Genomic DNA, 115,343 nt, shown 5'->3' with positions numbered 1-115,343 from the left:
GGTGGAATTCGACCCTGCCTGTTACATCCGGCGGGAGGGGTGGAACTCCTTGAAAGCAGCCACAGAAACCGTGGCGCATCATTGAAACCAACACAAGGAGAAGACCCATGGGCGTGAATTCCGTCACCCTCGTCGGCCGTGCCGGCCGCGACCCCGAAGTGCGCTACTTCGAATCGGGAAGCATGGTTGCCAACCTCACGATGGCCGTGAATCGCCGCAGCCGCGACGACGAGCCGGACTGGTTCAACCTCGAGATCTGGGGCAAACAGGCCCAGGTGGCCGCTGATTACGTGAAAAAAGGCTCGCTGCTGGGCATCATCGGCAGCTTCAAGCTGGATCGCTGGACCGACCGCAACAGCGGTGAAGAACGCAGCAAACCGGTTGTCCGCGTCGATCGCCTTGAACTGCTGGGCTCCAAGCGAGACAACCAGGAGGCCTCTGGCAGCTTCGGTGGCCAGGCCACGGATGAAGAGATCCCCTTCTAAAGCCAGCGGTTGACGCCGGCGGTCAGTCGGACGACTGACGCCGGCACCAGACCCGCAGCCCCAGCCAGATCGCCCCAGCAAGAACAGCCACCACCAGCAGCACCTTCACGGCTTTGGAAACCGGGTCGATCCACAGTTCAACGTTGCTATAGCCCTCGCCAAGCGCCATCCCCGCCACAGAGAGCAGGACGGTCCAGATCAGGCTGCCGGCTGTTGTCCAGAGCAGAAACGGGGCCATCGGCATCATCTCGATGCCAGCCGGCACAGAGATCAAGGTGCGGATGCCGGGCACCAGCCGGCCCCAGAACACCAGTGCCGTTCCATAGCGGCCAAACCAACGGCGACTGCGTCCCAGTTCTTCGGGGCTGATGCCGATCCAGCGACCGTGGTTGCCAAGCCACTGCTCAATTCTTTCTTCGTTGATCAGTCGACCGATCCCATACCAAGGAAGAGCACCGAGCACCGTTCCCAAGAGTCCGGCCAGCACCACCGGCACCAGATCCAGCTGACCCTGCTGCACATAAAACCCCCCGAGGGGCATGATCAATTCGGAAGGAATCGGCGGGAACAGGTTCTCCAGAAACATCGCCGCAAAAATGGCGGTGTACCCCAGCCATTGGTTCGCCTCCACCGCCTGACCGATCAGCTGCGGCAGCTGCGTGATGGCATCAGAAAGCCCCATGGAGCCTGAGCGTGATCGCGCAAGTCTTCCATGGGGCTGAACAATCCGCCGATTGGTGGATCAATAGCGGTAGTGGTCGGGCTTATAGGGACCTTCAACAGGCACGTTGATGTAATCGGCCTGGTCTTTGCTCAGCTCGGTGAGCTTGGCGCCGATGCGATCCAGGTGCAGACGGGCCACCATCTCATCGAGGTGCTTGGGCAGCACGTAGACCTCTTTGCCGTACTCGTTGCCCTTGGTGAACAACTCGATCTGAGCCAGCACCTGGTTGGTGAAGGAGTTGCTCATCACGAAGCTGGGGTGACCAGTGGCGCAGCCGAGGTTCACTAGACGGCCTTCCGCCAGCAGGATGATTCGGTTGCCGCTGGGCAGGGTGATGTGGTCCACCTGTGGCTTGATGTTGTCCCACTCGTATCCCTTGAGAGAAGCGACATCGATCTCATTGTCGAAGTGGCCGATGTTGCAGACGATGGCCTCATCCTTCATTTTCTCCAGGTGCTCGTTGCGAATCACCTGGTAGTTGCCGGTGGCGGTCACGAAGATGTCCATCTCCTCCACCACGTCCTCCAGGCGGACCACGCGGTAACCCTCCATGGCAGCCTGCAGGGCGCAGATGGGATCCACTTCGGCGATGCAGACGGTGGCGCCAAGACCGCGCAGGGACTGGGCTGAGCCCTTACCCACATCGCCGTAGCCCATCACCAGGGCCTGCTTGCCGGCCACCATCACATCGGTGGCTCGCTTGATGCTGTCCACCAGCGACTCGCGGCAGCCGTAGAGGTTGTCGAACTTGCTCTTGGTGACGGAGTCGTTGACGTTGATGGCGGGGAAGGGCAGTTCACCGCTCTTCTGCATCTTGTAGAGGCGAGCCACACCCGTGGTGGTCTCTTCCGTGACGCCCTGAATCTCGGCTTTGGTGCGCGAATAGAAGGTGGGATCCTGGGCCAGCTTCTTCTTGATCGACGCGAACAGAAAGGTCTCCTCTTCGTTGGAGGGATTGTCCAGAACGGTGATGTCCTGCTCAGCCTTGCTGCCGAGCATCACCAGGCCGGTGGCATCGCCACCGTCGTCGAGGATCATGTTGGGGGAACCACCGTCACCCCACTCGAGGATGCGGTGGGTGTACTCCCAGTACTCCTCCAGGGTCTCGCCCTTGACGGCGAAGACTGGAATGTTCTGGGCTGCAATGGCGGCAGCGGCGTGATCCTGGGTGGAAAAGATGTTGCAGGACGCCCAGCGCACCTCGGCGCCCAGCTCCACCAGGGTCTCAATCAGACAGGCGGTCTGGATCGTCATGTGCAGAGAGCCGGCGATGCGGGCGCCCATCAGCGGCTTCTCCGTGCCGTACTTCTCACGCAGCGCCATCAGACCGGGCATTTCGGTCTCGGCGATGTCGAGCTCCTTGCGGCCGAAGGCGGCCTGGTTGATGTCGGCGATGACGCAATCGACACCAAGCTTGAGTTCGGTCGCGGTTGTGGGCGCTGCCACCATGACTTAATGCTCCCTGGGAAACGTGGAGGTGAATCTCTGCAGAGACTCCGAGGCTTCGGGCTCGCTTGGACCGGACTTTACACAGTGTGTCTGGGAGCTTGAGACCCTTGAGACGACCCGGCGACTGGGGGAGCACCTGCTGAGGAAACTGCCAAGGGGAAGCATCCTGTTGCTCCAGGGAGAACTGGGTGCAGGCAAAACCTCCCTCGTGCAGGGCCTTGCACAGGCCTGCAGCATCACGGAACCGATCACCAGTCCGACCTTCGCCTTGGCCCAGCACTACCCGGACGGGAATCCGCCCCTCGTGCATCTCGATCTCTACCGACTGGAGGCTCCTGGGTCAGCGGATGAGCTGTTTTTGCAGGAGGAAGAGGAGGCGCGTGCCCTCGGGGCCCTGATGGCTGTGGAGTGGCCGGAGCGACTGGGACTTCAACTCCCGGAGGCCTGGCGGTTGGAGCTCACCTATCTGCAGACAGGACGACGGGCTCAGCTCAAGCCACCCAAAAACGCCTCCACCTGAGCTTCTGTGGGCTGCGGATCAATGCCACCCGCACCTCCACAAACCAGGGCGCCGCAGGCGGCCGCAAAACGGATTCGCTCTCTGGGTGCTGCAGCCCAACGGTGCAACAGACCAGCCGTGAAGGCATCACCAGCACCGGTGGTGTCCACCACCTGCGGCGGCTGAAAAGCAGGCTGCGTGCCAGATGCACCATCCATCCACCAACGCACCGGTTCTGCCCCGTCTGTCACCACCACATCCGGAGCCTGAGGGAGCTGAGCACTGATGGCCTGCGGGTCCGTTGAGCCGAACAACCAGATCGCCTCCTCCCGCGCCAGCTTGATCAGGGCCGCTTGCTCCAGCAGCGGACGCATGACTGCGATGGCATCAGAGGACGGACCCGCCGCGGGATCGGCAGCGGCATCCCAGAACGTGGGTCGCCAGTTCACATCCAGGGCGACGGCGGTGCCGTGCTGGCGGGCCTGATCCAAGACGGCCTTCAGCGTTGACGCCGATGTGGCAGTTGCCAAGGGGATGGTGCCCACCAACAGCCAGCAGGCTCCCTTTGGAAGGTGGATGGGACCCAACGCCTGATCAGCAAATCCCTGGCCTTGATCGCCGGCAAACCCCTGAAACTGGCGTTCTCCTTTCTGGTTGCGACGCACCAAAACGATCCTGGACGGGCGATCCGGGTTCATCTGGAGGCCGGAGCTCTCGACGCCGCGCTGCTGAAACAGAGCTGAAAACTGTTCGCCAATGAGGTCATCACCTAGGCAACCGAAAAACCCCACCGGTGTACCCAGTCGGGCTAGACCACAGGCCACATTGGCGGGCGCTCCGCCAAGGCGATCATCCACAGGACCGTCGACCGCCGGGTCACCACCAAGGGGACCCAGACGATCGACCAGAGCTTCACCCAGGCAGACGACCATCGAGGAGAGCTGCACCAGGGATTGTCAAGGCTTCCCTCAGGCTGACCAGATCAGCCCAAGCTGCCAAGCAAGGCCTCAATGATCCGTGCGTTGGCGGCTGGGAAAGGGAAATTCTTCAGTTCCTCGGGCCGCACCCAGCGCACCTGCTGGCTGGCCAACGGCTGGGGATCTCCTGAAACCCATGTGCAGAGATGCACCACAAAACGCAATTTCTTGTGGCTGTAGGCGTGATCGACGGTGATCAATTCGGCGCCGACCGTCACAGCAATGCCAAGTTCCTCCTGCAACTCTCGGGCAATACAGGTTTCGATCGTTTCGCCCTCTTCCAGTTTTCCACCGGGGAACTCCCACAAGCCGCCGAGAAGCCCCTTCTCCAAACGCTGGTCGATCAACAACTCTCCTTGGGCATTGAACACAACACCGACGCAAATGACCTGAAAGGGCAGGGGTTTCTGGGCATCGCTCATCGGCCAGCTGGTCGGATCGCCGGCAGCGTAAGCAGCGCAACTGGACTGCCACGGACACCTCCCACAGTCGGGGTTGCGGGGGGTACAAACCGTTGCCCCCAGATCCATCAACGCCTGGTTGGTATCCCGAGGCCTCAGCGGATCAAGCAGGGCTTCGCTCCAAAACCAGAACATGGCCGCGTCCCTGGCCGGAGGGCGCGGATGGGCCGTCAATCGCGCCAACACCCGTTTGACGTTGCCATCGAGGATCGGCAACCGGAGATTGAAGGAACTGGAGAGGATGCTGCCCGCGGTGGTGCGGCCGATGCCCGGCAAGGCCATCCACCCCGCCAAAGTGCGGGGCCAGGGTCGACCCAACAGCAGCTGTGCCGCCTCATGCAAACGGCGAGCCCGCGAGTAATAACCAAGGCCCTGCCATTGCAGCCGAACCTGCTCGAGAGATGCCGCGGCCAATGCGTCCAACGTGGGGAAAACAGCCATCCATCGCTCCCAGTAAGGGAGCACAACCGACAGCTGGGTTTGCTGCAGCATCACCTCAGCAATCCAGCACTGCAGGACATCGAGATGTTCGTGGGGTTCAGGCCACCTGCCGTTTTTGGTGAACATCCACGGCTTGAGCGCATGATCCTTCCGGCCATGCACTTCCCACCAGGCCAGCAGAGCCCGGGTCATCGGCGGTGCCGCACCAGCAGACAGACCGGTCATGGGAGAAGTCTGCTGGGCCATGCCTTGCGTCACAGGAATTGGCGTGACCAAGCGAAGTGCTAGCCATACCCTGCGGATCCTTTTCCATGACCCAACGAGGACGTCTCCAAGCCAGCCCGATGGAGCGGAGTTTTGAGCGGCTGATCTGGAAGTTCCGGTTGATCACACTGATCCCCGTAGTCATGAGCTTGTTGGGCAGTGTGAGCTGCTTTGCGATCGGCACCTATGCCGAACTCAGCGCGCTCAACAAGGTTCTACAGGGCCATTTCACCTACACCAACAGTACCCTTCTGATCGGCAAGGTGGTCGGTGGAATCGACTACTACCTGATCGGCATCGCCTTGCTGATTTTTGGTTACGGCATTTACGAGTTGGTGATATCAGACATCGATCCCTGCCAGCAGGATCCTTCCGAGATTCGGCGCAACCTACTGAACATCGAATCGTTGGATGGACTCAAACAAAAACTGACCAAAGTGATTGTGGTGGCATTAATCGTGACCGCCTTCAAATCTATGGTGGGATTCCAAGTCAGCACAATCACTGAGTTGCTGATGTTCTGCGCTGGTGTGTTGATGCTGGCCTTCAGCGCCTGGCTGCTTGGGCAGACCAGGAGCCACTGAGGTCAAACCTCCTAGGTTCTCGTCACCTTGCTGAATGGCGTGACCCACTCGCGCGACCTCTGGAACTGGAACGGCCATGCACTGGGTTGGTCGTTGATGGGAGTGACGTCAGCACCTTTCGCGGTTCTGCTCATCCATGGATTCGGAGCCAACACCGAGCATTGGCGTTTCAACCAACCGGTGCTGGCGGAGCTGGTACCCACCTACGCCATTGATTTGCTGGGGTTTGGGCGCAGTGATCAACCCCGGGCCCGCTTGAAGGATGAAGCGGAGCAGGAGGGATCGGTGCACTACGGCTTTGACCTCTGGGGGCAGCAGGTGGCGGACTTCTGTCGAGAGGTGATCGGTCGACCGGTGCTGTTGGTGGGCAACTCGATCGGTGGTGTCGTGGCATTACGGACCGCGCAACTACTTCAGGATCAATGCCGAGGTGTGGTGCTGATCGACTGTGCTCAGCGGCTGATGGACGACAAGCAACTGGCCACGCAGCCAGCCTGGATGGCCTGGATCCGACCGCTGCTGAAAACGATGGTGCGACAGCGCTGGCTGAGCACAGCGTTGTTCCGCAATGCCGCCCGCCCTGGGGTGATCCGCAGCGTGCTGAAGCAGGCCTACCCCAGCGGCAACAACATTGATGACGAGCTGGTGAACTTGCTGTTCCAACCCACCCAGCGTGATGGTGCAGCAGAAGCCTTCCGAGGCTTCATCAACCTGTTCGACGACCATTTAGCACCGGCTCTCATGCAAAACCTGTCTGTGCCGGTACATCTGATCTGGGGAGAACAGGACCCATGGGAACCTCTAGCTGAAGCACAACAGTGGGCCAAGAGCATCAGTTGCGTAAAATCATTAACGGTCATCAAAGGCATGGGTCACTGCCCCCACGATGAGGAACCAATCGCAACTAATGCTGCCTTAAAAAAAATAATAGGATAATGCCAATAGACGCCAAATCAAAACACCTGACTCATCGATGCTAACAATATGCTTTCAACACACATTGATCCATTCTATTTCGTTTTTACCCTCAACAATTCTGGCAGCACCGTTTTCAGTCAACTGCTTGCCAATAATATACTTGATGGATATCTTCCCCCGCACGGAAATAATGAGGGACAGTGGATACCCGAGGTTACCGACATGATGAGAAAAGATCCATGGAACCCGCAAACAAAAATGGACTGGGAGTTTATTAAGTCAACATGGAGGAAATATCTAACAAATGCAAGCAAGAAAATTTTTATCGAATCAAGTCCCCCAAACATGATTCGCATTAAATCAATCCAGGATTATTTCAAACCGAAGGGCGCATGCCTTTTCATCAGCAATCCTTACCTGCACATATCTTCATGCATTCACCGCTACAGCAAAAATGAAACCTTCAAAAATGCAGCGCAAAGATTAAGCTATTCATGGCTTGACAAAGCAAAATTTCAACTAGAAAATGTACAAAATTTCCAAAACCTTCCCCTAATAAAATATGAACACTTCTGTGTGCATCCAGAGCAAGCAGCTCAAAAAGCCTTAAAGCAACTTCAAAAGAATGAAAAGAATAAAATTATAACCACAAATATTAAAGGCAAAAAAAATACGCTCATGAAATCAATCACAAACATGACTCCACGCCATCTAGCATTTTTAGGAGACGAAGGCATTGACATCATCAACACAATTCTTTCCGAACATCCAACAACTCTCTATCAATTAGGCTATGAACTTATTGGCCACAAAAAAGCAACGAGAATCCTTAACAGCAATTTATTACAGGCATGCCAGGGAACAACAAATCGCCGGCAATGGGAACAAATACATCAAATTTAATCAATAAAATATCCCTCAAAATAAAATGGAATCCTTCCCTTTACCTCAAACCAAAATAAAAATGCCAATCAATCAATTTCACAATTCACAAAAAAATATTCTTTACTCGCCAGAGCACAAAATTACTTTTATTTCAAATCCCAAAGTAGCTTGTTCTACCATAAAGAATTCAATGCTTGGAGGCTTTGATGGCAATGTTCATAGTGAGGCAGAGAAAAGATTTGGTCTTCCGCCAAACTTAGATCATGATTTTTTTTGCATCACCCGAAATCCCTTCAGCAGAGCTCTTTCTTGCTTCAAGAATAAAATAGGACCTAATAAAGAAATTAATCCTAGTGCCGTCTGGCATCCATTTTGCAAACGATTTGGATTTGAAAAAGACAAACAGCCAACTTTCTGTGATTTCTTAAGGGCACTCCTTAATGACCCTAACCCAGAAACAATGGATATGCATTATAGGTGCCAACATTTTAATTTGCACCACTCAGATATTACTCCAAGATACACCGCAAGGATTGAACATTTTAATGATTTAGCTCACTACCTTCGATCACACAACATATGGATCAAAGAAAAGAATGCTCATAAAACAGGTGCCTTAATTTCATACATTAATGATATCAATAAGCAAGAAGAAAAGCTAATAAGGCGATTTTACATGCAAGATTTTATTATTTATGGCTATGATGAAAAATTGAAAACGAAAAAATATCCCGAACCGTTATTCCAAGAACAAAAAGTAAGCTTAAGATACAGAGAAAGTTTCTCCAATCTCAACAAAATTAACTAGCAACGTAAGCCTCAACCTGATCGCTGATTCGGCGTAGGCCGGCTAGACCGTCCCGCTCCAGATTGCGGACACGATCGCGGCTCATGCCCAGGATGCGGCCGATGCCGGTGAGGCTCATGGGGTCTTCGCCATCCATGCCGTAACGCATGCGAAGCACCTGCTCCTGCAGATGGGGCAGTTGACCCAAGAGGCTGCGCAGGTCTCCTTTCATGCAGTCCTCTTCAACCTGGTCACTGGGCAGATCAGCATCACCAGCCAACAGCTCGAGGAGCTCGGTGTCATCCCCATCACCGACCTTCATCTCGAGGCTCACGGGCTGACGAGCACGGCACATCAGATCCTTGACGTCGTCCTCAGGAAGTTCCACATACTCAGCCAACTCGGTGACGGTAGGAGTGCGGCCCAGCTCCTGGCTCAGCTCCCGCTGACCCTTCTTGAGCTTGTTCAACATCTCAGTGATGTGAATTGGCAGCCGGATGGTGCGGCTTTTCTCAGCAATCGCCCGGGTGATGCCCTGACGGATCCACCAGTAGGCATAGGTGGAGAACTTGTAACCACGGGTGGGGTCAAATTTCTCCACACCCCGCACCAAACCGATCGTTCCCTCCTGGATCAGATCCAGCAGTTCCATGTTCCGCTTGGTGTACTTCTTGGCGACACTCACAACCAAGCGCAGGTTGGCCGCCACCATGCGCTCTTTGGCGCGACGTCCATGCTGCAACTTACGCTTGAGCTGGAGTGACGTGAGACCTGATGCCTTTGCCAGCTTGTCGGCTGAGGGCTTGTCGCCGTCGCGACTTTCCAATTCAGCCTGCATCGACTCGATGTCCATCAAGTCTTGAACTTGGCGGCCAAGGGTGATTTCCTGCTCGTGGGTAAGCAGGGGAACCCTGCCGATGTCACGCAGGTAGGAACGGACCAGATCAACGTCAACACTGACGCCGCGGGAGGCAGTCGCAGGTTTTGAAGCAGTGGCAGCTGCGGGAGCCATGGCGCTTCTTTGAGTTATGTAAAGCGTACCCCTAAGAATCGTAAAGGAGCTCTCAGGACAGTATGACTGGGGCGATTTGGGTAGAAATACCTGCAGCCGTCAGCAACTGCGGCAAGTTGACCAGCAGCCATTCCGCTGTCTTGAGATAGATCAGGGTGCCGGCCACATCCGTGCAAGTGGTGATGAACGGGGTGGACATCAGCGCCGGGTCCAACCCCATCCGGTCAAACAGCAGTGGAAAGGCCGCACCGGCGGTGGCTGCCAGGGTGGTGATCGCCAGCAGGCTCATGCCCACCGACAAGCCCACCAGAGGGCTTTCGCCGCGCCACCAGGCGAAGGGCACGACCAGGATTATCATCAAAATCCCCAGCAGGGCGCCGGCCATCGCCTCACGACCCACAGCCTTCAGCGGTCCCAAAGCACTGATGCTCTGGGTGCTGAGGCCGCGGATCACCACGGTGGAGCTCTGGGCCCCCACGTTCCCCCCTGTGCCGCCGAGTAGCGGAATGAAGGCCGCCAACAGCACAACCTTCTGCAACACCTCCTCGTTGGCGGCAATCACCTCGGAGGTGAAAAAGCTGGCCACTACTAGCACCGCCAGCCACACCACCCGGCGACGGGCCACGGTGAACAGGTTGCTGCTGAAGTAATCGTCCTCATCACCGGCCTGAACGGCACCGGCGGCATAGAGGTCACGGGTGGCCTCCTGCTCGATCACGTCGATGACGTCATCCACAGTGACGATGCCGACCAGCCGCTGCTCCAGATCCACCACGGGCACCGCCAGAAAGTCGTAGCGCTGGATCGTGCGGGCCACCTTCTCCTGATCGGTGTTGGTGCGAACGCTGAGCACCTCCTCCGTCATCACATCACGGATCAGGGTGTCGGGATCAGCCGTCACCAGATCTCGCAACGACAGGATTCCGGTGAGCCGGCGTTCGTTGTCGGTGACGTACAGGGAATAAATGGTCTCAGTTTCGCGAGCGCGCCGACGGACGATGTCGAGGGCCTCAAGGGCGGTCTGGTTCTCCTTCAGGGCGATGTACTCGGTCGTCATCAGACGACCGGCGGTTTCCGCTTCGTAGCCGAGAAGCTCAGCGGTGACCCTGCGTTCCTCCGGGCTGAGCTGGTCCAGCAGCTGACGCACCACCTTGGCCGGCAGTTCTTCAAACAACTGCGCCCGGTCGTCCGGCGACATCTCTTCCATCACCTCCTGCATCTCGCCGGAGCGCAGCAGGCTCAGCAGGTTCTGCTGGGTGACGGTGTCGAGGTATTCGTAAACACTGATGGCCTCGTCCTTGCTGAGCAGGCGAAAGGCAATGGCCTGAAGGTTCTGGGGAAGATTGCCAATAGCCTCAGCCACATCCACAGGCTGCACCGGCTCCAACAGCAGCTTCACCGCGTCGTAATTCCCGACGCTGAGCATCGCTTCAAGCTGCCGCGTCACCACTTCCGCCAGCAGGTGATGTTCCACGGTGACGCCCGCTGTGATCTGCCCGGTTCCCTCTGTCATTGCTCACCAGCCGGCGCCCAAGTGTATGGCCGTTACAGCCGGTTATCCTCGCCGCAACTTCCCCCTGTTCAGCCATGGCGATCAGCGTCAGCACTGTGACCGTCACCACCCCCGACGGCAGCAGCAAATCCCTGGGTGACTACGCCGGCAAGGTGCTCCTGATTGTGAATGTGGCCAGCCGCTGCGGCTTCACCAAGCAGTACGCCGGACTCCAGGCCCTCAACGCGGCCTACGCCGACAAGGGCCTTGCGGTGCTGGGTTTCCCCTGCAACGACTTCGGTGCCCAGGAGCCCGGCAGCCTTGAGGAGATCAAGAGCTTCTGCTCCACCACCTACGGCGCCGACTTCGAGCTGTTCGAGAAGGTGCACGCCATCGGCAGCACCACCGAGCCTTACACCACCCTCAACAAAATGGACCCCGCCGGTGACGTGGCCTGGAACTTCGAGAAGTTCCTGGTGGGCAAGGACGGCACGGTGATCGCCCGCTACAAGAGCGCTGTGGACCCTGAGGAACTCAAGGCTCCGATCGAGGCTGCTCTCGCGTCCTGAGCCGTCGCCCCAGGCTGAAACCCAGGGCTGCGGCTCCCAGCCCCAGCCCGAGGGTCAGCCCGATCAAGCCCAAGGCGGCGAGCCAATCACCAGTACTGAGGTGCTTCATGGCCGCCAGCATCCAGCTGCTGAAGGTGGTGAGCGAGCCGCAGAAGCCGATGCCGACAAGCAACTGACGCCGCGGTGCCGCAGGGCGTCCGGCCAGCAAGCCGAGCAGGGCTGCCCCCAGAACGTTCACCAGCAGGTTCTGATCCCCCAGATGCAGCGCAACCTGCCAGCGCAGCAAGGCACCGGGCACCGCACCGGCAGCCACCAGCAGCAACTCGATCAGTTCGCTGCGCAACTTGGAGGGCTGTTCAGCCATAGGCCCCTAGACCGTAACCAGCGGCGGCGGCGATCATCCCCGCCACGATGGAGATCAGGGCCAGAGCCGCAGCGGCCAGGACGTGACCGGCCCGCAACTCATTCAGGAGCTCCACAACAAAGGTGGAAAAGGTGCTGAGGCTGCCGAAGAAGCCCACTCCCATCAACAAGGCGATGCCGGTGCTCGTCGAACAACGCTCAACAAGCGCCAGCACAAGGCCAAGGGCAAATGAGGCGATCACATTCACCAAGAACGTGCCCCAGTGCTTCTTGGGCACCATCGGCTCGAAGTGATTCACCACCTTCAGCCGCAACCAGGCACCGGGGATCGCCCCAAGGCCAACCAGCACAACCTCAGGCGCGGATCCAGCCACGGCGTTGCTCACCAGCCAGGGTCTGGACCTGCAACCAGTCGCGGCCATCAGAGCCGGACCATCGACGCAGCAAACGCAACGAGGTGCCCACCGGCAACGTGTGCAACCTTGGGGCCACGCCCAGAGGGCTGACCTGCAGCGGCGACTCGGCATTGAGATGCAGCGGACCACTGCCGCTGCGTCGACGCAGTTGGGGCTGCCTGCAATCACCACCACCGGCCGGCAGCGCTGCGGGGGCCATCAAGGCGACACCCAACAGCCAGCTCCAGCGCAAGAGTCCACCGATCTGGCCAGCGCCCGAATGAGCAGATCCTGAATGAACAGTCCCCATCAGATGTCGAGGGCCGCCATGTCGAGCTCGGCACTGTGGGTTTCGATGAATTCCCGCCGTGGTGCCACTTTGTCGCCCATCAGGATCGTGAAGATGCGATCCGCTTCCAGTGCATCTTCAATCTCCACCCGCTTCATCGTTCGAGTGGTGGGATCCATCGTGGTTTCCCACAACTGCTTCGGCATCATTTCGCCCAGGCCCTTGAAACGCTGGATGGTGTAGTTGGCCTTCTCACCGAAGCTCTGCAGTGTTGCCTGTAGATCACCTTCGTTGTAGCAATAGGTGTGATTCTTTCCACGCTCCACTTTGTAGAGCGGTGGGCAAGCAATGTAGATATAGCCACCTTCCACCAAGGCTTTCTGGTAGCGATAGAAGAAGGTGAGAAGCAACGTACGGATGTGGGCGCCGTCCACATCGGCGTCGGTCATGATCACAACGCGGTGATAGCGCAAATTCTTCACGTCAAAGTCTTCACCCTTGATGCCCAAGCCAAGGGCAGTAATGAGTGCCTGAATCTCGGTATTTTTGTAAATCTTGGCGTCATCGGTTTTCTCAATGTTGAGAATTTTGCCGCGCAGTGGAAGGATGGCCTGGAAGCGGCGATCACGGCCCTGCTTGGCGGATCCACCAGCGGAATCACCCTCCACGATGTAGATCTCGGATTCGCTGGGATCCCTTGAACTACAGTCCGCCAGCTTGCCCGGCAGGGTTGAACTCTCCAGAACGCTCTTGCGGCGCACCAGTTCACGGGCACGGCGGGCCGCTTCGGCTGCATTGAAAGCCTGAATCGCCTTCTCCAGAATCAACCCGATCACCGAGGGGTTGAATTCCAGGAACTGGCTGAGGCCTTCACCCACCAGGTTGTCGACAATGCCGCGGACTTCGGTATTGCCGAGCTTGGTTTTGGTCTGGCCCTCAAATTCCGGCTCAGGCACCTTCACCGACAGCACCGCGGTGAGACCTTCGCGGATGTTTTCACCCGCCAGGTTGGAATCCGATTCCTTGCGCTTGCCTAATTTCTTGGCAAAGGCATTCAAGGTACGCGTGAGAACGGTCTTGAGACCTTCAATGTGCGTACCGCCATCCACGGTGCGGATGTTGTTGGCAAAGCCAAGGATGCTGTCCGAATAGGCATCGGAGCACCATTGCAGAGCAGCCTCCACCTGCACACCATCTTTTTCGGAATTCACATGAATAATGTCTGGATGCAAGGCATCTTTTTCCTTGTTCATGTAAGCGACATATTCCTTGATGCCGCCTTCGTAGAAATAGATTTCCTCGTGGACCTCGCCCGCCTCATTACGGGCAGATTCCCGTTCATCGCGGAAGACGATCCGCACACCGCCATTGAGATACGCCAGCTCGCGCAGACGAGCCGAAAGGGTGGCGTAATCAAAAACGATGCCGCCGGTAAAGATCTCAATGTCCGGCTTGAAGCACACGGTGGTGCCCGTTTCGCCGGCCTCGTTAGCAGGCTGGTCCTCAGAAGCCAGGCTGCCGATGGCAGCACCACGCTCGAAGCGCTGACGATGCACCTGCCCCTGACGGCGCACCGTCACCTGGACCCATTCACTCAGGGCGTTGACGACGGACACACCGACGCCGTGCAGACCGCCGGACACCTTGTAACCGCCAGCACCGAACTTGCCGCCGGCATGCAGCACGGTGAGCACCGTTTCCAGGGCGCTCTTGCCGGTGCGCGGGTGAACATCAGTGGGGATGCCACGACCGTTGTCGCTGATGGATGCGGAACCGTCCTCGCCGAGGATCACCAGGATCCGGTCGCAATGGCCCGCCAGGGCCTCGTCCACCGAGTTGTCCACCACCTCATACACAAGGTGGTGCAATCCACGCGGCCCGGTGGTGCCGATATACATGCCTGGGCGCTTGCGGACCGGCTCCAGGCCCTCCAGCACCTGAATCTGCTCAGCGCCGTAGGCGTTCTGGACCTTGGAAGCGTCGCTCATGCAGAAATGACTAAGCCTGAAAACAAGGTTCTGGGCTGCCTCAACAGACCTAAACCTTGATCTGGCAATCTCAATCTACCACCGGCTGTCTATAGAGGCATCTAGAGGCCTCTGAAGCGCCGTTCCATCCTGGGGTGCACCCCCGTACGATCGTTGACGCAGCCGGAACCTTTGGTGATCACGTTGCTGGGGCCCACCGCCAGTGGCAAAACAGCCCTGTCGCTGGAGATCGCTGAACGGCTCAACCTGCCGGTGATCAACGTGGACTCCAGGCAGCTGTACCGGGAGATGACCGTGGGCACCGCCAAACCAACGGCGGAGCAACGGGCGCGGGTGCCGCACCATCTGTTGGATCTACGCGACCCCGATCAGCCGATCACCCTGCAGGAATTCCAAGCCGAGGCGGAGCCCTGCATCCAGCGCGAGCTGCAAAGCCGAGGCATGGCACTGCTGGTGGGCGGTAGTGGCTTGTATCTCAAGGCCCTCACCAGTGGCCTCAAACCACCGGCGGTGCCACCGCAGGCGCAGCTGCGTGAGCAGCTGCGCCAATTGGGCCAAGCGATCTGCCATCCGCTGCTCCAGCAGGCCGATCCAACGGCCGGCGCCAAGATCGCCCCCGCTGATGCCGTTCGCACCCAACGGGCTCTGGAGGTGCTGTACGCCACCGGTCGATCGATGAGCAGCCAGGCCACTGCAGCACCACCGCCCTGGCGGGTGCTGGAACTGGGGCTGGATCCAGCCAACCTGCGCCAGCGCATTCAGCAGCGCACCGACCAGCTCTACAGCGACGGGTTGGTGGAGGAGACCCGGGAACTTTCGGAGCGCTACGGCGCTGATCTGCCATTGCTGCAGACCATTGGTTACGGAGAAGCCCTGCAGCTCCTACAAGGAACGATGAACCAGGCGAAAGCGAACCGAATCACCACCCAGCGCACTCGGCAATTCGCCAAGCGACAGCGCACCTGGTTCCGCCGTCAGCACCAGCCCCATTGGCTGGAGTCGGCTACAGAACTTGATCAGGCGATGACGTTGATCGAGCAGCATCTAAGGTGAAAGATGTAGACGTTGTGATCGTTGAATTGTCTGCATCTGTCCCTGTCTCCGCCTGAATGCCCCCACGCCCCCGTTTTGACCGTCGTGCTCCTGTTCGGGAGCTGCCCAACATCAACGACCGGATCAGCTACCCCCAATTGCGGGTGGTCGACTCAGATGGCAGTCAGCTCGGGGTGATCAGCAGGGAGGAAGCCCTGGATGTGGCCAAGGAGCGCGAGCTGGACTTGGTGCTGGTGAGCGAGAAGGCCGATCCGCCGGTGTGCCGGATCATGGATTACGGCAAGTTCAAATTCGAGCAGGAAAAGAAGGCCAAGGAAGCCAAGAAGAAGTCGCATCAGACCGAAGTCAAGGAGGTCAAGATGCGCTACAAGATCGACCAGCACGACTACGACGTGCGGATCGGTCAGGCCGTGCGTTTTCTCAAGGCCGGCGACAAGGTGAAGTGCACGGTGATCTTCCGCGGCCGGGAGATTCAGCACACGGCGCTGGCGGAAACCCTGTTGCGCCGCATGGCGAAGGATCTGGAGGAGAAGGCTGAGATCCAGCAGGCTCCCAAGCGCGAGGGTCGCAACATGATCATGTTCCTCACGCCGCGCAAGACTCCGTTGGTGAAGAAGGAGGAAAAGGAGGCGGCACCGACCAAGGCGGTGCGCACCATCCCGGCACCGCCGCGGCCCACCGCTGTCAAAGTGGCCGCCCAGCAGGCCTAGGCCAGCATCAGCTGCCATCCCAGAGCGGACGCTTCGGCATCAAAGCTGCCGCGCGCTTCGCACATGAATCCGTGATCCATGCCGTCAATTTCGATATAGCGAAGCCGCTCGCCTGAGGGATCAGCAGTGGCCAGGGCCGAACGGATTGTGGTGCGGTCCTGCTCGGGGATTAGCGGATCAGCGCTGCCGCACACACAAGTGAGCTGGCCGGCCACCTGCGGCAACAGCTCCAGGGAGGGTGCACCACCACCGGGACGCATGCGGCTGACGCCAGCGCCGTAGAAATCGAAACTGTGGCGGATCTGCGGCAGCGTGGCCGCTAGCAGGGCGGCGTGGCCCCCGAAGCAGAAGCCGGCCAGGTCGATGGCGGCATTGGGGCAGCACTGCTGCAACCAAACCACGGCCGCTGAAACATCGCTGAGGATTTGCGAAGCGGTGGCGGCGTCCTTATGGGCGCGCCCTTGGGCCAGATCGGATGTTTTGTAAGCGAGCTCCAGATCCGGGGCGGTGCGGGCAAACAGGGGCATGGCCAACGCCGGAATCCCCTGCGCCGCAAGGCGATCAGCGACCGATCGGACCCAGGCATTCACACCGAACACCTCAGGCAGCACGATATATAAACGATTTGCAGTGAATATCTCATTGATATCGTGCCGCCAATGGGAGGGTCTGGACCACCAGCAACGCAGTGACAGCGGCCCATTGGCCACGGACACCCAGCCAGCGCTTGTTGAGTCGGAAATTGTCACAGGTCCACAGGACACACCCCCAATTGTCACCACGGGGATCGCTCCTTATGGTGGCCGCATTCCCACCTGGCCCACCGGCGTGCGATTCCACATCCAGCAGGAAAGCGACATCCCGGCGTCGACCCAGCTCTACAACCAGATCTGCTTCGCAATCGCGGCACGTCACTACCCCCCCGGCCACCGCTTGCCGAGCACCCGCCAGCTGGCGATGCAAACCGGTCTGCACCGCAACACGATCAGCAAGGTGTACCGACAGCTCGAGACCGACGGCGTGGTGGAAGCCATGGCCGGCTCGGGCATTTATGTGCGCGATCAGCAGAAGCCCCGTGAGATCAAGACCCCTCCCCACATCCGCAACCGCGGCGTCACCGATCTCGACCGGGAGGTGCGCAAGTGTGTGGACGGCCTGCTCAACGCCGGCTGCACCCTGCAGCAAACCCGTGAACTGCTGACCCGCGAAATCGACTGGCGGCTGCGCTGCGGCGCCCGCGTGCTGGTGAGCACTCCCCGAGAAGACATCGGCGCTTCGATGTTGATCGCTGAGGAACTGGAACCAAGCCTCGATGTGCCCGTGGAGGTGGTGCCGATGGAGGAGCTCGAGAGTGTGCTGGAGAGCTCCAGCAACGGCACTGTGGTGACCAGCCGCTACTTCCTCCAACCGGTGGAGGAGCTGGCCAAAAAGCACAGCGTCCGCGCTGTGGCGGTGGACCTCAACGACTTCCGCCACGAGCTGGCGATGCTGAAGGAGCTGAGGCAGGGCAGCTGCGTGGGCCTGGTGAGCATCAGCCCCGGCATCCTGCGTGCCGCGGAGGTGATCCTTCACTCCATGCGCGGCAACGAACTGCTTCTGATGACCGCTACGCCGGACGTGGGCAGCCGCCTGCTCGCATTGCTGCGAGCTTCCAGCCATGTGCTCTGCGACCGCCCCAGCCTGCCGTTGGTGGAGCAAAGCTTGCGGCAGAATCGCTCTCAACTGATGCGCATGCCGCAGGTGCATTGCGCCGAGAGTTACCTCAGCCCCGATACGATCGAACTCCTCCGGAAGGAGATCGGCCTGCAGACCCCAGCGGCCGCCAGCTGACTCACCCCTGATGTTCGATCAGATCCGAGCCGATCTCGCCATCATCCGCGAGCGTGACCCGGCAGCTCGTGGTTGGCTTGAGATTCTGTTCTGCTATCCAGGATTTCAGGCCATCAGCCTGCATCGGCTCAGCCACCATCTCTGGCACAGCTCTTTGCCGTTGAAACTGGCTGCCCGCTGCCTCAGCCAAATCGGCAGGGCGCTCACCGGCATTGAGATCCACCCGGGGGCAAGGATTGGTCACAGCGTGTTCATCGACCACGGCATGGGGGTGGTGATCGGCGAAACGGCTGAGGTGGGGCCTCGCTGCCTGCTGTATCAGGGGGTGACCCTGGGCGGCACCGGCAAAGACCACGGCAAGCGTCACCCGACCCTGGCGGAAAACGTGGTGGTGGGAGCTGGCGCCAAGGTGCTCGGAGCAATCAACGTGGGTGCCAACACCCGCATCGGTGCTGGTTCGGTGGTGGTGCGCGATGTGGAGGCGGACTCCACCGTGGTGGGCATCCCAGGCCGGGTGATCCACCAAAGCGGCGTGCGAATCAACCCCTTGGCCCACTCCGCCTTACCGGATGCGGAAGCCAATGTGATCCGCAACCTGATGGAGCGGATCGATGAACTGGAAAGCACGGTCAGCAATCTGCAGCGCTGCCTACAAGAGTTAGCGGCAGGACGAAATATTCGAGAAGAATGCTCAGGCGAATCACAAAGCCTCAAAGATCGCGAAATTATGGAATTCCTAGGCGATCAATAATCTGATGAAAGTAGTTTTAACAGTTTTATGCCGTGACGAAGAAGATATTATTGATAGTTTCTGCAAATTTCATCTTAACAAGGGTGTTGATCATATTGTAGCAACCGACAATGGGTCTGTTGACAAAACAAGGAGTATTTTAAATAAATACGCCCAAAAGGGACTTTTAACACTTATCGACGAACCAAAACATAATCATGACCAGGCAATATGGGTTAGTCGAATGGCAAAACTTTCGACAACCAAGCTCAAAGCCGACTGGATTATTCACAGCGATGCCGACGAATTCTGGTACCCAAAAACCAGAAGCCTGAAGACAGCATTAGGCGACATAAAGCAATCAATTAATGCCCTGAAAGTAAAAAGAACAAATTTCTTGCCACCAAGCCATCAAAGTGATCCAACACAACCATTCTGGCAAAGCATGCAAATTCGAGAACATGCATCTTTGAATAGTTTAGGCAATCCTCTTCCACCAAAAATTTGCCATCGAACGATAGAAGATGCTTTCATAGAGGATGGAAACCATCAACTGAGTAGCGTTTCAACCCGCATTTCCTACTCAGATACAAAAAACATTGAAATCTTGCACTTCCCAATTCGGAACTATTGGCAACTAGAGCGGAAAATCAGACAAGGCACAAAGGCACTGGAATGCAACTCTAGGATCCAGAAGAATATTGGTGAAACCTGGAGACATTTATACTGGAAATACCTTAAAACCTACTCATTGTTCGAGTATTATTGCAACCTGAGGCCAGACGAAATTGGCTTACAACAGAAGATTGCCGAAAATATACTTGTCAAAGACAAGAGAATTCAACAGCATTTCTCTAATAATATCCCAAGACCTGCAAAACAGTTACTTCAATTCGTATCCCAGTAAACGATAGTCTCGACGGTAAAAGTGGAATACTTTCTGCTTTAAGTTCATCAGATCGCCCTCAGTCATCCTAGGAATTTCACTAACAGGACGCTGATGCCGCATGAAATTGATTGGCTTATCATACTTAACAGAGAGCCAATTCTCCAGCAAAGATAGTTCTTCAAATCTAAAGATTCGAACTTTTTTCAAAACATCCCCTAATGACAATGAATTAGAAGTTGGTCGAAAGAAGGAGACTTGCGAGTTGAGATGAGGATGACGCGCCCAACGTGCAATCTTAAAATAGTCAGATAAAGAAAGGTCTTCTAATTCGCACAAAGAGCGCCAACGAACATAGGTACATAGATCTGGGTCTTTACGACGGAAAGAAGAAAGAAAACGAGTCCACGGATCACGTACGACAGTAAAGATTTCATAATCAGCGAATTCAGCACCCAAGAGGTACTTAATTTCATACAATTGAAGGTGCTGCAGGAAGTTACTAGAAAAATTTTTTCGTAATAGACTTGGACTTTTAATCTGGCCAAACAAATTTAAGAGATTCTCATTCCTCCAATCACCAAATATATTGAGAGCAACTTCAATTGACGTTCCCGCTGTTTTGGGAATGTGAACAAAAATCAGTTTTGCCTGGCGATCTACCGGCACTTGCTCTTATAGTCATAAAAAATTAACATAGCACACGCGAAGACACTAAACAGCAGCTTCACGACAACATATGGCTTCAAAACATCCAAAATTTATTGGCATCATTACCGGCAAAAACAATGCAGTGTTACTGAAATATCTGATGCCAGCCTGGATCAAGGAAGGTCTTGAAGTAATTTATGTAGATCGAGGCTCACAAGATAATTCCATTGAGATTGCAGAGAGATTCGTAAGTGACGGAGTCATAGATCTATTCTCATTCACAAAAGATACGACTGAGACAGAACTAAAAATCGAAAGCTTAAAGAATCAACTGAAAGAACATTACGCTGATTCAACCTTTATAGAAATGAAAGCAACACAATGGATACATAGTCGCACTGCTGGCAAAAGTCTATGGGACTGCATATCACCATATACGAGCATGGACAATATAAATCTCCTTGCTAGTACATTTATTTTCCCAGAATGTAATTCCAAGCGAAAGTGGAGCCATTATTACCATTTTGAGGAAAGCAGATTAATTCGCATCTTTTCACCAAGATCTAACAGATATACATCAAGTTTTACAAAATTTATAAAATTGAGTAGAAGAGATAAATCAGTGAACTTAGGCAAGTGTGACATCGTAATCAGGGAATATATCGATTGTTTAGAAGCGGAGAGGATGGCAATACTACAGGCATCAATCAAATGCCAGCCTCGACCAACCCAAAGAAATTTATTATCACCAGACACTTCAAGAATAGAGATGCTTTCCCATAGAAAACAACGCCAATTGAATACAAAGAATAAGTCAAACACACATTATTGGAATTGGGAGGACAAAACAAAAGAAAAGCCTCCAGTAACGATCTTTGGCTTATACGGATGTGACAAGGATATAGAGTTCCTTGAAACTTTTTACGATTCAAAACTCTACACTGCAATTTCAAAAGATCCAAACTGCTTAATTATGGAAATCTGGGCAGGGGGTAATCATCAAACACAGCTAAAAGAACGGCGTTTAACAATCGACACGGACGAAAACTATGGCAACTTAAGTATAAAGACTCAGAAATTTATCCAGTACTGCTATTTAGAGTTTGATTTCACTCAAATCATTAAGTTCGATATAACATGCATGCGTCGCAACTTTCAAGACCCAGCATTTGAAGGTCGTCAGCCATTAGATCTAGAAGAACTTGAGAAATTTATTACAGCACAACTAAAAACATCGCTCAAGGGCAATCATTCAACTGAAATTAATGATCACTACAGCGGATTTCAACTGATCAAAAGTCCTTCCTTCGAGAATATAGAGACCTGGGCAAAAAAAAAGAAGGCTACGATCGATCCAAAAAAAGTATTTAAATCTGAAAGTCAAATACCCAGCTTCTACACTGGAAAATGCTATGTAATTAGCAAGGAGCTGTCAAAACTTGTTGCAAGAGAAGGCTATTCTATAGCGCATCAACATAAAAGATTTTTAAATGGGTCAGAAGATTTGATGATTGCAAGAATGGCGAATCATTTAATCCAACGTCCAGCAGATTCAGAGATCGCGTAGTGTAACTGCATCTTTTTTAACATTGATGATTCTCCTGGGAAAATTAAAGCCCTTCCACCAGTCAGGATAGGCATAACCTGGATGCAAAACGCGAGTTGGGGGATTCTGAATCATGTACCAATTCATGTGACTTTCATCGTGCCACAGCGGCATAACATGGTTCTTTAGATCTCGTTTGATTCTCCGAGCAAGGCGGCGACTCATTTTTAAAAACTCTATAGCTTTGCCACCCTGAAAACAATTTTGGAAATATGGACCATCATATGAATCTGGAACATATGCTAAACATTCTGGATTTCGATCAAAAGTACATTTGCTTGAAGTCTCGTGGACAAAAGCTGGATGAAGAGTAACAACACGCTCACCAAGTATTTCATCACCTACATCGACAAATTTCATATCGGCATCGACGTAAAAGATAAAGTCAAAATGGTCCAAAAGACTAGCGTTAGAGTTAAAGTATCGGTATCGATGTAAGGTAACCATGGGGAACGGTTCATGCGGTATGGCAACCGTTTTCACCCAATCTGATTCGTTCTTCTTTACCTGATCAGTGAACAATATGAATTCTTGTTCTTGTGATCCATGGTAATTAGTCTTAATACTGCGAAGACAATCAAGTGCTAGATCAAAGTAGCGATTTGTACCAATAACCAGCCAAGCAATCGTCACGACTATGAAGGCGAGTTTGGCTGGAACATGAACATCGAATAGATCACATTGCGGCGCATATTCGTCATCATCTCAAGAAACATATCATAGCCTTCATTTTTGTATTCAATCAGCGGGTCTTTCTGGCCATAGCCACGCAAACCAACAGATTCACGAAGGGCATCCATCGCCTGCAGATGCTCACGCCAAAGCGTATCAATCTGCTGCAGGATGAAAAAGCGCTCCGCCTCCCGCATCAGCCCTGGACGCTGCTGCTCAACCTGACCCTCCTTGATGTCGTAGGCGTTACGCAGTTGCTCCTGCAGGAATGCTTTGAGTTCCTCCATACCAAGACCCTTCACTTGCTCCGCCGTGAGATCCTCGAGCAGGTAGATGAACTCCTTGACCTTGCCCACGAGCTGCTCGAGATCCCATTCTTCCGGGGGCAAGTCGGGGTTGACATAGGCTTCAACAATCTCGCTCATCGTTCGTTCTCCGTAACCAATAACCTGTTTCTTGAGAGCGCGACCATCGAGGACCCTCCGACGCTCTGAATAGACAGCGCGACGCTGGTTGTTCATCACCTCGTCGTACTCAAACACCTGCTTGCGGATGTCGTAGTAGTACGTCTCCACCTTCTTCTGGGCGCCCTCCAAGGAGCGGGTGAGCATGCCGGATTCGATTGGCATGTCTTCTTCCACCCGGAAAGCATTCATCAGACCAGCCACCCGATCGCCCCCGAAGATGCGCAACAGGTTGTCGCCAAGCGAGAGGAAGAAACGCGTTGAGCCAGGATCGCCCTGACGGCCGGCACGACCCCGCAGCTGGTTGTCGACCCGGCGAGATTCGTGGCGTTCGGTGCCGATCACATGCAGCCCCCCGGCCTCACGCACGCGAGCTTCTTCCTGTTTGACAACGGCGTCATACTCTGCCTTGACGCAAGCAATGGCCTCCCTGAGGGACTGAATCTGCAGATCGTCGGTTGGTGCCTTTTCAGCAGCCGTGGCAATTCGTTCTTCAAGCTCAATCACCGTGAGGGCGCGATCGCCCCATTCCTTCACGAGATCGCGCGCCAACTGAGCCAAGACTTGATCCGAGTCGTCAGTGAGCTGACAGGGGTATAGGCTTTCTGTGGTACTGCCTGCAGACATCTGGGGAGCATCAGAGAAACCAGAAGGAGCACTGCTGCGCTGGAGTGGGAGTGGAGGTTTATGACCGTCTTCAGGCTTCACAAGCCGAGGCAGCAGCACCTCCCGCAACTTCAAACGGGCCATGTAATCGCTATTGCCGCCCAGGATGATGTCGGTGCCTCGACCAGCCATATTGGTTGCGATGGTGACCGCCCCAGCACGGCCAGCCTGGGCCACAATTTCCGATTCGCGTTCAACATTTTCAGGCTTGGCATTCAGAAGATTGTGAGGAATCTCTTGCTCTGCAAGCAGGGAGCTCAGCACTTCGCTCTTCTCGACTGATGTGGTTCCCACCAACACCGGCCGACCCTGCTTATGGATCTCAGCGGACTCGTTGGCAACGGCTCGCCACTTGGCCACCTCAGTTTTGTAGACCTGGTCAGCCCAGTCCTGTCGGGCCCTCACACGGTTGGTGGGAACAATGGTGGTTTGGAGCTTGTAGGTCTTCTCAAACTCCACTTCTTCCGTTTTGGCGGTGCCGGTCATGCCGGCCAAACGGGGATAGAGCAGGAAGAAGTTCTGGTACGTGATCGAAGCCAGGGTCTGTGTTTCCGGTTGGATCGGCAGACTTTCCTTCGCTTCAATGGCCTGGTGCTGCCCATCACTCCAGCGACGTCCGGGCATGACCCGACCGGTGAACTCATCAACAATCACCGCCTCACCATCACGAACGATGTAATTCACATCCTTGATGAACAATTCCTTTGCCTTGAGGGCATTGGTGATGTAGTGAGCCCAAGGATCCTTAGGATCAAACAAATCATCAACACCGAGCATCTGCTCAGCTTTCGCGAATCCCTCATCGGTGAGGGTGCAGCTGCGCTGTTTCTCATCAACTTCATAATCACCTTCGGGATCGATGCCCTCCTTCCCCATTTCGGCCGCCCGCTCGAGGGCCTGAACGACTTCAGATGCCTGCTGGTACTTCTCCTGGGGACGCTCCACTTGACCTGAAATGATCAGTGGAGTCCGCGCTTCATCGATGAGGATCGAATCCACCTCGTCAATCACGCAGTACTGAAACGGACGCTGGACCACTTCGCTGATGTCAGCGGCCATGTTGTCCCGCAGGTAGTCGAACCCCAGCTCAGAGTTGGTGGCATAGGTGATATCGCAGCTGTAGTTTCTGCGCCGTTCTTCCGGACGCATGTCCTGCTGGATCAAACCAACGGAAAGACCCAGGAAACGGTGCACCTGGCCCATCCACTCGGCATCGCGACGAGCCAAGTAATCATTCACCGTCACCACATGGACACCGCGGCCCGTCAGCGCATTGAGATAACTAGGCAGGGTTGCAACCAGAGTTTTACCTTCACCAGTTTTCATCTCAGCGATCTGGCCCTCATGGAGCACCATTCCACCAATCAGCTGCACATCGAAGTGGCGCATGCCGAGCACCCGTTTGCCGGCTTCCCTGACGACTGCAAAGGCCTCCGGCAGAATTTCATCCAATATGGGCCGTTGGTTCTCCAGGCTGCCGGCACTGGTGAGCCGTTCCCGGAAATCCGCCGTTTTGCCACGTAACGCGTCGTCAGACAAAGGGGCGATGTCCTCTTCCAGCAGATTGATGTCGGAGACGATCGGCTGGTAGCGCTTCAGCTTGCGGGCATTGGGATCACCCAGCAGGAGCTTGAGCATGGTGACGGCGGCTACCGGAATTAAGGGCTAAGCCTACCGAGAGACTTCAGCGGTACGGAGCAACCGATCAAGCCATGTGATGACCTGGCTTGCAGGGACGCCCTCCATGCAGAAGTGAGACTCTTTGAGACAGGAATCATTGCGGAAGCGGACGGCTTCACAGCCGTCGCAACTGAATGTTGAAACAGTTCGCTCACAGTTCGAGCTCCGTGGCATCCATAAGCGAATCGGGCTGGCTCCAAGGCCGGATGGATCATTACCTACAACAGCAAGGGTTGGCGTGCCGACTGCAGCTGCAATGTGCATCGGACCAGCATCAACACTGACGACAGCTTTGGCTTGAAGGCACGCACCTGCCAACTCAATCAAGCTCGTTTGACCACGAAGGTCGATCAAATCAGTGGTTGAAAGGAGAATATCTTCAAGATCACCTGCGTTGTAATCCTCCTGTTGACGCTTCGGGGGACTACCGACAAGCCCGACAGTGATAGCTTGCCTGCTACACCAAGAAAGAACTTCCTGCCAGTGAGCAGCGGGCCAGATCTTCGCCGCTCGTGTTGTTGTAACGTGAATTAATACATCTGGAGTGCTAAAGCTTGGAGGACGAGATGGGAGGCTGCAAGGACTATCAGGCATATCCAAAAAGGCCAAACGACAAAGCAGCTCGCCGATATAATTGCTCTTAAAGAAGTCAGGATAACGAGCTAAAAAAGCCGGAGAATCCCAATCGGGATCATTCAGAAAACGCTGATAAGGATGATCTCCCCATGGAAAAGACGAACGGCTGTTGAGAGATAGCGATGCACCCGCGACAAAATGAGGGCGCAACCAGCTAGCAAGGACTTGAGTTACGGGATTAAACCCGTCGCAGTTGATCAGCAAATCAAGAGGGCCAACTTCTGATAAACGCTGTGAGGCGGCTTCAGACAAGGAGGATAAAAGGTTTCCATCAGGTCGATCCCAAGAAAAACGCCAACTAATTTGCGGTAACTCAGTCTCAAAGTCTCGCGTGAGCTCACTACCCCAAAAATCAATGACAGGAGAATTGAAACGCTCTGCGAGAGCTTGTAAAAGCGGAACCGTTACGACAAAATTTCCAATCTTGCTCGAACCAAGTACGGCGATATGGGGCCGCTCACCCAATTCCTGACCGTGGTAACGTTCCATGAAGCCGCGCAGGGTTAGGGCTAAATTCTAATGAGTGGCACAAGTCCCCTAAACCCGTACCAGAAGAAGGTGGGATAGAGCCATGAAACTGCTGGTGATCACCAACATTTACCCACCACAAAACCTGGGTGGGTTTGGGCTTTGCATCGAAAGGCTTACAGAGGGGCTGAAAGCAAGAGGATATTCTGAGGTTGTATTAACAGGAGACCAGCCAGATTTAGGGGCAGGTCAAGGCAGGCATGACATACAACGGAAACTCAAACTACTTGGAGAGTACAAAAATGGGGTTCAGAACCTAGATGAGGGGCATGAAAAAGAAGAACGAATCAAACACAACTTAAAAACTGTAAGTCATGCAATATCAGAGCACATACCAAGTGCATGCCTTGTTGGTAATTTAGACTTGTTAGGCAAAGGGCTATTGGACTACATTTTAACCAAAGACATTCCAACAATAATGCATATCGGGTTTATGGGATCACCCTTTCAAGGTAACTGGATCCCTTACACAAAGCCATTCAGGATTGCATCAGCGTCAGGAGAGGTGAAGCGCCTATTGAAAACAATGGGACATAATATCGAGAACCATCCTATTGTGTACCCACCACTAGCTCTAAGCAAACCGGAGGAGGAGCTCAGAAGCAAGTGCAGCGGTGATCAGCTGCGTATAGGTTTTGTTGGACTTCTCATGCATTCCAAAGGACTTCATGTTCTCATGGAAGCAGCGAGTAAAATGAAGAGATATAAGAAGCAATTTAACATCACAGTTGCAGGCCATGCCTTTTCAAAAGAATACGAAAAGGCACTTGTAGACTATTGCGCAAGAGCAAACATCAAAGACAATGTTCGTTGGATGGGTTTTGTCGAGCCACATGGGCTAAAAAATATCTACCGTGATATAGATGTTCTAGTCTTTCCGTCTCTCTATCCGGAGGCATTTGGAATGGTCGTAGCAGAGGCGATGTCGAATGGAGTTTTGCCAATTAGTAGTGGTATGGGTGGGGCATTTGAAGTAATCACCCACGGCATTGATGGACTTCTCGTGCCTCCAGGAGACAGCGATGCCCTTTATCAGCAACTGGAATGGTGCAGTCGCCATATAGCAAAAGTTAAGGATATGGGGCGAAAAGCAAAACAAAATGCGTTCGCTAGATTTAGGCCCGAAAGAAGTGCAGAGGTACTGGACCAGTGTTTTAGAGAAATCATGGAAGACAAATCAAATCATCACATCAACACAACAACATTCCAGTGAAAGCATCCTAGAAAATATGAAACAAGGATGGTGGCTCTACAACAATGATCTGCAACTAGCGATCCGCTATCAACGGAGAGCTGCCGCAGCTGCCAAGCTGATAGAGGAAAAAGCTAAAAATATTTCAATGCTGACATACTTAGGGGAGCACACTGACTGCGAAGCCGAAATTATAAAGCAAGAGATTGATTCACTAACAATAGGTAAGCAAGCATTGTGTCGAGCCAGAAGAGGTCAACAGAAATCCAACACATGGGCGAGCCTATCGAGTCATGGAAACCTGGCGGCAGCCGTTGATCGCGTTAATCGAGCCATAGGCTGCGGACATGCCGTTTGCATCCTGCTGGTGGGAGGAATCGGAGACCAACTGGAAGCAGCATCATTAGTGTTGGCACACCAGAGACGAAGAAGAATAGGAAGGGACCCAGACCTAAAAATGAGGGCAGAGGGGCAAAACAGCAAGGTGGTTATGGATCATTTGAAAAACTCAAAATGCAAACATTTGCTAGCAAATTCGTGCGACAAGTTTGCAGTAGAACTAAGTACACCAATGTATCGCTACTGGATGGAAAGAACGATGTATTTACCGTTAATATTTGAAGGCATTCACGAAATAAATAAGGAATTGCAAGAAGAAACTTTGAATATCTTGGTATGCTGGAGGTGCAAAAAAGATCCTCAAAACCAATTCAGCTCATTTAGCAGATCCGTACCTTTTGCGAGCATCATTGAATGGCTAAAAGATTGGTCCAATGAGATAGAAGAAAAGACAATCACAATTAATGACATATCAGAGTATAGTGATCGAGAGTGCGCCATATTAAAATCAATGTTACCGAAAGTTAATTTAATAAGAAAGAAGATTAAGAGTCTTGAGGATACAGTTCAGCTCATTGCAAATAGTCATGAAATTATTACAGTCGATACATCGCTAGGACACCTTGCAGCCACATCTGAGGCAAAAACCAACCTCTTATTGCCTCTACATCCCGATGAGCGATGGCTGGAACTTCTACAAAGCAAAGGTGTGTACATGAACACTATAAGAATTTACCAACAAAAGGTATTTAACTGCTGGAAAGAACCATTAGGGGATATAAGAAAATATCTGCAGAGAAGAACAAACAAATCGCTTTAGTTTAATCGCAGGAACTTAAACGGTTAACAATATTCTGCCAGACATTTAAACAAATTTCTTTCTCTCGCTCAAAACTATATTCGCGAAGCATATGATCAGCATTCCGCAGAAGGTCAGATGAAACCACTTGGGTGTTGGCCTCAAATTCATAGACAGCTTGCTCCAAAATATTTACGAAACCTAAGAGATCACCATACTCAACATGGTGCAGTGCCTTAGTACAAAAATCTCGACCAGCTAAACCATGGTATCCGACGGCAATACAACCACATGCGATCGCTTCCGCCAATGGAAGACCAAAACCTTCTGGGTGACCACAACTCAAAAAGACCAAAGCCTCCCGAAGTTCCCGTGCAACCTGTTCGTGGGGCATTTTTCCGAGAGATTTGAACTCATAGTGACGCAGAACATCACGCTGTCGTGACATTAAGGCAACGGTATTAGCATGATTAAAATGCTTGCGCTCGAAAAAGACAATGCGACGTACCTTGACTTCAGGAGGGTAAAATAAACGACGATCAATACCATTAATAACACTATGAACAAATGAATCCGCCAAACCACATCCAGCGACGAGAAAATTTCGATTGTCTCTGGATACAGTTACAACGCCAAGAACATCAGGGTGCTGATAAAAATTCAAAACCGAAGCATCAAATTTTCCTTCCAAACCAAAGGTGTAGTAAGCGTTCTGGTTGAATATAACTTTCTTAATTCCTGTGAGATACGTAGGGATATTGGCAACCCAAGTCTCAGGTAAAACAATCAAATCTGTCTCGGCATTTGGTCTTCCCTCGATGTAGGAATCAATATCAACAACAGGAGCATCAGAGTTGAACCAAGACACACGAAAACCAGATTTTTCATGAAGAACCTTGGCATCAATACCACATTGACACAACAACTCAACTTGACGATAAATCTGCTTGACACCGCCAATGGGGTGGTCAGTATCGGGATAGCAAACAAAATAAAGTTGTGTCCTCATTGGACCTTATCCAAAACTGCAACACCCAGCTTGATCAATGCAGCTAAGAGTGCCAAGGCATTAGAACGCGAGAGACCAAAGGAGGTAAGTGCGTGAACATCTATACAATGATGATGCTCAAGATAATTAATCACTGCATCTAAATGTTGATTTGAAAGAGACTCTAGAAACGACGAATTCATCGACAGTCGGAGCGTCGACAGCGGAAGCAGTTCAACCTCCGACAACGACCCACATACGACAGAATAAGGCTTTATAAGCTTTGTAGGATAATGAGAAAAAGGTTTTGAGGTAGGGGTAGGAAAAGAAGATATAGATGTACGTACCGAACTAGAACATACGCGACGATCTGCCAATTCTGACCAAAGATCAAGATATTGACGATAAACTGGACTCCAACTAAAGGATTCGATCCAACGTTGGCGGGCATTCGCCCCCATGAGTTGAACCAAGGATGATGAGTTTAGACACAAATGCAAGGCTCTATAAAGCGGCTGATGTTCAACAATTGCCGCCATACTCCTTAACCCAATCATCGTGTCATATGGCATAAGACCCAGGCCATACATAGAATCGATCCAATCATATTGATCAGAATTATTGCTCACCATTGAAACAGGTATTCTAAACCCAGTAATGCCGTTATCAACAAGATCTTTATAACCATTCCAATCCGTTGAAATGACTGGCAAAGAAGCGGCCATCGCTTCAATAATTGAAAGGCCAAAAGTCTCCTGAAGATTATCAGCAAGAGAGACAAAGACATCTGCTGCCGCAAAAGCATCACGCTTTTCCTGCTCGGATGCTGGTTCCAGGCCTCCCAGCCGAATAATCGAAAGGTTCAAAAACTGGCGCGCTAGGTCTTGATAAGCTGTTTCAATAGGCTGGTTAAAGATGTGACCGCACTCTAAAAGAACAATCTTTCGACCAGGATTTTCCGCCGAAAGGCGATTCACAGCTCGATATAGTGGAAGAGGATGAGACTTGCTATGAAAACTAAGGCGACCAACAAAAAGGATGACGAAAGCCGATTGGTCTATTTGAAGAGTCTTTCTTGACTGACATCTGTGACGACGTCTGTCTGAGTCAAAACCCATAGTCTCAGGCAAGGGGTCTGAAACAGCCAAAGGAATGATGGGAAGCTGAAGCCCGTCTCGTTTGGTGATGGAGCAGGAAAAATGGGACTCAAGATATTGTTGAAATGACTTGAAAACAGCAGTTACAACATCACGACCAGCAGTTGATGTGCAAACAAGAGCATCCCATGAACACAAAGGAGACAAAAACAAACGTTCCAGCTCACTAATCACATCGGATGAAGACAAAGTATGAATAACACCCGTCAACGAAAAAGCGTTTGCGGGACAGGAGGATCGCAGCAATTGCCAACGAGAAAGACCTGGATCTGGAAGATGAATGGCGCCGATCTCCGTCAGTGACTCAGGATTAAGATCAGGAAAACGAAGGGAAGCCTCTGGATGAAGATTAGGAATTAAAAGATCCTGTAGCCGCCTACGCTCCTGTTGATTAAAACAGATCAAAGAAAGAGTATCACCTGCAGTCAGTTGCGAAGCAAAACCCAAAGCCATGGAACGACCAGCAACACGCCGACCGATGATCTGCTGATGGTCGACATCAAAAGCATCCCCTGGAAGCATTAAAGCTGCCGGATCAGGCATAAAAATCTTTGCGATAGGCCCAAAGACATAACAACGCCAAGCAGGCAGCAAAAGCCAAAGGTGTCGCGGCTAGGCCAACAATCCAGGGGTCGGCAACGCGAGCCAGTGCAGCCACCACGCCTGACCATAAGAACAGGAGGAACAAGGGGACAGACAAAGGGCTTATACGGAGCCGTACGAACAGACGCCGAAGGCGTCTTGAGAGGGGGATCGGGTGTGACAACAACTGATGCCTAACAGGCTGGCGATGGGTGTAGAAGTAAATTGAACCACAAAGAACCCGTCGTCGTGCGTCTCCACTTTGCAGTCGTTCATTACTTCAATCCTGATGGAGGGGGCAGGCACGGGTCATTAAGCCCTGATTCGCTGGGACGGACCAGCGCCTTAAGGGAACTGATCCTGCAACTGCATCGACTGTTCGGACATCCAACAGGTGCATTGAATCATGTCAAACGACGCGTCGAAATCGTGAAAGACATAGAAAGCGAGCTAAAAATCTCCATCTGTATCACTAAGGATAAACACCTACTCAACGAACTGGAGGATTTAGAGAACGTAGGAGCATTTACGCGCATTGAATGTGAGCCAGACCAGCCAAAACATCTTGGATTTCAGTGCCATCGAATTCTTGCGCAAGATTACACGAAGTACGACTACAACTGTTACCTGGAAGATGACATCATCATCAGAGACGCTGACTTTTTTAAAAAATTACAAAGATTCAATCGAGTGTTCTCAGATATCTATTTATTGCAGCCAAATCGAATTGAAACCAGCCAAAACCTTAAAAACCTGCGAAGGTTCCTGATCGATGGTGATTACAATCCGGAAGCCACAGAAAAATACAGACAATCCATGAACAAAGAGCTCTATATGGATCATCTTGGGGAAAGCGTTCTATTCACACAGCCATTCAACACTCATTCAGGATGTTTTTTTCTAAATAAAAAGCAGTCTAATAAATATTTCAAGAGTGAATACTGGGACGTCGAAGACACATCATTCCATGGGCCGCTTGAGAGTGCAGCTACATTGGGAGTCATGAAAATGTTCCAGATCATGAAACCACATTTAACCAACAGTCAATTTCTAACCGTAGAGCATGCTGGGCGTAACTTTATCGGAATGCTCGACGCGTAGACAATCATGGATGGATTAAATCAGCAGCGCATCCTGATCGATTGGCCATTGACGCCATACACGGGTTGGGGAAGCTACGGCATTCAACTCGCACAAGCACTGATCAGCCGGTCAATCGCACAACCAATCGTGAGCGAACCGATCCAAAGAAGCTCAAACTGTGACTTGCATTGGAATCTCTGGGCAGATCAGATAGAGCAAAAAAGCGAAGCCCTCATTATCGCGAATCGAAATGACAGTAAGGTCATCAGACAGACAAATTGCGAACTAACAATTGAGGGGCTAGGGAATGGATTCGTGGCACAGAAATTTAGTGGTAACCATCGAATTGGAGTAACATTCTTTGAACGAAGTAAGCTACCAGAAGCACTCATCGATCATATGCGTAAGTTTGATTTAGTGGTTACAGGCTCAACGTGGAATCAGCAAGTTGCTGAACTCAGCGGCCTTAAAAATTGTCTAATGATGCACCAAGGTATTGACATTAGCCGATTCAACGCTATACCAATCCCAAAGCTTTTTGATCGTAGCCTTGTAATTTTTGCAGGTGGAAAATTAGAGGCAAGAAAAGGGCAAGACATCGTGATTGAGGCCTTCAAAAAATTTCTGGCATATTGCCCAGAAGCTCTTCTAATTGCATGTTGGACCAATATTGCGGACATCGGATTATCAACAATCGAAGCATCTCCATATATTCGAGGTCTACCCCGAACAGGGAAAGCCAAAGATATTCATCCATGGCTGGTCGAGCAAGGAATTCCAGCTCGGAATGTTGTTGTACCTACAGCAATGGCAAATAGTCAACTGCCATCACTGGTGAAGCAGGCTGATAGTGCTGTATTTATGAGTCGTTGTGAGGGTGGAACAAACTTAATGGCAATGGAGACATTAGCTTGTGGGTTGCCAACGATACTTTCAAACAACACTGGTCACCGAGACTTACTGGACGGAGATATCCCGCACGCAATAGGCATCAGCAAGAACAAAGATGTGGATGAATCAATTACAAAGTTTTACGGTTACGATCATAGATCAATGTGGGGAGAAAGTAATCCAGACACGCTTGTCGAGCTATGGTGCCAACAACTGAAGAATAAACAGGAATGGCATTATCGGGGGGTGAAAGGTGCGAAGCAAATGGAAAAATATAGCTGGGTTGCAAGTATGGACAATTTAATCCAGGCACTTGTTCAAAGAAAACTGCTATCAAATTGAAAAGACAGAACGTTTAGCCCATAGTTCCTGATAATTGTTTGTTCCTTTTAATCCAAAGCAGGTCAAGTCACCCCCACCAGGATGATTTCGATGCCAAGCGGATTTATGCCAGGCGACGATAGAACCGTCTTGTCCAACAAATGCTTTGTTTTGGTTTTGATGAAACGGTGTAAGAGGCATAAAATGGCCGAAAAGAAGAGAAGGCGCTGGAACAAACTGAGCAATGATGCGACCAAACAGCGTCGGCCCCGTGGGACAAAGAGCTGTGACACCATAATCATGGTTGCGGCAATTGCGTAAAACAGACTCAATCATATGTGACAGGATCGGATGATTCGGTCGAGAATAAAAAAAAGCATTCATCACATCATGTGCTGAACGCATAATCGACGGTAGACCGGAACCAAAGTCATAGAAATAAGCAAAGTCAATAGAAGAGCCTAACCGCATACCAATTTCAGGCTTGATCGTAATATCAGCATACCAACCACCAAAATGATATAGAAGACAGTAACGAGCGAGATCAGACTTGTAGGCCAGCGGAACCAAAGAGTCGTAGGCTAAAAGGACCTCAGCTGGCATAATGTCAACAAGACAATCACGCAAGGAAGATCTAGTAAGGAGCATGTAACAGCAATTAGAATATAGTTGTTTAAATCGAATGGACTGACGTGCAAGTACTGGTGGCAGTTCTTCGTCAATATTAGATAAATAAATTTGAAAAAAATTGTCTGACATCAACGACTGTTCTGCAGATCCTCTGAACCCTTCGTAAACATATCAGTGAGAAGCGAAATCACTGGGCGCTTCCGTACAACAATCAACGCTGTAACTTGCATACCTGGCTTCAAACGATCTAATAATACCTTCTTATCGGGATTTTGTTGCAGCGTCACTTGTACAGGATATGTATTTGCAGGCTGCTGTTGAGAAGACGAGCTACCCTTAAGAGAATCAGCACCAATTCTTGTAATATTAGCTTTGAGGTATCCATACTCACCTGCAGGGAAAGAAGATACAGAAAGTTTGACGTCTTGACCTTCCGACACGAAACCCAAATCAGCATTGGAAAGATAGACACTTGCACGGACTCCACCTTCTGGGATTATTCTCATCACCTCAGACCCAGCACCGATAACAGAACCAGGCTGTACTGAAAGATTAAAGATACGACCCGGAGCGAAAGCAGAAAGTAAAAGGTTACGGTTTTCTTCCTTAGAATCAATTTGCTGAGCTTCAAGATTAAGCAACTGGCGAGTATTGGCACTCACCTGACGACCAGCCTGTGCAATCAGAATATTGATCTGCTCGTCGGTCTGGGATATTTGAGAACTAATTTGCTGAACATCGTCTTGTGCTGATAAATAGTTGAATCGAGATGTCCCCCCATTCTCGAAGAGAGTCTTCATAGCCATGGCCATCTGTGCTCTTAAGTCATACGTTTGAGTTTGTGAGATACGGCGCGTGCGTAGTTGACGGAGCTGGGCTCCGGTCTGCTGTACCGATAATTGGATTGAACGGATACGATCTTCACTTGCAATATTGGCTGGAGGGGCAGGTAAAGTATTTGGTAAGGAGCCCTGTCCATCAATCAGGAGATTTAGAAGCTGATTTTCATAGGACAAAAGAGCTATTTGGCGAGTTATATTATCTAATTGAGCTTTTAAACCTAGATTCTCTACTGTTGCAAGACGATCACCGGTTTCAACTAACTCTCCTTCTTTGACCCATATATCGCGAACAATACCACCACTAGGACTCTTGACCTCAACTTTGCCAAGAAGGGGCTCAAGAGTCCCTGATGCCGAAACAGTTTGATCAACCTTACCGATAAATGCCCAGGTGAGTGCAGCGGTGGTACCAGCAGCAATGGTCCAAATTACGAGTCCACCCCAGTGTTGGCTTTGATCCAACATTCCCGGAGAATCGAAAAAGACTTTACGATTGGAACGCTGAATTACAGAATTAACGATTCGGCGTACAAGTGATGAGCCTTCCGATGGTGAAAGATTAGAAGGTTTTGAATCAGTTGACGGAGGCATCTTGCTGGCGATAAAGGGCATAATACAAGCCTCGTTTCTTTAGAAGCTCAGCATGAGAGCCAGTTTCCTGAAGAAGGCCGCTATCCATTAAGAGGATATTGTCAGCATTACGGATTGTACCAAGTCGATGAGTTATAAAGAATACAGTATCATTTTTCAATTCACGACGCAGATTCTCACAGACAGTGCGTTCCGTCAAATAGTCCAATGCACTCGTGGCTTCGTCAAGAATCAACAAACGCGGTCGTGCCAGGATTGACCGAGCAATCGCCACTCTTTGCCGTTGTCCGCCAGAGAGAGCGGATCCACGCTCACCCACACGAGAGTCATATCCGTTCGGAAGATCCATTATAAAAGCATGAGCACAAGCGACCTTGGCTGCATAAATAATATCTTCGTCTGTTGAATCCGGAGAGTTGAGAGCTATGTTCTCGCGTATTGTCCCATCGAACAACATTGAATCCTGAGGAACAATTCCGATCTGCTGACGCAAAGAATCAATATCTACTTTAGAAATATCATAATCGTCGATCCGAATTGTGCCGGAAGCAGCTTTATACATTCTTGGCAATAACTTCATAATTGTACTTTTTCCGCTGCCACTTTGGCCAACAATTCCAATAAACTGACCAGGTTCAATTGTAAATGAGACTTGTTTGACGACAAGTGGAGCATGTTCGTTAAAACGGAAATCTACTTGGTCAAACTCGATTTTTCCGTTGATCGGTGGAAGAGCAATTGGACGTGCGTCCAGAGGTTGCTCGGGTTCTGCATCTACAACATCAGCCAAACGTTCTACAGAAATCTGAAGACCCTGAACTGTCTGCCATGTTTGAGCAAGACGAATAACAGGACCAACAACGTTTCCACTGATTATTCGAAAAGCGATCAATTGGCCTATGGTCAAATCCCCTTGCAAAACCAGATAGGCACCAACCCAGAGAACGGCAAGACCGCCAACTTCGTTGAAAAAAGCACCAATGGAACCTGCTGTGGAGCCAATAATTGTGGTTCGAAAGTTACTGGAAACAAAACGTGCGTAGCGTTGCTGCCAACGCCATCTGATGGTCGTCTCAGCATGTTGAGCTTTTACGGTTTGCATTCCATTAAGCGCCTCAACCATGAGGGCGCTTGCAGCGGCGTTAGCCTCAGCGGCAATCCGAAGCTGCTTTTTAATAACTGGCGCGATAATATAAACAAGTGCAAGGTAAAGGGGAACAACACCTAGAGCCACAGCAGTTAGCAAACCACTATAGGAAATGCAAACAAAAAGATAAACAAAACCGAATATTACATCCAGGATAAGAGTCAGCGCAGTACCGGTCAAAAAACCGCGAATATTTCCTAACTCTCCAACTCTTGTAGAAATTTCGCCAACAGGCCGCTTATCAAAATAATTAAGAGGTAAACGGAACAAATGAGTCAAAATATTACCAGAAGTCGCAATATCAATACGATTAGTCGTATCGGTGAATAAAAATGTGCGAATAAGATTAAGAACGTTTGACAGAATGCTGACTCCAATAAGCATCACTCCAAGAAAATATAGTGTGCTAAAATTTTGCTGGCCAATCACTTTGTCGATAATCTGCTGAATAATTAAAGGCTGGGCAAGGCCAAAGATATTGATAAATATTGAGGCTACAAAAACCAATATAAGGGAACTCTTGTATCGCCGTAAAAAGGGGAAGAAATAGCTTATATCAAAGCGCTTCGTCGCAGAATCAACACGACGGGAGAGAGTTATCAGACGGTATGTCGGCTGTTGGTCTTGCAATTCAGTTGCGCTGATGAGTCTCTCACCCTCCCGAGGGTCGATCAAACGCAGACAATAACCCGAATCACCAGCAAGCAGAAGAACTCCATCAACGGTCTCTACCAATGCAGGCAAACTCACACGATTGAGATGCGAGGCAGGAACTTGCATCATGACTGCCGTGAGACCTAAAGCGTCAGCTATTTGACCCAGGTTTTCCAATGACGGACTGGTGCGGTCTCCCACCATGCCATTCAGCATCCGATCAACAACATCACGCCGAAAGGGCAGCTGAAGGACCTCGCAAACCATCTGAAGCAATGCCAAACCCTGCTCCACTGGGGTAGAACCAAAAACCGGCTTGACCTGGAGAGCTTTGCGATTAAGAGTTACTGGTCCCTGGTCCTGCTGCATGGCCAGGGTCAATAATTCAGACCCATCAGGATTTTGCCAGACTGGCTGCTCTACGAGGACCGCATCAGCTAATTTATCAGCAGGCCGAGGCTTCTTGGGTGCTTCAAAGAGGGTCTGTAGCTGAGCTACAGGAATACCAACGAGACGTAACCCTCGAGATGAGTTATCCAAAGCATCTCGCAGTTGTGAAACATTGAAACCGCGAAAACTCGGTGGACCTAAATCAGGGAAACATAATTCAGGAAACTGAGGGAACCAACTCATCTGAGGATGACGCTCGACAAGACGATTTAGATCATCTAAGTTTAAAACCTCTGAAAAAAGATATATTGGCTGGAGTTTATCAAGAAGTTCAGCAAGACTCAGATCCTGCAATTCACGTTGAACCAAAAGCGACCTAAGGGCAGAATAAAGATCTTCACGCTGCGAATGTTTTGAAAGCCATTCACCCAAGCGACGATCGTCCCGCCACCAGCGTTCCCAAACCACAGCAGGTACAACTAAAATTTTTGAATCTGCGCTGGTTCTACATCCAGCAGCAGCAAGACCATTTAAGACACTTACACCACCCCACCATTCCCCAGGTAAAACACGTCGCAATGTAAATTCCTGACCAGACGCATCTCGACCAAAGACGCGGAGGGATCCCTCAACAACCAATACCACGGAGGACAGGGGAACTTGTTCTTGAGCAAGAGAGTCACCTAAAGGCACGAACAATGCAGAAACCTGCTGTTCATCAGCCTGTATCAAATCCGCCGCAAAGTGGTCAAGCGGCGGGTGCTCCATCAACAACCGAACAATGGACGACAACGACGAAGTCAATCTGGAAGGTACTCAATCAGGTCTATTGTCCCACCCTCTTCAACTAGGCCAATTTGAGCACTGATCCACTCCTGATAAAGTTCGTCGATCAATTGGCCTTCCATGTCATGGGTTAGCCGAGCTGGAAGCCTTTTGTCAAGTCGAATAAGAACATTTGTGTCGCCAAGATCAAACGGGCCGATTAAACGGCCCTCAACGGCCACGAGTAAGCGCTTCGTTAACTCAGGATGGCCAACATTCGATGCCAAAACAGGACCGATTCTGCCACCACGGGCACTTTCTGGACCCTCTGACCAACGGATCGCAGCTGCCGAAAGCTCTAATTCACCTTCTCGAATCGCTAGAGCTAATTCTTGAAGACGAGAGGAATTGCGACAACGGAGCATTGAAAAGATTAATTGATCTCTAGCTGAGCGTGTACGCGTGAAATACTCTTCGACCTTGGGAAGGAAACGGGAGCGCTTAAAGCGCTGAAGCCGAGCCATACGGGTTGCAGCATATGAGACATCATCAGCCTCGTCCATCCACTTAGAAGATGCGAAAGAGGCAACGAGAGAACTTTCAACATCTTTTTCAAGCGAAACACTCTTGCAGATTTGCTCCTCAATCCATGACTCGATTAATATACGAGTTCTACTAGAACGGACAAGTAAATGCCAAGTACGGTCATCGAACGGAAAATCATTCATGGGCCAAGAAGATGAACAAGACGTTCTTGTAAACTCTCAAGGGCCGATGACCAATCACCAAGTGATTTCTGGCGGAAAAGACTCATCGAACTATACCAAGGAGAGTCAGTACGACCGCGCATCCAGCGGAAATCAGCATTATGTTGGAGTAATACCCAAACTGGTTTATCAAGCGCACCAGCAACATGCGCTACTGCGGTATCGACAGAAACAACAAGGTCCAGTTGGGAAATGACACAGGCGGTGTCTAAGAATGACGAAAGCTTATCATTCCAATCGTAAACGCCCCATTCGTCCTTCCAAGGTGCGAGCTGTGAGGCATCTTGACCAACTTGCAGAGAATGAATACAGACCAAGCGCTCCTTACGCCAACGATCGAATAGAGGCAACAAAAGCTCCAGTCGCAAGCTCTTGTCTGCATACATCTCCTTGTTATCAACGCCAGAAGCCCAGACAAGACCGATATTTAAGGCAAATGGGGGTCGAGATATTTGCAAATGATCAGGGATCCGTTCCGGACGTTTTAGATAGCCAGGCATCAATGGAACAGTATCGAGACGAGTACCAAGAACACGCGGAAGGCTCAGCAATGGAATATGATGATGAAAACCATTAAGATCCTGACGTCGATGTTCAACAATTGGAGGAGCCGAGGGAGATAAACACTCTCTAAATAAAGACATCAAAGGTTTTCGCGTTGACAAAACAACGTCAAGCCCCATCTCCATTAATATTGGTATATACCTCACAAATTGAATATTATCGCCATAGCCCTGTTCAGCCCACACCATTAGTGGACTATCCAGATTAACTGAGCCATCCCAAACCGGAATACCCGGGAAAGGAGTGATTACCTTATCAGGAAGATGGAGGCGTGTTTCGTAAAACTTCCAACCTTCATCCATCTGGCCAATTGTAAGAAGTGTTAGTCCAAGATTAAACTTTGCATCATGACAAGAATCATCAATTTCAACACCCTTGCGTAACGCAGAACATGCTTCGTCGAAACGCTCCTGGACTGAGAGTGCACTGCCAAGATTGACGTAGGACGGCGCATGGTCGCTCTTTTGGTTAATCGCTATTTCAAACTGATCAATCGCGTCCCCCCATTGCTCTTTAAGCTGCAAAGCAAGCCCCCAATTGCAATGCATATCGGGGTTGTAGGGCTGACATTCATTCGAAATCCTATAATGATCGAGGGCTAAATCGATATGGTTCTGATCACGATATATATTTGCGAGATTATGGTGGGCATTATTGTGGGTTGGATTCAAGCGGAGACACTGTTTAAACTCGAGGGCAGCTTCATCCTTGCGCTTAAGTTCTGCTAAGGCATTACCACGGTTGTAAAAACAATCAGCAAAGTTGTGTTCATATTTTAAAGCAAACTCGTAGGAGCGTACAGCAGCTTCAAGACGACCGGACTTACGAAGAACAACACCATAGGTATTATAATACGTGGGATTTAAAGGATTAAGTCTGGACGCCAAAAGCAGGTATTTCAATGCATCATCGTTCTGACCAAGCTGGTGAAAACATGCACCGATAAGGTGATGCATCTCGGCAGCTTGGTCATTATCCAATGAAGAGGCCGTTAAAAGCTCCTGCGCAGCTTCAATGGCCTGCAGCGGTTCACCAGCGTGAAACAGTTCCAACGCTCGCCCAGGAGCTGTGTTCGCGACCATTGTCCGCTCAAGCCATTTGGGATGATTATTTCATGAGACCATAGGGGTATGGAGGGACACGCACAAGGTCAGGAGCTGTTTAATCAGGCGTGCTACTGGCACCAGCAACAGCAGCTTGACAAGGCTGAACAGCTTTACCGACAGGCAGTCGAGGCAGATCAAGGCCTTGTTGATGGCTATCGGAATCTAGGGGCCTTACTCAGGCAGCTAGGACGACCAGAAGAGGGCTTGGTCTTCCAGAGAAAAGCTGTGGAACTAAAGCCAGACGACCCCGGGCTCCAAGGAAATTTGGGAAACGTGCTTAGAGACCTAGGCCATTTAACTGAATCGCGCACGGCCTTTGAAAAAGCGGTGAGCCTTGCGCCCGAGATGAGTGGTCCTCACCTCGGGCTTGCCATAACGTTGAATGCAATGCATGAACATGAAGTTGTAATTGAAAAGATAGGTAGTTTTCTTGAAACATTTCCGACTTCTGGCAACGAGAAGGACGCATCTCAACTACTGCTTGAACTTGGGAATGCCTGCCAACAAGTTGGAAACGTTGAAGATGCCCTATGCTACTGGGCAAAAAGCCAAGAACTCGTAGATGACGACAATAATCTAGCCGTGGTACTGAATACCGCTCAAGTACTTTGTGGACAACGAGATTATTTAAAAGCCGAAAAGCTACTTCACCCGTTACTGAAGACCCATCACGAACACCCGAATCTATTGTACGCATTAGGCGTAATCAGCAAAGGGAAAGGAGATTTAGAAAAAGCCTATGATTTCTTCCAAAAGGCATTGGAGCAAGATCCTGACTATGCCATTTGTCTTAATACACTTGGACTAATGTTGAGAGAACATGGACATATTCATAAAGCGAAGGACTGTTTTGAACGTGCACTCAAGTCATCACCAGAATTTGGAGCTGCTATGAACAACCTTGGATCCGTACTAAAGGACATAACCTGCTATCAAGATGCGCTCTATTGGCTCAGAAGAGGTGCGAAACAACTGGGCGAGAATGCTGCTGCACATTCCAATGTACTATTTACACTCGTGGGCTATGAACTTGAACCAGCTAAAGAACGGTTCGAAGAGGCCAAAAAATATGGGCAGTTGTTCAGTACTGCACCATACGAGCGCTGGCGGGATCGTGTTCTCTGGCCAGACCAACATCGCAAATTGAAGATTGGATTAATTTCACCCGATTTTTGCAGACATGCCGTCAGCTATTTTATCGAGCCGCTGCTTGAACAATGGTCAGGACAACATTTAGAAATCACTTTATACGCAGCTGGAGAGGTAAGAGATGACTATAGTGAAAGATTAAAATGTAAGGCAGACCATTGGCGCGATATACAATCTGCCGACGATGAAAGTGTCATCCAACAAATCATTCAAGACGAAATTGACATTCTTGTTGACCTTGCTGGTCACACAGCAGGAAACCGCCTTCCCGTACTAGCCCATAAGCCTGCCCCGATCCAAGCAACCTATCTCGGTTATTACGGAACAACGGGTCTGGAAACAGTTGATTATTGGATAACAGATGATACCGTGCATGCCGAAAATGAAAAGATTGATCAATACAGCACGGAAACAATCTGGAAACTTAATAGAGGCTACATGAGCTATCGCCCTTTGGATGAGGCCCCAGATGTAAGCCCACTGCCATTGGCCAAAAAACAGACTGCAATGTTAGGCAGCTTCAATCAGAGTCGTAAAATAACCCAGGAAACAGCCGAAAATTGGATGGCTGTGCTTCAAATGATTCCTACAGCTCATTTGTATTTAAAGTCTAAAAATCTTGGAGAAGAGCAAGAAGCTAAAAGAATCAAAAAGTTGTTTGAACGACTCGGACTTGCTCCAGAACGTCTGCATCTTCATGGCCATAGCCCAAACGTGCAAGCCCATCTTGAGCAATACAAAAATCTAGATCTGGCATTGGATACATTCCCTTATACAGGATGTACAACAACTGCCGATGCGCTGTGGATGGGTGTACCTGTACTGACGGTTGCAGGACAATCCATGGTCAGTCGCCAAGCGGCAGCCGTTCTGAATGCCGCAGGGCATTCAGAGTGGATCTGCAATAGTCGAAATGAATTATGCAATAAGGCAGTTGAACTCCTGTCGGACAGTGAAAAACTAGCTCAGACACGACAACATTTACGTGGCGATCTGCGCAAGAGCCAACTGCTGGACCATGCCGACATGGCTAAAGAACTGGAAAAGACATTTCGAATATGGTGGCGAAAGCTCATACAAAATGAAGGTTTATCACGGCTGACAGGTAGTCAAGCTTCATCCTGGCCTCTTCGACACAATATCGAGCCTGTTGCACGTTTCTCACCACTAAAGAGACAAAGCAAGTGAAAATACTCTGTATACACCAAAATTTCCCAGGCCAATTTCGTGATATTGCACCAGCTCTGGTGGACAGAGGCCACGAAGTAAAAGCGATTTGCAGCCACGGAAAACCCATTTATGACAAGATTGAAACGTATAGATACGAGTATAAACAAAAGGAATGTTCCGGGATTCATCAACTAACAAAGGAAGTCGACGAATGGATTCATCGAAGTGAGCTAGCTGCAGAACAAGCTAATCTACTCAAGGGGAAAGACTGGGCTCCCGATATCATTTTGGGGCATCCAGGATGGGGTGAGACCTTACTATTAAAAAGAATATATCCAAGCAGTGCTCTAGTTCTCTGGCCAGAACTATGGCTTAGACCTACACAATTAGGACAAACAGATGCATCAATGACCCTACAGCAATGGCATTATCTTCAAAACAAAAATAGTTTAGTTGAATTGTCTTTAAGCCAAGCGCAAACCGCGATGTTACCAACACAATTTCAAGCCGATAGTTTTCCCAAAAGACTTCAGAATAAGATAAACGTATTACATGAGGGAGTAGAAGAGACAATGTTTCAGAATCAAAGAATCAATCGCTTAACACTTACACCAGAATTAACGTTGGGTGAAGATACACCTGTTGTGACCTACATCAGCAGAAATCTTGAGCCGATGCGTGGTTTCCCTACGTTCATGAGATCTTTAGTTAGGCTACAAGCCTTGAATAAAAGAGTGCACATCGTCATTGTTGGAGGTGATGGAGTCAGTTATTCTAGTGCATCAGATGATGGGAGAAGCTGGAAAGACATCTTATTGCATGAGCTTGAAGGACAAATAGATCTGACACGTATACATTTCTTCCCTCGAATACCCCATGAACAGCTGATCAAGTTGTATTTGAGAAGTGACTTACATGTCTACCTTTCGAGCGCGTTCGTGCTGAGCTGGAGCCTGATCGAAATCATGGCATGTGGAACACCCGTGATCGGAAATAACAATGCAATGATCAAAGAATTGATCAAACCCGGAATCACCGGAGCCCTTTATCAAGGGGATGAAAAAGGCCTTGGAGAGGCCATTCATAAACTCCTGAAACAGCCGAAAAAACTTCGGGCATGGGGTAAAAATTCAAAGGAATATATTCAAAAACATTATGCGTTGAGCAACACAATTGACAAACTTGAGGAGCTACTCAAGCCACTTGCAGCTATCTTCTAAGGTTTGAACATTTCATCATTTCTATGAGTTGTTCGGAGAAGATTCGAGGTGTATTTAAGGTGTCACACAAGGAAGATGAACGAATGTGATTAGCTAAGGCTCGCCGCGAGTCAGCTGTTCGATACCGCTCAAAAAGTTCAGAAGCCTTCTGGGGAAGTTCATCGGGATGTTCAGCAATCCACTCAGTAAAACCGGCATGTTCAATGATTGCAGACGAGATGGCACCTGCGTACAGATGGTTCGGAGACGTTAAAACCGGAATGCCCATTGCTAAAGAATCAAGAGTTGTTGTAGTACCACAAACAGGGAAGGTATCAAAATGTACGTGAATTCTCCCGTAATCGCAGTATCCTTCAAAAGGAGTAGGTGCGTAGGGTATTGCTAACAATTTATAAGGCGCTACACCAGACTGAACAAGTTTAGACAAAAACCAACGACGAATCTGCGGATCAAAAAAGGAATGCGCACGAAAAAGAAGTTTTGAATCGGGGAACTCACCTAAAACGGAATGAAATCTAGATAGACACTGTTGCGTCAACTTACGCGTATGATTAAATGACCCAAAAACAGGAGAAGACGAATTCGTGTAGTAAATTTTATCCGGTGAAGGAACACCATGGACATCAGGATCGAAACAGAGACTTGGACAGGGCAAAGCCCAGATTGATTCAGCTCCGTGATAGGACGACCCGACACGGCTAGCAATTTCACGGTCAAGCACCCACCAGTCGCATTCATTGCCATAGCTGGGTCCATAAAAACCAAGATATGTGATCTGCAAAGGGGCAATACGAAAATTCAGGAGGCCAGGTTGATTGTCAGCAGTATGACCACCTAAATCAATCAGGACATCCGGCGCCAGCGAACGAAGGACCGGTAACGGATTCTCACCGGAATACAAATCACACCACTGCGTCGACAATGATTTAAGACGAGAACGCGTTTGATCGACAACGTTGGGGTCTGAATTAAGAGCTACGTAAACAATATTATAATCACGATAAAGTGCACTAACAATTGGCAGCCAGAATCTACCAACAGGATGATTACGGAGATCTGCCGAGACAACCGCTATCGTCTTTTTCTCGTGAATTGAAATCATACGATTGGCGTTCTGAATTTTACTCGGCGGATCAACATCAGCATGGTCTGCAATTTCCAACCGCGACAAATTATGATAGTCCTTTACAAGAATTGAGATACGATGCTGGTCTAATTTTTCCATTCCGTGCTCAACAAAAAGCATGTTACTGATTGACTGAAGCTGTAGCTCTTTATGGTAACGATGATAAACATCACGAAATAAAGCACTAACTCGACTGTCAAGCCCTAAATTTGTGAAGCAACGAAGCATAAAGTCACTTTTTGGAAAACTACGACGATTAAAGGCATAACTAGCATAATTGCGAACAATTAATTCAAAACACCCCTTTGCCCATAGACTATGCAAGAAATAGATAGAGCAAGCTGTATTCCGATAATAGGCCGAGGATTCAATCCTTTGGTATGGCAAAGTTTTTAAAATCGAAAAGGCATTCTTATTCTGAACCAATTGAAGAACGATATCTGGTCGATCATTAAATTGACGGTCGAGCAACTCACCCAAACGATAAAACGATGACTTTTGATCATGCCATATTGTGTCATAAGAAAGAACATCTATAAGCCCATAAAGAAGTATCGCATCGACAATTTCTGGAAACTGCAAAACTAATTCGTAACGACTATTTTTGCTAATTCCCCTTTGCTGGTAAAGCGATTGAGATCCGACCAACGTAAGAGAACCTGAAGCGTAATGAGGAGAACTAAGAGGAGAGGTGGAATTGTCACGCCCTTGAGAACGCCTGATCACAGCCAACTCTGAGGAGATATCAAGCTCAGAATTGAGGTAAGCCGCAGCCTGGAGCTGCGTTTCAGAAGAGAGACGGTCGCCTTTATAGAAGGAGGTGACCCAGTTCGAAAGTTGAATGAAATTGGCCATGCTGCAATACAAAATATCGCAAAACAAAAAAAACCTCCCCCGAAGGGGAGGTGAGAACGAATCGATAAGTGATCAGCTGAAGGTCGGAATTGCAGTAGCAGAACCGAAGTTACCCGTACCAGCTCCAGCACCAGAAGCGTTGGAGAAGATACCAGTCGCACTTGCAGAAGAGAAATCACCACCTGCAAGGGTCGCTTGAGCGCCACCGGCAAAGACGATCGTAACCCCTGTTGCAGTGCCAAAGCCGTAGCTGACCAGTGTGTTGCCGCTGGCTCCAATAAAGAAGCCAGAGGAACCATCGGCAGTTCCAAAGAGGGCAGTACCTTGACCTGAGCCGAAACTGATGTTGTTAGCAGCATCAGTATCGATACCGAATACAATGCCACCATGCTGACTCGCTCCCAAGTTGTCGTAACCGAAGCTGATTCCGTCAGCAAAATGGACAGAATCGGTACCAGCCTCATTCCAGAAGTAGGCAGTAGAGGAGGTACCGGCTGTTAGATCAGTGAAGTTGAAGGAATCATTTCCTGTTCCACCCCAGAAGCTGACGCCACTGGTACCCACGGAGATCGATCCCGTGAAGAAGTCGTTACCTGCATCACCACCGAACACACCAGAGACAAGGTTGCCAGCAAAGACTAAGGAATCAGCGCCTGCACCACCTCGGATAGTGCCACCGCTCAGATCACCTGCGTTGATGAAGACGAGTGTGTCAGCACCAGAGCCGCCGACGATAGATCCTGTACCGAAACCGCCGTCGTAAGAGACGAGGTCAGCGTTAGAGCTGAAGATGATGGTGTCTGCATCAGAGGCACCAACCACTGTGGTGTTGGAAACAATGCCACCAAACGAGATGCTGTCAGCTCCAGCATCACCAGAGACAGCAGCCTGACTTACACCAGCGCTGAACAAGATCGTGTCAGCACCAGATCCACCGGCGATGGAGTTGCCGGAAGTGACTTCAGAAGAAATCGAGATGGAGTCATTTCCATCACCACCAAGCACGCTGCTTGCTGTCAGGTCACCGCTAAACACCAGAGTGTCGTTGTTGGCACCACCCATGATCGTGGTACCGCTCGCACCAACGGAAAGGGTGAAGACATCAGAATCGGAACCAAGGTCAACCGTGGAACCAGCAACAGCTGCTCCAGAGAAGGTCAACTTATCTGCACCGCTTCCACCAGCAATCGAGATGCTGGTAGCGCCGTTAGCAAAGCTGATGGTGTCCTTACCAGCACCACCCATAACTGAAGTGCCACCGTTAACGACTTCGGTGAAGACGATGGAATCCTTATCAGCATCACCTGAGACATACGCGCCTGTAACGGTTTGAGCAAACACGAAGGTGTCATTACCCGAACCACCCTGCATGGTGGAAACGGTGACGTTGTTGTCGAAGTCGAAGGAGTCGTTACCAACACCACCGAGCAAGGAATCAGAGCTGCTAATTGCGTCGGAACCGAACGTTATGACGTCGTTACCGGAGCCAGCGAAGATTGAAACGCTTGTACCACCGCTAGCGAAGTGGATCGAATCTTCGCCTGCATCCGTGCTGATTTGAGTCGAGTTGAGGACCCCACCGATGGAAACGCTGTCACTCCCAACACCAAGGTCAACTGTGCCGCCGGTGGCCGTTCCCTTGAAGCGGATGGTATCTGCACCGCTAGCAGAGAAGACATTGCCTGATGTGAAGGTCGCTAAGACCAAATCATCTGCAGCACCGCTCAAGCTGACTGTATCAGAAGCATTTGAGCCACTCACTGTTGTGTTAACAACAGACTTAGCGAAGTAGATCGAGTCAGCTCCAGCATCACCACTGAATAGACCAGCAGTAATGATCTGGGCAACGTTAATGTAATCTGCCCCAGCACCGCCTATTAAGGTTGTTGCCGATAAAGAAATTGCAGTCTGAGTTGATCCGCTCAGAGAGGTAGCGGTGAGGGTGAAGCTGTCACCTAAACCACTGCCAAGGATTGAGTCTTTACCAAGACCAACGTTGATAGTGGAAGCAGAAATCTGCGAGCCGGTGAAGTTGAAGCTGTCGTTACCAGCGCCACCCATCAAGCTGTCAGATGTAACACCACCACTAATGCTGAAGTGATCGTTGCCGCCAGCGCCTTGGATGGTCGAACCAGAAATACCACTTGCGATCACGAGGCTGTCGTTGCCAGCGCCAGCATTAATCGTGACCTTGCCGCCTGCACCAGCAGCGATGGAGATGGTGTCGTTACCGGAACCTGCAGAAATTGTTGAACTGGTGAATGTTCCGCCAAAGCTGATCAAGTCCTTGTCATCTCCTGAATCAAGGAAGGACTTGTAGGCAGATCCACCAATAATGATGGAATCATTACCGCTGCCACCAACAACAGAGGAAGTCAGCGCACTGACGATGGAGAACGAATCTGCGCCAGCCTCACCAAGGACAGAAGTACCAGCAGTAATCGCACCCAAAGTGAAGCTGTCATCACCGGAGCCGCCGTACAGCGAACTTGCAGTGATAGTTCCAGCGACAGACATCAAGTCATCGCCATCATCACCGCCCACATTGGACTTTGTAAGGGCGCTGTCGAAGACAATGGAATCGTCGTCGTCACCACCAGAGACCGTGGAGCTCGTTACTACTCCAACGATGCTAAAGGAGTCGTCGCCAGCGTTTCCGTAAATCTTGCCGGCAGTGTTAGCACCATTCAGGGTAAGGGAATCAGCTCCGCTACCACCTTTAATGGTTGCACTCTTAGCGGCTGCGTTAACAACAATCGTGTCGTTGGAACCTTCGCCAGCAATAAATCCTGAATTGATACTGCCGACAGAGATCGAATCTGCATCCTCATCATCAGAAGCAGAACCACCGATGATGGAGGCACCACCAGCCAAGCTGGTGTTGACTAGCAGAGAGTCAGCGCCGGCATTTCCGTAAAGGACACCTTTCGAAAGGTTGGAACCGATACTGATGGAGTCATCTCCGCTTCCACCAAACATTGTGGAATTAATAGCCGCTGAGTTGATTACCAGAGAATCGGCACCAACGTTAGTGATGATCTTGGAAGCAGAAACGGAACCACTAATAGTGATTGTGTCGTTTCCATCAAGCTCACTACCTGGTGTTGCAGCATCACCGCCACGGATAGTCGCTGACTTAACAGAACCATCAATTTGGATGGTGTCAGCACCAAAACCACCAACAACACTTGAAGTTGCGGCTGCGCCACCCAAGGTGAAACTGTCAGCTCCGCTACCGCCCATCAATGTGCCAGCACTGACGGAACCTGCCGCACTAACCAAATCAGCACCGTCACCCATGTTGATAACGCCACCAAGGCTGCTGCCAACAATCAGAGTATCTCCTCCATCGAGAAGGGTGGTGGTACCACCGGCAAGGGTTCCAAGACTAATAGAATCGTCACCATCGCTGGAAAGAATGGTGGAATTACTAACTAATCCAGAAACGGAAAGAGTGTCTTTGAGTGAACTGCCTTCATCCGAAACAGCGAGCTGAACATTTGAAGAAACAATTTTTGAAGCAACAACAAGGTCGGCGCCTTGCTGACCACCAACAACACCAGAACTCAGTGTTGCAATGGTGATGGTGTCGGAGCCGCTTCCGCCCCAGATCTTGGACCCGGTCAGCTTGGAGCCAATAGAGATCGAGTCATCGCCAATGTTGGTGGCAATGTTCGTGGCGGTACCACCACTGCTGATAATGATGGTGTCAGCACCTGAATTACCTTTCAGGGTGCTGGAATTCGCCTTTCCGCTGATGCTGACGAAATCATCGCCATCATTTCCAGTGAGCGAAGTAGAGATCAGGGTGCCTGTGACCTGAACCGTATCGTTGCCAGCGCCGGTTAAAACCTGACCAGATCCTGCGACGCCACCTGCAAGCAAAATGCTATCGGCGCCACTGCCCGCAGAAATGCTGACAGAAGTGGCTGTGTCAGCAAGATGGAAAGTATCGGCTTCATCGTCATCACCACCGCCCAAGCTGACGTTTGTGGACGGATCATCCAGATAAAGACTGTCGGCTCCACTGCCGCCCAAAAGGGTTCCAGTAGTCAGGCCTTCAGCGAAGTGAACAATGTCGTCCCCTGCTTCTCCGTCCAGATAGATGGAAGTTTGATCTAGGGCAAATGAAATGGTATCTGCCTCAGTACCTGCCTTGATCGTGAGATCAGTTCCTTTGGCTGCGACGCGGAGGGAGTCAGCACCAGAGCCCAGCCAAATTTTGGAACTGGAAGCGGTAGCGAATAGCTGAATCGAGTCGTTACCAGTGTTAGACGCAATATTGGAACTGTCGAGCGCTGATGTCAGGTAGATGCTGTCAGCACCGCTGCCACCTTTGAGTGTGGAGGTAGCTCCGAGAGCACGGATGGTGTCGTCTCCGGCAGCAGCTTGAACTGAAACGCCTGTGTATCCAATTGATACAGAAATACTATCGGCGGAAGATCCGCCAGCGATGTACTGGTCTGAATCGGTTCCGAGCAGGGTATCCCCAGTGCTCGATCCTGTGATGGTGCTGTTAAAGGCCATGGAAGAGAGAGTTGAGCCGTGGGGCCGGAAGAGGCTTGGTGAACAAGTCTCAAGCCTCTACGGCTTGGAGACACGGACACAAGGTCACATCAGGAAGATATAGGCAAGAGTCCGGTTCGTCAATCAACTGAGGGCCAGTCCAGGGAGCTGACCAACGGGGGGCAGCAGACTCGATTGTCCAGGCACGTCAGGAGCGCGAAAATCTCGTCAGCCACAGCCTTTGAATTGCCTGACATTAACTCTTCAGTATAACCCAAAGCAAAACATATAGTCAAGAAACCTTAACTTTATAAGTTATCGTTGAAATTAGCAATTTACCGCTGTAGTCATTGCCCCGACTTTATTAAAGAAAACTATTTCAAAAGTCGCCCAACCCCACATGCCATAGAGCAGTACAAACGAACCATTAACGCGTTGTTGTACTATCGGGTTATTCGCAACCAATTCAAATGTTCTGGAGTCTAAATCATTTAGAGCAACTTTGTGGCCAGGTCAGTTTTAACGAAGAATCAGCATTTGAATCAAAATATAACCTTATAAAATTCCTTGAAGCAGCGCCGGTGGATTTTGTGGAAGCGTTGATCAATAGTCCTTTAGGCAGAGTGTATAAAATAGTTCTGGATAAGTCTATCACTTGTAAACTCGATGCAAAACTTTCGACATTGAGAGATGAATTAAGTACAAAATTGCGTGTTGCTGGGGTTGAATCCTCTGAAGGTCAGCAACTTTTACTGTGTTTAATGCTATTATATGCTCCCGGTTCAATGAAAGTAGAGGATGCTGCCTCAAAACTTCCTCAATGGTTGTACGAAATTTACTCGAAGCGAAACGATTCGGTGATAAAATCACAACAGTATGCCGTATCAAGCATTGATGACGAAAAAATAGATTTTGATAATCGTATTTTTCTAAATCGAATATTAGGATTATCAAATTTGTATTACATTGATCCAGAGGACAAAGAAATCTCGGACGAGCTTAAACAAGTTAGATCTGAATGCGTTAGATTAATGGTTGGGTTGAGACGTCATCTGAAATCCTAGCGAGGCATTTTCAAGCCGATTTTGGAGACAGATTCTGGGCTATGGCCCAGAGTGGCATCCAAAATGAGAACCTGAATTCTGATGAAGTCGTTTTAAGAGATACTATACAGAGTTGGCTTACTACGACGCCAAATAGCTTGAAACAGGAGGGAGGTATTCAGAGATTTGCTGCAGCGCTTTTATTCAATAAGCCAGGCAGCGTTAAAATTGCCAACCCAGAACAAAATCTTCCAGCGTGGTTCATTGATGGATACAAACGTTACGAAAGTATTGCCGCACATTAAGCGTGAACATTCTCTTTGCACATAATAATTTTCCTGCACAATTCAGGCATCTGTACAAATGGTTATCGGCGAATACTGATTTCAACATAAAGTTTCTGGCCCTAGGCGGCGAATGGAATTTAGATATTAAGGCAAGCAACCTTGTCAAATTTACTATCTCTCGAGATAGTAATGAAAAATTATGTCACCCTAATCTCAAAAGATTCGAAAAAGCGGTTCTTACAGGCCAAGGATGCTTAAGAGCTGCCATGCGGTTAAATGAAGATGGTTTCATACCAGATTTAATCATTGGACATTCTGGCTTTGGATCAACGCTGTATCTAAAGGAGTTGTGGCCAAACGCAAAGTTCTTAGGTTACTTTGAGTGGTTTTACAAAAGCCAGGGATCAGACGTGGGTTTTGGCAAATTAGAGAAAACAAGCCCAGATATGGCATGCCGAATCCACACATACAATGCACCAATCTTGATGGATCTTGCAATGTGTGACAGGGCTATTGTACCCACATACTGGCAACAAAAGCAATTTCCAAAAAAACATCATCAATTTTTTGACGTAATCTTTGATGGTGTCGACGTTGATCTATTTAAACCGTTGAAAACCGATGACTTAGGCATGGGAATAACCATAAACGGGGTGAAAATAGACGCGGATATACCTTTAGTGACTTATACAACCAGAGGTTTTGAGCCATACAGAGGTTGGCCAAAGGTTGCTGAGGGAATCAGTTTGTTAATGCAGCGCAATCCTCAAGTTAATGTTCTTTTAGTTGGCTCGGACGAAGTCGCCTATGGCAGTAAGCGAGCGGATGGAAAAACATGGAGGCAATGGGCCTTCGAGACATTTAATTATGACGAAAAGCGTCTTCACTTTTTACCTCCTCTAAGCTATGAAGATTACCTAAGTGTTTTGCAGTTTAGCTGGGTTCATATTTATTGGACCATTCCATTTATAGCAAGCTGGAGCCTATTTGAATCCTTAAGTACAGGATGTTGTGTCGTAGCTAGCAACACCGATCCTGTAAAAGAAGCTATTGCATCTGGATCAAATGGTATCTTAGTAGATTTCTTTGATATAGATGGAATGGCGGCGAGAGTCGATGAATTAATCAGAAATAGTGAACATCGACACTTTTTGAAGAAAGCTGCAAGGCAAAAAATAATTGAATCTAAATACGATTTAAAGACATGTTTATCCAAGCAGTTGAATGTTATCAACGAAATTACAGGTGAATCACTTGAAATCAACTAGTCATGAACCACGAACTAGCTGCAAAGCTAAACTCAGCAGGATTAAAGTCATTCGAAGACGGCGATCTCACTAATGCAATAAGTTTACTTAAAGACAGTTATTTGAACTGGGCTGACGAGGTTGGAATATTAGTGAATCTAGGCCTAGCTTTTATGCAATCAGGATTAGATTATAAGGCAGAACGCTGTTATAGGCGCGCATTAAAGTCTAGCGACATTAAAACAAAAAGAGCTGCGTATAAAAACCTTGGTTTTGTCCATTTATGGAGAGGGGAATGGGAACTAGGGTGGCGTCACCATGGAAAAAGGTTTAAAGGGGAAGATTTTGAAAAAAATCAATGGCGAGGTGATGCACTCAATGGAAAACCTTTAATCATTTGGAATGACGTGGGTATAGGCGATGCTTTCCAGTTTGTACGCTACACAAAGTTATTAAAGCAAAGGGGAGAAAAAGTAATCTTTGCTGTTGATAAAAGCCAACTTAATATTTTTAGAGAGCACCTTTGCTGGGAAATTGATGGGATAGTGGATCGGGATTCAATAATGCCTCTGCATAAACAAAGTCAACATATTCCTCTTATGAGTTTAATTGGGGTCGTCGATCCGGAAACAACTTGGGGGAAAGAATTTGCTGAATTGACCTGGAATCTGCCTTCACTTATGCAAAAAAAAATTGGACTATGCTGGGAAAGCAATTCCAATGATAAGACAATGTTTAAATATAAAAGCAAATCTCTTAATAATCTAATCAACGACGCAAAAATTTCCGAAGGGAATGAGAGAGAAAAATATTTAAGCCTACAAGCAAATGAACAGGCGGAACACAAAAAATACAATTTAAATCCGCCTACATTAAATTGGATCGACACTCTTTATAGAATAAGCACATGCAAAATTGTCCATAGTGTCGATACTGCTGTCGCACATTTAGCGGCTGGTAGTGGAATACCAGTACAGTTACACCTTGGCGATGTCTATGATTGGCGCTGGAAAGGTTCTCATCCTCACTGGTATCCGTCAATCAAAATTAATCAATTTACGCATTTAAACCAATAACAATATACATTTCTTGCCAAGATGGAAAGAACCTATAATTATAATTTATTGAGATTTGCAGTTCTATATTATCCAAATAAGCTAGCTACTTGATATCTATTTCCAAAATCGAATTTGCAGCCATTTAAAGCACTCTACAAAGACTTGCGCACTAAGGACTGGTAGACAAATTCACAAAAAGCTGACAGAATTAATCAGCATTCACCATCTTATGCAATTAATTTGTCAGAAACATTAAGCACACTAAGTCAATCAAAAGCAGCAGAGTAAATAAGCAGAGTAAATAAATTGCACGACTAAATATTTATGAATGACAACAAAATTCATCCTTCTGATTAATTCAGACAAACATAACTCAAAGAATGCTTGTGGTATTTAAGCGGATGAAGAGATTCGAACTCTCGGCCCTCTCCTTGGCAAGGAGATGCTCTACCACTGAGCTACATCCGCGGGTCGGTCGGAGGGATGTATCCCGCACGACTAGATGAGCATGCATCACTAGGGGGCCTTTGGTCAATCCGATCAGGCCAGCAAAAGGTGCGGCTGATCCTCTGCATGCATAAGCAGGTAACGACTTTGAGCAGTCTTCATGGCAATCGACATCGCACGGGCATAGCGACAGGACGATCGCCTGTCCTGGGGAGTAGATAACGGCATAGCACTGGTGAAGGGTGTTTCTCCGCTTGATCTCAAAAACCTGCATGGGCTTGAGGCCAGCCTTCAGGACTGGGCCAGCGCAGCCAACGATGAAACCTTCGCTGAGCTGTGAAACCTGAGTTTTACCCAACGCTTTCACTGGTTCGGGTTCCGTTTCCATTCACCGATCGCAGCACTCAGAAGAAAAGCCTTGCCCTTGGTGGTGACAGCGCCATGAACTCCACCTGGCCCCTGGATTGGGTGATTCACGAGATGGAAGGGACGGGCTTGCTCAAGCAATGCTTGGTGTGTTTCAAGCTCTTCAGCCTGGATGAACGATTAATCCTCGATGGCCTGGGTGCCTTGGCTAACAGCGAGAGCAATAGTGGACCCGATTGCCTGCGCCTGCATGGGCGCACAGCCAGAACCCTTGACGCTACAGCCAACTCCGGCGCAGCTGAAAAGTATCTGCACTGAAACCGCAGCGTCAGCCACGAACTGGGCTTAGAGCACACCAGGCATCACCATCTACCGTGTGGGTGACAAGCCGTTCAAGCAGCAGGCACGGCAGAGTGGCTAAGTCCCAGAGCCCATGGGGCTGCGCTGGTTGAACGAGAAACCAGACCTGCGGCCCGCCCGCTGCCTGCAAATGCGCAAGCTCAGTGGCAGAAACCAGGTACTGAGCCTCTGTTGCAACAAGTGCCAGGTGGGCCTTCGGGCGGACCACCAGCGACGGTATCCACAGGTCCGTGGGTATGCAGTGGGTGCCGGCAACCCTCTTGGGCCCATTCCCGGGCCGGCGTGTTGTTGAAGCGCTGCCTAGATCCAGCACTACTTGCCAGGCGTAACGGGCGTAGCCAAGACGGGCGCAGCTCCAGGCCCACTAGCCACTTTGGTTCAACGAGATAATGTCAAATCAAACGGCGTTACATCAACAATTCAGGTGAAGCGGATGAAGAGATTCGAACTCTCGACCCTCTCCTTGGCAAGGAGATGCTCTACCACTGAGCTACATCCGCAGGTCGGTCGGCGGGATGTATCCCTTACGACTTGTAGAGCATGGAGCACAGAGGGACCCTAGGTCAAGAGCAAAAGATGAAGTACTTCAGGAAAGGCAGCAAAACCGCAAGCTGGACGCGGCTGGGGCTTCAGAAACAGACATGATCCTTAGAAGATGGGACGTTGACCATGTCGGATACCAATGAACGACGGAGGTTGCTTCGAGCTCCGTACCCAATCTCAACACCAGCTTTGTTTCTCGATCGGGATGGGGTGCTCATCGAAGATAGGCATTACCTCTGTGATCCAACTGAGGTGACCCTGTGCCCTGGCAGCAAAGAACTCGTCAAAGCCGCAAACCAAAAGAACTGGGCTGTCGTGCTGATCACCAACCAGTCTGGAATCGCCAGAGGTTACTTTGATTGGTCTGACTACGAACGAGTAACCGATCAGCTTCTATCTCTCTTAGGAAAATCGGCCCCCCTGGCGGGGATCTATGCCAACGGACACGGACCTGAAGCATTAGCAGGAAGCTGGCGCAAACCCAGCCCAGCTATGCTGCTGGACGCCAGTCGAGACCTCAACCTAAATCTCAAAAAATCGCTTCTTGTCGGAGACCGTTTGTCAGATATGGAAGCTGGGGCTCGCGCAGACATACGGGGTCTGATCCATGTGCTGACTGGGCATGGGCAGAACGAGCGGGGTCCGATCAAGGCGTGGGCAAAACGGCAGCAAACAGGCTTCAGTCAGAATCTCAAAACTGAAGTTTGGTTCTTGGACTCCTTGCTTGCCTTTCCCACCTCGCTACTGAGCCAGGACACATGAGCGAACACAGCTGCGATGTTTTGATCCTTGGAGGGGGGATGGTGGGACTATCAGTCGCCCATCAGCTTCTCGAGAGAGACATCACAACTGATATCACCATTCTGGATAAAGAGCCGGAGCTGGGCCTTCACAGCTCTGGTCGCAACAGCGGCGTTCTGCATGCAGGGCTGTATTACAAGCCAGGTTCACTCAAAGCCAAAGTCTGCGTTGAAGGTGCTCGGCGGCTCCGCTCTTGGGTCGAAGAGCGTGGCTTACCCCTCAACCCCTGCGGGAAAGTAATCGTGCCACCGCGAGCTGAGCTGGACGCCCAGCTCGATGTGCTCGCCGAACGCGGCAGGGAGAATGGTGCCGAAGTGGAGTTGTGGGACGCCAATCAACTGCGAGAGAAGATACCAGAAGCCCGAACTGCCAGCGGTCGGGCTCTGTGGAGCCCAAACACAGCTGTTGTAAAACCCCTCAGCGTGGTGCGTCGTCTCCGTCAAGATCTCGCCGATCAAGGGGTAAAGATGTACCAAAGCCAACACGACTTCAAAGCAAGGCCCACGCAGCAGCAGTTGATTCTCTCCGATGGATCAGCACTGAGCTATGGCTATTTGTTCAACTGCACAGGGCTGCAGGCAGATCGAGTGGCCAGATCGTTTGGAATGGGGAATCAGTACAACTTGTTACCCTTCAAAGGGCTTTACTGGCAACTCAAAGACAATTGTCCATTCCAGCCACGAACTAATCTCTATCCGGTGCCCGATCTAAGCGTTCCCTTCCTGGGAGTTCATTTCACCCCCAGTGCCGATGAAACACCAGTGGTGAGTATTGGTCCTACAGCCACGCTGGCTTTTGGCAGGGAGAATTACCGAGGCCTTAAAGCCATCGAACCGGGCATGGCAGCAGCAAATATTGCAGTTCTTGCTCGCCAATATCTGACCAACCGTGGCGGATTCCGTCGCTACGTACACGAACAGGCCGTTTTGGCTCTGCCACCCTTGCTGGTTCGAGCTGCCCAAGAGTTAATCCCCGCCGTAAAGCCTGAACACATCGAACTCAGCCAAAAAGTAGGAATTCGATCTCAACTGTTCAATCGAACAACTGAACGATTAGAAGACGACTTTCTTTGTCTAAACGGACCATGCAGCACTCACGTACTCAACGCGATCTCACCTGCCTTTACCGCAAGCTTTGCCTTGGCAGATTTGATCGTTGATCAAGCTCTACCTCAATTGAACCTGTAATGACACAAACTTTCCGCGCCCTACTCCTAGCCGCAGGCCTTGGGACGCGGCTGCGGCCGATCACCTTGCACACACCAAAATGCTTGGTGAATATTGGAGGGGAAGCATTGCTGGGCCGTTGGCTCAGACAGCTTGAGCTGGCAGGTTGTGAGGCGGTGCTGATCAACACCCATTACCTAGCTGACCAAGTGGAGGCTTTCCTACAAAGCTGGAAGAGTTCCACAATGAGCGTTAAGGCCGCTCACGAGCCTGAATTGTTGGGTACCGCCGGCACCCTGATCTCCAACCAGGACTTTTTCAGAGGTGCAACAGGGTTGCTTATTCATGCTGACAACGCCATGGCAGGAGGGCTGGACGGTTTCTTGACTGCCCACAGGGAGCGCCAGCCTTGCTGCCAACTGACGATGCTGACTTTTCATACCGATACTCCAGAAAGCTGTGGAATCGTTGAGATTGACGATCAGCAGGTTGTACAGGCCTTTCATGAGAAAATTGCCAACCCACCTGGAAACAGAGCTAACGGAGCTCTTTACGCATTCGAGCAAGACTTCCTTGACCACCTCAGTTTGATGAATCAAAGACCAAGCGACTTCAGCACTGAGGTGATACCCAAGTTACTTGGGCGAATCCAGACGTGGCATACCCACGATGCATATCTGGACATCGGAACTCCAGAGGCACTAACTTCAGCACAAAAACTAATGAGGCATAAGTGATGACAGCCTCTTCACTGACAACCAGCACTTTCATAAACAGTGCATTTACCTATATAGATCGCTTACAGGGTTGCTTCAACAAAATAAATTTAGAAGCCGCAGAACATCTCGCCGACGAGTTACGTCAAGCCTGGATTGACGGTCGAAACGTCTATATCTGCGGCAATGGCGGCAGCGCGGCAAACGCAATTCATATTGCCAATGATCTTCATTACGGCATTGGAGCCTGCGGACCAGGCAAAACACTACCTGGACTACGAATAGAAGCATTACCTGCCAATGCAGGTGTAATTACTTGCCTTGCCAATGACACCGGCTATGAAAACATCTATTCCCACCAGCTTGAAGTAAAGGGCAAAAAAGAAGATCTATTGATTGCTCTCTCCGGCAGTGGCAACTCGCCAAACATAATCAGAGCACTTGATGCCGCCAATAGAATTGGCATGCAAACATTTGCAGTTCTAGCCTTCACAGGGGGCAAGTGCAAGGAACTAGCCAAAACTACAATTCATTTCGAAATTAACGATATGCAAATCGCCGAAGATACACAACTTATGGTCGGCCACTTATGCATGCAGTGGCTCAACTCTCACAAACCCGATCAGATCCAACCCTTAAGCAATGGCTGAAGTCGACTTCATGAGTGTGCTTCATAAAAGCACACCACGCGATTACTTGGCACGCGTCAATGACCCTGAATACCCCAAAGCAAAGGCTGCTGAGCAAGCCAAGAAGTTTTCCGAAGATTATTGGGATGGCGACCGACGAATTTGCTATGGGGGTTATCACTACCTCAAAGGGCGTTGGGAAAAAGTTGCTCGCGCCATGGCTGAGCACTATCCCCTGCCTACGAAACCTAAAATCCTGGATATTGGATGTGGCAAAGGCTTTCTTCTCTATGACTTTCTAAAAGTGATACCTGATGCAGAAATCTATGGCATCGATATTTCAGATTATGCGATCGCAAATTCCAAACCAGAAATTCGCGACCGACTACAAATTGGCAATGCCATCAGCCTTCCGTGGAGAGACAACACTTTCGACCTAGTCATTTCCATTACAACATTGCATAATCTACATGCCTACGACCTTGATCTCGCCCTTAGAGAAATGGAGCGTGTTGGAAAACAACACAAATATCTATGCCTTGAAAGCTATCGAAATGAACAAGAAAAAGCAAATCTTCTGTACTGGCAGGTGACATGCGAAGCGTTCAACACCCCTGAAGAGTGGCAGTGGTGGTTCAAGCATACAAACTACAACGGTGATTACTCTTATATCTATTTTGAATAGAGCCCTCTCAATCACCTATGATAACCATGGTCGATATCCATGCCAGCAATGAACGCCGAAAGCTCATGGGACTTTAGAGACAACCAAGAATTGACTGCAAGTCATGCATACAACAAAGAAGGCTACATAATAGAAAAAGCAGACTTCCAGTACTTGGAATTAATCAAGCATGATATAGAGAGAGCATTTTACGAATTTCCCAGTATTACTAGAAAGGATGTCCAAAAGCTTGAAAACGCTCATTATTCAATATCTCACGATCAAAGCAACAATCTACGGCTTCATATCATGAAAAAGTTATATCGGAATACAAGCTTTCATAGAAATTATTACAATACTGCCAAAAATATTATTCATTCGCTCTGCGGAAATGAGTTGGCCATGCAGAAAAGGCCAGGACTCTCAATTAATTTACCTCAGAATCGGAACGATGTCCTTCCAATACATGCAGACACATGGAATGGAGTATCCCCATTTGAACTCAATATTTGGATTCCACTTGTAAACTGCACAAATTCAATGTGCTTGTACATATTAAAGAGAGATAATTACAAACGCAGGCTTAATGACTCCAAGGAACTATTAAGACTCACATCGGATGAACTGTTTAATGAACTTCGCGACGACTTAACTTGGATCCCGATTGAGTATGGAGAAATCCTGGCTTTCGACCAATCCCTCCCTCATGGATATTCCTTGAATGAAGAGCGAGATACACACTGGTCAATTAATTGCCGATTCAAAGGATTACATACTCCGTACTGGGATAAAAAACTAGGTGAGTATTTTATGCCAATCACTGTCAAAAATTGCACAAGATTAGGTATGAATTATAGCCACCCAGACAACTGGATATAATTCTCACTGACATGAATCCTGCAAGAGGCTACATCGCCAGCGGCGAATTCAACGGACATAGAGTTCCACAGCACATTCAAAATCAAATCGTCAAGACATATTGCGATGCAAACAACTTAAAATTTGTGCTCTCACGTGCCGAATACTGGATTAACGGTAGCACCGACTGCCAGCTATGGGCCGCACTTAAAGAAGGCTTTCAACATATAGTTTTTTATAGCATCTGGCAGCTTCCAGAAAAAGAGGCCGTCAGAGAAAAAGTATATAAATACTGTATCAAAAATAAGATCATACTACATTTTGCAGTTGAACAGATACGTTCAGGCGAGACAAACGATACTTTCACCCAATTTGAAACACTTATTAAATCAAATTTATTAATTTTGAATGAGATTGATTATGAGGTACATCTCAACTGCCTCACAAAACTTCTACAACAAAGCGGTGATAACATTTAGCGTTCCTTTTAGTGTTTCGAGCTCAGTAATTATGTAGTCACAATCAATCAAGAAAATAAGTTTTCAATGCTTACTTACAGCCACGAGACGCTTCAGGTATTATCGATCGAACTCTTTCTTTCTCAGCGCAGCTGGATGCTTGCCAAGCAGACGCCTCCCACCCCCTAACAGTCATTTGATTCGCTTGAGCGAACTACTTGATAGAGCCACCACCAGTCGTACTAAGATTCGCTTCAGACATGCCAACACAATTTCTACGATTAGAGGATGTTGCTGCCTGGCAGGGCTGTGTACTTGCCTACGGCCACTTCAACACCATTCATCCTGGCCATATCCGCTACCTGCGACATGCCCGTGGCTTGGGCGAGCAGATGGTGGTCGCCCTAATCGGAGATACCAATACCAGCTTTACGTTTCAACAACAGGAACGAGCAGAAGCCCTAAACATGCTTGGCATCGCTGATGCTCTGCTGTTGCTGAAAGCCGATGAACTGGACGAAGCCATCAATGCATTGAAACCAGAGGTTGTGGTGCTGGGCAATGAGTTCAAAAACAACACTCAGATTCAGGCCACCCTGGATCAACAACGCCAACAAGGCGGTGCTGTTCAATTTCACGCAGGTGAAATTCATTACGCCACAGCAGATTTGCTTAGCGGGTCTGAGCGCGATCTACGCCAACAACGCCGTTCACTCTTTCAAGCCGCCTGCAGGCGGCAGGGAATTGAACGAGATCAACTGCTGAACGCCATCAAAAGCTGGAGATCTACGCGGTTAATCGTGCTGGGGGACACGATCGTAGATCAATACGCCGCCTGTGAAGCCATCGGCATGAGCGCCGAAGCACCAGTGGTGGTGGTGCGGGAACTGGAGCACAAAAATTTCATCGGTGGCGCGGCCGTGGTGGCGGCCCACATCACCGCCCTGGGCGCACGATGCGATTTCATCTCCGTAGTGGGGGTCGACAGCACGGCTGAACTTGTGCGTCAGGAACTGGCCGTTCAAGGCATTGGTGATAGTCTGAGCAGTGACCCCACACGTCCGACCACATTCAAAAAGCGGTACGTGGTGGAAAACCAAAAATTGTTCCGCGTCAGCCGTCTTGAAGAGCACAACCTGGATGCCGAAGTGGAAGATCAAGTGATTGCTCAGCTGCAATCGCTGGCGCCACTTGCTCAGGGGATCGTCGTTTCGGACTTCGTCTATGGCGTGGTCACACCTCGGATTTTGGAAGTTGTGCATCAGCTTGCAAAAGAGCACAACTTGCTGCTGTTCGGGGATCTCCAGTGCAGCAGCCAGGTAGGCAACGTCACCCGCTTCAAAAACTTCTCACTGCTCTGCCCCAATGAAAGGGAGGCACGACTCGCCCTGCAAGACAAAGACAGCGGCCTCGAGAAACTAAATCAGCGCCTGTTGCAGATCACGGAGAGTGAGCGGCTCGTGATGAAGCTTGGGTCTGAAGGGTTCATTGCCTACGACCGTGAGCCCGATGGTCTACTTAGAAGCCAAGCCTTCCCAGCCCTGTCTGTAAATCCCTTGGATGTAGCAGGCGCTGGAGATTCGCTGTTGGCACTGTTCGCCACCGGACTCGCCAGTGGGCAGGCAATGATGCCAACTGCTGCTTTGGCCTGCTGTATGGCTGCCCTCGCCGTTGAAACCATGGGCAACACTCCCATCAGCGCCACTGCGCTGCGGAGCTACGTGATAGAGATGCTGCTGCCATGAGCAAGCCCAAAGTCCTCGTCATCGGCTCTAACAGCTTCAGTGGCAGCCACTTTGTGGCTGAAGCCCTGCGCCATGACCATGCGGTTTGGGGTGTCAGTCGCTCAACGGAACCGCACCCCGTGTTCCTGCCTTACCGCTGGCGCCTCAACGGAGATGGCCCGGCTCTCGCCACAGCGGAGAACTTCCAGTTTCGAGCGATTGATCTCAACAGCCAGCTGGATGATCTGCTGGAGCTGATCGATCGCGTTCAACCGGAGTTGGTGGTGAATTTCGCCGCCCAAGGCATGGTTGCCGAAAGCTGGCTCAACCCCACCCATTGGTACCGCACCAATGTGGTCGCCCAGGTGGCTTTGCACGATGCATTGCGCCAAAAACCGTTTCTCCAGAAATATGTTCACGTCACCACCCCGGAGGTGTACGGCAGCACCGATGGCGGTTGGATCAAAGAGCACAACCACTTCAAGCCCAGCACCCCCTATGCCGTGAGCAGGGCTGCTTGCGACCTGCATTTGTACAGCTTCCATGAGGCTTATGGCTTCCCCGTGGTGTTCACCCGAGCCGCCAACGTGTATGGCCCAGGGCAGCAGCTCTATCGCATTATTCCGCGCACCTTGTTGAGTGCCCGAACCGGCAAGCCGATGCATCTTCATGGAGGAGGACACTCCGTGCGGTCCTTCATTCACATCCAGGATGTGGTGCGCGCAACCCTGCAGTTGGCCAACGACGGGGAGCCTGGCAGCGCATGGCACCTATCCACCCGGGAATGCTGCAGCATCCGGGCGCTGGTAGAGCAAATCTGCTCCCTGTGCCGTGCTGACTTCAACACTCTGGTGCAGGACAGCGACGAACGGCTTGGAAAGGACCAGAGCTACCTGCTGGACAGTGCTGCGATGCGCCAGGTACACGGCTGGACTGATCGAGTCTCACTAAAGCAGGGGCTTCAGGAGACACTGGGGTGGGTGAATGCCAACCTGGACACCCTCAACACCCTTCCCTGGAACTACCAGCACAAGACATGAACCTGCTCGTTACTGGTGGCTGCGGATACAAGGGCACGGTGCTAATCCCCCTGTTGCTTGGCGATGGTCACAGCGTGACCAGCATTGACACCCAATGGTTTGGCAATGCGCTGCAGGAACATCCTCAACTCACCAATCTGAAGCTGGATGTACGGGAGACCGATCAGATCCCTCTAAATGGAGTGGACGCTGTGATTCATCTGGCCAACATTGCTAATGATCCCGCGGTGGAATTGAACCCAACACTTAGCTGGGAGGTGAATGTGCTGGCGGGTCAGCAGCTTGCTGATCGTGCAGTACGGGCTGGAGTGAAACAGTTCCTATTCGCAAGCTCAGGCAGCGTATACGGCGTGAAAGACGAACCCAAAGTGACAGAAGACCTCACATTGGTGCCGATCTCGGTATACAACAAAACCAAGATGGTGGGGGAACGGGTGTTCCTTTCCTATGCCGATCAGATGCAAGTGCACTGCATCCGTCCAGCAACTGTGTGCGGGTTATCGCCACGCATGCGGTTGGATGTGAGCGTCAACATGCTCACGTATCAAGGTCTCAAAAATGGGAAGATCACCGTGTTCGGGGGTGAGCAAACTAGACCCAACATTCACATCCAAGATCTGGCGAATGTGTATCGCCACTTCCTGGGTCATCCAGAAATCACATCAGGTTGCTACAATGCTGGATTTGAAAACATCAAAATTCGCGAAATCGCCGAACGCGTACAACAACAAACAGGTGCTGAGATAGTGATCACCGAATCCAACGACCCTCGCTCCTACCGACAAGATTCCAGCAAACTATTGGCAACGGGGTTTAAACCAAAGTTCAGCGTGCAAGATGCGATCAAACAGATCACAGAGGCATACCGAAATGACGCGTTGCCTGACGGTGAAAACTGCTACACGGTGAAATGGATGAGACATCTTCAGCTGCAGGCAATTAGTTGAGGTGATGAGCGTAATGAATCATCCCTTAACAAATGATCTCATCCGCGTGGCGCACATCATACGAAAACGCACGATCGAAACCTCGGCACGAGCGAAAATCCCTCACCTCGGATCGTGCCTGTCGTGCGTTGAACTGCTGACTGCGCTCTATTGGCAGGAACTGAACATCAATCCAAAAGCACCAGACTCTCCAGATCGTGATCGCTTCATCCTGAGCAAGGGCCATGGGGCGCCGGTGCTGTTCCAGGTGCTGGCAGAACGCGGATTTTTCCCGGTTGAGCGATTGTCCGAATTCGGTCAACCCGGAAGTATGTTTCATGAGCACCCACCTAAACCGGGATACATCCCGGGCGTGGAAGCAGCAACCGGTTCCCTGGGTCATGGATTGCCAATGGCCCTAGGCATGGCGATCGCGCAGCGCATCCAAGCAAGAAAAAACCGCTGCTACGCACTCCTGAGTGATGGTGAGTGCAACGAAGGCAGCATCTGGGAAGCTGCCATGTTTGCTGGTGGACAAAAAATACACAATCTCACAGCAATCATCGATTACAACAAATGGCAAGCCACAGGTCGCAGCAAAGACGTCATGGCACTAGAACCACTCGGAAAAAAGTGGGAAGCTTTCGGTTGGCACACTCAACAGATTAACGGGCATAATTTTGAAGAGATCAACAAAGCACTTGATGCTGCACGGTCAGAAACAGAAAGACCCAGCGTGATTGTGGCTGACACAATCAAAGGCAAAGGGGTGTCATTCATGGAAGACGACAACAATTGGCACTACCGTACGCCGAACGCTGAAGAACTCAAAGCGGCCCTCGCAGAGCTGGAGAGGAAGCAGTTATGAGAAATGCATTTGCGAAAGCAATGACCGAACTCGCCCAGGAAATGGACGATGTGTGCCTTCTCTCCGGGGATATCGGCAACAGAATGTTTGATCGCTATAAAGAAGTAGCGCCAAAGAGATTCATAAATTGCGGTATCGCCGAAGCAAATATGATGAGCATGGCAGCAGGTATGGGGTTAAGCGGACTACGCCCAGTGGTATACACAATCACCCCATTCACGACAACTCGTTGCCTTGAACAAATTCGCACTGGTGTTGCTTATCACGAGGCGCCTGTGGTGATCGTGGGAACGGGTTCAGGGCTTTCATATGCAGAACTAGGAGTGACTCACCATTCACTGGAAGACATAGCAATTCTACGAAGCATTCCAAACATTCGCATATGTGCACCAACAGACTCACTGGAATTAACAGCACAATTACGTCAAGCAATTTATGAAAGAAAACCAACTTACATAAGAATAGGCAAAAAAGGTGAACCAAATTTACTTGACAACACAATGAAATTGGGGATTGGAAAAGCACATCTTCTAAAACCAGGAAAAGAATTTTTACTTCTTGGGATTGGTCCAATTGTCAATGAAGCATTAATCGCAAGAGAAAAACTTAAACATGAAGGGGTGATCATGGGTGTAGCCAGCATGGGGAGTATCAAGCCGCTGGATGTTGAATTTCTGAAAAGATGCATTAGCGAGGGTTACACAAAGTGGATCACATTAGAAGAACACAATAAAATTGGCGGTTTAGGCTCATCCCTAATCGAATGGCTATCGCATAAAGAAATAGATAAGGTGAAATTAAAACAAGTTGGAATTGATGATCACTTTATACATCAACTCGGGAATCAAGAGTACGCAAGAGAAGCAGAAGGCCTAAACTGGAAAGGAATAAAGCTAAATGCCGAACAAAAATGGAACTGATTGGGTTGGACTTCGACAACACATTGGTAAGGTACGATAAACTCTTTCATCAATTAGCAGTGGAAAAGGGATTAATAACTCAGTCTATGAAATGCTGTAAAACAACGATACGCGATTACCTAAGAAGTCAAGAAAAGGACTACGAATTCACGATACTGCAAGCGGAAGTATATGGCAATAAAATAAGAGACGCAGAACCATCCAAAGACATGATTGATGCACTAATTCATCTCAAAAAAGATTCAAGAAAACTCGTAATCATAAGTCATAAAACAGAGTACCCCTACAAAGGGCCAAGATTAAATCTAAGGACAAGCGCAATGAAATGGCTGGAAAAGAATAGATTTTTTGACAAGGATGGGATAGGAATGAGTATTAAAGACGTGTATTTTGAGGATACAAAAGAAAAAAAAGCAGCACGAATACACAACCTTGGATGCAATTACTACATTGACGATTTAGTGGAAATTTTAACTATGATAAACAAAGATGTAAAAAAAATACTTTACGAACCCAAGGAAGAAAGTGGACTTTCACGTTTTGATGATATCATGATAATGCATTCATGGAAAGAATTAAAGGAACTTTTGAAGTGAAAGAAGCTCTTCTAAATGAAATCATAGCAAACAAGTTAATAAATATAAAAGAACTAGATCGTCTAAGTGGAGGTAAAAACAGTGATACATACATAGCGAAGACAAATGACAAGAATAAATATATAGTAAAGATATATCCAGGAAAAAATGGTAGTTATGAGCAAAGCATGAGGAACAAAAGGGAAGAAACTTTTCTTAGATACTGCGAAGAGTACAATATAAAGAATACACCAAGACTGTTAGTAAGTGATAAAGAAGGAAAATGGATAATAATGAGCTGGCTAAATGGTGAGAGAGTCAAGCGAATTGATGATGAGTACATAAATAGCTTTGTTGATTTTCTGGAGAAATTAAACGAGGAGAAGCCAGCAACAGCAAATAAGTATAAGCATAAAGCAAAAGACAGTTATGTAAGTATCAAAAATACAATAAATGAAAATCAGAAAAGGTATAACGATATATTATTTGATTCAGAAATAAGCGAGGAAATCAGATTATGGGTACAAAGTGAAACCAAAAAAAAGATAGAGACGTTGGGGCAAGATAATTGCGATCAAACAAACAGAGACAGATTAATACTATCTCCATCAGACGTTGGTATACAAAATTCGTTACGCATGAATAACGAATTCATGTTCTTCGATTTTGAGTATGGAGGCTTAGATGATATACACAAAACCATATGTGATATGATGCTACAACCAAATCATTTGCTAGACGAAAACAAATTAAGAAAGATTGTTGATGAAATAAGAAAGAGAAGAACAATAGGGACAAAAGTAAGTAGCAAGGTAATACACAAATTGCTTAATGTGTATCAAGTAAGATGGATATTAATTATGGCAAAACACGTAAAGTCAACAAAATATTTAGAGGAATACAACAAGAGAACGAAAGATATAGCGATAAAACTAAGAAGTTATCTTAACTAAAAAAGTTGCGAACCATTGCAGAGCCGGTTGTAAGAGACACACTAGGTAACCAATCAAAATCACTAGAAAAGGAACTAATATCAGGCAAAACAATATCAGAAGAATCAGGATCACCTGCTAAAACAAAATTAGCTCCTATTGCGGATGCAAAATTATATATGGATACTGCCTCTGGTGAACCGATATTGTAAATCTTAGCAGAAGTATGATTTGGCAATACAGAGAGACACTCAATCAAGTCATCAACATAGAGAAAGGATCGTATCTGTGACCCCTGCTTAAACAAAGTCACAGGAGAAGAAGCGTGGCTTAAAGTATACATAAGCTTACCAATAAGGTTAACAGGGTTTTGATGAGGTGAATAGGACTGGAATAGACGAAAAATCAAAGAAGGAATATTACGGACTCTAGACATATATTGGACTATGGATTCGGATTGGATTTTCATCAATGAATAAGGATTTAGAGGCACCAACTCATCGGATTCGCGAAGGATACCAGTCTTAGACCCATAGACAGCCGAAGAGGAGAGATAAGTAAAACTAAAATCAATAGAGTGAGGAAGACACTCTAATAACAATGCAAGAGAAGAAATATCAGGCAATAAACCGGAATTTAATTGATGCGGATCAAGAAGATGAGAGGAAGTAACAGCGCAATAAATAATATGAACCCTAGAGGAAAGTAAATCCCACTGAATGGAGGAAAGCGAATCTGTAGAAAAATAATGGACCAATGTGGAATTTATTTCTTTATCCGGGAAGGAAGAGATATCAACGCCGAGAAGCGTCGATTCTGGATAAGCCTTTCTAAGATGTTTGAGTAGAAGGGAGCCAATATAACCATGGCAACCTATAACGGCAAAGGAAATTGTCACATTAAGCACCAGGCTTTACACCACCAAGAGCTCGAGAAACATTCACACTCGAGTCGATAACACCTGACCAACTACGTGAAATAGACTTAAACTCATTTACATAAGCCGACAAAACACGCTCAACAATTGAATCGTCAATGATAAATGCTGGGGTAAAAGTTGTTCTATGCCATTTTGCATTAATTAGTATTTTATGTTTAGACTTCATTGATTGGGCAAGAGAAAGACTAAAACCGTGAACGTTGTCGCAATGATACTCAAAAGCTGAATTTAAACCACGACCACGTGTTTCGACATAAAAGGGATGGTCAGACAGCTCAGAATCAATAATGGATCGAATTTTCTGCCCCATCTTGCGGACATGCAATAGCATTTCAGGGGTTTGAACACGCTTCTGGGTCTCAAGCATGGCCGCCGCTCCCAGCGCATAACCTGCAAAAGTATGACCTAACTGAATACGCCCAGTACCATTGGCAATAACGTCCTCAAAAATTCCCTTGGTAACAACAGCAGAAATAGGTGCATAACCACCGGCACAACCCTTACCAATTGCGATGAAGTCAGGAGTAAAGTCGTCATATGTACAGCAATAGACTTCTCCTGGCCTTGACATGCCACAATAAATTTCATCTAGAATGATATGAATATTATAGTTATCACAAATTTCGCGCATACGCTTCCAGTAACCTGGAAGAGGTACAACTTCACCCCTCAAAGCACCCATCATAGTTTCACCGCAAAAAGCCGCAATATTTTCAGGTCCATTTTGGATAATTGCAGTCTCTAGGTCGTTTGCACAACGATCAAGGTATTCTTGCTGAGTTTCGTTGGGGTGAGCAAGTCGCAAATAATTGTGCTCAGGAATCTGAATATAACCGCCAGGCTTGATAGGGTTGTAAAAGTTAAGGATAGGCAAATCAGACACACTCATCGTTTGGAGTGTAGCCCCAGAGAAAGACTGAGCTCTATAGATATATTTTTGCTTCGTTGGGTTGCCAGAATCATGGTGAACATGATAACTGAGCTTCATGGCTTGCTCCATAGCATCAGAGCCATTACAGCCGCCGAAAAATACTTTGTTAAGTCCTTCCGGGGCTTGTGAAACTGTAAGTTGTGCGAGCTCGTCTAAAAGTGGATTAGTCCATACGTTGCCATCCAAGTGAGCATAAATATCCAACTGCCTATTAATAGCATCTTTAAGCCCCTGATCTCCCATACCAAAGACCGAGTGAGCCGTCCAACCACCGGTGAAATCAAGAAGCTCGGTTCCATCTTGAAGAAATAGATAAATACCTTTTCCGCCAACAATGCTTACGGGAAGCGGATCGTTGGGGAACTTCTTTAAAACGGAAGGCATAAGAAGGAAGTATTTTAATATATTATAGCAGAAAAATAATAGAAAGGAGAGCTAAAGCTCGGGGAAACGATATTGCTCGCCGGGAACAGGATGATCCCAGGAGCCACTGACAATCATTTCCCTTAAAATAAAAGATTGCTTAATGCAATCATCTATATCAATACCATAGAGATAGGAACCAGCTCGGCCCATCGAAAAAGTAGAAGATGCAAAACAATTATGATATTCAGAAGCTAGTCTCTGTGCCCATTTAAAAGGCATAGGGTAGTCTTGACCGCCGTTATTAACGGGTATTTCCATACCAATAAGGCTAGTGTGACTTTTATGCTTGGTGAATTTTTTATACTCAACTAGGCGAGTAAATGATCCTGAACCAGGATAATAAAGGAAATATACATTTTCTGGAAAGACATGCTCAGATGGAAAGACAATTAACTCTAATTTCCTTCCAAGGTAAGGCAACTTGGGAAGACCAGTATCAGGCATAAGAGTATCCAGGCCAATAGTATTAACAATACAATCATAAGATTTAGTGTTTCCATCTATGGTAACGAGCTTAGAATTAAGATTAATAGAATCAACAGTCGTAGATAAAAGTACATTTGCATTTTGGGTTGCAAATGGGAAGTAATCGTCGTAGCCTCTTGGGGAATGTGGATAACCTGAATAAACCTCATCCCAAGCCGCACGAGGCCCGTCCTTAATAGCTACTCCCTTAGGAGACCACTTAAAAGTATCGATAGAAGAGACATCATCTACAAGCCACATTTTTGAATTGTAAGGCTGGATTAATTTATCGTAAAGAGTTTTACCAACTGATTGCAGCCAATAATCTTCGAGGTTTGAAGCCTGAATGCCACCTTGTGCTTTTATTTGCTCCTGACATGTATTTAACTCATTCAAAATACGGTTTGAGTCAGGCATGGAACGCACATCCTGCATATTAATGGGATAAGCATAAAAGTTATTATCTGGCTCAACATAAGAAAGAAATTCATGTTCAGGACAAAGATTAATTGGTAAAATATTATTTAGGTAATCAAACACGTCTTGATATGGAGTCAAGAAGTGTCGAGGGCCAAAGGTATACGGGTGGCCGCCATACCAACGAGTTTTATTGCCAGCCCCAAGAAAAGAATTCTTTTCAATAAGGTCGATTTCTACATTAGGTAAGTCTGAAAGAATATGAGCTGCAGAGCATCCAGCGAAACCACCACCAATTATAAGGACTTTCAAAGCATTGAAAATTATTTTCTAATATAGCATTGCTCCCACAAGGATAAACGCTTAGCTATGAGTCTAGCGTGTCTACGCGTGTAGTTTTCATTAAGGTACAGATGGAAGCATTGGTCCCGTGCAGCTAATGCATTAGGAGCATGAAATTTATCATACATGTACTGTGAAGCCCATTTCCAAGTTGAAACAAGGCAACCATATTTTACTCCAATTCCTAATCCATCATCCTTCAAAGCATGTGAAATAGACAGAACGGGGGTGGAAGTGAGGCTAGTATCTATAAAGATTGGAAAGTAAAAGGGAGATATTCCGGAATGAAATTCGCTAGGAAAAAAAAGCTTGACAGAGTATTTGTCAAGGAAGAAAATCAAATCCGATAAAAATTTCTTCCTTTTAGAAATAGTTGATGGAAGACGGGAAAGATTGGCAAGACCAATACTACACCTAATTTCATCCGAATTAAAATTAAGACCAGGGAAGTCAGCAAAACCAGGATCACGTAAATCAACCGAAGTTTTGTCCCACCAACGCTTTCCTCGATCGGCATGTTGCTTAGCTATCTGATAATCCTTATAGTCAGTACAATAAAGTAATCCGCTACTACCCCCAGCAGCAAGATTCTTTCTATACATAGTCGAAAAACAACCGAAGCGGCCGAATTTACCTACACGTAAGTTAGATTCCTGAGGGATAGCTCCGATGGCTTGACTACAGTCTTCAATCAGAACAATATTTTTTGATTTACAGAATTCTGAGATTTGCACTGTATCCTTGCAGGGAACACCACCTGCGTGGGTTAAAACAAGAGCCTTAATTGCTGGAATATATCGATCCTTTAATTGTCGAATACCAGTGTTGTAAGATTGATAATCTGAATCTAGAAGATAAGGGACTAAGCCCAACGAAACAAGACACCCAATAACGCTAGCGTCGGTTACTGGTGATGTAGCAACTAGTGAACCAGAGGGTAAAGATAAGGATTTAAGGGCAATATAGATAGAAGAACAACCTGAAGATACTGCATCACTATAACCTCCACCCATATAAGATGCAAAAGCCGAGGTATACTGATTTTCAAAGAAATCATCATATCCGGGATCAAGACCTATTCTTCTATAATATAAGAAACAATTGAACAAGGATAACAATTCATGCCTGCTTAAAGCATTCCTAGGTGGCAACTTTAATTTAAAATCAGTCGATATCATTAAGGAGAAAATACGAAGATCTAAATGCTAGCACATGCGATAAGTTGTTGACTTCGCGTAGTGAAGAATCCCAGCGCTTGGGCAAAAGTGAAAGGATCAGCTCAGACTCATCACGTGAAATATAAGGTGTATTGAATTGGTTAGATTGAGAAAGCAATGGAAGGTGTAGTTCAGCAATCGCGTCAATATTATCTAAAAAGAGGCGTGATGCATGTATTACCCAGCAATGATATAACTCACGCTGAGTAGTAATGCTAGGAGGTGGATTAAGAATAGCTTGGCAAATTACTTCACCAGTATCGATCTTGGGTCTAAGAACATGAATTGAGGAACCTAATGGAGTGGGATAGAGTAGGGAAAATAAAGCAGTGCCAATGCCCTTTCCGAAAGGCAAATAAGTGGCATGAATATTAAGACGATTCAACGGATTAAACAAAGAAAGCACATCTTCCTTAATTCGTCTATCGAAACCACAGGTTATAAAAAAATCTGAGTTCTCGAGGGTCTTTATATCAGGAATTTCGGTTGAACAAAAAAGGGTATGATGTGAAGGAAAATTGTCTTGGATATAAGAGGTACGCCAAGTTGGACCAACAATAGTAAATCTAGACATAACGAATAAAGTCCTTTAGCTTAAGAGAAAAAGAAAGATTAGTATCACCTTGGGACGGATTGACCAAGGGGAATATAATGTTGCATGAAGAATCTACAATATAGTTTTCAGTTAAATTGTCGATGATAGCCCAAAGAAGAGTCTCAAATGTGTAAGTGGAGCTAAATTCAAGACGTGGGAGGACAAAAACATGATATTCACCTATGGGAAGTGAGTGTACACAAAATAACCCAATGCGACATTGATCAAACCATATACATGAAGTAAGAAATAGTGTCGATGAAGAATAAATCGAAGAAGCTCTATGTGCTAAAAATTTACGAGACAAAGAGTCAACTTCTTGATTAATAGAAGAAAACTTTTGCTTGAGGTGAAAAGACTCTTGTGTAAACTTAAAGTTGTGATTCATCTAACCAATAGGAAATAGCTTGAGAAGTAGATGTAGGCATAAATCCAAGCTCAACTGCGGCGTCATGTTTGACATAACAGCATGGTGTACTAGAGGAAGAAAAAGAAACATCAGAAGATGAATTCAGACGTGAGGTTAATAATAGAACTATCTCACGAATAGAAAGGTCACCAATGGAAGACAAATTGACATGATGTATATTAGTAAGACTTGTAAGACTAGAGAGTTTTAAAATAAATTTGCTAAGAGCATGCAGAGTTGTACATGTATTATAAATAGAATCTGGGTTATAGACAGAAACACTAGCTCCAGTAGATAATTTACTTAATAAAGAAGGCAGCCATGCGCGATGGGCGCCATCACCTAAAACAACTGGAAGGCGGATATGAACAAGTGAGGAAAAATTATGAGATTGATTGAGGATTTGTTCAGAGAGAAGCTTTGTAGATCCATAAGGAGTTGAAGGTGAAGGATTAGTATGAGAGTCAATTAGAGGAATTTTTAAATCTCCATAAATAGACAAAGAGGAAAGATTTATGATTGAAATTCCGACTAAAGTTTTTGAAAGAGATAGGATTAAAGAAGCAGATTTAATATTTGCATATACGACATCATCAGCAGAAACATTCACATCAGGATAAGCACCTGTACAGTTAATAAGTAAGTTGAAGGAACCCTCTATGTTTGGATAAGCAGAATCATAGCTATGCTCAAGTGGTATAAGTGTAAGACGTGAATTAAGAGATAAAGCAGAGAGAGTAGGACTTAGAGTACGATATGTTCCGGTAACCAAATGTCCCTGTGACAAGAACTGGGAGGTAAGATATAAGCCGATGTAAGAGCCAACAGATGTGATAAAGATGTGCATAGTCAGAGTGTAATGAGTTGAACCGATGGATATAAAGTAAGAACCTTACAATTGACAGACGAAGAACGTAGCTTTTCGACAATAGAATCAGTATGCACCCAGGCAAAGGGGATGATTACAGTAGATTCAGTAATAAGCGAAGGATCATAAGGCATAATTCTACAAGCAGTATCAAAAAGATATTTATCTTGCTTCTCAGGATTGTCTTCAAAAATTAGATCAAGATGATTCTCTATTTGCAAGAAGGAAGTGAAAAGATTGAGGCTACGAGCGGCACCATAACCTACAAAGCGGCAATTATTTTGTTTAACGTCATTGAATAGTTGATGAAATTTATTCTTGTATGCAATAATATTAGAACGAAATAATTGCATTGCACGTGGACCTGTAATATCAAGTTCATCTTCCAAAAGCAGCAGATCAGTAAGGTTACGAGATAAAGAAGGTGAAGGTGAACTTGATGAAAGTTTTCTTGCGTAACAAATGACTGCACCACCTTGAGTATCGACACGCTGTACATCAAATAAGTGAAGGTTAAACCGCAAGAGAAAAGGAATTAAAGAGGAAAGAGAGTGATGGGAGAGATGTTCATGGAATTGAGTTCCAATGAGGGTCTTATGAATAATGTCATAAAGGTAACTGACTTCGAAACAGAAGAGGCCATTTTCTCGCAAGAGATTAGAAACACCTTGAGCGAAGGATGATAAATTATCATTATGCGCAAATACATTATTAGCAGAGACAATGTCAAATAGACCATACTTATCACCAATAACTAAAGATTTTTCAGCATTAAAAAAATCGTGGAGAGTCGGTATACCATTTGACTGTGCATATGAAACTGCGGCATAAGCTGGGTCAATACCGAGAACAGTTGCAGCTGATTGCTCCTTAATGCAGGACAAAAATAAACCATCATTTGAGCCTATATCAAGACATTGAGACGTTTTATAGCCTAAAAGGTCAAGGGCGTATGCAGAGTACTTATTGAAGTGCTGTATTAGGCCTTGATTACGACTTGGTTTATATGTATAGTCAGAATCAAAGAGGACACTCAAATCAACAATATCTAGGACTTGAATGTGACCACAAGATGAACATCTATACAAATCAAGGGGATAACGATGAGATGATGCTTTTGCTTCAGGTGAATATTTATCAGCAATGAGAGTATGTGGAAAAATAACCTCGGCAACAAGATCAGATGAATTACAGAGTCTACATTGAGTGCGCTTTGCAATCATTGTTGTAATCTTGGCAAATAAGAATCTTTATTGATTCTACAGGCAAACGAGCGTCGGAGTCAAATCCATGAATATCATCATGACTAGAAGGAATAAAAGGCCCCTCTGTGGTTTCATGCATAACAACAAATTCAGTCATAGGAACAACTAAATGGTAAAGAGGTTCATTTAGTCGATAATAACAATGTGAAGATCCAGCGGATAAATGAATTAGCTGAACAGGCTCGAAGGTCTCCTCTTTTAAGATTGCGACGGATACATCCCCTTGAATAACGTGAAAACTTTCGGATTTGTTGAGATGCCTATGTGGATCAATCTGAGTAGACTTATGAAGTGCAACAATCATTTCTTGTACATTAGATTTATTAGAAGGGTGGAAATTTATCCTCGCGCGCTTTTTAGAGGCTGAGGAGCATTCGACAAGCAGGGCATCAATCATTTCGTCCGTTAAACACAAAATAGGTCCTGTGACATGGAAAACACCCTCAGCAATTTTTTTCATATTCTGGTATTGAAAAGAATTTACTTATGAACTTAATACTAGCAGACGGATGCTCAAAAAGAATAGTGCTTTGAAGCTGCTTCGAATAACTATTATCAAAAGAAAAAATATAAAGATCAGATTGACAAAAATCACTATCAAAGTGCTTAACAGTGCTAGTAAGCCATTTCGAACCAACTTTCAAAGCAGTACCATCGAAAAATTCAAGACGTATAGAAGGTAAATACTGATTTATATAAAGAGATAATTGCATTGACTTATTTCCAACACCGTAAAAACTAATGCTTTGAACTTGAGAAAGTGAGTACTTGAGTCTTTGAATAATAATGCTTTCACAATTAGAGAGAGAAAATGTAGAAGCAATTGGTGATGGTGGAAGAGCACTATTGATTTCCCACGATCTCGTATCTAGAGGGCGAGCAAAGAAAGAAAGGAAGGGTTCTACAGCTTGTGAGGATGAAAATTGAAAAGTAGAACAGGCGAAACCATTCGTCGACAAGAGGCTTTTAATTTGGGGTTGAGTAGGGTAAGAAACACGTTCATTCCAAATGAAAGAGTAGTCACCTGCATTAATAAGCGATTGAAAGTCAAGAATTTCGAAATATATAAAGGAATCGGAATCATGTATAGCAGTAAATAGTTTCTGGAGGTAGTCATAAGAATTAACGTGCTCAATATAGCGAATACATAGAAAAAGAGAATTAGCATCTACGGCAATATTGTTTAACTCATGCAAATTTAAATATTCGGGAAAGATAACATACTTGGAAGGATGATGGTTGAACAGAGATTGTGCTAGATAATCATCTTTAGGCGAACATCTATATATTGTAATTCGATTTTCAGGAGTAAGGGATACATTAAGATCAGTTATTAGCTGAAAATAATGAGAAGTTGGTTCATTATATTTTAAATCACGGCATAAATTGCCAAGCAAGGAATAAGGGCTATCATTAGCAAGTATATTAACGCCACAACCATTGCATTGAACAGATTGACTTATAAATGATGAAGATGATTGCTTAGAAAAAGCAGTAGTATAATAAGAAGGATTAGAGAGCTCCAAGAATACTGGAGCTCCACAAAAGTTACAATTGGTCATCATTTAAAGGTGAATCAAGAGCCAAGCGATCGTACGCTCGACAGGAGTGCAACAGTTCGATTAGTTGATCTAGAGTGCCGACAAAGCGCTCAAGAGGGCAATGGTAAACAATATCATATAAATTAAGCTCCGGTATAGTAGTAGCATTATCTATTAGTTGGTCAAAAATGTAAATAGAAGAAGAAACTAGGTTAATAGAGGATCTATTAGACAAGTTAGCGGATGAAATGGTGTTTAATAGAACTGAATATGATCCAAACACAGGATTTTCGGTTTGTGGTAGTGTAAATGGCAAAGAGCAGGATACACAATAATTACGTAAATAGAGGCTTTGAATAGAGATAGGTATACAGTAGCGTCCAAAGGGACGAGAATGTGTATAAGTAAAAGTCATTTGAATATATTATAGACATGATAATTCCAAGAGTGATGTTCAGTAATATTCCACTCTTTATAATAAGAACCAAACATCCTGTCACCGACCAAGGATTTTGAATAAGGCGAATAAACAGATTTGACTCTAATATTAACTGAAATACGAGTTGAATCTGTACTGTTAATAGAATTACCGTGAATCAAAGTAGGTGGAAAAACAAGAAAATAACCTCTATTGATAGATATATACGTCGAATTAGAGAGGTCGACATTGTGCCTAAGCCCATTCAAAACGGCTTCATAAAAGCGAGACGATTCTACTCTGTTACATATAAACATACTGTTTGTATCGAAGGCATTCGTCAGAGGCAGCCAAAGGACAAGCTCGAAGGGGCTATCGCCACTAGAACAGTCTGTATGGGCTGCCAAGGTGGATAGATCATCCCCAGGCATATGGATCGATAAGTTCAGCTTTTTCTGAATAAGAAGGTCTGGACCTAATGCAGAAGATAAAACACTGAAACATGCATCACGCAGCAAACTATCCCAATTGATATTATTAGTCGCCTCAAAACACTTAAGGCGTAAAGCATTTAATTCATACTTATCGACATATTGATGAAGAACACTAAGGTCATGAGGGTAAAAGTCTAAAGACAAGTGGTCAGAAATAACATCGCAGAGTGCGGTATCTAAGACATTTAGAATTTTAGATGAGGCAAGAGGTTTAATAAAGATCATAATTAATTATGAAGACAAGTAAATTCAAAGCTGAGACGCGGGGAAGAGCCTTTATTTAGGGAACCACCATGTAATAATTTATCATGGAATATGATGGCATCAGTAGAATTAGTGGGAACCAAAAACGAAGAAGACATTGAAGGCGGACTAACTATTGTCGGCTTTAGCTTATTTTCAGAAGAAATAACTTTATATGAAAATGTGTGACCATTATGAGAACCAGGGAAAACTACTAAACCATTTTGGTTTACTTCAGCAAGGATAGCTATCCATACTTTTGTACGCTTTTTAAAGTCTGAGTTATGATTCCATGAAGGATTTAAATCCCAAAACCACGAATCGCAGTGAAGTGGGCCAATATCACCTTCTTCGTAAGGTCGTACAAATCTCCAATAGACATCGGGATAACCAATTAACTCCTCATCTGAGACAACAAATTCACCGAGAAGCTCACGAAGTCTAGAAAAAATGGTAAATTTAAGAATTTTGGAAACCTGCTCAGCCGTGAATCGTCGTACACTCTTAGAAGAAATGTGGTTGTGGAACCAATACTTTCGGTTAGAGGGATTGATAAGACTTGGCCATTCAAGTGGAGATTCATACGGTACAGCACACTCTTTAAATAATGATTGAATATTAAGTACAATAAATCGTTGTATAATATCTAACTCATGGCTAGAGAGCGCATTCAATTCAACCAAAAAACCTTTATTTTGATAGGAGCTGCAGTCACCAAGCATAACGCAGATGAGATTTATGTTAATATAATTCTATCATAGAAGAAGAAAGCCATGAGCTACATGTTGTCTGCACATAAAAGAAATACACAGTATTTTCATTTTGAGTTAGTGTGCACACTGTGTAATGATATAAAGAGAGACTTGGTTGAAGATTCAATATATTATTGGGGAAAACATCAATTCAGTGAAAAAGATGACAAACTAAAACGACAACATGAGTGGATCGTAAAATTAATAAAGATGCTAGTTCATGGATTCGAAAAACACTACTCACTTAATCGAGCCCAAATATCAAAAGATGCAATTGAAAAATTAACTGAAGAATACCCATCGGTGTCAGCTTGCCTATTGCACTGGGAATTGGATCAAGTGAAGGAAAAAACGGAATCGATATTCTTTCGCAAAAATGACAGTTTACAGATAAAATACTTCCTACACACCACATGGATTAAAAAGAGTGATTTTACATGGCCACAACATCATGAAAAGAGATACAGACATTTACTAGACTACGAAGAAAAAATCACAAGGGCTATTTCAAAAGGAATATATGCTCCAGACATGATATTAAATCCTGCAAATATGACACAGTTTTTGGAGATTCTTCATTTGCGGAGTGAAATGCCAAAGAGCAAAGAATATGCTAAACCTGTATTATATGGATTCAGTAAGTTCAAACCGTTCCCATATATGCTTCAAAAAATGTATGATGCCTATAATCTACAATATAAAACTTTAGACAAAGATGACGATTGGACATTCGCTAAAGATTTGGCAGAATATATACCCTTTAACATACATTCTTATTACTTGCAATATCAAAAAGAGCTGAGAAATAAAAACTCAACATTACTCTTTAAAAAAAAGATAGATCTCTCCAAACCGATCGAGTTTGGGAATAAATCAATTAACTACTCGCTTGATAATGAAGCAAATAATATTCTTAAAGAGTATATTCCAAATACGCTAAAGGCAATCGAAAAAGACATGATAATTGTGGCAATCTCATATCGAGACAGTGGATATAAGGAAGATATGCACAATAATATTAATAGCCTAAGAAATGGAAATGAAGATAATCTGAGTCTGATGCTTGAATACTTGAAAAGTAAAAATTGTTATTTAGTAAGATTTGGAAAAAGATACATGAATACAGCAAACAATTTCATTGATGAAGATATAAGTAAGTTTGGAAGTAATGACCTTATCTACGATAAAATTCAAACATCACTATCTAGAGTTGCAGAATTTTGCATAGGTGGATCAGGAGGATCGAGTCATATTGCATCTACTTTTTCAGAAAAACCATCAATATATTTAAATACAATAATGTCAAGCTTCATAGGGAACCTTGGGAGCAGCGTAAGTATTAATATACCGAAAGTAATCGAATACATAAAACTGACAACAAGGAGGGATGGCAAAGTTTTTTTATCAGAGTCGTGGCATAAGCTAGTTGAAGAGGGTAAATTAGGAATTCGCTGTAATAATCAACAGGAAACTCTCAACGCAATAAAGAATATATTGGATACTCTCATCGATAACAGGATGAACACAGCGTTACAACAAAAAAACTTAGATAAAAACGTGGTCAACCTTTATGAATTATCTATCTACAGTAAAAATAGATTTTTGAGAGAGTCGTGGAGTAACAATGCGGTAGCAACATTGCTTTCTAACAAGAGTCAAATTATCGAATACTTTTAAAGAGATAATAAGCCGTTCTAATTTATTCAGAAGGTATGAAGTTAAAGGAATCTGATTTACGCTCCCATAAGCTTGTCAATATGCGTACCAACAAAAGTTCGCTGTATGGATAGTCATTCTCAATCCTTAGTGAGATATTCAAAAGTGCTGATAAAAGAGATTGATTTTTAAAACTTTTAGCTATCAATTCTTGGAAAATAGGTGCCGAAAGTAGCCAAGGACCAAGATTGCTGTCAAGAGTTTGTTTTAGATTACTCCGCAATATCCAATAATCCTTGCCCGCTAAAATCGAATGATATATATTGAATAGAATGGACTTCGAAAGTTGACAAATTTGATTAGTCAATATCCATTCAGGATTAAATTGCAATGGATAATACTTTTTAAAAAATTCAAGATCCTCATTTGGTATATGATTGACTAATAATTTAAGGTACTTTATTGAAGATGCAAATACTATATCAGATATCTCATGCAAACCATTGCCGGGGTGAGGTGTAGAAAGAAAACATGATTGATCAGAAGACAAAATACGACTCAACGATAATAGAAATGACGGGAAATGTAGGATATCGGACCTAGTACGGAGAAAAAAATCTTGCTCCGTAAAATCATTAGGTAAATATTCGTACGAATTTAAAAAACCCTTATACATTCGAAAAACTCTATTGGGGGAATGTCTCAATGATTCAGAGTTAAACAATAAGCTTTGATCCGCCTGAACTTCAGATGTAGAATAGTTGTTATAGATAACCTTGATTGAACGTATCATTGTCGATTTAGAAACAAGCGCACAACAATACTCTTCAAACAATTCATTTTGTTTAGTGTCAGAAAGAGAAATAACAATATCAACTGATTCAAAAAGATGAGGAGACAATGAAGTGATTAAAGACTTCAACGAGATATCTGTTGATCGATGAAGACCGCTAATAATCACAAACAATTTTTTTGATCTATGGGGAATAGAAGCAATCGGTTCATGAGTTCTAGAATAAAAATGATTTAACAACTCTGTTTGAGACCAGAATGTTTCTCCGGTAGTTGAACTTATATATTGTTCTATAGTATTCCTTGGAAGACAAAAAGGGGAGCCAGAAAAGCTCAAGACTCTGTCATTTAGAAGCTTTAAAGACATGTGAAGAATCTAAAATAATGTTAAATCAGAGAGCGACTTGAGTTGATGGATATTTGTTGATTGCCATATAGTATAATCAATATGATTCTCCTGAAAAAACTTTATTTTATTTTGTGGTGATACATGAAACAGTTGTTGAGAATCGTCGGAGACCTTGGTGACATTCTTTGAATGTTTACGTATAAAATCAATAGAATTTCTATATGTTGGATTTCCATCGGATCTTATCGGCTCAAAAAAGTTGCGAAAATCGGAATCCCTAGTCAACAGTGAAGAAAGTGAACGAGTCATTAATTCTGTGGTAAGCAAGATATCTTTATTTGGTCGTGGTTCTGAAATGAAATCAAGTCCAAAGTGATGAGAGAGAATAGAGTATTGAATATTGCGGGATAAATTAAACCCTAGTGACATTTCAGAGTTTTTTAAACTTGCAGAAGAGTAGTAAATAGAAGTAAATGATTTATTCTCATCATTAAAAAGCGATTGTTTTGCTTCACTAAAATGTTTAGGACTTGTTTGACTATAAAATGTTAGCCAATCATCCAAGCAGATTTGGTCAGTTTCAGGTTGACCGAAATAACCAGGAAAGAAATTCCCAGAATCAACTGGTGAGGTTAATTGATCTATATTCATACTTTTTATGTAGGGGATAAAGGGTAGTGAAAATTGGCTTTGCTTCTGATATGCAAATTTCCATTCACTGACTATTCTATCAAGTGGATTACGAAAAATGCATAGACGATATGAAGCTTCCACCAAATTATTCCATAATTTTTCTCCAATCATAGACTTAATGTTATAGGGAAATCCATGAATAACAATAATCTCTGACTCAAAAAGTCTTTGACATATCTCTTGTGGGTCAATATGGGTTATCTGCCCTGATAACTCAAACCTCTTCTTTTTCTTATTAAGCATTTCGTCAAGAGTAGCGCCCCCAGTCTTGCCGATATGTAAAAAAATAAGCCGCTTCATCTAATGTTCAGGATTAAGATTTTTCAATAACAAAGTTATCAAGCACAAGTATGTCCATGCCAGTTTTCATAAAGCAATTATAGGCGTCCAAAGGAGTCATTACAATTGGTTCATCTTTAACATTAAAAGATGTATTGATCAATGCGGGACATCCAGTGACGTGATGAAAATATTTTAACAAACTATAAAATTGCGGATTACCATAATCAGAAGACACTGTCTGAATTCGGGAAGTGCAATCTACATGTGTTGTAGCGGGAAGATTTGACTTGCACACTTTTAACTTATCAAGGCCTTTAGCTTCTTGAAGAACTGATTGATTTGTAAGGTGCTCGCTTTTTAATTTATCAACAAGAAGCATATAAGGGCTGCATGCGACATTATCAAAATAATTTCTTACATGTGACTCCAAAAACACAGGAGCAAACGGCCTAAATCCTTCTCTAAATTTTATTTTTTGATTCAATATTGATTGCATATTTTTAATTCTTGGATCCGCAATTATTGATCGACTACCTAATGCCCTTGGGCCAAATTCCATTGGACCAGCGAAAAAGCCAATAACTTTGCCGTCAATTATTGAGTTAACTAGATATAATAAATGCTCACTTTCAGGTAATTTCTTAAAATTAATATTAAACTCATCTAAGAAACGGACAATCTCTTCATTTGAGTAGGATGGTCCAAGCAAAGCTGATTTCATCAGGTCTTTGGAGGAACTCTTTTTGGAGTAATCCAGGTCTTCTGAACCTAGTAAGGCAGCCCCAAGGGCAGAACCTGCATCTCCACTTGCTGGCTGAATCCAGATGTTTTTGAAGAGCCTGGATTTCAGAATATTACCGTTAGCCACACAATTTAAAGCAACACCACCTGATAAGCACAAGTTTTCGGCTTGCGTTAGTTTTTTCACATTCTTAACAAGTCCCATTATGCCTAAAGTGATAACTTCCTGAACGGAACGGGCGAGATCAAAATGATCTTGGCTAAATTTTTGATCGTTAAGGTTTATAGGAGGAAAACCAAACAAAACTTCGAAATCTTTCGTATACATAATCTGTGAATAATCAAAAGAGAAATATCGTTTGTTTAAAAAGAATTTACCATCATCAGACAATTTGATCATATTTTCAAGGATTAACTGCGTGTATTTAGGTTGACCATAAGGAGCCAACCCCATTAATTTATACTCACCCTCGTTAACTTTAAATCCCAGGTATGATGTAAAAGTGGAATAGAAAAGCCCTAGAGAATTTGGATAACTAACGCTATCTAGAAGTTTTAATTTACCCTGCGATCCAAGCCAGATCGATGTGGTTAAATCTTCTCCGACCCCGTCCATGCATAAAACTGCAGATTCGTGAAAAGGGCTTGGAAGATATGCACTCGCGGCATGGGATAAATGGTGCTCTGAATAACTTAAAATATTTTTTAAGTGATATTTTTCAAACTCAGAACTTGCAAAACCACAACGAACAAATTCATCAAATACAAAAGAATTGAGAGTTAATGATTCAGAAACAACTTTTTTAACACTTGTCGCCTGAGGAAAGCGACCAGATACAGTTGTATTTAAAAGAGATTTGATCTGTCTTTTATTTTTCAAGAATGGGTCTTCATAATATACAATTTTGTCTATAGAATTAATATTAACCGAATAAGTGTTAAATATATGTGTCAAACAGCCAAAAGGGAACGAATGATCATTTTTAATCCGCGAAAATCTTTCCTCTTGAATAGCGCTAACTATTTCACCATCTACAACTAAGGCTACTGCGGAGTCGTGATAGCCAAATGATATACCTAGTGATTTCATTTAATATATTGTGTAGTTGAACTGATTAGGATGTGAATTAGACGATTTTCGATTATTCCAAAAAATAGTCATCACTATTGCAAAGCATTTTTCGGTTTGGAAAACGAGAAAATATCGCCACCCATATCGAAGGCTGTTTAAAGAGTGAAAAGGCTTAAGTCGTGGATTGCGCAATTAAAAATCTTATATACACTCTCTTATTTTAGCATATATGAATGAAGCCATTTGGAATTGGCCTAAATCACTGAGGTGAACACGATCAACGAAACATTCTGCTGGCAATATTGGAGACTCATGAATAAAGTCATGGCTTTTGATCAAAAAGGCCAAACGATCAAAAAAAGCATGCTCAGCTGATCTCATATCAGGATACTTGGCATACATATTCCTTACCTCTTCGCCGACATGGTTGTTTGAATTTAAATTATCATTTGGGTGTGGTTGTATGAAAGTGAAAAAATTTCCACCGTAACCATTGACGATTGAGTTTATTTGCACCATATTATGTACATAGTTGTCGGACGCCCAAGGTCGCGCAGAAAAGGTCCATTTATCTTTTTCATAGACGAGATCTTTTGCAGAATAGTTTTTCCTGCTAAAAATCTTATAACAAGCTCGTATAATGGCATTGATCAAGGGGAAACGTTTGAGAGAATTAAACAAGTGTCTAAAATTACTAGTCTTATCTCTATTTATTATCAAATCTGCTAGATCCTCAATTGAGCGATCATGATTACGCACCCATTCACCACTATACTTATCTCCTAACGACGAGTGCATAAAGTCATTGTAGCCGGAGCACGAAATTACTATTTCAGGCTTTAAGTGAGAGATTTCAAGTGCGAACCTGATAAGTTCTTGCCAGCTGCAATAGCTTGCACACGCAGCATTTACAACGGTATGCTCATATCCATCAATAGTCATGAGATTTTGAAGAATTGCAGCTATTGTATTTTCATTACTGGATGCACCTAATCCCATACTAGTTGAACCACCTAAAATAACTATTGATTTACCTTTGGATAACCCAGATGCATCAGACGACGATGTCAGCGATACGTAGCCATCAGACGTCGTATACAGATCTCTCAATAGATCTTCCTGATTTTCCGGAATATAGCTTAGACCTGGTCGGTGACCCAGCCTAGGATCTCGAGGATATCTTCCGTGTTGCCTCTCCCACTTCATTTATGATAGGTTGTCGATGTAATGAGTTTATCATTTGATGGGGACTACATATGGAGTCAGGAACGCAAGTTTAAAAGATATTTGGGATATATATAATTTAAGATACTCTCAGGATAACTTATTGATGTTTGAAAAAAAGGAAATACCGTGTCCTGAAGATCACTTTGAGTATGTAAGCCAAAGAATCAGTGAGTATTCAATTTGTGAACTTAATTCCAAGGGATACAGGGCAGTCGTAGGATTTTTTAGGCTAAAAAATATAGAGATGGACAATAATTATACCTCAAATTTTGAGCCAAGTGTATGTATCCACTCCGCTCATAGGAAGAAAGGGCTAGGCAAGAAATTGCTGACCTATGCTCAAACAAGAATTATCAGAAAACCGGCAAGAATATGGGCTAAAGGATATAAACAGAATATTGCATCGAAGAATCTTTTCTTATCTTGCGGATTTACAAATTACCTAAAAGAGGGTGATGAAAATTTTTTTAATTCCTTTATTGATCTCTTTTAATACTCGTGGATCAATTGTTCCATAAATCATGCGTAGTAATTCTTGGTGCAGGGTCCATTAAAAATCCACCTGCATACATGAATTCGTCAAATGAAGAAATATTTATGTTGAATATAGGTCATAGCCTTGTAGTTGAAAAAATTGCTAATTTTTATATTGAAAAAGGAATTTCTAATATAATACTAGCAGTAAATGATGAACATCCTTTTCACTCATTCAGGGCTTTTTGCAAGGTCAATATTAAGTCAATAGGCATAACTTTAGCACCATTAGAAACTTTAGAGAGGACGATACGTGACTTGTCGAGTGATATTATAATTGTTAATCCAATCACCACAATTCCAACATATAAATTCGATGAATTAGATATTCCTTCAATAGTTTATGGCGAAGAATCGATCCCAAAAGAAAATTGGTCTGCCCTAATCGAAGACAATCTAGCCATTGAATTTATTGGAAAGAATGAACCCATAAGTTCTCAACCTAGCCACCCATTTACCGGTATTATAGTTTCTCATAGAAAAGATCTTTTATGCGCAATGGCTGGTCTTGACAAAAGCCTATACAACGATATCAACCAACTTGCTCAATCTTTATTCAAGAATAACGCGGCAAAGATAATTTATTCAAAGTGGATTGATATTGGACATGAATCAACATTCACTACAGCATCAAAGCACGTCTTCACATCCCGTCAATTTAATAATATAGAATATAAAAAATCTAGCAATACACTCATTAAATGCTCATCAAATGTCGAAAAACTGCAGAGAGAGGCTAATTATTTCAATGAGCTTGATAAGGGGCTTAGACAATTTTATCCACAGCTTATCAATCACTACCTTGATGATGCTAATGGGAAGTATTATCTAGAATTAGAATATATTCCATACCCGTCATTGTCAGAGATTTTTCTCTTCAAAAAATTTGGACCTGCTTCATGGCAACAAATTTGTCTTGCTCTTAAAAGGGCCTTTGATCTCCTTTATAAGAAACCAGTCGCTTTTGATAGTCCTAAGCACTTATACCATGAAAAATTCAACAATCGATTGATATCAATGTCTAATATTTTTACAGGCAATAAATATCGTATACTTTCAAATTCTTGGCATAAAATACTGAACATTAACGGTGTTCAATTACCATGCTCTATAAACGACATCTGTCATAATTTAGCCAATGAACTTGTAAGTTACTCAAAGCCGATAGATCTATATAAAGGACATGGAGATTTTTGCTTTAATAATATTCTTGTTGACCCCATATTTGGGGCAGTAAAAATTATTGACCCAAGAGGGAGTGGGATTGACAATAGAAATCAAAGTAATATTGACCCACGATACGACATCTGTAAAATTAATCATTCTGTCACATGCTTGTACGACTCAATCGTGAACAATTTATTTTCCATACATATCAATGAGAGCAGTATTAATATTAAAATATATTCGCCGCAAAATCATGCGATCATTCAGAGTATATTTAACAACATTTTTATCAATAAAGTAATAAACCATGATGATCTTAGAGTCATCACTTCCAGTCTATTCTTTAGCATGATTCCTTTGCATGCTGAGAATGAACTTCGATGCTTAGCTTTTGCTCTAATAGGAAGCACTTACTACCTTCGTGGTAATATTGACTTACTTCAATAAAACCATGAATTACATCTTTACTGCAGCTGGTCAAGGATCAAGATTTAAAAATAAGGGAATAAAGCCTCCAAAACCGTTAATAAAAGCAAAAGGGAAAACCTTGTTAGAATATAGTGTCGAATCTTTTAATTATACTTCCAGCGATCAAATTTTTATAACGACATTAAAGCGTGATTTTGTAAAAAAGTATTTGGAAAAAAGTTTAAGGCATATTGTTAATGGTGCCAAGATCTATTGGCTAGAAATTGATAACCTCACGCCTGGGCAGTTGGATACTACTTTATTGACAATCAATACTTTTGACATTCAAAATGAGTTTGTTGTCCATAATTGCGACACTTATTTTGAAGCCGGTAATTTATTTAAAGATTTCTCACAATCTAATTCTGCAATCTCTTCTTTAGTACCATGTTTTATAGGTGAAGGAGATCATTGGTCTTTTGCAAAGCCATCAAGTGAAGATTCAAATATTATCATTGAAATAGTTGAAAAAAAACGAATCTCTAACTTTTGCTCTATTGGTACATATGCTTTTTCTAGCGTTTTAGATTTTAAGAATCTTCTTTCAGAATACGAAGACCATTCAGGATTTTCCGAACGCTACATAGCACCTTTTCTTAATTATATGATTCAGAAAGGCTTTATTGTTCAGCTTTCACAAGCCAAAAAGCCTAAATTATTTGGGACCCCCTATGACTTATGTAAGACCTTTGACATAAATATGAACGAACTCATCTCTGCTAACAGTTCGATAACTGGCTTTCAAAGAGAAACTTTGGTTGTTGATATCGATGAAACCCTTTGTACATTGACAGAAACTAAGAATTATTCTGATGCAATTCCTATCAAAGAACATTGTGAAGCACTTCAAAGGGCTGATAAAATGGGTTCATATATCATACTTTTTACTTCCAGAAATATGCGTTCATTTCAATCTAATATTGGTTTAATTAACAAGTACACTTTGCCTCAACTCATAAAATGGCTGAATAAGCATCAAATACCCTATGATGAAATTCAAGTCGGGAAGCCATGGGGAACTAACGTTAAATATATCGATGATAAAAGTTACAGTCTCACTGACTTTTCAAGATATGGTTTGATTGATTGAATAATGATGCTAAAATTGAAATCGACGAAGTCCAAATCTTGTAGTCTTTATCTGAGTATTTATAGTAGCTTAATCTGTTCTTAGGGTTTAATTTCATTGTTTTATCGCTTTTAAATTCACTTCGCGTTGTATTCTTTCTAAGACTTGCGATTGCTTCAGATATTAGTTCTAGACTAGGGTTATTTAAATCCATTTTTTTAAAGAACTGACGAAGGTTAGCATCGTGCAGCAAATAAAACGGCAATGCTATGTTTATTAATTCTGTTGGCAAAAAATATACTTGAGACTTTTGTCCTTGCAAGGGTTTAATGTCGAAAATATCTTCTCCAAAATGAGTTCTTATTGTATTCCATTGGTTGTTAAATGCTCCACATGAAAAAGTCGGCCTGTAGAAACTATTACTATGCATCCAAAAATGTTCACTTGTCTCTTTTGCAATCCCCAATGAGAATGTATTATAAATATCATCTTCTTCGGATTCCCTTTGTCCAACCAACAGCTCACAATAAGAATTTATATCAATACGATTCGAAATATCGCGTTCAAGATAATCACACATTATTTCTTGCCAATCATTTCCACTAAATATCTTTTTTATCATAGGATCATGTGGCAAGTGAGTACTCTTAAATTTTGAACTTGTTCCAAGTTGATGTTGATATTGCCAATCACTTTCAAATAATGAAATTGGATTCCTTATTGTAAATAAAAATGTAGTAGTTTCTTTATACTCAGGCCAATAACTTCCGAGACTTTGCTTCAGCGATCTTGCATATGCGTTTACTATCGTAATTGGTTTTTTTCTTAACTCAATAATTAGATCTTTTTCTACAAGCTTTGGATCTAGTTCACTTAGGTACTTACATCCCAAACTATCAAGTTTTAATGTATTCTCAAGTGTTGATCCGCCCGTTTTGTGCTTATGTAAGAAACAGATGCCCAATTTGAAACGTCCAAAATACGTCTAATTTTAGCATTTTGTGTTTGGCTCGTTCTTGACGCGATACATCAAACCCTATCTTAGACTCCCTGAACCCCGTACTGAAGCCTTACTTAAAAGTTATAAACTATGCATGCCTTACCTGCGAATATTATTTCAAGCTTCAATTTGTACAAAAAGTTGCATTAGCATTTGCTGCTTGAGGTTTGTTCTAGAATTACAGAAAAATTTTTATGAAGGCCTTTTTAATTACTTGTTCTGCAACGCAGACTAGATTGCCGAATGCTGTAGGCCTCCTCCAAAAAAATTTTCATCCTGAGTCTATTCAAATTATTAGGATATTTGATTCATCTGAAATAATTTCTGATGGCCTTACTCTGGGAAACTGTGAACTTTGGAAGTCTCGAATACTAGAATTATCCCCAATATTAATTGACAATGCCAATTCACAAGGAGACTATATAAGCAACTCCTCCACCTATGTCAAAAAAACAAAGACTTTTTTCCTCAATATATCCAACGAAGATGTTTTAAATTTGCCTAAATGGCTCTTATCAAGGATTTTGTCGCCGGGTGAAATTAGTGTTCTTTTAAAGCACTATTGTGCACTTTTACACATCGCAGAGGGCAAAGAAAGTCATGGTTTAATTGCTGAAGATGACATCCTTGAGCAACCAGATACTCTTGAGCTCTTTAATGAAGTTAAAAAATTTATTGATGCAAAAAATCCTGATTATATAGATGTTGCAGGGGGAGCAGGATTGCATTGTAAAAATGATAACTCATCTCAACCTCAACTTTTTGTACAAGTATTACCGCCCAGAACAAGAACCAATGCGGGATATGTCGTCTCCAAGAGATTAGCTAAGATTATTGTACAAAAATATCTACCTCTATGCTTCCCAATTGATTGGCAGTTGCAGTACATTTTATATAAATATTCAAATATGCCAATTTCTTGTTATTGGATGCAAAAAACCTTATATCTTCACGGTAGTGAAACAGTAAGCTATCAAAGTTGGAGGGACTAATGTTTCAACGACAATGGCATTCTCCAGGTTCTCAAATTGGCTTAGAAGACCACTCGATTAAACATGAATATTCGCTTATTAAGCATGACTATAGGAATGCAATATCAAATATTGACAAGTATTGCAATTCTAGCCAAAATAAGTATTGGACCCGTCAAAAATCAAGGTTAAAGCATATTTTAAGTCGCAAGACAGATTGCATCAATATATCATTCGAGGGGTTTTGGCCAGACTTCAATTGTATCGACAATCAAATTTTAGATTTTATAAGATTAGCTGTAATTGATAAAAATCTCCAGATTAATATTATTCCTTCATCCCCTGATACTGATATTAATTTCTCATCTTGCTACGGTCAATATCTTGTGCTTCCCAGTAATGCTACGCAAATTTTATTTCTAGGTGAGAATGTTAGGCCCAATTTTCTTAATTTTGATTATTCTGCTGGATTTGATCAATTTACAAGTTGCAATCGTATTATTTATATGCCCCTCTGGCTTTTTGAGATTGATTTATTCAATAAGTCCTATGATGATAGAAATCCTTTGCAAAAGAAAATTTTCCATTCAGAACAGTCTGTTGATTTCTCAAAACGAAAAGACGCCGTCGCTTTTATCGGAAATAATGCTGAACCATTTAGAGAATATTTTCTAAATCAACTGATAGACTTTGGATTTCAAGTCGATCGATTTGGTAGTCATACTAACCCGGTGGGTAATAAATTTGATCTTTTGAAAAACTATAAATACAGCTTATGCTTTGAAAATTCTTTTCATCCTGGCTACGTTACAGAAAAATTACCTCACTCCTTAATTTCTGGATGCATATCACTTTATTTTGGGTGCTTAACAAACGAACCATTTGCAAATCATCCTTTGATATTTAATGTTTCGTCATCTATGGACATCCGCAAAAGTATGCTCGAGATAAAAGAATTTGGATCTAAATTTTTTGATATTTATTCGTCGCCATCTATTGCCTCAAAAAATCAAATCAATAATTTATGTTTTAAGATAGTTGATTCGCTAAGAAGTATTTTGCAAATTTACAGTTGACATACTGTTAGTTATTAGAATATGCTTTTAGCTATAATTCACAAGAGACTATACCATCTTAATTCCGTTAAATGGCTCAATAGTTCAGCCATTAAGTACTACGAATTGGCAAATTATGATGATGCTATTGCTATCCAGCCATTTTCTGACGCAGCTGCTTAACCCGATCCCGCAGGTTCGCTGCCTCTTCGAAGTCCAGCTTCTTGGCGGCCTCCTTCATCTTTGCCTCTAGCTGATCGATCAACTCTGGCAGTGCTTCCAGGGCCAGGCTGGCGTCGGGATCATCTTCCAGAGCCTTGGCCGCTTTGCCCACCACCTGAACAAGATCCGCTTCGGGCCCTTCCTGCTTCAGCTTGCGACTCAGCTCCAGGAAGCTGAGGATCGAGTTGCTGGCCTTCTTGCCCGCAGCAGTAGGCACAATTCCATTCTTCTTGTTGTGGGCCTGCTGAATCGCCCGACGTCGTTCGGTTTCTGAGATGGCCTTCGCCATGGAGTCGGTCATGTTGTCGGCATACAGAAGCGCCACCCCTTCCACATGCCGCGCCGCCCGGCCGATGGTCTGGATCAACGACCGCTCAGCCCGCAGGAAGCCTTCCTTATCGGCATCGAGGATCGCCACCAGGCTCACTTCCGGTAAGTCCAGACCCTCCCGCAGCAGGTTCACCCCCACCAACACGTCGTATTCTCCCAAGCGCAGGTCCTGGATGATTTCGATCCGCTCGATCGAGTGGATCTCCGAGTGCAGATAGCGCACCCGCACCTCGTTCTCCGCCAGGTAATCGGTGAGGTCTTCCGCCATTCGCTTGGTGAGGGTGGTCACCAGCACCCGCTGATTCTTGGCCGCCCGATCGCGGATCTCTCCAAGCAAATCGTCCACCTGGCCGCTGGTGGGCCGCACCTCCACCACCGGATCAAGCACCCCCGTCGGGCGGATCACCTGCTCCGCCACCTCACCGCCGCTCACCTCTAGCTCCCAGTTGCCAGGCGTCGCGGAAACAAACACCGTTTGCCGCGCCTTTTCCCAGAACTCTTCACCTTTGAGGGGGCGATTGTCAGCCGCACTAGGCAGGCGAAAGCCATGCTCGATCAGCACCTTCTTGCGAGCCTGGTCGCCGTTGTACATCGCCTGCAATTGGGAGCAGGTGACGTGGCTCTCGTCCACGATCAGCAGCCAATCATCGGGGAAGTAATCGATCAGGCACTCAGGCGGCGTGCCCTCCTCGCGGCCAGCAAGATGGCGGGCGTAGTTCTCCACCCCGTTGCAATAGCCCACCTGCCCCAGCATCTCCAGGTCGTACTTGGTGCGCTGTTCCAGCCGCTGAGCCTCCAGCAACTTGCCCTCGCCGTTGAGCAGATCCAGCCGCTCCCGCAGCTCCGAGCGGATGGCACTGATCGCCGTATCCAGCCGGTCTTTCGGCGTCACGAAGTGCTTGGCCGGGTAGATGTTCACCGCCTCCAGGCTCTGGAGGATCTCGCCAGTGGTGGGGTCCACGTAGCGGATCGCCTCCACCTCATCGCCGAACAACTCGATCCGCACCAGCCGGTCTTCATAGGCGGGGCCGATCTCCAGCACGTCCCCCTTCATGCGGAAGCGGCCCCGGGCAATCTCGGTGTCGTTGCGGCTGTACTGGTTGTTCACCAGCTCTCGCAGCTGGCCGCGGATGTTGAGGGTCTCGCCTACCTCAAACTTCACCGCCGCTTTGAGGTATTCACTCGGAATACCCAGGCCGTAGATGCAGCTGATCGAGGCCACCACGATCACGTCGCGCCGTTCAAACAGCGAGCGCGTCGCTGAATGGCGCAACATGTCGATCTCCTCGTTAATCGACGCCGTCTTGGCGATGTAGGTGTCGCTGACGGGAACGTAGGCCTCCGGTTGGTAGTAGTCGTAATAGGAGATGAAGTACTCAACGGCGTTCTCGGGGAAAAACTCCCGCAGCTCGTTGCAGAGCTGCGCCGCGAGGGTTTTGTTGTGGGCCAAGACCAGGGCCGGCCGTCCGGTCTGGGCGATAACGTTGGCCATCGTGAACGTCTTGCCCGTGCCCGTCGCCCCCAGCAGGGTCTGATAGCGCTGCCCGCCATTGACACCGGCCACCAGCTGCTTGATCGCCGTGGGCTGGTCGCCCTTGGGGGAATACGGAGCTGTGAGGTCGTAGGCGGGCATGAGTTGCAAGACCAAACGACGAAGCGCAATTATCGCTGGGTCAAGCAATGCCATGCGAACACCCACCCTGCTGATCCATCACGGGGCCTACCAACCGCTCTGGCAGCAGCCTGGGTTGATTCAGGTGGGGCCCCAGATTGCTGATGGGCCCGCGAGTTTGCGGCTGACCGAGCTGTCGGTGCCGGGGCTGTGCAACGCGCTACAGCGCCGGGGATGGGCATCAAAAGGGGTGCTGCTTCAGTACACCGATCCATTTCTGCTCCGCGCTGCCCCCATGCGGGGCATCCGCCAATGGCCTGGACCACGGCTCCTTGTCTGCGGAGATCTCCATCACGGCCCCGATCCGATCGGCACCCTGCAGCAGTACTGCGCGGCTGAGCCACACGATGCAGTGCTGCTCACCTTCAATCCGGCGCTGCTGGACGACGTGCAACAGCGCTTGCCTATGCCGGTGCGCTGCTTAGCCCCATCCTTTTTTCGCTATCCAGCTGCCACACCCAGCCCAACCCCACGGCTTGAGCTGCTGCACGTGGGCAGCCTCGGCCCCCACCACCCCCGGCGCCGTGAGCTGGTGGAAGGCTTGCTCAAGAGACAACAGGTGCCGTTCCGGCACTGCACCACCTCAAACGCCAATGAAGCGGCGGGGCTTTACGCCCAACACGCCTTGGTGCTGAATGTGCCCTTGAACCATGACCTCAACCACCGCCTGTTTGAAGTGATGGCCGCCGGCGTGCCCCAGGTGATCTTTGGCGAACCCAGCCTGCTGGGACAGAACAGCCCACTGGTCAACCGGCCCGATCTGTTCTGGGCCAACTCCATCGAGGAGCTGGAAACACTGGTTCAAAAAATCTTGGCTAATCCAACCAGACTCCGAGCCATCCCCGTCAAAAAACCGCCCTACTGGGACCTCAAAGCACTCCTGAAAGATGCCCTAGCTCCTTGATCTGCAACCTCTCAACACCAGGGGAGCAAGATGAACTGCTGCGGCTCCCCGACCCGTGACCCCGATCCGGCTGGTCCACCATGCCCCCGGTGCCCCCGGCCTGCGCTGGCTTGGCCTCGGGCCGGATCTGCGTCCCTGCCGGGCGCTGCTCAAGCTGCAACGGCTGTTTGATCGCCACGCCTTCTGGGCCCGCGGCCGCAGCTTTTCCCAGCTGCGGCGCTTACTCGCCGGTAGCAGCACAGTGGTGAGCCTCTGGCGCGGCAAGCGGCTGGTGGGCTTCGGGCGGGCTACCTCCGATGGCTTCAGCCGCGCCGTGCTCTGGGACATCGTCGTGGCCGGCGATCTGCAGGGCCATGGCCTCGGCCGCCGGGTGATCGAAGAACTCCTCCACACCCCGCCGGTGGTGGGGGTGGAACGGGTCTATTTAATGACCACCAACAGCGCCGGCTTCTACCGGCAACTGGGCTTCCAGGATGCAAGCCCCCAACAGCTGATGGTGCTGCGCCGTTGAGGGCTATATCAACCCAGAAGCTAGGTACGGTCTAAATCGAGTGTGCAGCCGATGCCGCGATGCTCTTCCAAACCCCTTTACGACGCACTGCAGGGCTATCTCTTTGGGGGCGCCGGAAACAAAGAAACCTCCACTTCGACCAATAAGCCCAAGGACAACTCAAAAAGAAAGAGTTGTGGGCATGGAATTAAAGTCAAAGCATTCAAACCACCCTTCGTGACAACATGTACCCAAATTGGATCAACAGCCCATTAATCAATACTTCTATTTTAAGTGAACAATTCTTAAAAATAGGTTTTAGCCAGAATGGAGAAGATGAAATTATTCGAGAATTTTTTTGGAATGACATATTATCAGATATTAAGGGAACATATCTTGACATAGGCTGTTACCATGAAACACTTTACTCAAATACTAAACTTTTAAATCTAGCAGGCTGGAACGGCGTAGCTATTGACGCTAATCCAGATTTGGAGAGTCATTGGAAAAACATCAGAAGGGCCGATACTTTTTTTAATTTAGGAATCAAATCAAGCCAGGTGAATTCAGAATTTAAGCACCTTAAATTCTTTCGTTTCAAGGCCGGCGCCATCAACACATTTGATAAAAATGTAGCAAGAACCTGGGTAGAGAGGGGGTTTGAATTTAGGGATATGTTAGACATAGAGTGTAAGACGCTCCCAGAGATTTCTAATTTAATACTTTCGTTACTCCCAAATTTCAGTCCAGCATTTTTAAATATAGACATAGAACAAGTGAATTATTTAAGTGACTTATCAGAATTTTTGAAATCGATGAATAACCCAAGACTTGTATGCATCGAATGGGTTAGCCAAGGATTCGGAATTGATAATTATAAGGAGTCTATGGAATACCACCTATTGAGTAGCAGCGGCTACAAAGTCACTAATATTATGGGCGGCAATTTGTTCGCAGCCTATGTTAAGTAGCCTTTTCCACCAGCACTAAAGATAGCCAACACCGAAATTGATTTGAATTAACATGTTGAAATATATAAACCACAATATTGTATTCTTTTTTAGACTATGTTTGCCCATGCCATTTACGGCAAAGTAAGCTCACCGAACAGCTCCCCCCAATACATAACTATATCGCGAACTAAAAGCGAATTGATGGGATTAGAAGTTGAAAAACTTTCGGCGGTCATATATTGCTGCCAAAAAATCACTTTTTAATTTTTAATAAATATTCAACCAATTGCAGCACATTTCAGAACAATATTCCAATAGGTCTCAGACGCGGCAAGCGGCGGTGCTTCAGCTGGGCCACATCCTATGGGGTACGGCCTAGACGTGCTCCCCGATATCGTCGTGTCAGGTGATCTCTAAGCCACTGGTCTGGGGCGCTTAGGCAGATACAACCCCAGAAGCTGGGTACGATTCGAGACCGAAAGTGCAGTCTATGCCGCGGTCCGTTTCCCAGCTTCAGGACAACGCTCTTCAAGGGAATTTATTCGGCGCCCCTGAGTCAACTGCCTCGTCTGCGACCCCCAGCGAACCTGAGGCCGCCAGCCACGATCTCAGCGACGACGAGCTCGGCGCCGATGCCGCCGCCCGGCCCCGCCAGCGGCAGGCCACGACAAACAAGGCCAGCAGCGAAGCTCCAGCTGCGAACGATTCAGAACCAAGCAGCGACGAACCCGCCTGGGCCCATCACAGCCAGGTGGATCCGCTGCAGCTGACACCGATGCTGCGTCACTACGTGGAACTCAAAGCGGCCCATCCCGAGCGGGTGCTGATCTACCGCCTGGGGGACTTCTTCGAGTGCTTCTTCGAGGACGCCATCGAGCTCTCGCGGGTGCTGGAACTCACCCTTACCGGTAAAGAGGGCGGCAAGGCCATCGGCCGGGTGCCGATGGCGGGCATCCCCCACCACGCCGCCGAGCGCTACTGCACCGAACTGATCAAACAGGGCTACAGCGTGGCTCTGTGCGACCAGCTCGAAACCACCCCCACCAAGGGCGCCCTGCTCAAACGGGACATCACCCGGGTGCTGACCCCCGGCACCGTGCTGGAGGAGGGCATGCTCAGCGCCCGCCGCAACAACTGGCTGGCGGCAGTCGTCGTGGAATCAGCCCAGGGGGAACAACCCTTCCGCTGGGGTCTGGCCAGCACCGATGTGAGTACCGGTGAGGTGCGCGTGCTGCAACGGCAAGGCAGCGACAGCCTTCATCAGTACTTGGCACAGTTGCAGGCATCCGAACTGCTGTGGAGCGGAGCAGAAGCCAGTCCAGCTTGGTGCCCAGATGGCTGGCGTCTGACGCCCGTCGCCAGCACTCCCTTCAGTCGCCCCGACGCTGAAGCCATGCTGCTGCGCCACTACAAATTGGCGACACTCGACGGCCTTGGTCTTTCGGACACCCCGTTCGCACTGCGGGCCCTGGGGGGCTTGGTGGCCTACCTGCGCGACACCCAACCCCTCGATGAGGTCAGCTCCGTTCCCCTCGAGGTGCCAACACTCGAGCAACGCGGTGATGCCCTGGTGCTTGATCTCCAGACCCGCCGCAACCTCGAGCTCACTGCCACGCAGCGTGATGGGCAACTGCAGGGTTCCCTGCTTTGGGCGATTGACCGTTGCCTGACCGCCATGGGCGGCCGCTGCTTAAGGCGCTGGATCGAAGCGCCGCTGATGGACCTCACCACAATTCAGCAACGCCAGGCCGTGGTCTCACGGCTGGTGGAGCAACGCAGCTTGCGGCTGACGATCCGGAAGCTGCTGCGGCCGATGGGTGATCTCGAGCGGCTGTCCGGTCGTGCCGGAGCTGGCCATGCCGGGGCCCGCGATGTCGTCGCCATTGCGGATGGACTCGAACGGTTGCCACAGTTGGCAGCCCAGTTGAACGGTCAGATCGCACAGGAACCCGACTGGTTGGAGCCACTCACCCAACCGCAACCGGCCCTGGCGGAACTGGCGGCCGTCGTCCGCCACCAACTGCTGGCGACCCCACCGCTGAGCCTCAGTGAAGGCGGACTGATCCACGACGGGGTTGACCCTCTCCTTGATGGGTTGCGCAACCAACTGGATGATCAGGACGCCTGGCTTGCCGATCAAGAGCAGCTGGAGCGACAACGCAGCGGCATCGCCACCCTGAAGCTGCAGCACCACCGCACCTTCGGCTATTTCCTGGCGGTGAGCAAAGCCAAGGCCACGGCGGTGCCGAACCACTGGATCCGCCGCCAGACCCTGGCCAATGAGGAACGGTTCATCACCCCGGATCTCAAAGAGCGGGAAGGCAGCATCTTCCAACTGCGGGCTCGCGCCTGCCAGCGGGAATATGAGCTGTTTTGCCAGCTGCGTGAGCAGGTTGGCGCCATGGCCGCTCCGATCCGTCAGGCAGCTCGCGCCGTCGCTGCGCTGGATGCGCTCACGGGCTTGGCCGATGTCGCTGCCACAGGGGGCTACTGCGCTCCCACCATCAACGACAGCCGCGTCTTGCAGCTGGAGGCCAGCCGTCACCCCGTGGTGGAGCAACGGCTGGTGGAGTCCACCTTCATCGCCAATGATGTGCAGCTCGGTGATGGCACCGACCTGGTGGTGCTCACCGGCCCCAACGCCAGTGGCAAGAGCTGCTACCTGCGCCAGATCGGCCTCATCCAACTGATGGCGCAAATCGGCAGTTGGGTGCCCGCCCGCTCCGCCACCATTGGCATTGCCGATCGAATCTTCACCCGCGTGGGTGCTGTGGATGATCTGGCGGCCGGTCAGTCCACCTTCATGGTGGAGATGGCGGAAACCGCCAACATCCTTCACCACGCCAGTGATCGCTCCCTCGTGCTGCTCGATGAAATTGGCCGAGGCACGGCAACGTTCGACGGCCTCTCCATCGCCTGGGCCGTGAGCGAACACTTGGCCGGCGATCTGGGCTGCCGCACGGTGTTTGCCACCCACTACCACGAGCTCAACAATCTGGCCGCTGAACGCGACAACGTGGCCAACTTTCAGGTGCTGGTGGAGGAAACCGGCGAGGATCTGGTGTTCCTCCATCAGGTGCAGGCCGGCGGTGCCAGCCGCAGCTACGGCATTGAAGCGGCACGGCTTGCGGGTGTCCCCAAGCCGGTCGTCAGACGCGCCCTTCAAATCCTTGATCAATTGGCAGCATGAACATGGCCCGTCATGGAGGGACAAACCTGGTCGCGATGCTTAGCTCACTGAATCGGCCAGACTGAACACATCCAACCCCCTTGTGGGTTTATGAAACGTTGGCTTCGCAAGCTCAAGAGCACACTCTTTGGGGGAAAAACCAAAGACACGATTATCTGGCAATACAAAGTCGTTCAGATGGTTGCCCAAGCGCCTGCTAATCCTGACGATGCCAGCCGAAGGTTGGGTGGTTCATTGAGTGCAGAAGCCTTACGAAACCAATTTCCTGAGTACTACAACAACGCAAACGGGCGAGCTCAGATTTGTGACTTCCTCAACGAATTAGGCCGCGACGGCTGGGAGCTCATCCAAGTTCAACAGGTTGCAGATCTTCCTCTGATGATTTTTAAACGACCGTTGCGAAGCACTCTCGAGGAATCCATGGCTATGCCAATGGGTAGTGACTCCCGAGAAACCCATGCCAGACAATCCCACTGATCACACCCACGAAACCCACATTGGCTGGCAACGGACCGGCACTGGGGCCCATGTCGATAGTGACCACCTCGTCATCGATCAAACGCCCGCCAAGAGCGTGTATCAAGGCGGATCACCAATGGTCAGCTTCGAGGATCAAGGCAACAACGCAAGTCAAAGCGCACGCACAGACGAATCCAATCAGCCCAGCTTCCTGAACGTGGATGCCCAAGGCCTGGATTCACCCCTGGAGTTGCTGGGATTTAACGAACCACCTGATGAGCCATCCGTACCTCCCTTGGTTTGGTTTGGTGACGACACGGAGTGCGACTTCGGCCTTGATACCAGTGACCAACAGGTGTTCAGCTGATAGCACCTCGCTTTTTTTATGGCGAGGTTGCTTGCAACAGAGACAAGACATATCCCGCCCGCCGTTGATGTCCATAGGCCTCCGCCTCCTGCGGGATTGGATCGGGATGCCCCGTACTCCAGCCCAGCGGTGGCACACCCCGCAAGTTGCCTTGTAGGTGCTGCAGCACATGGATGAATTCATGGCTGATCAACAAGCACCGCACCAGCGGGCTCATCGGCCGTTGCTTCAGCGTGATCGTGCCAAGACGTCCGGGTTCGGCCTTATAGGTGGCGTCTTTGCCAGGCAGCTCAGGTGCGCCAGCTTGAACTGAGATCCCAAGGCGCTGGCCCTCGCTCAACAGCGCATCACCTAAGGCAGGGTTGTCATCACAGGTGGGATAGGTCCCTGGCGGTGGCTGCTGATAATTCGGCTTGGTCGGTGCAATAACAGCCGAGCTTTGACGGTCAGCGCTTTTTGACGCGTGATCGTCCACAGCAAGACGCCAGCTGCCGATCACCAGCACGCTCAAAGGAAACAGCAGCGGCAGCAGACAGCCTTTCCAGCCCACAGAACCTGGAGCGACTCAACCCACCGGCGTGGGCAGCCCTTGCATCAGGCTGCCCATCTCCAGGGCCTCCAAGCCGTAGCTCCAGCCCAGGTTGCTCTTGATGCCTGCACGCTCCAACGCCTGCTGCATCGTGTCTGTGGTGAGCACACCAAAAATCACAGGCACCGCGGCATCCCGAGCCACCGCCGCAATCCCCTTGCTGGCTTCAGCAACCACCACATCGAAGTGGGGGGTGTCGCCACGGATCACAGCGCCCAGGGTGATCAGCACCTGGTACTTACCGCTGCGGGCCATCTGCTGCGCCACGATCGGTAGCTCAAACGATCCCGGCACCCAGGCCACATCCAGTTGACCACTGGTCTCGGACACATCAAGTCCATGACGTTTGAGGCAATCCAGGCAGCCGCTCAGCAGCTTGGCGGTGACCAGATCATTGAACCGGGCCACGACGATGCCGATGCGCAGCCCTGACGCATCGGAAAAACATCCCTCAAAAGTGGCCATGGGGAGGTGCCAGCTGAATCACAGCCATCGTGGCACCACCTGGGTTGCAACCGACGCCGCCGTCAGACCACAAAGAAGCTCACACCCCAGTTCAGCAACACCAGCGCCACCCAAACAGCACTGCCCAGCAGGATCAGACGGTTGGAACGACCGCTGTCTTCGCTGGAGGCATACAGCACCGGAACCGCCACGATGAGCGCAAAGGACGCCACCACGAGGGCCAGAACCGTCAGCGTGTTGAGGAACTGCATGGGTCTTAAAGGCAGGACAAGATTTTCACACGAAAGCGGTGGCCTCCGAGAGGGATGCCAGCACTCTTCACACCATGAAGGTGTTTCAGACGCGGGCCGTTACAGCGCTGCTGAGGGCATCCCGCAGACCGCGCACCACCGCCACCATGGCCAGCTCATCGTTCAGGCGGTTCACGGCTGATCCCACACCAACGCCAGCGGCACCGGCGGCGATCGCCATCGGCACGGTGACCGCCGACAGACCGGAGGCGCAGAGCACCGGAGCCTCCGACACACGGCTGATGCTGTGGGCCGCCGCCAAGGTGGGGGCCGCCTTCTCGATCAGGCCGAGGCTGCCGGCACTGAAGGGCTTGGCGCTGGTGCCACCTTCGGTCTGGATCAGGTCGGCACCGGCGGCCACTAGATCGATCGCCAGCTGTTCCTGCTGATCCATCGGCAACACGTGGGGCACGGTGACACTCAGCACCACCTCCGGCAGCAGCTCGCGGGTGCGACTGGTGAGCTCGAGCACCTCCGCGGCACCGAAGATCCTGCCCTGGGGATAGAAGGCATCGAAATTGCCGATCTCGACCATCACGGCACCGGCGGCCACGGCAGCAGGGAACTGTTCCGGCTCCACCGAGGACACGCACACCGGCACACCACCGGAGGCTTCGATCGCCAGGCTCACCAGTTCGGCGTCGCAGGCCACATCAATCAAATCCGCCCCGCCATGCCCCGCAGCACGGGCCACCCGGGCGACGCTGGCGGCGTCGAAATTCATCAGGCCGGCGATCACCTTGAGGGTGGACCGCTGCTCGAGGCTGCGCTGCAGAGCGACGGGCAGCTGCTGGAGACGGGACATGGGGACTGGACAGCGATCCCCTGATTCTCACACCGTGGGGGAACAACGCCCACTCGCTTTGGCCTGGAGCCCCTGGCACGACCGTCTGCACCGGCGGCTGCAGCAACATCCGCTGCTGCTGCCAGATGGGCAACCGCTGCTGCTGGCGGTATCCGGCGGCCAGGACTCGATGGCCCTGTTGGTGCTGCTGCAGGAGCTGCAGCGGCTGCACCACTGGCCGCTGAACATCTGGCATGGCGACCACGGCTGGCATCCGGGTTCAGCCGCGATTGCGGCTGACTTGAAGAGCTGGTGCCAACAGCGGGACCTACCGATTCAGGTGGACCAAGCACCACAGAACAGCACAACCAGCGAAGCAAGTGCCCGCCAGTGGCGCTACAGCCAACTCCAGCAGCGGGCCGGACAGCTGAGTGCCGATGTGGTCACAGGCCACACCGCCAGCGACCGGGCGGAAACCCTGCTGCTGCAACTGGCCCGCGGCACGGACCTGGCCGGCCTCGGTGCCCTGCGGCCCGTGCGGCCCCTCTGCAACGACAGCCCCGACGCTGCGCAGCTGCGGCGCCCTTTGCTGGGCTTCAGCCGCGCCGATACCGCCGCAGTGTGCCGGGATCTGGCCATCCCGATCTGGCAGGACCCCAGCAACCAATCAGCGGCCTTTGCCCGCAACCGGATCCGGGCTGAGGTGCTGCCGGTGCTGGAGCAGCTCCACCCCGGCAGCAGCCAGCGGATGGCCAACTTGGCGGAACGAACGTCCCAGCTGCAGGACACTCAGCAGGAGTTGAGCCAGCTGGCACTCGAGCCGCTGCGCACCAGCACCGGCCTGGATCGTCGCCGGCTGGGGGCACTGCAACCCTCCACCCGCCGTCAGCTGCTGGCGGTGTGGCTAGTGGAGCAGGGGGTTTCTGGCCTCAACGCCGCTCTGCTGGAGCAGCTCAGTGAACACCTGGTCCTCGGCGCTGCCGGCGGCGGCTGCGACCTCCCCGGAGGCTGGCGGCTGCAATGGCAGGGGGACAACCTCAGCCTGCGGCCGCCCGCAACAGGGCATTGACCGCCGCAGCCACCAGGCCCGCCCCACCGCGGCTGCCCTCCAGACGGATGTGATCCAAGCCGCTCTCAGCCAGATAGCGCTTGCTTTCGGCCACCCCGACAAAGCCCACCGGCATGCCGATCACCAGGCTGGGGGCTGGCGCTCCAGCCGCCACCTGCTCCAGCAGCACCTCCAGGGCCGTGGGGGCACTGCCGATCAACACCAGAGGTGCAGGGCCAGCCGCTGACAGCTCTTGCCAGGCCCGCTCCATCCCCGCTGCCGTTCGTGTCGACCCCAGCGGCGCCTGATTCGGGGCCCACTCCAGCACCGTGCGCACCGTCGTTTGCAATGTGCGCTGGGCCATCGGCGCCACCGCCGCTGCCGCCATGACTGTGTCCGTCAGGATCGCTGCTCCCTGCTGCAGGGCCGTCAGGCCTGCGTCACAGGCGCCGGTACTGAAGCGCAGCAAGTCCCCCAGGGCCAGATCGCCGCTGCTATGCACTAACCGCTCCAACACCTGCTGTTGCAACGGCTCCAGATCCGTGGGACCCAGGGCCTCACGGATCCGCCGGATGCTTTCGGTGAAGATCGGGTGGTCCTGGGCCATCGCCGCCATCATCGACCCATGCCGATCCATCTGATCTGGGGTGATGACGCCGCCGCGCGGGATCGGGCCATCAACGGCCTGATCGAGACGGTGGTGGATCCCAGCTGGGCCAGCCTCAACCTCAGCCGCCTCGATGGCGCTGAAGCCGGTCAGGCCGTCCAGGCCCTCGATGAGGCCCGAACGCCGCCCTTCGCGGCCGGTGAACGCCTGGTGCTGCTGCAACGCAGTCCTTTCTGCAATGGCTGTCCCACCGAGCTGGCGGATCGCTTCGAAGCCGCACTGACGCTGATCCCCGACAGCAGCCATCTGGTGCTGGTCAATCCCTCCAAGCCCGACGGTCGCCTGCGCACCACCAAGGCCCTGCAGAAGCGCATCAAAGCCGGCCTAGACCAGGAAAAGAGCTTCCCCTTGCCGGCCGTGTGGGATGGGGCCGGTCAGCGACAGCTGGTGCAGCGCACCGCCGAAGCCCTTGGCCTGCGCCTGGAACCGGACGCCATCGATGCCCTGGTGGACGCCATCGGCACGGACAGCGCCCGGCTGGAATCGGAACTGCGCAAGCTCTCCCTGCGGTCCACAACCATCAGTGCCGAGCTGGTGGCCGAGCTGGTTGGAGGGTTGGCGACCAATGCCCTGCAGGTGGGCGATGCCCTGCTGGAAGGCAACCCCGGTGACGCCATCGCCCGCTGGGATGCCCTGATCGAAGCCGGTGAACCGGCCCTGCGCATCGTGGCCACCCTCAGCGGGCAGATCCGCGGCTGGCTCTGGGTGAGCTTGATGGAGCAGCAAGGCGAACGGGATGTGGCGGTGATCGCCAAGGCCGCCGGCATCGGCAACCCGAAACGGATTTATGTGATGCGCAAGCAGCTGCAGGGCCGACCACCCCAGCGCTTCCTCTCCCTGCTGGGGCGGCTGCTGGAGGTGGAAGCCCGGCTGAAGCGGGGTGCCCAGCCCGGTGATGCCTTCCGTGATGGCCTGCTGGGCTGACGCCAGGCCTCCGGGTGAGAAAATCCAGCGTTGCTGAAACCCGGCCCATGGCCCTCCTGGTGCAGAAGTTCGGCGGCACCTCCGTCGGCAGTGTCGAACGCATCCAGGCGGTGGCCGAGCGGATCAGCCGCAGCCGCGAGGAGGGCCACGACGTGGTGGTGGTGGTGTCGGCCATGGGCCACACCACCGATGAACTCACCGGACTGGCGTCCGCCATCACCAACAGCCCGCCGCAACGGGAGATGGACATGCTGCTGGCCAGCGGTGAACAGGTGTCCATTGCCCTGCTGGCCATGGCCCTGAACCAACAAGGGGTTGCCGCTGTCTCGATGACAGGGCCCCAAGTGGGCATCGTGACCGAATCCACCCACGGCCGGGCTCGCATCCTCGAGATCCGCACCGACCGAATTCGCGGCCATCTGGCTGATGGCCGTGTGGTGGTGGTGGCCGGCTTCCAGGGCACCAGCAGTGGCGTTGGCGGTGTGGCTGAGATCACCACCCTGGGCCGCGGCGGCTCCGACACCTCCGCCGTCGCCCTGGCGGCTGCGTTGAACGCCGATGCCTGTGAGATCTACACCGACGTGCCGGGAGTGCTCAGCACCGATCCCCGCAAGGTGGCCGATGCGCAGCTGATGGATGAGATCAGCTGCGATGAAATGCTCGAGCTGGCCAGCCTCGGTGCTTCTGTGCTGCATCCCCGGGCGGTGGAGATCGCCCGCAATTACGGCGTGCTGATGGTGGTGCGCTCGAGCTGGAGCGAAGCCCCCGGCACCCGCCTCACCAGCCGCCGCGGCCGGCCGCTCAACCAGGCCGGACTCGAACTGGGCAGCCCTGTCGATGGCGTTGAGCAAATGGACCATCAAGCGGTGATCGCGCTATCGCACATCCCGGATCAGCCGGGCATTGCCGCCCGCCTGTTCGAAACCCTCTCGGGCGCTGACATCAACGTGGATCTGATCATCCAGTCCACCCACGAGGGCAGCAGCAACGACATCACCTTCACCGTGGCGGAAGCTGATCTGGAGGCCGCCCGTCGCGTCAGCCAGACCGTGCTGGACAGCCTTGGTGGCGAGCTGGCCGCTGAGGGGGGCATGACCAAGCTGAGCATCAGTGGCGCCGGAATCATGGGGCGCCCCGGCATCGCCGCTGGACTGTTCCACTGCCTCTCGCAGCAGGGCATCAACCTGCGCCTGATCGCCACCAGCGAAGTGAAGGTGAGCTGTGTGATCGATGCCGAATCCGGTCGCAAGGCGCTGCAGGCAGTGCAGGAGGCCTTCGATGTGGCCGATGCGCAGGTGGAGCTCAACCCAGACCTCAGCAGCAGCGACGAACCGGAAGTGCGCGGGGTTGCCCTCGATCGCGACCAGGCCCAGCTGTCGGTGCGCCACGTACCGGACCGCCCCGGCACCGCCGCTGCCCTCTGTTCCGCCCTGGCCGAACGCGGCATCAGCCTCGATGCGATCGTCCAATCGGAGCGTCAACACGGCGACGGCTCGCGGGATATCAGCTTCATCCTGCGCAAGGAGGACCGCAGCCGCGCGGATGTCGCCCTGGCACCACTGCTGGCGCAATGGCCCGGTGCAGCGTTGGAGGAGGGCGAATCGATCGCCCGGGTGAGCGCAGTCGGCGCTGGCATGCCCGCCACCCCCGGGACCGCAGGCCGGATGTTCCGTGCCCTGGCTGATGCCGGCATCAACATCGCCCTGATCGCCACCAGCGAGATCCGCACCAGCTGCGTGGTAGCGGAGCAGGACGGTGTGGCAGCCCTGCAGGCTGTTCACGCCGGCTTCGGGTTGGGGGGGAAGGAGCAGCACACCGCTCAGGGCAGCGCCTCACCCCTCGACAGCTGAGAGGCGATACAACTGGAGCAACGGCTCCCCGCACGTGGACGGCGATTTCCAGCAGCACTACCAGGACGCCGAACGTGCCTACAGCGAAGGCGACTACGCCGAGGCCCATCGCCTGGCCAGTGGGCTGCTGGAGCAACTGGTGGACCAACCACAGGATCCGGAGGCTCAGGCTGCGGTGCTCGGGTGGCGCGCCTTTGTGGCGCTGTTGCTCGGCCACATCGAGCTATATGGCCGCGAAAACCCAGCCAAGCGGTTGGGTACTACGAGCAGGTGCTGGCCAACCAACCCCAAGACACCCTGGCGGAACTGGCGCAGCAAGGGCTGGAACGCTGTCGACCAATCAGCCCGGCAACCAACCAGCCGAAAGAATCTCCTGTTGAAGCGGAAGAGCAACTGCCGGAGATGCTGCGGGATCCGTTTCTGAAGGATCAACCCGTCGCTTCAGGCGCTCCAAACTCCTTGATCACTAAGGCAACTGACAGTTCCAAAGCAACAGCCATGCCCTGGCTGGAGTCGACAACTCCCGAACCCACGCCTCGTCCAGAGCCGACCCCTCAACCCACTCCCGAACCAACAGAGATTCCGATCCTCAACGTGGAGCTGGTGCCGGAAGTCACTCCAGAGCCGACTCCACCACCAAAGATTGTTGAGGAGGATCCTCTGAAGGTTCTGGCCGGCAGTCTTCTGCGAGTCAAAATCGAGCTTCCTGACACCACTGACGGGGAGGTCCAACAAAAACCTCCCCGTTCGTCATGGATCCAGCAGCTGCGGGCCCTGGTCAGGCGCCGCTGATCAGGCAGCCGCTGAACGGCGGCGGCGGGTGCGGCCAGCCGGCATCTCCGGTTCAGGTTCAGGCTTTGATGCCACTGGCTGGCTGACAGCAGGAGCAGCAACAGTTCTTTGAACAACGGGCTTGTCCACCACAGCCGTTGCGGCAGCCGGAGCCGCATTGGCCCGGACGGGTGCAGGGGTGTTGCGGCCCTGGCCACCGCCATGGCCATTGCGACGAGCGGGTCCGCCACCACCACGGCGACCGCGAGGCGCCGGACGGTCATCGGGTTCCGCATCGACACGACCCTTGTACACCGGTGTGCCACCAGGAGCGGGCTGCACCAGGCAGAGGATCAGCGGCTCCACCTGCAACTCGCGACGCATGCGACGGCCGAGGCCCACCTCCACCTCACGCTGTACACCCATCCAATCCACCTCCGGTGCCTTGCCACCGGTATTCCGGCAAAGCTGCTTCCACTTGTTCTCCAACACCCAGGTGATCTCTCGCTCAGTCCAGAGAGACATCTTGCGGGCATCGGCGGTGGTCACCACCCCCCGCAGGTTCACCCGCGGCGGCGCCGCCATCGCGCCATCGGTGCTGATGGCCGCCAGGATCGTCACCACGCCGTCTTCGGCCAGTTGCTGACGCTCCTTGAGCACACGGGCGTCCACGATGCCGTTACGGGATTGATCCAGCAGCTCAATACCAGCCTTCACCGGATCACCCTTGCGGATCGAATCCGCGGTCAGCTCCACCACATCACCGTTATCAATGATCAGGGTGTTGTTCTCCGGCACCCCCATGGCGTGACCGGTCTTGGAGTGTTGCACCAGCATCCGGTGCTCACCGTGCACGGGCACGAAGAACTTGGGCTTGGTGAGGGCGAGCATCAGCTTCTGGTCTTCCTGGAAGCCATGGCCGGACACGTGAATGCCCTCGCCCTTGCCGTAGACGACCTTGGCACCAAGCATCATCAGCTTGTCGATCGTGTTCACCACCGAGATGGTGTTACCAGGGATCGGGCTGGCCGAAAAGATGATCGTGTCCGTGGTCTTCACCCGAACCTGAGGATGCTCCCCGCGGGAGATCCGGCTGAGAGCTGCCAAGGGCTCACCCTGGCTACCGGTCATCAGCAGCAGCGTTTCGCGATCGGGAACATCGTTGATCTGCTTGATCGGCACGAACAGTTCATCCGGCGCGCGCATGTAGCCCAGCTCGCGGGCCTTGGCGATCACGTTGAGCATCGAGCGACCCAGCAGACCCACCTTGCGGCCGTTCTTCAGGGCCAACTCCAGGATCATCGACACCCGGTGGATCGAGCTGGCGAAGGTGGTGATGATCACCCGGCCTTCGGCAGCGGCCATGTGGCGATCGAGATTGGGGAACACCGACCGCTCAGGGGGACAGAAGCCCGGCACTTCCGCGTTGGTGGAATCGCTGAACAGGCACAACACGCCCTCTTCCCCGTGATGGGCGAGGCGGGCCATGTCGAAATGCTCGCCATCGACCGGGGTGTGATCGAACTTGAAATCGCCCGTGAAGATGATGGTTCCCACCGGGGTCTTGATGGCCAGCGAGTAGCTGTCCGCCATCGAGTGGGTGTTGCGGATGAATTCCACCGTGAAGTGCTGGCCCACCTTCACCACGTCGCGGGGACTGACGGTCTGCAGCGTGGTGCGGTCGGAGACGCCGGCCTCCTCCATCTTTCCGGTGAGCATCGACAGGGCCAGACGGGGCCCATAGATCACCGGGATGTTGAAGTGCTTGAGGTGGTGTGAGATGCCACCGATGTGGTCTTCATGACCATGGGTGACGATCATGCCGCGGATGCGCTTCTGGTTCTCCCGCAGAAAGCTGGTGTCCGGCAGCACCACGTTCACGCCGTGCATCCCATCGCTGGGGAAGGCCAGGCCGGCATCCACCAGCATCAGATCATCGCCGTACTCGAACACGCAGGTGTTCTTGCCGATTTCATGCAGTCCCCCCAGGGGAATCACCCGTAAGCAGGGCTCCTGCCCCTTCCCGGATCGTGCGTTGTTAGCCATGAAAGAAAACCGTTGAAAAAACTGTTTGCGTGAGCCGTTAAGCCGGACCGTCAGGTCTGACGAAGGGCAGCCATGGTTTGGGCAAGGGTTGATCTCATGTCGTCAGATAAGGGGGATAGGGGTGGTCGTGGATCGCCGACGGACCAGCCGTTGAGTTGAAGCGCGGCTTTGACCGGAATCGGATTGGTGGTGGCGAACAGAGCCCTTAACAAGGGCTGCAGCTGTTCGTGGAGGGCAAGGGCAACGGCTGTGTCGCCCTGCAGATAGGCATCAATCATGGCGCGGATCTGGGGGCCGACCACATGACTGGCCACACTCACCACACCCACGGCTCCAACGGACATCATCGGCAGGGTGAGGCCGTCATCACCGCTATAAATCGCCAGCTTCGAACCGCAGGCCACTCGCAGGGCCGTGACCTCCTCGGTGGTGCCGCTGGCAGCCTTGAAACTGACGATATTGGGGCAATCCATCAGCTGCGCCAACGTCTCCGGCGCCATGCTGCAGCCGGTCCGGCCCGGGATGTTGTAAAGCATCAATGGCAGTTCTGGTGCTGCCTCGGCGATGGCACGGAAATGAACAGCCAGGCCGTCCTGAGGGGGTTTGTTGTAGTACGGCACCACCACCAGCGCGCCATCGGCACCGGCGGCGGCAGCTTCCAGGGTGGCCTCGACCGCCTCAGCGGTGCAGTTGCTGCCGGTGCCAGCCAGCACCTGAGCATCCGAACCCACCGCCTCACGCACGGCCTGCAGCAACTGCAGCTGCTCCTGCCAGCTCAGGGTGGGGGATTCACCGGTGGTACCGCTTACCACAAGGCCATCGGAACCCTGCTCCACAAGATGACGAGCCAGCCGTCCCGCCAGGGGAAGATCCACCGCACCCGAAGCATCAAACGGGGTGACCATCGCCGTGACCACGCGGCCGAAGGGTGTGGGAGACAGGGCAGCGGGGGAGGTCATGACGGGAGCAGCAGTTCGGCGATCTGAACGGCATTCAGGGCCGCTCCCTTGCGGATCTGATCACCGCAGAGCCACAGCTCCAGGGCGTTCGGATCGCTGATGTCCTGACGGATGCGACCCACAGCAACCGGATCATGGCCCGTGACATCGGTGGGCATGGGGAAGCGGTTGGTGTCCGGATCCTCGATCAACTCAACGCCAGGGGCCGTGCTCAACAGAGCACGCGCCTCCTCCACCGGGAACGGCTGCTCAAATTCAATGTTGACGGCCTCGGAATGGGCCCGCAGCACTGGCACACGCACGCAGGTGGCCGTGAAGCGGAGATCCGGCAGATCCATGATCTTGCGGGTCTCGTTCACCATCTTCATCTCCTCCTCGCAATAGCTGTTGGCCTGCAGCGGAGAGTTATGCAGGAACAGATTGAAGGCCAGTGAGTAGGGCAGCACCTCTCCTTGGGGGGTGCCCCCATCGAGCACGGTCTGCGACAGGGTTTTGAGCTCCTCCATCGCCCGGGCGCCAGCACCGCTGGCGGACTGATAGGTGCTCACCACAACCCGTCGCATCGGGCGTTTGGCGGCCAGGGGCGCCAGGGCCAAGGTGAGCAGGATCGTGGTGCAGTTGGGATTGGCGATCACCCCGTTGTGGACCAACGCTGCGTCGGGATTGACCTCCGGCACCACCAGAGGAACACCCTCCTCCATCCGGAAAGCACTGGAGTTGTCCACCATCACTGCACCAGCGGCAGTGATCGCGTCGCGCCACTGCCGCGACACCGACCCGCCAGCGGAGGCCAGCACCAGATCCACACCCTCAAACGCCGCAGCATTCACCTCCTCGAGGGTGATCGCGCGGCCGTTCCACTGCTGGGTGCTGCCGGCGGAGCGTGCCGAAGCCAGCAGCTTCAGTTCAGCAACCGGAAAATTGCGTTCCTTGAGGAGAAGAAGCAACTCCTGACCGACCGCACCACTGGCGCCGAGAACAGCAACGTTGAGGGGACGGGCTGGAAAAGACGAGGACAAGCGGGGGGTGAACGGGACAGCAGACTGGCGGCTCAAATCGAATGTGCGTCACCCGTAGAGATCGTGACGGTCACATCGGAACCGAGTCCACACTTTACCGGGAAGGGTGATTCGCCAACCGTTTCTTAAACTGTTTGGCTGGCCTCTTGTTTCTGAATTCCGCCATGAGCGCTGCCGCTTTGAAGGTGACCACCGAAAGCCGCCCCGGCAGCCGTCTGGCGGTGACCGTCACGGTCCCGGCTGAGCGCACCAAGACCAGCTACGAGGACGCGATCACCAGCCTCAGCCGCAGCATCAACCTGCCGGGGTTCCGCAAGGGCAAGGTGCCGCGGACGGTGGTGATTCAGCAGCTTGGTGCCGTGCGGATCAAGGCCTCTGCCCTGGAAACCATGGTGGATGGTGCCTGGCGCGATGCCATCCAGCAGGAATCCCTAGAACCGATCAGCCAGCCGGAACTCAGCGGTGGCTTCGAAGGACTGCTGGATGCCTTCACACCCGGCGAAGCCGTCACGATCACCCTCGAGGCTGATGTTGCCCCAACGCCCAAGCTCAAAAGCACGAAAGGGCTTAAAGCCAGCTTTGAACCGGTGGCTTACGACGCCGCCAAGGTCGACGAAATGCTGGAGGACTCCCGCAAGCAATTGGCCACGGTGGTGCCGGTCGAGGGCCGCGCGGCGGAACAGGGCGACATTGCTGTGCTCGGGTTCAAGGGCACCTACAGCGATGACGGCTCGGAAATCGAAGGTGGCAGCGCCGACTCCATGGATGTGGACCTCGAGCATGGCCGGATGATCCCCGGCTTCATCGAAGGGGTGATCGGCATGGCAGTGGGCGCCAGCAAAACCGTCGACTGCCAGTTCCCGGACGACTATCCCAAGGAAGCTGCACGCGGTCGCAAGGCGGCCTTCGAAATCGAGCTGAAGGACCTCAAAACCCGCGAGCTGCCGGAGCTGGATGACGCCTTTGCCAAGCAGGCCAGCGAACAGGAGACCCTGGCGGAGCTGCGCCAGGAGCTGGAACAACGGCTCAAGGACGACGCCGAACGTCGCCAGACCAGCAACCGCCGCGATGCCCTGATTGGCGCCTTGGTGGAGCAGTTGGAAGTGGAACTGCCAGAGGCCCTGATCCAACAGGAGAGCCGCAATCTGCTGGAGCAGACCGCTGCACAGTTCGCCCAGCAGGGCATGGATGTGAAATCGCTGTTCACACCAGACCTGGTGCGCAACCTGATGCAGAACTCACGGCCCGAAGCTGAAGAGCGTCTGCGCCGCAGCTTTGCCCTCGCCGCTCTGGCTGAGACCGAAGGGATCTTGGTGGAGGACGACGCGGTGGACGCCAAGATCAAAGAGGTGAAGAAAGAGCTAGCTGCAGACGCCAAGATCGACCCCCAGCGCCTGCGCCAGGCGGTGATGGATGACTTGATTCAGGTGCAGCTGATGAGCTGGCTGGAGGAGAACAGCACGCTCACCGAACAAGCACCGGCGGCGGATGATGCCGACGACGCCGAGAAGCCAGCTGCCAAGAAAAAGCCCGCCGCGAAGAAGAAAACGCCCGCCAAGTCCAAAACGGACGCCGAGGATTGAACAGGGCCCATAGATTGACTCCACGCAAAAGGACAACAAGCGCGTGATCGACGCCCATAGCCATCACCCGATCCAGAACCGCTGGCGGGCTGAGATGCCCATCTCTGCCCCCGGCCCGTTGCCGACCGTGGTGGAACAGTCCGGACGTGGAGACCGCGCCTTCGACATCTATTCAAGGCTGCTCAGGGAACGGATCATTTTTCTAG

Annotated in this window: 106 protein-coding genes and 2 tRNA genes (1 of these 108 cut by a window edge); 57 read left to right on the top strand and 51 right to left on the bottom strand. The window is 49.1% G+C overall.

The window, feature by feature from the left end; all coding sequences use genetic code 11:
* The first annotated feature begins 107 nt into the window (after nt 1–107).
* Complete coding sequence (locus SynA1524_RS00835; RefSeq protein WP_186498550.1) at nt 108–485, top strand: single-stranded DNA-binding protein; 378 nt, start codon at nt 108–110, stop codon at nt 483–485.
* Nucleotides 486–507: 22 nt separating this feature from the next.
* Here the strand turns inward: SynA1524_RS00835 and SynA1524_RS00830 are convergent, their stop codons facing one another.
* Entirely contained in the window at nt 508–1,167 is a 660-nt protein-coding gene (locus tag SynA1524_RS00830; RefSeq protein WP_186498549.1) for a DedA family protein, read from the bottom strand.
* A gap of 60 nt (nt 1,168–1,227) precedes the next feature.
* Nucleotides 1,228–2,658 (bottom strand): adenosylhomocysteinase, encoded by a 1,431-nt coding sequence (gene ahcY / locus SynA1524_RS00825; RefSeq protein WP_186498548.1) that lies wholly within the window; start codon nt 2,656–2,658, stop codon nt 1,228–1,230.
* A gap of 28 nt (nt 2,659–2,686) precedes the next feature.
* Here ahcY and tsaE point away from each other — a divergent pair, with 28 nt between their 5' ends.
* Nucleotides 2,687–3,178: a tRNA (adenosine(37)-N6)-threonylcarbamoyltransferase complex ATPase subunit type 1 TsaE gene (gene tsaE, locus SynA1524_RS00820; protein WP_186499428.1), complete on the top strand. Its 492-nt coding sequence runs from the start codon at nt 2,687–2,689 to the stop codon at nt 3,176–3,178.
* On the opposite strand, the gene SynA1524_RS00815 is transcribed toward tsaE, so the two are convergent.
* Together SynA1524_RS00815 and mutT are read right to left on the bottom strand one after the other, a co-directional pair.
* Nucleotides 3,145–4,089: a carbohydrate kinase family protein gene (locus SynA1524_RS00815; protein WP_502707927.1), complete on the bottom strand. Its 945-nt coding sequence runs from the start codon at nt 4,087–4,089 to the stop codon at nt 3,145–3,147. The two genes, tsaE and SynA1524_RS00815, sit on opposite strands and share 34 nt — an antisense overlap.
* Nucleotides 4,090–4,139: 50 nt before the next feature.
* Nucleotides 4,140–5,261 (bottom strand): 8-oxo-dGTP diphosphatase MutT, encoded by a 1,122-nt coding sequence (gene mutT, locus SynA1524_RS00810; protein ID WP_286188618.1) that lies wholly within the window; start codon nt 5,259–5,261, stop codon nt 4,140–4,142.
* An 86-nt stretch (nt 5,262–5,347) separates the two neighbouring features.
* On the opposite strand from mutT, the gene SynA1524_RS00805 reads away from it, so the two are divergent.
* The 4 genes from SynA1524_RS00805 to SynA1524_RS00790 all read left to right on the top strand — a co-directional run bounded on the left by SynA1524_RS00805 (nt 5,348) and on the right by SynA1524_RS00790 (nt 8,495).
* A complete protein-coding gene (locus tag SynA1524_RS00805) occupies nt 5,348–5,884 on the top strand; it encodes a YqhA family protein (RefSeq protein WP_186498546.1) in 537 nt (178 codons plus the stop codon).
* Nucleotides 5,885–5,980: 96 nt separating this feature from the next.
* Nucleotides 5,981–6,820 carry an alpha/beta fold hydrolase gene (locus SynA1524_RS00800; protein WP_186499426.1) on the top strand — a complete coding sequence of 280 codons (840 nt, stop codon included), beginning with the start codon at nt 5,981–5,983 and terminating at the stop codon, nt 6,818–6,820.
* A 48-nt stretch (nt 6,821–6,868) separates the two neighbouring features.
* Nucleotides 6,869–7,705 (top strand): hypothetical protein, encoded by an 837-nt coding sequence (locus tag SynA1524_RS00795; RefSeq protein WP_186498545.1) that lies wholly within the window; start codon nt 6,869–6,871, stop codon nt 7,703–7,705.
* 25 nt (nt 7,706–7,730) lie between these two features.
* Nucleotides 7,731–8,495, top strand: a complete 765-nt coding sequence (locus SynA1524_RS00790; RefSeq protein WP_186498544.1) for a sulfotransferase family 2 domain-containing protein — start codon at nt 7,731–7,733, stop codon at nt 8,493–8,495.
* Here the strand turns inward: SynA1524_RS00790 and SynA1524_RS00785 are convergent.
* Nucleotides 8,488–9,486: an RpoD/SigA family RNA polymerase sigma factor gene (locus tag SynA1524_RS00785; RefSeq protein ID WP_186498543.1), complete on the bottom strand. Its 999-nt coding sequence runs from the start codon at nt 9,484–9,486 to the stop codon at nt 8,488–8,490. The genes SynA1524_RS00790 and SynA1524_RS00785 overlap by 8 nt on opposite strands.
* 52 nt (nt 9,487–9,538) lie before the next feature.
* Nucleotides 9,539–10,999 (bottom strand): magnesium transporter, encoded by a 1,461-nt coding sequence (gene mgtE / locus SynA1524_RS00780; RefSeq protein ID WP_186498542.1) that lies wholly within the window; start codon nt 10,997–10,999, stop codon nt 9,539–9,541.
* Nucleotides 11,000–11,073: 74 nt separating this feature from the next.
* On the opposite strand from mgtE, the gene SynA1524_RS00775 reads away from it, so the two are divergent.
* A complete protein-coding gene (locus tag SynA1524_RS00775) occupies nt 11,074–11,547 on the top strand; it encodes a glutathione peroxidase (RefSeq protein WP_186498541.1) in 474 nt (157 codons plus the stop codon).
* On the opposite strand, the gene SynA1524_RS00770 is transcribed toward SynA1524_RS00775, so the two are convergent.
* The 4 genes from SynA1524_RS00770 to gyrB are packed head-to-tail and all read right to left on the bottom strand — an operon-like array spanning nt 11,513 to nt 14,582.
* Nucleotides 11,513–11,911: a fluoride efflux transporter FluC gene (locus SynA1524_RS00770; protein ID WP_186498540.1), complete on the bottom strand. Its 399-nt coding sequence runs from the start codon at nt 11,909–11,911 to the stop codon at nt 11,513–11,515. The genes SynA1524_RS00775 and SynA1524_RS00770 overlap by 35 nt on opposite strands.
* A complete protein-coding gene (locus tag SynA1524_RS00765) occupies nt 11,904–12,284 on the bottom strand; it encodes a FluC/FEX family fluoride channel (RefSeq protein WP_186499424.1) in 381 nt (126 codons plus the stop codon). The genes SynA1524_RS00770 and SynA1524_RS00765 overlap by 8 nt, the downstream gene beginning before the upstream one ends.
* A complete protein-coding gene (locus SynA1524_RS00760; RefSeq protein ID WP_286188617.1) occupies nt 12,265–12,615 on the bottom strand; it encodes an SH3 domain-containing protein in 351 nt (116 codons plus the stop codon). Before SynA1524_RS00760 ends, SynA1524_RS00765 begins: the two co-directional genes overlap by 20 nt.
* Nucleotides 12,615–14,582 carry a DNA topoisomerase (ATP-hydrolyzing) subunit B gene (gene gyrB, locus SynA1524_RS00755; RefSeq protein WP_186498539.1) on the bottom strand — a complete coding sequence of 656 codons (1,968 nt, stop codon included), beginning with the start codon at nt 14,580–14,582 and terminating at the stop codon, nt 12,615–12,617. The genes SynA1524_RS00760 and gyrB overlap by 1 nt, the downstream gene beginning before the upstream one ends.
* Nucleotides 14,583–14,735: 153 nt before the next feature.
* Here gyrB and miaA point away from each other — a divergent pair, with 153 nt between their 5' ends.
* Complete coding sequence (gene miaA / locus SynA1524_RS00750; protein WP_186498538.1) at nt 14,736–15,635, top strand: tRNA (adenosine(37)-N6)-dimethylallyltransferase MiaA; 900 nt, start codon at nt 14,736–14,738, stop codon at nt 15,633–15,635.
* A 56-nt stretch (nt 15,636–15,691) separates the two neighbouring features.
* Nucleotides 15,692–16,345, top strand: a complete 654-nt coding sequence (infC, locus tag SynA1524_RS00745) for a translation initiation factor IF-3 (protein WP_186498537.1) — start codon at nt 15,692–15,694, stop codon at nt 16,343–16,345.
* On the opposite strand, the gene SynA1524_RS00740 is transcribed toward infC, so the two are convergent.
* Nucleotides 16,342–16,956, bottom strand: a complete 615-nt coding sequence (locus SynA1524_RS00740; protein WP_353616563.1) for a dienelactone hydrolase family protein — start codon at nt 16,954–16,956, stop codon at nt 16,342–16,344. The genes infC and SynA1524_RS00740 overlap by 4 nt on opposite strands.
* 217 nt (nt 16,957–17,173) lie before the next feature.
* On the opposite strand from SynA1524_RS00740, the gene SynA1524_RS00735 reads away from it, so the two are divergent.
* Genes SynA1524_RS00735 through SynA1524_RS00725 form a run of 3 tightly spaced genes read left to right on the top strand, consistent with a single transcriptional unit; the run spans nt 17,174 to nt 19,812 of the window.
* Nucleotides 17,174–18,175 (top strand): GntR family transcriptional regulator, encoded by a 1,002-nt coding sequence (locus SynA1524_RS00735; protein WP_186498535.1) that lies wholly within the window; start codon nt 17,174–17,176, stop codon nt 18,173–18,175.
* Between the two features lie 10 nt (nt 18,176–18,185).
* Nucleotides 18,186–18,926 (top strand): serine O-acetyltransferase, encoded by a 741-nt coding sequence (gene cysE / locus SynA1524_RS00730; RefSeq protein WP_186498534.1) that lies wholly within the window; start codon nt 18,186–18,188, stop codon nt 18,924–18,926.
* 4 nt (nt 18,927–18,930) lie between these two features.
* The gene (locus SynA1524_RS00725) at nt 18,931–19,812 is read left to right on the top strand and encodes a glycosyltransferase family 2 protein (protein WP_186498533.1); all 882 of its coding nucleotides are present in this window, start codon (nt 18,931–18,933) and stop codon (nt 19,810–19,812) included.
* Here the strand turns inward: SynA1524_RS00725 and SynA1524_RS00720 are convergent.
* Nucleotides 19,789–20,460 (bottom strand): sulfotransferase family 2 domain-containing protein, encoded by a 672-nt coding sequence (locus SynA1524_RS00720; RefSeq protein ID WP_186498532.1) that lies wholly within the window; start codon nt 20,458–20,460, stop codon nt 19,789–19,791. The genes SynA1524_RS00725 and SynA1524_RS00720 overlap by 24 nt on opposite strands.
* Nucleotides 20,461–20,530: 70 nt before the next feature.
* Here SynA1524_RS00720 and SynA1524_RS00715 point away from each other — a divergent pair, with 70 nt between their 5' ends.
* Nucleotides 20,531–22,009 carry a hypothetical protein gene (locus tag SynA1524_RS00715; protein ID WP_186498531.1) on the top strand — a complete coding sequence of 493 codons (1,479 nt, stop codon included), beginning with the start codon at nt 20,531–20,533 and terminating at the stop codon, nt 22,007–22,009.
* Here the strand turns inward: SynA1524_RS00715 and SynA1524_RS00710 are convergent.
* From SynA1524_RS00710 to SynA1524_RS00700, 3 genes are read right to left on the bottom strand one after another with little or no spacing between them, the layout of a single operon-like run.
* Nucleotides 21,995–22,681 (bottom strand): glycosyltransferase family protein, encoded by a 687-nt coding sequence (locus tag SynA1524_RS00710; RefSeq protein ID WP_186498530.1) that lies wholly within the window; start codon nt 22,679–22,681, stop codon nt 21,995–21,997. The genes SynA1524_RS00715 and SynA1524_RS00710 overlap by 15 nt on opposite strands.
* A 2-nt stretch (nt 22,682–22,683) precedes the next feature.
* A complete protein-coding gene (secA, locus tag SynA1524_RS00705) occupies nt 22,684–25,488 on the bottom strand; it encodes a preprotein translocase subunit SecA (RefSeq protein WP_186498529.1) in 2,805 nt (934 codons plus the stop codon).
* A 33-nt stretch (nt 25,489–25,521) separates the two neighbouring features.
* Nucleotides 25,522–26,655 carry a glycosyltransferase family 9 protein gene (locus SynA1524_RS00700; protein ID WP_186498528.1) on the bottom strand — a complete coding sequence of 378 codons (1,134 nt, stop codon included), beginning with the start codon at nt 26,653–26,655 and terminating at the stop codon, nt 25,522–25,524.
* 94 nt (nt 26,656–26,749) lie between these two features.
* On the opposite strand from SynA1524_RS00700, the gene SynA1524_RS00695 reads away from it, so the two are divergent.
* Together SynA1524_RS00695 and SynA1524_RS00690 are read left to right on the top strand one after the other, a co-directional pair.
* Nucleotides 26,750–27,907: a glycosyltransferase family 4 protein gene (locus SynA1524_RS00695; RefSeq protein ID WP_222930498.1), complete on the top strand. Its 1,158-nt coding sequence runs from the start codon at nt 26,750–26,752 to the stop codon at nt 27,905–27,907.
* A 16-nt stretch (nt 27,908–27,923) separates the two neighbouring features.
* Nucleotides 27,924–29,045 carry a glycosyltransferase family protein gene (locus SynA1524_RS00690; protein WP_186498526.1) on the top strand — a complete coding sequence of 374 codons (1,122 nt, stop codon included), beginning with the start codon at nt 27,924–27,926 and terminating at the stop codon, nt 29,043–29,045.
* Between the two features lies 1 nt (nt 29,046).
* Here the strand turns inward: SynA1524_RS00690 and SynA1524_RS00685 are convergent, their stop codons facing one another.
* Together SynA1524_RS00685 and SynA1524_RS00680 are read right to left on the bottom strand one after the other, a co-directional pair.
* Nucleotides 29,047–30,033, bottom strand: a complete 987-nt coding sequence (locus SynA1524_RS00685; RefSeq protein ID WP_186498525.1) for a glycosyltransferase — start codon at nt 30,031–30,033, stop codon at nt 29,047–29,049.
* The gene (locus tag SynA1524_RS00680) at nt 30,030–31,712 is read right to left on the bottom strand and encodes a glycosyltransferase family 4 protein (RefSeq protein ID WP_186498524.1); all 1,683 of its coding nucleotides are present in this window, start codon (nt 31,710–31,712) and stop codon (nt 30,030–30,032) included. Before SynA1524_RS00680 ends, SynA1524_RS00685 begins: the two co-directional genes overlap by 4 nt.
* 288 nt (nt 31,713–32,000) lie before the next feature.
* On the opposite strand from SynA1524_RS00680, the gene SynA1524_RS00675 reads away from it, so the two are divergent.
* Nucleotides 32,001–32,852 carry a calcium-binding protein gene (locus SynA1524_RS00675; protein WP_186498523.1) on the top strand — a complete coding sequence of 284 codons (852 nt, stop codon included), beginning with the start codon at nt 32,001–32,003 and terminating at the stop codon, nt 32,850–32,852.
* Nucleotides 32,853–32,858: 6 nt separating this feature from the next.
* On the top strand, nt 32,859–34,067 hold the full coding sequence (locus SynA1524_RS00670; RefSeq protein WP_186498522.1) for a glycosyltransferase: 1,209 nt from the start codon (nt 32,859–32,861) through the stop codon (nt 34,065–34,067).
* Here the strand turns inward: SynA1524_RS00670 and SynA1524_RS00665 are convergent.
* From SynA1524_RS00665 to SynA1524_RS00645, 5 genes are read right to left on the bottom strand one after another with little or no spacing between them, the layout of a single operon-like run.
* Nucleotides 34,059–34,805, bottom strand: coding sequence for a glycosyltransferase (locus SynA1524_RS00665; protein WP_186498521.1), 747 nt, complete (start codon nt 34,803–34,805; stop codon nt 34,059–34,061). The two genes, SynA1524_RS00670 and SynA1524_RS00665, sit on opposite strands and share 9 nt — an antisense overlap.
* Nucleotides 34,805–36,130 (bottom strand): beta-barrel domain-containing protein, encoded by a 1,326-nt coding sequence (locus SynA1524_RS00660; protein WP_186498520.1) that lies wholly within the window; start codon nt 36,128–36,130, stop codon nt 34,805–34,807. The genes SynA1524_RS00665 and SynA1524_RS00660 overlap by 1 nt, the downstream gene beginning before the upstream one ends.
* Nucleotides 36,093–39,068, bottom strand: a complete 2,976-nt coding sequence (locus SynA1524_RS00655) for an ABC transporter transmembrane domain-containing protein (RefSeq protein ID WP_186498519.1) — start codon at nt 39,066–39,068, stop codon at nt 36,093–36,095. The genes SynA1524_RS00660 and SynA1524_RS00655 overlap by 38 nt, the downstream gene beginning before the upstream one ends.
* Before the next feature lie 32 nt (nt 39,069–39,100).
* Nucleotides 39,101–39,793 (bottom strand): peptidylprolyl isomerase, encoded by a 693-nt coding sequence (locus SynA1524_RS00650; protein ID WP_186498518.1) that lies wholly within the window; start codon nt 39,791–39,793, stop codon nt 39,101–39,103.
* Nucleotides 39,790–41,448, bottom strand: a complete 1,659-nt coding sequence (locus SynA1524_RS00645; RefSeq protein WP_186498517.1) for a tetratricopeptide repeat-containing glycosyltransferase family protein — start codon at nt 41,446–41,448, stop codon at nt 39,790–39,792. Before SynA1524_RS00645 ends, SynA1524_RS00650 begins: the two co-directional genes overlap by 4 nt.
* 78 nt (nt 41,449–41,526) lie before the next feature.
* Here SynA1524_RS00645 and SynA1524_RS00640 point away from each other — a divergent pair, with 78 nt between their 5' ends.
* Together SynA1524_RS00640 and SynA1524_RS00635 are read left to right on the top strand one after the other, a co-directional pair.
* Entirely contained in the window at nt 41,527–43,839 is a 2,313-nt protein-coding gene (locus SynA1524_RS00640) for a tetratricopeptide repeat protein (protein WP_186498516.1), read from the top strand.
* 59 nt (nt 43,840–43,898) lie between these two features.
* On the top strand, nt 43,899–45,041 hold the full coding sequence (locus SynA1524_RS00635; protein ID WP_186498515.1) for a glycosyltransferase: 1,143 nt from the start codon (nt 43,899–43,901) through the stop codon (nt 45,039–45,041).
* Here the strand turns inward: SynA1524_RS00635 and SynA1524_RS00630 are convergent.
* Entirely contained in the window at nt 45,031–47,022 is a 1,992-nt protein-coding gene (locus SynA1524_RS00630) for an O-linked N-acetylglucosamine transferase family protein (protein ID WP_186498514.1), read from the bottom strand. The two genes, SynA1524_RS00635 and SynA1524_RS00630, sit on opposite strands and share 11 nt — an antisense overlap.
* A 72-nt stretch (nt 47,023–47,094) precedes the next feature.
* A complete protein-coding gene (locus SynA1524_RS00625) occupies nt 47,095–51,549 on the bottom strand; it encodes a beta strand repeat-containing protein (protein WP_186498513.1) in 4,455 nt (1,484 codons plus the stop codon).
* Between the two features lie 449 nt (nt 51,550–51,998).
* Here SynA1524_RS00625 and SynA1524_RS00620 point away from each other — a divergent pair, with 449 nt between their 5' ends.
* The 4 genes from SynA1524_RS00620 to SynA1524_RS00605 are packed head-to-tail and all read left to right on the top strand — an operon-like array spanning nt 51,999 to nt 55,181.
* Nucleotides 51,999–52,592, top strand: a complete 594-nt coding sequence (locus tag SynA1524_RS00620) for a hypothetical protein (RefSeq protein ID WP_186498512.1) — start codon at nt 51,999–52,001, stop codon at nt 52,590–52,592.
* 41 nt (nt 52,593–52,633) lie between these two features.
* Nucleotides 52,634–52,876 carry a hypothetical protein gene (locus tag SynA1524_RS00615; RefSeq protein WP_186498511.1) on the top strand — a complete coding sequence of 81 codons (243 nt, stop codon included), beginning with the start codon at nt 52,634–52,636 and terminating at the stop codon, nt 52,874–52,876.
* Between the two features lie 2 nt (nt 52,877–52,878).
* Nucleotides 52,879–54,126, top strand: a complete 1,248-nt coding sequence (locus tag SynA1524_RS00610; RefSeq protein WP_186498510.1) for a glycosyltransferase — start codon at nt 52,879–52,881, stop codon at nt 54,124–54,126.
* 2 nt (nt 54,127–54,128) lie between these two features.
* A complete protein-coding gene (locus SynA1524_RS00605; RefSeq protein ID WP_186498509.1) occupies nt 54,129–55,181 on the top strand; it encodes a tetratricopeptide repeat protein in 1,053 nt (350 codons plus the stop codon).
* 378 nt (nt 55,182–55,559) lie between these two features.
* Here the strand turns inward: SynA1524_RS00605 and SynA1524_RS00600 are convergent.
* A tRNA-Gly gene (locus SynA1524_RS00600) sits at nt 55,560–55,631 on the bottom strand.
* Nucleotides 55,632–55,946: 315 nt separating this feature from the next.
* Between SynA1524_RS00600 and SynA1524_RS00595 the strand changes: the two genes are divergently transcribed.
* On the top strand, nt 55,947–56,294 hold the full coding sequence (locus tag SynA1524_RS00595; protein ID WP_186498508.1) for a hypothetical protein: 348 nt from the start codon (nt 55,947–55,949) through the stop codon (nt 56,292–56,294).
* 470 nt (nt 56,295–56,764) lie between these two features.
* Here SynA1524_RS00595 and SynA1524_RS00590 read toward each other — a convergent pair.
* A tRNA-Gly gene (locus SynA1524_RS00590) sits at nt 56,765–56,836 on the bottom strand.
* Between the two features lie 169 nt (nt 56,837–57,005).
* Here SynA1524_RS00590 and SynA1524_RS00585 point away from each other — a divergent pair.
* The 14 genes from SynA1524_RS00585 (at nt 57,006) to SynA1524_RS00520 (ending at nt 69,177) form a co-directional block, all read left to right on the top strand.
* Complete coding sequence (locus SynA1524_RS00585) at nt 57,006–57,641, top strand: D-glycero-alpha-D-manno-heptose-1,7-bisphosphate 7-phosphatase (RefSeq protein ID WP_186498507.1); 636 nt, start codon at nt 57,006–57,008, stop codon at nt 57,639–57,641.
* Nucleotides 57,638–58,867: an NAD(P)/FAD-dependent oxidoreductase gene (locus tag SynA1524_RS00580; RefSeq protein WP_186498506.1), complete on the top strand. Its 1,230-nt coding sequence runs from the start codon at nt 57,638–57,640 to the stop codon at nt 58,865–58,867. The genes SynA1524_RS00585 and SynA1524_RS00580 overlap by 4 nt, the downstream gene beginning before the upstream one ends.
* Entirely contained in the window at nt 58,867–59,583 is a 717-nt protein-coding gene (locus SynA1524_RS00575; protein WP_186498505.1) for a nucleotidyltransferase family protein, read from the top strand. The genes SynA1524_RS00580 and SynA1524_RS00575 overlap by 1 nt, the downstream gene beginning before the upstream one ends.
* Nucleotides 59,583–60,212, top strand: a complete 630-nt coding sequence (locus SynA1524_RS00570) for an SIS domain-containing protein (RefSeq protein ID WP_186498504.1) — start codon at nt 59,583–59,585, stop codon at nt 60,210–60,212. Before SynA1524_RS00575 ends, SynA1524_RS00570 begins: the two co-directional genes overlap by 1 nt.
* Nucleotides 60,205–60,876 carry a class I SAM-dependent methyltransferase gene (locus SynA1524_RS00565; RefSeq protein ID WP_186498503.1) on the top strand — a complete coding sequence of 224 codons (672 nt, stop codon included), beginning with the start codon at nt 60,205–60,207 and terminating at the stop codon, nt 60,874–60,876. Before SynA1524_RS00570 ends, SynA1524_RS00565 begins: the two co-directional genes overlap by 8 nt.
* Nucleotides 60,877–60,915: 39 nt before the next feature.
* The gene (locus SynA1524_RS00560; RefSeq protein WP_186498502.1) at nt 60,916–61,734 is read left to right on the top strand and encodes a sporadic carbohydrate cluster 2OG-Fe(II) oxygenase; all 819 of its coding nucleotides are present in this window, start codon (nt 60,916–60,918) and stop codon (nt 61,732–61,734) included.
* An 11-nt stretch (nt 61,735–61,745) separates the two neighbouring features.
* Nucleotides 61,746–62,192, top strand: coding sequence for an LIC12192 family sporadic carbohydrate cluster protein (locus SynA1524_RS00555; RefSeq protein ID WP_186498501.1), 447 nt, complete (start codon nt 61,746–61,748; stop codon nt 62,190–62,192).
* Nucleotides 62,193–62,431: 239 nt separating this feature from the next.
* Complete coding sequence (locus SynA1524_RS00550; RefSeq protein ID WP_186498500.1) at nt 62,432–63,916, top strand: PfkB family carbohydrate kinase; 1,485 nt, start codon at nt 62,432–62,434, stop codon at nt 63,914–63,916.
* Nucleotides 63,913–64,935 carry an NAD-dependent epimerase/dehydratase family protein gene (locus tag SynA1524_RS00545; protein ID WP_186498499.1) on the top strand — a complete coding sequence of 341 codons (1,023 nt, stop codon included), beginning with the start codon at nt 63,913–63,915 and terminating at the stop codon, nt 64,933–64,935. The genes SynA1524_RS00550 and SynA1524_RS00545 overlap by 4 nt, the downstream gene beginning before the upstream one ends.
* Nucleotides 64,932–65,882, top strand: a complete 951-nt coding sequence (locus tag SynA1524_RS00540; protein WP_186498498.1) for an NAD-dependent epimerase/dehydratase family protein — start codon at nt 64,932–64,934, stop codon at nt 65,880–65,882. The genes SynA1524_RS00545 and SynA1524_RS00540 overlap by 4 nt, the downstream gene beginning before the upstream one ends.
* Before the next feature lie 4 nt (nt 65,883–65,886).
* Nucleotides 65,887–66,729: a transketolase gene (locus SynA1524_RS00535; protein WP_286188611.1), complete on the top strand. Its 843-nt coding sequence runs from the start codon at nt 65,887–65,889 to the stop codon at nt 66,727–66,729.
* Between the two features lie 20 nt (nt 66,730–66,749).
* Nucleotides 66,750–67,649: a transketolase family protein gene (locus tag SynA1524_RS00530; RefSeq protein ID WP_286188610.1), complete on the top strand. Its 900-nt coding sequence runs from the start codon at nt 66,750–66,752 to the stop codon at nt 67,647–67,649.
* The gene (locus SynA1524_RS00525) at nt 67,640–68,245 is read left to right on the top strand and encodes a hypothetical protein (RefSeq protein WP_222930497.1); all 606 of its coding nucleotides are present in this window, start codon (nt 67,640–67,642) and stop codon (nt 68,243–68,245) included. The genes SynA1524_RS00530 and SynA1524_RS00525 overlap by 10 nt, the downstream gene beginning before the upstream one ends.
* The gene (locus tag SynA1524_RS00520; protein WP_186498495.1) at nt 68,242–69,177 is read left to right on the top strand and encodes a hypothetical protein; all 936 of its coding nucleotides are present in this window, start codon (nt 68,242–68,244) and stop codon (nt 69,175–69,177) included. Before SynA1524_RS00525 ends, SynA1524_RS00520 begins: the two co-directional genes overlap by 4 nt.
* Here the strand turns inward: SynA1524_RS00520 and SynA1524_RS00515 are convergent.
* From SynA1524_RS00515 to SynA1524_RS00465, 11 genes are all read right to left on the bottom strand, one after another.
* Nucleotides 69,170–70,054: an NAD-dependent epimerase/dehydratase family protein gene (locus SynA1524_RS00515; RefSeq protein WP_186498494.1), complete on the bottom strand. Its 885-nt coding sequence runs from the start codon at nt 70,052–70,054 to the stop codon at nt 69,170–69,172. The genes SynA1524_RS00520 and SynA1524_RS00515 overlap by 8 nt on opposite strands.
* Nucleotide 70,055: 1 nt before the next feature.
* Nucleotides 70,056–71,411, bottom strand: a complete 1,356-nt coding sequence (locus SynA1524_RS00510; protein WP_186498493.1) for an aminotransferase class III-fold pyridoxal phosphate-dependent enzyme — start codon at nt 71,409–71,411, stop codon at nt 70,056–70,058.
* Nucleotides 71,412–71,462: 51 nt separating this feature from the next.
* The gene (locus SynA1524_RS00505; protein ID WP_222930496.1) at nt 71,463–72,647 is read right to left on the bottom strand and encodes a UDP-galactopyranose mutase; all 1,185 of its coding nucleotides are present in this window, start codon (nt 72,645–72,647) and stop codon (nt 71,463–71,465) included.
* Nucleotides 72,648–72,658: 11 nt separating this feature from the next.
* Nucleotides 72,659–73,786, bottom strand: coding sequence for a DegT/DnrJ/EryC1/StrS family aminotransferase (locus tag SynA1524_RS00500; protein WP_186498492.1), 1,128 nt, complete (start codon nt 73,784–73,786; stop codon nt 72,659–72,661).
* A gap of 55 nt (nt 73,787–73,841) precedes the next feature.
* Nucleotides 73,842–74,468, bottom strand: a complete 627-nt coding sequence (locus SynA1524_RS00495; protein WP_222930495.1) for a hypothetical protein — start codon at nt 74,466–74,468, stop codon at nt 73,842–73,844.
* Between the two features lie 392 nt (nt 74,469–74,860).
* On the bottom strand, nt 74,861–75,745 hold the full coding sequence (locus tag SynA1524_RS00490; RefSeq protein ID WP_186498490.1) for an NAD-dependent epimerase/dehydratase family protein: 885 nt from the start codon (nt 75,743–75,745) through the stop codon (nt 74,861–74,863).
* A gap of 2 nt (nt 75,746–75,747) precedes the next feature.
* Entirely contained in the window at nt 75,748–76,989 is a 1,242-nt protein-coding gene (locus tag SynA1524_RS00485; protein ID WP_186498489.1) for a methyltransferase domain-containing protein, read from the bottom strand.
* Nucleotides 76,964–77,491 carry a WbuC family cupin fold metalloprotein gene (locus SynA1524_RS00480; RefSeq protein ID WP_186498488.1) on the bottom strand — a complete coding sequence of 176 codons (528 nt, stop codon included), beginning with the start codon at nt 77,489–77,491 and terminating at the stop codon, nt 76,964–76,966. The genes SynA1524_RS00485 and SynA1524_RS00480 overlap by 26 nt, the downstream gene beginning before the upstream one ends.
* Entirely contained in the window at nt 77,475–78,593 is a 1,119-nt protein-coding gene (locus tag SynA1524_RS00475; protein ID WP_186498487.1) for a hypothetical protein, read from the bottom strand. Before SynA1524_RS00475 ends, SynA1524_RS00480 begins: the two co-directional genes overlap by 17 nt.
* Before the next feature lie 390 nt (nt 78,594–78,983).
* Nucleotides 78,984–79,709, bottom strand: a complete 726-nt coding sequence (locus SynA1524_RS13140; protein ID WP_186498486.1) for a sporadic carbohydrate cluster 2OG-Fe(II) oxygenase — start codon at nt 79,707–79,709, stop codon at nt 78,984–78,986.
* 2 nt (nt 79,710–79,711) lie between these two features.
* A complete protein-coding gene (locus SynA1524_RS00465) occupies nt 79,712–80,449 on the bottom strand; it encodes a phytanoyl-CoA dioxygenase family protein (RefSeq protein WP_186498485.1) in 738 nt (245 codons plus the stop codon).
* A 51-nt stretch (nt 80,450–80,500) separates the two neighbouring features.
* Between SynA1524_RS00465 and SynA1524_RS00460 the strand changes: the two genes are divergently transcribed.
* Nucleotides 80,501–82,156 (top strand): TIGR04372 family glycosyltransferase, encoded by a 1,656-nt coding sequence (locus tag SynA1524_RS00460; protein WP_222930494.1) that lies wholly within the window; start codon nt 80,501–80,503, stop codon nt 82,154–82,156.
* Nucleotides 82,157–82,178: 22 nt separating this feature from the next.
* Here SynA1524_RS00460 and SynA1524_RS00455 read toward each other — a convergent pair whose 3' ends face one another.
* From SynA1524_RS00455 to SynA1524_RS00440, 4 genes are all read right to left on the bottom strand, one after another.
* Nucleotides 82,179–83,294, bottom strand: a complete 1,116-nt coding sequence (locus SynA1524_RS00455) for a hypothetical protein (protein WP_186498483.1) — start codon at nt 83,292–83,294, stop codon at nt 82,179–82,181.
* A gap of 9 nt (nt 83,295–83,303) precedes the next feature.
* Nucleotides 83,304–84,269 (bottom strand): sulfotransferase family 2 domain-containing protein, encoded by a 966-nt coding sequence (locus SynA1524_RS00450; protein WP_186498482.1) that lies wholly within the window; start codon nt 84,267–84,269, stop codon nt 83,304–83,306.
* A 13-nt stretch (nt 84,270–84,282) separates the two neighbouring features.
* On the bottom strand, nt 84,283–86,082 hold the full coding sequence (locus SynA1524_RS00445; RefSeq protein ID WP_186498481.1) for a carbamoyltransferase family protein: 1,800 nt from the start codon (nt 86,080–86,082) through the stop codon (nt 84,283–84,285).
* Nucleotides 86,083–86,265: 183 nt separating this feature from the next.
* A complete protein-coding gene (locus tag SynA1524_RS00440; RefSeq protein ID WP_186498480.1) occupies nt 86,266–87,174 on the bottom strand; it encodes an SGNH/GDSL hydrolase family protein in 909 nt (302 codons plus the stop codon).
* Between the two features lie 133 nt (nt 87,175–87,307).
* On the opposite strand from SynA1524_RS00440, the gene SynA1524_RS00435 reads away from it, so the two are divergent.
* From SynA1524_RS00435 to SynA1524_RS00425, 3 genes are all read left to right on the top strand, one after another.
* Nucleotides 87,308–87,784 (top strand): GNAT family N-acetyltransferase, encoded by a 477-nt coding sequence (locus SynA1524_RS00435; protein WP_186498479.1) that lies wholly within the window; start codon nt 87,308–87,310, stop codon nt 87,782–87,784.
* A 77-nt stretch (nt 87,785–87,861) separates the two neighbouring features.
* Nucleotides 87,862–89,439 carry a protein kinase family protein gene (locus SynA1524_RS00430; RefSeq protein WP_186498478.1) on the top strand — a complete coding sequence of 526 codons (1,578 nt, stop codon included), beginning with the start codon at nt 87,862–87,864 and terminating at the stop codon, nt 89,437–89,439.
* A 4-nt stretch (nt 89,440–89,443) separates the two neighbouring features.
* Nucleotides 89,444–90,550, top strand: a complete 1,107-nt coding sequence (locus SynA1524_RS00425) for a hypothetical protein (RefSeq protein WP_186498477.1) — start codon at nt 89,444–89,446, stop codon at nt 90,548–90,550.
* Here SynA1524_RS00425 and SynA1524_RS00420 read toward each other — a convergent pair.
* Nucleotides 90,516–91,493 (bottom strand): hypothetical protein, encoded by a 978-nt coding sequence (locus SynA1524_RS00420; protein WP_186498476.1) that lies wholly within the window; start codon nt 91,491–91,493, stop codon nt 90,516–90,518. The two genes, SynA1524_RS00425 and SynA1524_RS00420, sit on opposite strands and share 35 nt — an antisense overlap.
* 230 nt (nt 91,494–91,723) lie before the next feature.
* Between SynA1524_RS00420 and SynA1524_RS00415 the strand changes: the two genes are divergently transcribed.
* Nucleotides 91,724–92,521: a glycosyltransferase family protein gene (locus SynA1524_RS00415; protein WP_186498475.1), complete on the top strand. Its 798-nt coding sequence runs from the start codon at nt 91,724–91,726 to the stop codon at nt 92,519–92,521.
* Nucleotides 92,521–93,576, top strand: a complete 1,056-nt coding sequence (locus tag SynA1524_RS00410) for a glycosyltransferase family 10 domain-containing protein (protein WP_186498474.1) — start codon at nt 92,521–92,523, stop codon at nt 93,574–93,576. Before SynA1524_RS00415 ends, SynA1524_RS00410 begins: the two co-directional genes overlap by 1 nt.
* 130 nt (nt 93,577–93,706) lie before the next feature.
* On the opposite strand, the gene uvrB is transcribed toward SynA1524_RS00410, so the two are convergent.
* A complete protein-coding gene (uvrB, locus tag SynA1524_RS00405) occupies nt 93,707–95,740 on the bottom strand; it encodes an excinuclease ABC subunit UvrB (RefSeq protein ID WP_186499421.1) in 2,034 nt (677 codons plus the stop codon).
* 52 nt (nt 95,741–95,792) lie between these two features.
* Between uvrB and SynA1524_RS00400 the strand changes: the two genes are divergently transcribed.
* From SynA1524_RS00400 to SynA1524_RS00375, 6 genes are all read left to right on the top strand, one after another.
* On the top strand, nt 95,793–96,683 hold the full coding sequence (locus tag SynA1524_RS00400; protein WP_186498473.1) for a glycosyltransferase family protein: 891 nt from the start codon (nt 95,793–95,795) through the stop codon (nt 96,681–96,683).
* A gap of 55 nt (nt 96,684–96,738) precedes the next feature.
* Entirely contained in the window at nt 96,739–97,194 is a 456-nt protein-coding gene (locus tag SynA1524_RS00395) for a GNAT family N-acetyltransferase (RefSeq protein WP_186498472.1), read from the top strand.
* Between the two features lie 224 nt (nt 97,195–97,418).
* The gene (locus SynA1524_RS00390) at nt 97,419–98,144 is read left to right on the top strand and encodes a hypothetical protein (RefSeq protein WP_186498471.1); all 726 of its coding nucleotides are present in this window, start codon (nt 97,419–97,421) and stop codon (nt 98,142–98,144) included.
* 472 nt (nt 98,145–98,616) lie between these two features.
* Nucleotides 98,617–101,316 carry a DNA mismatch repair protein MutS gene (gene mutS / locus SynA1524_RS00385; RefSeq protein WP_186498470.1) on the top strand — a complete coding sequence of 900 codons (2,700 nt, stop codon included), beginning with the start codon at nt 98,617–98,619 and terminating at the stop codon, nt 101,314–101,316.
* Between the two features lie 90 nt (nt 101,317–101,406).
* Nucleotides 101,407–101,793 (top strand): DUF4177 domain-containing protein, encoded by a 387-nt coding sequence (locus SynA1524_RS00380; protein ID WP_186498469.1) that lies wholly within the window; start codon nt 101,407–101,409, stop codon nt 101,791–101,793.
* A complete protein-coding gene (locus tag SynA1524_RS00375; protein ID WP_186498468.1) occupies nt 101,774–102,142 on the top strand; it encodes a hypothetical protein in 369 nt (122 codons plus the stop codon). The genes SynA1524_RS00380 and SynA1524_RS00375 overlap by 20 nt, the downstream gene beginning before the upstream one ends.
* A 16-nt stretch (nt 102,143–102,158) precedes the next feature.
* Here the strand turns inward: SynA1524_RS00375 and SynA1524_RS00370 are convergent, their stop codons facing one another.
* The 4 genes from SynA1524_RS00370 to SynA1524_RS00355 all read right to left on the bottom strand — a co-directional run bounded on the left by SynA1524_RS00370 (nt 102,159) and on the right by SynA1524_RS00355 (nt 104,291).
* On the bottom strand, nt 102,159–102,692 hold the full coding sequence (locus SynA1524_RS00370) for a hypothetical protein (protein ID WP_286188609.1): 534 nt from the start codon (nt 102,690–102,692) through the stop codon (nt 102,159–102,161).
* A 15-nt stretch (nt 102,693–102,707) separates the two neighbouring features.
* Complete coding sequence (gene ribH, locus SynA1524_RS00365) at nt 102,708–103,196, bottom strand: 6,7-dimethyl-8-ribityllumazine synthase (protein WP_186498467.1); 489 nt, start codon at nt 103,194–103,196, stop codon at nt 102,708–102,710.
* A gap of 62 nt (nt 103,197–103,258) precedes the next feature.
* Nucleotides 103,259–103,447 carry a photosystem II reaction center protein PsbZ gene (gene psbZ, locus SynA1524_RS00360; protein ID WP_186498466.1) on the bottom strand — a complete coding sequence of 63 codons (189 nt, stop codon included), beginning with the start codon at nt 103,445–103,447 and terminating at the stop codon, nt 103,259–103,261.
* A gap of 85 nt (nt 103,448–103,532) precedes the next feature.
* Nucleotides 103,533–104,291 (bottom strand): DUF561 domain-containing protein, encoded by a 759-nt coding sequence (locus tag SynA1524_RS00355; RefSeq protein WP_186498465.1) that lies wholly within the window; start codon nt 104,289–104,291, stop codon nt 103,533–103,535.
* On the opposite strand from SynA1524_RS00355, the gene tilS reads away from it, so the two are divergent.
* The gene (tilS, locus tag SynA1524_RS00350; RefSeq protein ID WP_186498464.1) at nt 104,290–105,339 is read left to right on the top strand and encodes a tRNA lysidine(34) synthetase TilS; all 1,050 of its coding nucleotides are present in this window, start codon (nt 104,290–104,292) and stop codon (nt 105,337–105,339) included. The genes SynA1524_RS00355 and tilS overlap by 2 nt on opposite strands.
* Here tilS and SynA1524_RS00345 read toward each other — a convergent pair.
* Nucleotides 105,308–105,934 carry a precorrin-8X methylmutase gene (locus SynA1524_RS00345; RefSeq protein WP_186499419.1) on the bottom strand — a complete coding sequence of 209 codons (627 nt, stop codon included), beginning with the start codon at nt 105,932–105,934 and terminating at the stop codon, nt 105,308–105,310. The two genes, tilS and SynA1524_RS00345, sit on opposite strands and share 32 nt — an antisense overlap.
* Before the next feature lie 9 nt (nt 105,935–105,943).
* Between SynA1524_RS00345 and holA the strand changes: the two genes are divergently transcribed.
* From holA to SynA1524_RS00325, 4 genes are read left to right on the top strand one after another with little or no spacing between them, the layout of a single operon-like run.
* Nucleotides 105,944–106,909, top strand: a complete 966-nt coding sequence (holA, locus tag SynA1524_RS00340) for a DNA polymerase III subunit delta (protein WP_186498463.1) — start codon at nt 105,944–105,946, stop codon at nt 106,907–106,909.
* 47 nt (nt 106,910–106,956) lie between these two features.
* Nucleotides 106,957–108,759 carry an aspartate kinase gene (locus SynA1524_RS00335; RefSeq protein WP_186498462.1) on the top strand — a complete coding sequence of 601 codons (1,803 nt, stop codon included), beginning with the start codon at nt 106,957–106,959 and terminating at the stop codon, nt 108,757–108,759.
* A gap of 34 nt (nt 108,760–108,793) precedes the next feature.
* Complete coding sequence (locus SynA1524_RS00330) at nt 108,794–109,183, top strand: hypothetical protein (protein ID WP_186498461.1); 390 nt, start codon at nt 108,794–108,796, stop codon at nt 109,181–109,183.
* Complete coding sequence (locus tag SynA1524_RS00325; protein WP_222930493.1) at nt 109,162–109,551, top strand: hypothetical protein; 390 nt, start codon at nt 109,162–109,164, stop codon at nt 109,549–109,551. The genes SynA1524_RS00330 and SynA1524_RS00325 overlap by 22 nt, the downstream gene beginning before the upstream one ends.
* Here SynA1524_RS00325 and SynA1524_RS00320 read toward each other — a convergent pair whose 3' ends face one another.
* The 3 genes from SynA1524_RS00320 to SynA1524_RS00310 are packed head-to-tail and all read right to left on the bottom strand — an operon-like array spanning nt 109,552 to nt 113,554.
* A complete protein-coding gene (locus SynA1524_RS00320) occupies nt 109,552–111,576 on the bottom strand; it encodes a ribonuclease J (protein WP_186498459.1) in 2,025 nt (674 codons plus the stop codon).
* Between the two features lie 50 nt (nt 111,577–111,626).
* Nucleotides 111,627–112,535 carry a 4-hydroxy-tetrahydrodipicolinate synthase gene (gene dapA / locus SynA1524_RS00315; RefSeq protein WP_186498458.1) on the bottom strand — a complete coding sequence of 303 codons (909 nt, stop codon included), beginning with the start codon at nt 112,533–112,535 and terminating at the stop codon, nt 111,627–111,629.
* Nucleotides 112,532–113,554, bottom strand: coding sequence for an aspartate-semialdehyde dehydrogenase (locus tag SynA1524_RS00310; RefSeq protein ID WP_186499418.1), 1,023 nt, complete (start codon nt 113,552–113,554; stop codon nt 112,532–112,534). The genes dapA and SynA1524_RS00310 overlap by 4 nt, the downstream gene beginning before the upstream one ends.
* Before the next feature lie 164 nt (nt 113,555–113,718).
* On the opposite strand from SynA1524_RS00310, the gene tig reads away from it, so the two are divergent.
* Entirely contained in the window at nt 113,719–115,137 is a 1,419-nt protein-coding gene (gene tig, locus SynA1524_RS00305) for a trigger factor (protein ID WP_186498457.1), read from the top strand.
* A 43-nt stretch (nt 115,138–115,180) separates the two neighbouring features.
* Nucleotides 115,181–115,343, top strand: the start of a protein-coding gene (gene clpP / locus SynA1524_RS00300; protein ID WP_186498456.1) for an ATP-dependent Clp endopeptidase proteolytic subunit ClpP. 512 nt of this gene lie beyond the right edge of the window; only the first 163 of its 675 coding nucleotides appear in the window; the start codon lies at nt 115,181–115,183; the stop codon falls past the right edge of the window.

The organism is Synechococcus sp. A15-24, assembly GCF_014280195.1.
GTDB lineage: Bacteria > Cyanobacteriota > Cyanobacteriia > PCC-6307 > Cyanobiaceae > Parasynechococcus.
The sequence above is the reverse complement of the archived record's forward strand: the minus strand, read 5'-3'. Positions and strand labels throughout refer to the sequence as shown.

What these genes read in the sequence shown, in the direction of transcription:
- SynA1524_RS00480 (WP_186498488.1), bottom strand. Translation starts at nt 77,491, where the DNA reads ATGAAAAAAATTGCTGAGGGTGTTTTCCATGTCACAGGACCTATTTTG.
- SynA1524_RS00805 (WP_186498546.1), top strand. Translation starts at nt 5,348, where the DNA reads ATGACCCAACGAGGACGTCTCCAAGCCAGCCCGATGGAGCGGAGTTTT.
- SynA1524_RS00535 (WP_286188611.1), top strand. Translation starts at nt 65,887, where the DNA reads ATGAGCGTAATGAATCATCCCTTAACAAATGATCTCATCCGCGTGGCG.
- SynA1524_RS00550 (WP_186498500.1), top strand. Translation starts at nt 62,432, where the DNA reads ATGCCAACACAATTTCTACGATTAGAGGATGTTGCTGCCTGGCAGGGC.
- SynA1524_RS00425 (WP_186498477.1), top strand. Translation starts at nt 89,444, where the DNA reads ATGAATTACATCTTTACTGCAGCTGGTCAAGGATCAAGATTTAAAAAT.
- SynA1524_RS00345 (WP_186499419.1), bottom strand. Translation starts at nt 105,934, where the DNA reads ATGGCGGCGATGGCCCAGGACCACCCGATCTTCACCGAAAGCATCCGG.
- SynA1524_RS00725 (WP_186498533.1), top strand. Translation starts at nt 18,931, where the DNA reads ATGAAAGTAGTTTTAACAGTTTTATGCCGTGACGAAGAAGATATTATT.
- ribH (WP_186498467.1), bottom strand. Translation starts at nt 103,196, where the DNA reads ATGGCCACTTTTGAGGGATGTTTTTCCGATGCGTCAGGGCTGCGCATC.
- SynA1524_RS00435 (WP_186498479.1), top strand. Translation starts at nt 87,308, where the DNA reads ATGGGGACTACATATGGAGTCAGGAACGCAAGTTTAAAAGATATTTGG.
- gyrB (WP_186498539.1), bottom strand. Translation starts at nt 14,582, where the DNA reads ATGAGCGACGCTTCCAAGGTCCAGAACGCCTACGGCGCTGAGCAGATT.
- SynA1524_RS00790 (WP_186498544.1), top strand. Translation starts at nt 7,731, where the DNA reads ATGGAATCCTTCCCTTTACCTCAAACCAAAATAAAAATGCCAATCAAT.
- SynA1524_RS00380 (WP_186498469.1), top strand. Translation starts at nt 101,407, where the DNA reads ATGAAACGTTGGCTTCGCAAGCTCAAGAGCACACTCTTTGGGGGAAAA.
- SynA1524_RS00540 (WP_186498498.1), top strand. Translation starts at nt 64,932, where the DNA reads ATGAACCTGCTCGTTACTGGTGGCTGCGGATACAAGGGCACGGTGCTA.
- SynA1524_RS00630 (WP_186498514.1), bottom strand. Translation starts at nt 47,022, where the DNA reads ATGGCCAATTTCATTCAACTTTCGAACTGGGTCACCTCCTTCTATAAA.
- SynA1524_RS00570 (WP_186498504.1), top strand. Translation starts at nt 59,583, where the DNA reads ATGACAGCCTCTTCACTGACAACCAGCACTTTCATAAACAGTGCATTT.
- SynA1524_RS00355 (WP_186498465.1), bottom strand. Translation starts at nt 104,291, where the DNA reads ATGTCCCGTCTCCAGCAGCTGCCCGTCGCTCTGCAGCGCAGCCTCGAG.
- SynA1524_RS00490 (WP_186498490.1), bottom strand. Translation starts at nt 75,745, where the DNA reads ATGCACATCTTTATCACATCTGTTGGCTCTTACATCGGCTTATATCTT.
- SynA1524_RS00770 (WP_186498540.1), bottom strand. Translation starts at nt 11,911, where the DNA reads ATGGCTGAACAGCCCTCCAAGTTGCGCAGCGAACTGATCGAGTTGCTG.
- SynA1524_RS00530 (WP_286188610.1), top strand. Translation starts at nt 66,750, where the DNA reads ATGACCGAACTCGCCCAGGAAATGGACGATGTGTGCCTTCTCTCCGGG.
- SynA1524_RS00655 (WP_186498519.1), bottom strand. Translation starts at nt 39,068, where the DNA reads ATGGAGCACCCGCCGCTTGACCACTTTGCGGCGGATTTGATACAGGCT.
- SynA1524_RS00325 (WP_222930493.1), top strand. Translation starts at nt 109,162, where the DNA reads ATGCTGCGGGATCCGTTTCTGAAGGATCAACCCGTCGCTTCAGGCGCT.
- infC (WP_186498537.1), top strand. Translation starts at nt 15,692, where the DNA reads ATGCCCCCACGCCCCCGTTTTGACCGTCGTGCTCCTGTTCGGGAGCTG.
- SynA1524_RS00795 (WP_186498545.1), top strand. Translation starts at nt 6,869, where the DNA reads ATGCTTTCAACACACATTGATCCATTCTATTTCGTTTTTACCCTCAAC.
- SynA1524_RS00835 (WP_186498550.1), top strand. Translation starts at nt 108, where the DNA reads ATGGGCGTGAATTCCGTCACCCTCGTCGGCCGTGCCGGCCGCGACCCC.
- cysE (WP_186498534.1), top strand. Translation starts at nt 18,186, where the DNA reads ATGTTCGATCAGATCCGAGCCGATCTCGCCATCATCCGCGAGCGTGAC.
- SynA1524_RS00525 (WP_222930497.1), top strand. Translation starts at nt 67,640, where the DNA reads ATGGAACTGATTGGGTTGGACTTCGACAACACATTGGTAAGGTACGAT.
- SynA1524_RS00670 (WP_186498522.1), top strand. Translation starts at nt 32,859, where the DNA reads ATGGATGGATTAAATCAGCAGCGCATCCTGATCGATTGGCCATTGACG.
- SynA1524_RS00585 (WP_186498507.1), top strand. Translation starts at nt 57,006, where the DNA reads ATGTCGGATACCAATGAACGACGGAGGTTGCTTCGAGCTCCGTACCCA.
- SynA1524_RS00680 (WP_186498524.1), bottom strand. Translation starts at nt 31,712, where the DNA reads ATGCCTGATCCGGCAGCTTTAATGCTTCCAGGGGATGCTTTTGATGTC.
- SynA1524_RS00580 (WP_186498506.1), top strand. Translation starts at nt 57,638, where the DNA reads ATGAGCGAACACAGCTGCGATGTTTTGATCCTTGGAGGGGGGATGGTG.
- SynA1524_RS00390 (WP_186498471.1), top strand. Translation starts at nt 97,419, where the DNA reads ATGTACCCAAATTGGATCAACAGCCCATTAATCAATACTTCTATTTTA.
- SynA1524_RS00685 (WP_186498525.1), bottom strand. Translation starts at nt 30,033, where the DNA reads ATGAGGACACAACTTTATTTTGTTTGCTATCCCGATACTGACCACCCC.
- SynA1524_RS00575 (WP_186498505.1), top strand. Translation starts at nt 58,867, where the DNA reads ATGACACAAACTTTCCGCGCCCTACTCCTAGCCGCAGGCCTTGGGACG.
- SynA1524_RS00690 (WP_186498526.1), top strand. Translation starts at nt 27,924, where the DNA reads ATGAAACAAGGATGGTGGCTCTACAACAATGATCTGCAACTAGCGATC.
- secA (WP_186498529.1), bottom strand. Translation starts at nt 25,488, where the DNA reads ATGCTCAAGCTCCTGCTGGGTGATCCCAATGCCCGCAAGCTGAAGCGC.
- SynA1524_RS00660 (WP_186498520.1), bottom strand. Translation starts at nt 36,130, where the DNA reads ATGCCCTTTATCGCCAGCAAGATGCCTCCGTCAACTGATTCAAAACCT.
- SynA1524_RS00400 (WP_186498473.1), top strand. Translation starts at nt 95,793, where the DNA reads ATGCGAACACCCACCCTGCTGATCCATCACGGGGCCTACCAACCGCTC.
- mutS (WP_186498470.1), top strand. Translation starts at nt 98,617, where the DNA reads ATGCCGCGGTCCGTTTCCCAGCTTCAGGACAACGCTCTTCAAGGGAAT.
- SynA1524_RS00775 (WP_186498541.1), top strand. Translation starts at nt 11,074, where the DNA reads ATGGCGATCAGCGTCAGCACTGTGACCGTCACCACCCCCGACGGCAGC.
- SynA1524_RS13140 (WP_186498486.1), bottom strand. Translation starts at nt 79,709, where the DNA reads ATGATCTTTATTAAACCTCTTGCCTCATCTAAAATTCTAAATGTCTTA.
- SynA1524_RS00320 (WP_186498459.1), bottom strand. Translation starts at nt 111,576, where the DNA reads ATGGCTAACAACGCACGATCCGGGAAGGGGCAGGAGCCCTGCTTACGG.
- SynA1524_RS00445 (WP_186498481.1), bottom strand. Translation starts at nt 86,082, where the DNA reads ATGAAATCACTAGGTATATCATTTGGCTATCACGACTCCGCAGTAGCC.
- SynA1524_RS00640 (WP_186498516.1), top strand. Translation starts at nt 41,527, where the DNA reads ATGGAGGGACACGCACAAGGTCAGGAGCTGTTTAATCAGGCGTGCTAC.
- SynA1524_RS00495 (WP_222930495.1), bottom strand. Translation starts at nt 74,468, where the DNA reads ATGTCTAGATTTACTATTGTTGGTCCAACTTGGCGTACCTCTTATATC.
- SynA1524_RS00555 (WP_186498501.1), top strand. Translation starts at nt 61,746, where the DNA reads ATGAATCCTGCAAGAGGCTACATCGCCAGCGGCGAATTCAACGGACAT.
- mgtE (WP_186498542.1), bottom strand. Translation starts at nt 10,999, where the DNA reads ATGACAGAGGGAACCGGGCAGATCACAGCGGGCGTCACCGTGGAACAT.
- tig (WP_186498457.1), top strand. Translation starts at nt 113,719, where the DNA reads ATGAGCGCTGCCGCTTTGAAGGTGACCACCGAAAGCCGCCCCGGCAGC.
- SynA1524_RS00375 (WP_186498468.1), top strand. Translation starts at nt 101,774, where the DNA reads ATGCCAGACAATCCCACTGATCACACCCACGAAACCCACATTGGCTGG.
- SynA1524_RS00665 (WP_186498521.1), bottom strand. Translation starts at nt 34,805, where the DNA reads ATGTCAGACAATTTTTTTCAAATTTATTTATCTAATATTGACGAAGAA.
- SynA1524_RS00485 (WP_186498489.1), bottom strand. Translation starts at nt 76,989, where the DNA reads ATGATTGCAAAGCGCACTCAATGTAGACTCTGTAATTCATCTGATCTT.
- SynA1524_RS00760 (WP_286188617.1), bottom strand. Translation starts at nt 12,615, where the DNA reads ATGGGGACTGTTCATTCAGGATCTGCTCATTCGGGCGCTGGCCAGATC.
- uvrB (WP_186499421.1), bottom strand. Translation starts at nt 95,740, where the DNA reads ATGCCCGCCTACGACCTCACAGCTCCGTATTCCCCCAAGGGCGACCAG.
- SynA1524_RS00830 (WP_186498549.1), bottom strand. Translation starts at nt 1,167, where the DNA reads ATGGGGCTTTCTGATGCCATCACGCAGCTGCCGCAGCTGATCGGTCAG.
- SynA1524_RS00615 (WP_186498511.1), top strand. Translation starts at nt 52,634, where the DNA reads ATGGCCCAGAGTGGCATCCAAAATGAGAACCTGAATTCTGATGAAGTC.
- SynA1524_RS00625 (WP_186498513.1), bottom strand. Translation starts at nt 51,549, where the DNA reads ATGGCCTTTAACAGCACCATCACAGGATCGAGCACTGGGGATACCCTG.
- SynA1524_RS00605 (WP_186498509.1), top strand. Translation starts at nt 54,129, where the DNA reads ATGAACCACGAACTAGCTGCAAAGCTAAACTCAGCAGGATTAAAGTCA.
- SynA1524_RS00815 (WP_502707927.1), bottom strand. Translation starts at nt 4,089, where the DNA reads ATGGTCGTCTGCCTGGGTGAAGCTCTGGTCGATCGTCTGGGTCCCCTT.
- SynA1524_RS00430 (WP_186498478.1), top strand. Translation starts at nt 87,862, where the DNA reads ATGAATTCGTCAAATGAAGAAATATTTATGTTGAATATAGGTCATAGC.
- SynA1524_RS00785 (WP_186498543.1), bottom strand. Translation starts at nt 9,486, where the DNA reads ATGGCTCCCGCAGCTGCCACTGCTTCAAAACCTGCGACTGCCTCCCGC.
- SynA1524_RS00410 (WP_186498474.1), top strand. Translation starts at nt 92,521, where the DNA reads ATGTTTCAACGACAATGGCATTCTCCAGGTTCTCAAATTGGCTTAGAA.
- SynA1524_RS00800 (WP_186499426.1), top strand. Translation starts at nt 5,981, where the DNA reads ATGGGAGTGACGTCAGCACCTTTCGCGGTTCTGCTCATCCATGGATTC.
- SynA1524_RS00465 (WP_186498485.1), bottom strand. Translation starts at nt 80,449, where the DNA reads ATGCTTGGTGACTGCAGCTCCTATCAAAATAAAGGTTTTTTGGTTGAA.
- SynA1524_RS00545 (WP_186498499.1), top strand. Translation starts at nt 63,913, where the DNA reads ATGAGCAAGCCCAAAGTCCTCGTCATCGGCTCTAACAGCTTCAGTGGC.
- SynA1524_RS00510 (WP_186498493.1), bottom strand. Translation starts at nt 71,411, where the DNA reads ATGCCTTCCGTTTTAAAGAAGTTCCCCAACGATCCGCTTCCCGTAAGC.
- ahcY (WP_186498548.1), bottom strand. Translation starts at nt 2,658, where the DNA reads ATGGTGGCAGCGCCCACAACCGCGACCGAACTCAAGCTTGGTGTCGAT.
- SynA1524_RS00650 (WP_186498518.1), bottom strand. Translation starts at nt 39,793, where the DNA reads ATGAATGATTTTCCGTTCGATGACCGTACTTGGCATTTACTTGTCCGT.
- SynA1524_RS00715 (WP_186498531.1), top strand. Translation starts at nt 20,531, where the DNA reads ATGGCTTCAAAACATCCAAAATTTATTGGCATCATTACCGGCAAAAAC.
- SynA1524_RS00560 (WP_186498502.1), top strand. Translation starts at nt 60,916, where the DNA reads ATGCCAGCAATGAACGCCGAAAGCTCATGGGACTTTAGAGACAACCAA.
- SynA1524_RS00460 (WP_222930494.1), top strand. Translation starts at nt 80,501, where the DNA reads ATGAGCTACATGTTGTCTGCACATAAAAGAAATACACAGTATTTTCAT.
- SynA1524_RS00335 (WP_186498462.1), top strand. Translation starts at nt 106,957, where the DNA reads ATGGCCCTCCTGGTGCAGAAGTTCGGCGGCACCTCCGTCGGCAGTGTC.
- SynA1524_RS00450 (WP_186498482.1), bottom strand. Translation starts at nt 84,269, where the DNA reads ATGAAGCGGCTTATTTTTTTACATATCGGCAAGACTGGGGGCGCTACT.
- SynA1524_RS00700 (WP_186498528.1), bottom strand. Translation starts at nt 26,655, where the DNA reads ATGGAACGTTACCACGGTCAGGAATTGGGTGAGCGGCCCCATATCGCC.
- holA (WP_186498463.1), top strand. Translation starts at nt 105,944, where the DNA reads ATGCCGATCCATCTGATCTGGGGTGATGACGCCGCCGCGCGGGATCGG.
- tilS (WP_186498464.1), top strand. Translation starts at nt 104,290, where the DNA reads ATGGGGACTGGACAGCGATCCCCTGATTCTCACACCGTGGGGGAACAA.
- SynA1524_RS00475 (WP_186498487.1), bottom strand. Translation starts at nt 78,593, where the DNA reads ATGACCAATTGTAACTTTTGTGGAGCTCCAGTATTCTTGGAGCTCTCT.
- SynA1524_RS00415 (WP_186498475.1), top strand. Translation starts at nt 91,724, where the DNA reads ATGAAGGCCTTTTTAATTACTTGTTCTGCAACGCAGACTAGATTGCCG.
- SynA1524_RS00620 (WP_186498512.1), top strand. Translation starts at nt 51,999, where the DNA reads ATGTTCTGGAGTCTAAATCATTTAGAGCAACTTTGTGGCCAGGTCAGT.
- mutT (WP_286188618.1), bottom strand. Translation starts at nt 5,261, where the DNA reads ATGACCGGTCTGTCTGCTGGTGCGGCACCGCCGATGACCCGGGCTCTG.
- dapA (WP_186498458.1), bottom strand. Translation starts at nt 112,535, where the DNA reads ATGACCTCCCCCGCTGCCCTGTCTCCCACACCCTTCGGCCGCGTGGTC.
- SynA1524_RS00455 (WP_186498483.1), bottom strand. Translation starts at nt 83,294, where the DNA reads ATGTCTTTAAAGCTTCTAAATGACAGAGTCTTGAGCTTTTCTGGCTCC.
- SynA1524_RS00565 (WP_186498503.1), top strand. Translation starts at nt 60,205, where the DNA reads ATGGCTGAAGTCGACTTCATGAGTGTGCTTCATAAAAGCACACCACGC.
- psbZ (WP_186498466.1), bottom strand. Translation starts at nt 103,447, where the DNA reads ATGCAGTTCCTCAACACGCTGACGGTTCTGGCCCTCGTGGTGGCGTCC.